The 115,343-nt window shown below is 50.2% G+C and carries 111 protein-coding genes, 2 pseudogenes and 1 riboswitch (2 of these 114 cut by a window edge); of the genes and pseudogenes, 100 read left to right on the top strand and 13 right to left on the bottom strand.

Annotated elements, in window-relative coordinates; translation table 11 throughout:
* The 32 genes from rpsA to A3849_RS31710 form a co-directional block, all read left to right on the top strand.
* Positions 1-663, top strand: partial view of a 30S ribosomal protein S1 gene (gene rpsA, locus A3849_RS31860; protein WP_256701153.1) — the 3' end only. 675 nt of this gene lie to the left of the window's left edge; the window shows 663 of its 1,338 coding nt (coding positions 676-1,338); its start codon lies off the left edge, out of view; its stop codon occupies positions 661-663.
* A 174-nt stretch (positions 664-837) separates the two neighbouring features.
* Complete coding sequence (gene der, locus A3849_RS31855) at positions 838-2,163, top strand: ribosome biogenesis GTPase Der (RefSeq protein ID WP_074115032.1); 1,326 nt, start codon at positions 838-840, stop codon at positions 2,161-2,163.
* Between the two features lie 11 nt (positions 2,164-2,174).
* Positions 2,175-2,792, top strand: a complete 618-nt coding sequence (gene plsY / locus A3849_RS31850; protein WP_074115031.1) for a glycerol-3-phosphate 1-O-acyltransferase PlsY — start codon at positions 2,175-2,177, stop codon at positions 2,790-2,792.
* Positions 2,785-3,825, top strand: a complete 1,041-nt coding sequence (locus A3849_RS31845; RefSeq protein WP_074115030.1) for an NAD(P)H-dependent glycerol-3-phosphate dehydrogenase — start codon at positions 2,785-2,787, stop codon at positions 3,823-3,825. Before plsY ends, A3849_RS31845 begins: the two co-directional genes overlap by 8 nt.
* Before the next feature lie 67 nt (positions 3,826-3,892).
* Complete coding sequence (locus tag A3849_RS31840) at positions 3,893-4,168, top strand: stage VI sporulation protein F (RefSeq protein ID WP_074087607.1); 276 nt, start codon at positions 3,893-3,895, stop codon at positions 4,166-4,168.
* Positions 4,169-4,364: 196 nt separating this feature from the next.
* Entirely contained in the window at positions 4,365-4,544 is a 180-nt protein-coding gene (locus A3849_RS31835) for a DUF2768 family protein (RefSeq protein ID WP_074115029.1), read from the top strand.
* 88 nt (positions 4,545-4,632) lie between these two features.
* Positions 4,633-5,001: a 2Fe-2S iron-sulfur cluster-binding protein gene (locus tag A3849_RS31830; protein ID WP_074115028.1), complete on the top strand. Its 369-nt coding sequence runs from the start codon at positions 4,633-4,635 to the stop codon at positions 4,999-5,001.
* A gap of 102 nt (positions 5,002-5,103) precedes the next feature.
* On the top strand, positions 5,104-5,796 hold the full coding sequence (locus A3849_RS31825; protein ID WP_256701152.1) for a DUF3939 domain-containing protein: 693 nt from the start codon (positions 5,104-5,106) through the stop codon (positions 5,794-5,796).
* Positions 5,797-6,174: 378 nt separating this feature from the next.
* On the top strand, positions 6,175-7,653 hold the full coding sequence (gene spoIVA / locus A3849_RS31820; protein ID WP_074115026.1) for a stage IV sporulation protein A: 1,479 nt from the start codon (positions 6,175-6,177) through the stop codon (positions 7,651-7,653).
* Positions 7,654-7,933: 280 nt separating this feature from the next.
* On the top strand, positions 7,934-8,206 hold the full coding sequence (locus tag A3849_RS31815) for an HU family DNA-binding protein (RefSeq protein ID WP_019909963.1): 273 nt from the start codon (positions 7,934-7,936) through the stop codon (positions 8,204-8,206).
* 114 nt (positions 8,207-8,320) lie between these two features.
* On the top strand, positions 8,321-8,569 hold the full coding sequence (gene mtrB, locus A3849_RS31810) for a trp RNA-binding attenuation protein MtrB (RefSeq protein WP_074115025.1): 249 nt from the start codon (positions 8,321-8,323) through the stop codon (positions 8,567-8,569).
* 110 nt (positions 8,570-8,679) lie between these two features.
* Complete coding sequence (locus A3849_RS31805; protein WP_074115024.1) at positions 8,680-9,219, top strand: hypothetical protein; 540 nt, start codon at positions 8,680-8,682, stop codon at positions 9,217-9,219.
* A gap of 112 nt (positions 9,220-9,331) precedes the next feature.
* Positions 9,332-10,201, top strand: a complete 870-nt coding sequence (locus A3849_RS31800) for a heptaprenyl diphosphate synthase component 1 (protein WP_074115023.1) — start codon at positions 9,332-9,334, stop codon at positions 10,199-10,201.
* A gap of 3 nt (positions 10,202-10,204) precedes the next feature.
* Entirely contained in the window at positions 10,205-10,957 is a 753-nt protein-coding gene (locus A3849_RS31795) for a demethylmenaquinone methyltransferase (RefSeq protein ID WP_074115022.1), read from the top strand.
* A complete protein-coding gene (locus tag A3849_RS31790; RefSeq protein ID WP_074115021.1) occupies positions 10,950-11,825 on the top strand; it encodes a UbiA-like polyprenyltransferase in 876 nt (291 codons plus the stop codon). Before A3849_RS31795 ends, A3849_RS31790 begins: the two co-directional genes overlap by 8 nt.
* Positions 11,822-12,430, top strand: coding sequence for a UbiX family flavin prenyltransferase (locus A3849_RS31785; protein ID WP_074115020.1), 609 nt, complete (start codon positions 11,822-11,824; stop codon positions 12,428-12,430). The genes A3849_RS31790 and A3849_RS31785 overlap by 4 nt, the downstream gene beginning before the upstream one ends.
* On the top strand, positions 12,427-13,287 hold the full coding sequence (locus tag A3849_RS31780) for a menaquinone biosynthesis protein (protein ID WP_074115019.1): 861 nt from the start codon (positions 12,427-12,429) through the stop codon (positions 13,285-13,287). Before A3849_RS31785 ends, A3849_RS31780 begins: the two co-directional genes overlap by 4 nt.
* Positions 13,284-14,252 (top strand): polyprenyl synthetase family protein, encoded by a 969-nt coding sequence (locus tag A3849_RS31775; protein WP_074115018.1) that lies wholly within the window; start codon positions 13,284-13,286, stop codon positions 14,250-14,252. Before A3849_RS31780 ends, A3849_RS31775 begins: the two co-directional genes overlap by 4 nt.
* Positions 14,253-14,357: 105 nt before the next feature.
* The gene (ndk, locus tag A3849_RS31770) at positions 14,358-14,801 is read left to right on the top strand and encodes a nucleoside-diphosphate kinase (RefSeq protein WP_074115017.1); all 444 of its coding nucleotides are present in this window, start codon (positions 14,358-14,360) and stop codon (positions 14,799-14,801) included.
* A 26-nt stretch (positions 14,802-14,827) separates the two neighbouring features.
* Entirely contained in the window at positions 14,828-15,631 is an 804-nt protein-coding gene (locus A3849_RS31765) for a CheR family methyltransferase (protein WP_074115016.1), read from the top strand.
* 85 nt (positions 15,632-15,716) lie between these two features.
* Positions 15,717-15,878 (top strand): hypothetical protein, encoded by a 162-nt coding sequence (locus A3849_RS33275; RefSeq protein ID WP_167374672.1) that lies wholly within the window; start codon positions 15,717-15,719, stop codon positions 15,876-15,878.
* A 199-nt stretch (positions 15,879-16,077) separates the two neighbouring features.
* Positions 16,078-17,247, top strand: coding sequence for a chorismate synthase (gene aroC / locus A3849_RS31760; protein WP_074115015.1), 1,170 nt, complete (start codon positions 16,078-16,080; stop codon positions 17,245-17,247).
* Positions 17,247-18,353, top strand: coding sequence for a 3-dehydroquinate synthase (gene aroB, locus A3849_RS31755; RefSeq protein WP_372237819.1), 1,107 nt, complete (start codon positions 17,247-17,249; stop codon positions 18,351-18,353). The genes aroC and aroB overlap by 1 nt, the downstream gene beginning before the upstream one ends.
* The gene (gene aroH / locus A3849_RS31750; protein ID WP_074115014.1) at positions 18,347-18,706 is read left to right on the top strand and encodes a chorismate mutase; all 360 of its coding nucleotides are present in this window, start codon (positions 18,347-18,349) and stop codon (positions 18,704-18,706) included. Before aroB ends, aroH begins: the two co-directional genes overlap by 7 nt.
* Positions 18,707-19,063: 357 nt before the next feature.
* A complete protein-coding gene (trpE, locus tag A3849_RS31745; RefSeq protein WP_074115013.1) occupies positions 19,064-20,617 on the top strand; it encodes an anthranilate synthase component I in 1,554 nt (517 codons plus the stop codon).
* A gap of 53 nt (positions 20,618-20,670) precedes the next feature.
* On the top strand, positions 20,671-21,711 hold the full coding sequence (trpD, locus tag A3849_RS31740; RefSeq protein WP_074115012.1) for an anthranilate phosphoribosyltransferase: 1,041 nt from the start codon (positions 20,671-20,673) through the stop codon (positions 21,709-21,711).
* Positions 21,701-22,531 carry an indole-3-glycerol phosphate synthase TrpC gene (gene trpC / locus A3849_RS31735; protein WP_074115011.1) on the top strand — a complete coding sequence of 277 codons (831 nt, stop codon included), beginning with the start codon at positions 21,701-21,703 and terminating at the stop codon, positions 22,529-22,531. The genes trpD and trpC overlap by 11 nt, the downstream gene beginning before the upstream one ends.
* Positions 22,524-23,204, top strand: a complete 681-nt coding sequence (locus tag A3849_RS31730) for a phosphoribosylanthranilate isomerase (RefSeq protein WP_074115010.1) — start codon at positions 22,524-22,526, stop codon at positions 23,202-23,204. The genes trpC and A3849_RS31730 overlap by 8 nt, the downstream gene beginning before the upstream one ends.
* A complete protein-coding gene (trpB, locus tag A3849_RS31725) occupies positions 23,201-24,397 on the top strand; it encodes a tryptophan synthase subunit beta (RefSeq protein WP_074115009.1) in 1,197 nt (398 codons plus the stop codon). Before A3849_RS31730 ends, trpB begins: the two co-directional genes overlap by 4 nt.
* Positions 24,397-25,218, top strand: coding sequence for a tryptophan synthase subunit alpha (gene trpA / locus A3849_RS31720; protein ID WP_074115008.1), 822 nt, complete (start codon positions 24,397-24,399; stop codon positions 25,216-25,218). The genes trpB and trpA overlap by 1 nt, the downstream gene beginning before the upstream one ends.
* A gap of 55 nt (positions 25,219-25,273) precedes the next feature.
* Entirely contained in the window at positions 25,274-26,371 is a 1,098-nt protein-coding gene (gene hisC / locus A3849_RS31715; RefSeq protein ID WP_074115007.1) for a histidinol-phosphate transaminase, read from the top strand.
* Between the two features lie 48 nt (positions 26,372-26,419).
* Entirely contained in the window at positions 26,420-27,514 is a 1,095-nt protein-coding gene (locus tag A3849_RS31710) for a prephenate dehydrogenase (RefSeq protein ID WP_074115006.1), read from the top strand.
* A 102-nt stretch (positions 27,515-27,616) separates the two neighbouring features.
* Here A3849_RS31710 and A3849_RS31705 read toward each other — a convergent pair whose 3' ends face one another.
* A complete protein-coding gene (locus A3849_RS31705; RefSeq protein ID WP_074115005.1) occupies positions 27,617-28,558 on the bottom strand; it encodes a ketopantoate reductase family protein in 942 nt (313 codons plus the stop codon).
* Between the two features lie 208 nt (positions 28,559-28,766).
* Here A3849_RS31705 and A3849_RS31700 point away from each other — a divergent pair, with 208 nt between their 5' ends.
* The 14 genes and pseudogenes from A3849_RS31700 (at position 28,767) to A3849_RS31640 (ending at position 38,526) form a co-directional block, all read left to right on the top strand.
* The gene (locus tag A3849_RS31700) at positions 28,767-29,339 is read left to right on the top strand and encodes a TetR/AcrR family transcriptional regulator (RefSeq protein ID WP_074115004.1); all 573 of its coding nucleotides are present in this window, start codon (positions 28,767-28,769) and stop codon (positions 29,337-29,339) included.
* Positions 29,340-29,973: 634 nt separating this feature from the next.
* A complete protein-coding gene (locus A3849_RS31695) occupies positions 29,974-30,561 on the top strand; it encodes an RNA polymerase sigma factor (RefSeq protein WP_074087633.1) in 588 nt (195 codons plus the stop codon).
* Positions 30,562-30,566: 5 nt separating this feature from the next.
* A pseudogene (locus tag A3849_RS34140) lies at positions 30,567-30,662 on the top strand (anti-sigma factor family protein); the annotation flags it as partial.
* 51 nt (positions 30,663-30,713) lie between these two features.
* Entirely contained in the window at positions 30,714-31,160 is a 447-nt protein-coding gene (locus A3849_RS31690) for a hypothetical protein (RefSeq protein ID WP_256701150.1), read from the top strand.
* Between the two features lie 172 nt (positions 31,161-31,332).
* Positions 31,333-31,923: a histidine phosphatase family protein gene (locus A3849_RS31685; RefSeq protein ID WP_074115002.1), complete on the top strand. Its 591-nt coding sequence runs from the start codon at positions 31,333-31,335 to the stop codon at positions 31,921-31,923.
* Positions 31,924-32,014: 91 nt separating this feature from the next.
* The gene (locus A3849_RS31680; RefSeq protein ID WP_074115049.1) at positions 32,015-33,100 is read left to right on the top strand and encodes a hypothetical protein; all 1,086 of its coding nucleotides are present in this window, start codon (positions 32,015-32,017) and stop codon (positions 33,098-33,100) included.
* A gap of 107 nt (positions 33,101-33,207) precedes the next feature.
* Entirely contained in the window at positions 33,208-33,714 is a 507-nt protein-coding gene (locus A3849_RS31675; protein WP_074115001.1) for a gamma carbonic anhydrase family protein, read from the top strand.
* An 18-nt stretch (positions 33,715-33,732) separates the two neighbouring features.
* Entirely contained in the window at positions 33,733-33,912 is a 180-nt protein-coding gene (locus tag A3849_RS31670; RefSeq protein ID WP_020427670.1) for an IDEAL domain-containing protein, read from the top strand.
* A 141-nt stretch (positions 33,913-34,053) separates the two neighbouring features.
* Entirely contained in the window at positions 34,054-34,473 is a 420-nt protein-coding gene (locus A3849_RS31665) for a DUF2487 family protein (protein ID WP_074115000.1), read from the top strand.
* 224 nt (positions 34,474-34,697) lie between these two features.
* Positions 34,698-35,252: a Rieske (2Fe-2S) protein gene (locus A3849_RS31660; RefSeq protein ID WP_074087638.1), complete on the top strand. Its 555-nt coding sequence runs from the start codon at positions 34,698-34,700 to the stop codon at positions 35,250-35,252.
* A 5-nt stretch (positions 35,253-35,257) separates the two neighbouring features.
* Positions 35,258-35,929: a menaquinol-cytochrome c reductase cytochrome b subunit gene (gene qcrB / locus A3849_RS31655; protein WP_020427667.1), complete on the top strand. Its 672-nt coding sequence runs from the start codon at positions 35,258-35,260 to the stop codon at positions 35,927-35,929.
* A gap of 30 nt (positions 35,930-35,959) precedes the next feature.
* Entirely contained in the window at positions 35,960-36,835 is an 876-nt protein-coding gene (locus tag A3849_RS31650) for a menaquinol-cytochrome c reductase cytochrome b/c subunit (RefSeq protein WP_074114999.1), read from the top strand.
* 93 nt (positions 36,836-36,928) lie between these two features.
* Positions 36,929-37,576, top strand: coding sequence for a DUF1405 domain-containing protein (locus tag A3849_RS31645; RefSeq protein WP_074114998.1), 648 nt, complete (start codon positions 36,929-36,931; stop codon positions 37,574-37,576).
* 56 nt (positions 37,577-37,632) lie between these two features.
* Entirely contained in the window at positions 37,633-38,526 is an 894-nt protein-coding gene (locus A3849_RS31640; RefSeq protein WP_083613763.1) for a sporulation protein YpjB, read from the top strand.
* A gap of 141 nt (positions 38,527-38,667) precedes the next feature.
* On the opposite strand, the gene A3849_RS31635 is transcribed toward A3849_RS31640, so the two are convergent.
* The gene (locus tag A3849_RS31635; protein WP_074114996.1) at positions 38,668-39,543 is read right to left on the bottom strand and encodes a YitT family protein; all 876 of its coding nucleotides are present in this window, start codon (positions 39,541-39,543) and stop codon (positions 38,668-38,670) included.
* 204 nt (positions 39,544-39,747) lie between these two features.
* On the opposite strand from A3849_RS31635, the gene A3849_RS31630 reads away from it, so the two are divergent.
* The 23 genes and pseudogenes from A3849_RS31630 (at position 39,748) to A3849_RS31525 (ending at position 62,006) form a co-directional block, all read left to right on the top strand.
* A complete protein-coding gene (locus A3849_RS31630; RefSeq protein ID WP_074114995.1) occupies positions 39,748-40,077 on the top strand; it encodes a nucleotide pyrophosphohydrolase in 330 nt (109 codons plus the stop codon).
* Positions 40,078-40,136: 59 nt separating this feature from the next.
* Complete coding sequence (locus A3849_RS31625) at positions 40,137-40,658, top strand: tetratricopeptide repeat protein (protein ID WP_074114994.1); 522 nt, start codon at positions 40,137-40,139, stop codon at positions 40,656-40,658.
* Positions 40,659-40,695: 37 nt separating this feature from the next.
* Positions 40,696-41,499 (top strand): 4-hydroxy-tetrahydrodipicolinate reductase, encoded by an 804-nt coding sequence (dapB, locus tag A3849_RS31620; RefSeq protein WP_074114993.1) that lies wholly within the window; start codon positions 40,696-40,698, stop codon positions 41,497-41,499.
* A 15-nt stretch (positions 41,500-41,514) separates the two neighbouring features.
* Positions 41,515-41,937: a methylglyoxal synthase gene (mgsA, locus tag A3849_RS31615; RefSeq protein WP_074114992.1), complete on the top strand. Its 423-nt coding sequence runs from the start codon at positions 41,515-41,517 to the stop codon at positions 41,935-41,937.
* Positions 41,934-42,644 (top strand): bacillithiol biosynthesis deacetylase BshB1, encoded by a 711-nt coding sequence (gene bshB1 / locus A3849_RS31610; protein ID WP_074114991.1) that lies wholly within the window; start codon positions 41,934-41,936, stop codon positions 42,642-42,644. Before mgsA ends, bshB1 begins: the two co-directional genes overlap by 4 nt.
* Before the next feature lie 96 nt (positions 42,645-42,740).
* The gene (gene bshA, locus A3849_RS31605; protein WP_074114990.1) at positions 42,741-43,898 is read left to right on the top strand and encodes an N-acetyl-alpha-D-glucosaminyl L-malate synthase BshA; all 1,158 of its coding nucleotides are present in this window, start codon (positions 42,741-42,743) and stop codon (positions 43,896-43,898) included.
* Between the two features lie 14 nt (positions 43,899-43,912).
* Positions 43,913-44,743, top strand: a pseudogene (locus A3849_RS34075) (CCA tRNA nucleotidyltransferase); the annotation flags it as partial.
* Between the two features lie 93 nt (positions 44,744-44,836).
* Positions 44,837-45,331: an HD domain-containing protein gene (locus tag A3849_RS33830; RefSeq protein WP_256701148.1), complete on the top strand. Its 495-nt coding sequence runs from the start codon at positions 44,837-44,839 to the stop codon at positions 45,329-45,331.
* A complete protein-coding gene (locus A3849_RS31595; protein WP_074114988.1) occupies positions 45,321-46,121 on the top strand; it encodes a biotin--[acetyl-CoA-carboxylase] ligase in 801 nt (266 codons plus the stop codon). Before A3849_RS33830 ends, A3849_RS31595 begins: the two co-directional genes overlap by 11 nt.
* A 522-nt stretch (positions 46,122-46,643) precedes the next feature.
* On the top strand, positions 46,644-47,510 hold the full coding sequence (panB, locus tag A3849_RS31590; RefSeq protein ID WP_074114987.1) for a 3-methyl-2-oxobutanoate hydroxymethyltransferase: 867 nt from the start codon (positions 46,644-46,646) through the stop codon (positions 47,508-47,510).
* Position 47,511: 1 nt separating this feature from the next.
* Positions 47,512-48,402 carry a pantoate--beta-alanine ligase gene (panC, locus tag A3849_RS31585; protein WP_074114986.1) on the top strand — a complete coding sequence of 297 codons (891 nt, stop codon included), beginning with the start codon at positions 47,512-47,514 and terminating at the stop codon, positions 48,400-48,402.
* The gene (gene panD / locus A3849_RS31580; RefSeq protein ID WP_074114985.1) at positions 48,395-48,778 is read left to right on the top strand and encodes an aspartate 1-decarboxylase; all 384 of its coding nucleotides are present in this window, start codon (positions 48,395-48,397) and stop codon (positions 48,776-48,778) included. The genes panC and panD overlap by 8 nt, the downstream gene beginning before the upstream one ends.
* A gap of 107 nt (positions 48,779-48,885) precedes the next feature.
* Entirely contained in the window at positions 48,886-49,527 is a 642-nt protein-coding gene (locus A3849_RS31575) for a tetratricopeptide repeat protein (protein WP_074115048.1), read from the top strand.
* A gap of 116 nt (positions 49,528-49,643) precedes the next feature.
* On the top strand, positions 49,644-52,505 hold the full coding sequence (dinG, locus tag A3849_RS31570; protein ID WP_074114984.1) for an ATP-dependent DNA helicase DinG: 2,862 nt from the start codon (positions 49,644-49,646) through the stop codon (positions 52,503-52,505).
* 186 nt (positions 52,506-52,691) lie between these two features.
* Entirely contained in the window at positions 52,692-53,345 is a 654-nt protein-coding gene (locus tag A3849_RS31565) for a redox-sensing transcriptional repressor Rex (RefSeq protein WP_074114983.1), read from the top strand.
* Positions 53,332-54,633 carry an amidohydrolase gene (locus A3849_RS31560; RefSeq protein WP_074114982.1) on the top strand — a complete coding sequence of 434 codons (1,302 nt, stop codon included), beginning with the start codon at positions 53,332-53,334 and terminating at the stop codon, positions 54,631-54,633. Before A3849_RS31565 ends, A3849_RS31560 begins: the two co-directional genes overlap by 14 nt.
* Before the next feature lie 44 nt (positions 54,634-54,677).
* Positions 54,678-55,196: a cell wall elongation regulator TseB-like domain-containing protein gene (locus tag A3849_RS31555; protein ID WP_074114981.1), complete on the top strand. Its 519-nt coding sequence runs from the start codon at positions 54,678-54,680 to the stop codon at positions 55,194-55,196.
* A gap of 456 nt (positions 55,197-55,652) precedes the next feature.
* Positions 55,653-56,195 (top strand): hypothetical protein, encoded by a 543-nt coding sequence (locus A3849_RS31550; protein ID WP_074114980.1) that lies wholly within the window; start codon positions 55,653-55,655, stop codon positions 56,193-56,195.
* Entirely contained in the window at positions 56,188-57,690 is a 1,503-nt protein-coding gene (locus A3849_RS31545; protein WP_074114979.1) for an AAA family ATPase, read from the top strand. The genes A3849_RS31550 and A3849_RS31545 overlap by 8 nt, the downstream gene beginning before the upstream one ends.
* A gap of 132 nt (positions 57,691-57,822) precedes the next feature.
* Positions 57,823-58,695 (top strand): 3-hydroxyacyl-CoA dehydrogenase family protein, encoded by an 873-nt coding sequence (locus A3849_RS31540; RefSeq protein ID WP_074087665.1) that lies wholly within the window; start codon positions 57,823-57,825, stop codon positions 58,693-58,695.
* Positions 58,692-59,900: an acetate/propionate family kinase gene (locus tag A3849_RS31535; RefSeq protein ID WP_074087666.1), complete on the top strand. Its 1,209-nt coding sequence runs from the start codon at positions 58,692-58,694 to the stop codon at positions 59,898-59,900. The genes A3849_RS31540 and A3849_RS31535 overlap by 4 nt, the downstream gene beginning before the upstream one ends.
* A 22-nt stretch (positions 59,901-59,922) precedes the next feature.
* Positions 59,923-61,218 (top strand): asparagine--tRNA ligase, encoded by a 1,296-nt coding sequence (gene asnS, locus A3849_RS31530; RefSeq protein WP_074114978.1) that lies wholly within the window; start codon positions 59,923-59,925, stop codon positions 61,216-61,218.
* A 20-nt stretch (positions 61,219-61,238) separates the two neighbouring features.
* On the top strand, positions 61,239-62,006 hold the full coding sequence (locus A3849_RS31525; protein ID WP_074114977.1) for a DnaD domain-containing protein: 768 nt from the start codon (positions 61,239-61,241) through the stop codon (positions 62,004-62,006).
* Between the two features lie 140 nt (positions 62,007-62,146).
* Here the strand turns inward: A3849_RS31525 and proC are convergent, their stop codons facing one another.
* From proC to A3849_RS31500, 4 genes are all read right to left on the bottom strand, one after another.
* The gene (gene proC, locus A3849_RS31520; RefSeq protein ID WP_074114976.1) at positions 62,147-63,013 is read right to left on the bottom strand and encodes a pyrroline-5-carboxylate reductase; all 867 of its coding nucleotides are present in this window, start codon (positions 63,011-63,013) and stop codon (positions 62,147-62,149) included.
* A 75-nt stretch (positions 63,014-63,088) separates the two neighbouring features.
* On the bottom strand, positions 63,089-64,336 hold the full coding sequence (locus A3849_RS31515; RefSeq protein WP_074114975.1) for a glutamate-5-semialdehyde dehydrogenase: 1,248 nt from the start codon (positions 64,334-64,336) through the stop codon (positions 63,089-63,091).
* A 68-nt stretch (positions 64,337-64,404) separates the two neighbouring features.
* Complete coding sequence (gene proB / locus A3849_RS31510; protein ID WP_074114974.1) at positions 64,405-65,508, bottom strand: glutamate 5-kinase; 1,104 nt, start codon at positions 65,506-65,508, stop codon at positions 64,405-64,407.
* Positions 65,509-66,040: 532 nt separating this feature from the next.
* Complete coding sequence (locus tag A3849_RS31500) at positions 66,041-66,952, bottom strand: LysR family transcriptional regulator (protein WP_074114972.1); 912 nt, start codon at positions 66,950-66,952, stop codon at positions 66,041-66,043.
* A 235-nt stretch (positions 66,953-67,187) separates the two neighbouring features.
* Here A3849_RS31500 and leuC point away from each other — a divergent pair, with 235 nt between their 5' ends.
* The 8 genes from leuC to A3849_RS31460 all read left to right on the top strand — a co-directional run bounded on the left by leuC (position 67,188) and on the right by A3849_RS31460 (position 77,401).
* Positions 67,188-68,612 (top strand): 3-isopropylmalate dehydratase large subunit, encoded by a 1,425-nt coding sequence (gene leuC / locus A3849_RS31495; protein WP_074114971.1) that lies wholly within the window; start codon positions 67,188-67,190, stop codon positions 68,610-68,612.
* Between the two features lie 27 nt (positions 68,613-68,639).
* Positions 68,640-69,242: a 3-isopropylmalate dehydratase small subunit gene (gene leuD, locus A3849_RS31490; RefSeq protein WP_074087676.1), complete on the top strand. Its 603-nt coding sequence runs from the start codon at positions 68,640-68,642 to the stop codon at positions 69,240-69,242.
* Positions 69,243-69,419: 177 nt separating this feature from the next.
* Entirely contained in the window at positions 69,420-70,997 is a 1,578-nt protein-coding gene (locus tag A3849_RS31485) for an N-acetylmuramoyl-L-alanine amidase family protein (RefSeq protein WP_074114970.1), read from the top strand.
* 162 nt (positions 70,998-71,159) lie between these two features.
* Entirely contained in the window at positions 71,160-72,599 is a 1,440-nt protein-coding gene (locus tag A3849_RS31480) for an N-acetylmuramoyl-L-alanine amidase family protein (RefSeq protein ID WP_074114969.1), read from the top strand.
* A gap of 112 nt (positions 72,600-72,711) precedes the next feature.
* On the top strand, positions 72,712-73,371 hold the full coding sequence (locus A3849_RS31475) for a GerMN domain-containing protein (RefSeq protein ID WP_074114968.1): 660 nt from the start codon (positions 72,712-72,714) through the stop codon (positions 73,369-73,371).
* A gap of 82 nt (positions 73,372-73,453) precedes the next feature.
* The gene (locus tag A3849_RS31470; RefSeq protein WP_178382870.1) at positions 73,454-76,207 is read left to right on the top strand and encodes an S-layer homology domain-containing protein; all 2,754 of its coding nucleotides are present in this window, start codon (positions 73,454-73,456) and stop codon (positions 76,205-76,207) included.
* Positions 76,208-76,418: 211 nt separating this feature from the next.
* The gene (gene nth, locus A3849_RS31465; RefSeq protein WP_074114966.1) at positions 76,419-77,102 is read left to right on the top strand and encodes an endonuclease III; all 684 of its coding nucleotides are present in this window, start codon (positions 76,419-76,421) and stop codon (positions 77,100-77,102) included.
* A gap of 32 nt (positions 77,103-77,134) precedes the next feature.
* Complete coding sequence (locus A3849_RS31460; RefSeq protein WP_020432793.1) at positions 77,135-77,401, top strand: hypothetical protein; 267 nt, start codon at positions 77,135-77,137, stop codon at positions 77,399-77,401.
* A gap of 110 nt (positions 77,402-77,511) precedes the next feature.
* On the opposite strand, the gene A3849_RS31455 is transcribed toward A3849_RS31460, so the two are convergent.
* Positions 77,512-77,844: an ArsR/SmtB family transcription factor gene (locus A3849_RS31455; protein WP_074114965.1), complete on the bottom strand. Its 333-nt coding sequence runs from the start codon at positions 77,842-77,844 to the stop codon at positions 77,512-77,514.
* Positions 77,845-77,847: 3 nt separating this feature from the next.
* Entirely contained in the window at positions 77,848-78,273 is a 426-nt protein-coding gene (locus tag A3849_RS31450; protein WP_074114964.1) for an SRPBCC family protein, read from the bottom strand.
* A 251-nt stretch (positions 78,274-78,524) separates the two neighbouring features.
* Here A3849_RS31450 and A3849_RS31445 point away from each other — a divergent pair, with 251 nt between their 5' ends.
* The 10 genes from A3849_RS31445 to A3849_RS31400 all read left to right on the top strand — a co-directional run bounded on the left by A3849_RS31445 (position 78,525) and on the right by A3849_RS31400 (position 93,638).
* Positions 78,525-82,205, top strand: coding sequence for a dynamin family protein (locus tag A3849_RS31445; protein ID WP_178382869.1), 3,681 nt, complete (start codon positions 78,525-78,527; stop codon positions 82,203-82,205).
* Positions 82,206-82,352: 147 nt separating this feature from the next.
* Positions 82,353-83,543 carry a formate-dependent phosphoribosylglycinamide formyltransferase gene (gene purT / locus A3849_RS31440; RefSeq protein WP_074114963.1) on the top strand — a complete coding sequence of 397 codons (1,191 nt, stop codon included), beginning with the start codon at positions 82,353-82,355 and terminating at the stop codon, positions 83,541-83,543.
* Positions 83,533-83,997: a GNAT family N-acetyltransferase gene (locus A3849_RS31435; protein WP_074114962.1), complete on the top strand. Its 465-nt coding sequence runs from the start codon at positions 83,533-83,535 to the stop codon at positions 83,995-83,997. Before purT ends, A3849_RS31435 begins: the two co-directional genes overlap by 11 nt.
* 201 nt (positions 83,998-84,198) lie before the next feature.
* Positions 84,199-85,848 carry a response regulator gene (locus A3849_RS31430; RefSeq protein WP_074114961.1) on the top strand — a complete coding sequence of 550 codons (1,650 nt, stop codon included), beginning with the start codon at positions 84,199-84,201 and terminating at the stop codon, positions 85,846-85,848.
* Positions 85,849-85,851: 3 nt separating this feature from the next.
* The gene (locus A3849_RS31425) at positions 85,852-87,675 is read left to right on the top strand and encodes a sensor histidine kinase (RefSeq protein WP_083613761.1); all 1,824 of its coding nucleotides are present in this window, start codon (positions 85,852-85,854) and stop codon (positions 87,673-87,675) included.
* Positions 87,672-88,688 carry a substrate-binding domain-containing protein gene (locus A3849_RS31420; RefSeq protein WP_074114960.1) on the top strand — a complete coding sequence of 339 codons (1,017 nt, stop codon included), beginning with the start codon at positions 87,672-87,674 and terminating at the stop codon, positions 88,686-88,688. The genes A3849_RS31425 and A3849_RS31420 overlap by 4 nt, the downstream gene beginning before the upstream one ends.
* Positions 88,689-88,829: 141 nt before the next feature.
* Positions 88,830-89,906 (top strand): galactose ABC transporter substrate-binding protein, encoded by a 1,077-nt coding sequence (locus A3849_RS31415; protein WP_143191957.1) that lies wholly within the window; start codon positions 88,830-88,832, stop codon positions 89,904-89,906.
* Between the two features lie 123 nt (positions 89,907-90,029).
* Positions 90,030-91,541: a sugar ABC transporter ATP-binding protein gene (locus tag A3849_RS31410; RefSeq protein ID WP_074114958.1), complete on the top strand. Its 1,512-nt coding sequence runs from the start codon at positions 90,030-90,032 to the stop codon at positions 91,539-91,541.
* Positions 91,542-91,555: 14 nt separating this feature from the next.
* Positions 91,556-92,563, top strand: a complete 1,008-nt coding sequence (mglC, locus tag A3849_RS31405) for a galactose/methyl galactoside ABC transporter permease MglC (RefSeq protein ID WP_074114957.1) — start codon at positions 91,556-91,558, stop codon at positions 92,561-92,563.
* A gap of 379 nt (positions 92,564-92,942) precedes the next feature.
* Entirely contained in the window at positions 92,943-93,638 is a 696-nt protein-coding gene (locus A3849_RS31400; RefSeq protein ID WP_074114956.1) for a hypothetical protein, read from the top strand.
* A gap of 105 nt (positions 93,639-93,743) precedes the next feature.
* On the opposite strand, the gene ade is transcribed toward A3849_RS31400, so the two are convergent.
* Positions 93,744-95,510, bottom strand: coding sequence for an adenine deaminase (gene ade / locus A3849_RS31395; protein WP_074114955.1), 1,767 nt, complete (start codon positions 95,508-95,510; stop codon positions 93,744-93,746).
* Positions 95,511-95,566: 56 nt separating this feature from the next.
* Positions 95,567-95,666: riboswitch (purine riboswitch) on the bottom strand.
* Between the two features lie 124 nt (positions 95,667-95,790).
* On the opposite strand from ade, the gene A3849_RS31390 reads away from it, so the two are divergent.
* From A3849_RS31390 to A3849_RS31355, 8 genes are all read left to right on the top strand, one after another.
* Positions 95,791-97,752: a WG repeat-containing protein gene (locus tag A3849_RS31390; protein WP_074114954.1), complete on the top strand. Its 1,962-nt coding sequence runs from the start codon at positions 95,791-95,793 to the stop codon at positions 97,750-97,752.
* Between the two features lie 291 nt (positions 97,753-98,043).
* Complete coding sequence (locus A3849_RS31385; protein WP_074114953.1) at positions 98,044-98,811, top strand: CAP domain-containing protein; 768 nt, start codon at positions 98,044-98,046, stop codon at positions 98,809-98,811.
* Between the two features lie 293 nt (positions 98,812-99,104).
* Entirely contained in the window at positions 99,105-100,010 is a 906-nt protein-coding gene (locus A3849_RS31380; RefSeq protein ID WP_074114952.1) for a GDSL-type esterase/lipase family protein, read from the top strand.
* 54 nt (positions 100,011-100,064) lie between these two features.
* Complete coding sequence (locus A3849_RS31375; protein ID WP_074114951.1) at positions 100,065-101,045, top strand: ABC transporter ATP-binding protein; 981 nt, start codon at positions 100,065-100,067, stop codon at positions 101,043-101,045.
* A gap of 4 nt (positions 101,046-101,049) precedes the next feature.
* The gene (locus A3849_RS31370) at positions 101,050-102,027 is read left to right on the top strand and encodes an ABC transporter permease subunit (RefSeq protein ID WP_372237821.1); all 978 of its coding nucleotides are present in this window, start codon (positions 101,050-101,052) and stop codon (positions 102,025-102,027) included.
* 65 nt (positions 102,028-102,092) lie between these two features.
* Positions 102,093-104,075: a DNA topoisomerase IV subunit B gene (gene parE, locus A3849_RS31365; protein ID WP_074114949.1), complete on the top strand. Its 1,983-nt coding sequence runs from the start codon at positions 102,093-102,095 to the stop codon at positions 104,073-104,075.
* A gap of 502 nt (positions 104,076-104,577) precedes the next feature.
* A complete protein-coding gene (gyrA, locus tag A3849_RS31360) occupies positions 104,578-107,019 on the top strand; it encodes a DNA gyrase subunit A (protein ID WP_074114948.1) in 2,442 nt (813 codons plus the stop codon).
* Positions 107,020-107,367: 348 nt separating this feature from the next.
* A complete protein-coding gene (locus A3849_RS31355; RefSeq protein ID WP_074114947.1) occupies positions 107,368-107,817 on the top strand; it encodes a MarR family winged helix-turn-helix transcriptional regulator in 450 nt (149 codons plus the stop codon).
* Positions 107,818-108,082: 265 nt separating this feature from the next.
* Here the strand turns inward: A3849_RS31355 and A3849_RS31350 are convergent, their stop codons facing one another.
* Both A3849_RS31350 and A3849_RS31345 read right to left on the bottom strand, forming a co-directional pair.
* Positions 108,083-108,820, bottom strand: coding sequence for an RluA family pseudouridine synthase (locus tag A3849_RS31350; protein ID WP_143191959.1), 738 nt, complete (start codon positions 108,818-108,820; stop codon positions 108,083-108,085).
* Positions 108,821-108,832: 12 nt separating this feature from the next.
* Complete coding sequence (locus A3849_RS31345) at positions 108,833-109,696, bottom strand: class I SAM-dependent methyltransferase (protein ID WP_074114945.1); 864 nt, start codon at positions 109,694-109,696, stop codon at positions 108,833-108,835.
* A 268-nt stretch (positions 109,697-109,964) separates the two neighbouring features.
* Here A3849_RS31345 and A3849_RS31340 point away from each other — a divergent pair, with 268 nt between their 5' ends.
* From A3849_RS31340 to A3849_RS31320, 5 genes are all read left to right on the top strand, one after another.
* Positions 109,965-110,831, top strand: a complete 867-nt coding sequence (locus A3849_RS31340) for a helix-turn-helix domain-containing protein (RefSeq protein ID WP_074114944.1) — start codon at positions 109,965-109,967, stop codon at positions 110,829-110,831.
* A gap of 98 nt (positions 110,832-110,929) precedes the next feature.
* The gene (locus A3849_RS31335; protein WP_074114943.1) at positions 110,930-111,295 is read left to right on the top strand and encodes a VOC family protein; all 366 of its coding nucleotides are present in this window, start codon (positions 110,930-110,932) and stop codon (positions 111,293-111,295) included.
* Positions 111,296-111,502: 207 nt separating this feature from the next.
* Positions 111,503-111,955: a flavodoxin gene (locus tag A3849_RS31330; protein WP_074114942.1), complete on the top strand. Its 453-nt coding sequence runs from the start codon at positions 111,503-111,505 to the stop codon at positions 111,953-111,955.
* Between the two features lie 2 nt (positions 111,956-111,957).
* Entirely contained in the window at positions 111,958-112,734 is a 777-nt protein-coding gene (locus A3849_RS31325) for a hypothetical protein (RefSeq protein WP_074114941.1), read from the top strand.
* Positions 112,735-112,817: 83 nt separating this feature from the next.
* Complete coding sequence (locus tag A3849_RS31320) at positions 112,818-113,186, top strand: winged helix-turn-helix transcriptional regulator (protein ID WP_074114940.1); 369 nt, start codon at positions 112,818-112,820, stop codon at positions 113,184-113,186.
* A gap of 66 nt (positions 113,187-113,252) precedes the next feature.
* Here the strand turns inward: A3849_RS31320 and A3849_RS31315 are convergent, their stop codons facing one another.
* Both A3849_RS31315 and A3849_RS31310 read right to left on the bottom strand, forming a co-directional pair.
* Positions 113,253-114,323, bottom strand: coding sequence for an SDR family oxidoreductase (locus A3849_RS31315; RefSeq protein ID WP_074114939.1), 1,071 nt, complete (start codon positions 114,321-114,323; stop codon positions 113,253-113,255).
* 208 nt (positions 114,324-114,531) lie between these two features.
* Positions 114,532-115,343, bottom strand: partial view of a GNAT family N-acetyltransferase gene (locus A3849_RS31310; protein ID WP_178382867.1) — the 3' portion only. The gene runs 40 nt beyond the window's last position; 812 of the gene's 852 nt are visible here — the last part of the coding sequence; its start codon lies off the right edge, out of view; it ends in the stop codon at positions 114,532-114,534.

Here is a 115,343-nt window from a genome sequence, read left to right as displayed (position 1 = left end):
AAAATTATGTCCGAGCTGTCCGAAGGACAAATCATCGAAGGTACAGTGCAACGCCTGACTCAATTCGGCGCATTTGTTGATGTAGGCGGCGTTGATGGTCTGGTTCACGTATCCGAGATTGCCTGGAACCATGTAGAGAAACCTTCCGATGTTGTATCCGAAGGCGAAAAAGTTAAGGTTAAAGTACTTAAGGTTGACCCTGAAAAAGGAAAAATCAGCCTCAGCATCAAAGCGGCTGCTCCTGGACCTTGGGATTCTGCAGCCGGAAAAATCAACATTGGTGACGTGGTAACAGGCGAAGTTAAACGCCTTGTGAACTTCGGTGCGTTTGTTGAACTTCTTCCAGGTGTAGAGGGTCTTGTACACATCTCGCAAATTTCCCACAAGCACATCGGTACCCCTCATGAAGTGCTTAAGGAAGGACAAGAAGTGCAGGTGAAAGTTCTGGACTTCAACCCATCCGAGAAGCGTGTAAGTCTCAGCATCAAGGAAACCGAAGAAGCTCCGGCTCCTACAGCTAGACCAGAACGCAGCAACAGCAGAGACAGAGCGCCTAAAGAAGTGCTGAACAACCCTAACGTGTCGCTCAGCAATGAAGGCCTCAGCTTTACTTTGGCTGAACGTTTCGGCGACAAGCTGGATAAATTCAAGGGCAATAACTAATCCCTTCGTATTTACACATATATATGGGTAAAGTAATCGGCGAACCCTCGATACGGGGGTTCGCCGATTATGTTTTATAGACCGCTGAAATGGAAAGATTAGCAGTAAGTATGTTAGCCAATTGATGTGTTTTTTGCTATGATGAGTAGCGTAAGGATGACAGGAGGAATGAATATGGCAAGACCCGTTGTGGCCATTGTCGGGAGGCCTAACGTCGGTAAATCGACGATTTTTAACAGGCTGATTGGCGATAGACTGGCCATTGTAGAAGATAAACCGGGGATCACACGTGACCGGATATATGGCGTTTCCGATTGGAACGGCAAATCCTTCAGTGTCATTGATACCGGAGGAATTGAAATTGACGGTGAGGATGCTATTCTCAAGTCCATCCGCGTTCAGGCGGAACTGGCTATTGAAGAAGCAGATGTCATCGTCTTTATGTGCGAGGCAAAAACCGGTCTAACCAATTCGGATGAAGAGGTAGCGCAAATTCTCTTCCGTTCCGGAAAGCCGATTGTCCTAGCTATTAATAAAGTTGACAACATGAAGCGTACAGAGGATATTTATGAATTTTACAGCCTTGGAATTGGCGATCCCATCGGAATATCAGGCAGCCATGGTACAGGTATCGGGGATCTGCTCGATGCGGTAACCGAGCGTCTGCCAGAGCTGACCGACGAAGAATATGATGAGGATGTTATTCGTGTAGCTCTTATCGGTCGCCCGAATGTAGGCAAATCCTCTCTCGTAAATGCTATCTTGGGCGAAGAACGTGTAATTGTCAGTGACGTTGCTGGTACGACTCGGGATGCCATCGATACACCTTTCGAACGTGATGGGCAGAAATATGTGCTGATTGACACTGCAGGGATGCGTAAACGCGGCAAGGTCTATGAGACAACTGAGAAATACAGTGTGATGCGGGCTATGCGTGCGATTGAGAGAGCTGATGTTGTGCTTGTAGTCATCAACGGTGAGGAAGGTATCATCGACCAGGACAAGCATATTGCAGGTTATGCCCATGATGCAGGTAAAGCTTCGATTTTTGTGGTCAACAAATGGGATGCCGTCGAGAAGGACGACAAAACGATGCAGAACTTTGAGACCAACATCCGCGATCACTTCCTGTTTATGAGTTATGCGCCTGTTGTCTTTTTATCTGCGCTCACAAAACAGCGTCTCCAGAAGCTGCTTCCGGTGGTTCAGCACGTAGCTCAACAGCATGCGCTGCGGATTACTACACATCTTGTCAATGATGTGGTGTCCGATGCGGTCGCCATCAATCCCCCGCCTACGGATAAAGGTCGTCGCCTGCGCATCAACTATGTAACCCAGGTAGCTGTGAAGCCGCCGACAATAGTGGTGTTTGTAAATGATCCTTCGCTGATGCACTTCTCCTATGAACGGTATCTGGAGAATAAGATCCGCGCGGCGTTCAATTTCGAGGGCACACCAATCCGTCTCTTTACACGGCGCAAATCCGAGAACGAAGGTTAGGGGAGAAAACAGTGGCGTTTGAACTTCTGGTTATCGTAGTAAGTTATTTGCTTGGCTCTGTCAGCTTCAGTGTGCTTTTGGTCCGCCTGCTCAAGGGTGTGGATATCCGGCAATATGGCAGTGGAAATGCCGGTGCTACCAATACATTGCGGGTGATGGGGAAAGGGCCGGCGATTCTTGTTCTGGTACTGGACGTATTGAAAGGAATTGCGGCAGTCTGGCTTGGAACCTGGGCCGGTGGCTGGGGAACTTGGGTCGCTGTTGCCTGCGGAATCGCAGCCATTATTGGACACAATTGGCCCCTATATTTTCATTTTCGTGGGGGAAAAGGGATTGCAACTACTATAGGCGTCATGTCTACGCTTTGTTTTTGGCCTGCACTGATCGCCGGTATAGTTGCCATTGTGGCGATTGTGATTACCAAATATGTATCTCTGGGATCCCTTCTGTTCGTGGCTCTGACGCCGGTGATACTTATATTTACTGATTTTACGGCACCTGAACTGTGGGGAAGTCTTATTATTGCCCTCTTCGCTTTTTGGCGGCACCGGAGTAATATCGTGAAGATCAGCCAGGGGCGGGAGAATAAAATTGGTTCGAAAGTCAAGGAGGGGAACCGGGTTGTCTGATAAAGTAACCGTGCTGGTCGCGGGCAGTTGGGGAACTGCGCTGGCATCTGTGCTGGCGGCTAACCACTCGGAAGTTTATCTGTGGACACGGAAACCTGAACAAGCTGACGAGATCAATCATTCACATACGAACCAGCATTATCTTCCCGAAATTACGCTGCCAGTGAATATTATTGCCACTACGGATATGGAAACTGCCGTTAAGGATTCCAGGGCGGTAGTTATTGTTGCGCCTTCCTCTGGGATGCGTCAGGTTGCACATGCGCTGAAACCCTTCTGGAAGAAAGAAATGCTCTGTATTCATGCCACCAAGGGCTTCGAGACAGAAACGATGAAACGGATGTCTACAGTTATTTCTGAGGAGCTTGGCTGTAATGAAGGTGAGATTGTTGTTCTCTCCGGTCCTAGTCACGCGGAAGAGGTTGTTCGTCTATGTCCGACTACAGTTGTTGTGGCTTCGCCAGATGAATGTCGCGCTGCCGCTGCACAGGAGCTTTTCATCAACAATGATTTCCGGGTATATACGAACCGGGACCAGGTTGGCGTTGAGTTGGCCGGAGCGTTGAAGAACATTATTGCACTCGGTGCAGGCTTGTCTGATGGTCTGGGCTTCGGAGACAATGCCAAGGCCGCGCTGCTTACCCGTGGACTGGCTGAAATCTCACGTGTTGGCGTTGAACTTGGCGCTAACCCCCTTACGTTCTCCGGCCTGGCAGGGCTTGGAGACCTGGTAGTAACAGCTACGAGCAAGCACAGCCGCAACTGGCGTGCAGGCTCCATGCTCGGCCAGGGTAAACCTCTAGCGGAGGTGCTAGAATCCATGGGTATGGTGGTCGAAGGTATTCGTACAACGGAAGCAGCCTTTGCGATTTCGCTTAAGCTTAAAGTGCAAATGCCAATTACGGATCAGATTTACCATGTGTTGTTCAAAGGGAGATCCCCACGTAAGGCGGTAGAAGCCTTGATGGGCAGAGACCGCAAGACGGAAATGGAAGCTATATCCCAGGAAACGTGGGAGCAATGGCATTCCTGAGGAACGTTCACCTTTTGCCGGAAATTCTCATATGTTGTAATGGGGATTGACGGAGGAGGGAAGAAGAATGAGCAGAGATTTTTCCAAGGATGCTTTGAACGCTATTAACAAGAAGGCGGGAAAGAACATTACGGAAGGCGCCGTGAAGAAGCTGGCCAGCACGGTCAAGCCGGGAACCACGCAGAATGAAGCCCAGCTCCGCCAGTTGATCAAGCAGGTGTCAGCAATGGCCAAGGTGCCAGTTAGTGAAGCTACTGTGCAGGATATTATCAACGCTGTCAAAAAAGGCGGCGCGAATTCAGGCACAATGGAGTCTTTAATGAAAATGATGATGAAAAAATAGGTTGGCGCTTCAAACCAAAGGGCAGAAGTTCCGGAATCCTCCAAATTCCGTGAATCTCTGCTCTTATTTTGGTTGAAATAATGAGGATATCTCTTGGCTAGCATGTCATTCCCAGCCATTTCTTCTTGCAGAAATGGATAGAGTTTCATGCTATAATATTCGCAATCCAAATTAGCCGAATGGGGGAGCGCTGGATATGGACCCGATGACGAAAATGTGGTTATCCCTTATCGCAATCCTGATCATGGGATTGTCCGTGTTTCTGATTACCTTTGCCCGTAGTAAGACCAAAGGGCTTTTGAGGGGCGTTTTGTCTGTAATCGCTTTTGTCATTATGATTATAGGCTTGCTGGGTGGAGCTGCTTCAATTATGTAAGCATTTACATTCAGTTGGAGCTCCGCGACTGTCAGTCTATTCAGGTGGATTCATTAGATATGATCATGTAAAGGAAGGAAGCTGCACCATGAAACGGCAAAAGGGATGGACCGTCACATTTCAGCCGGAAGGCCGAACAGCTGTTGTCACGCATGGAACTTCTTTGCTGGAGGCATCACGTAAAGCAGGGGTCTCCATTACTACCCGTTGCGGTGGAAAGGCCGGCTGTCTGATGTGTAAAGTTAAGGTTACTGAAGAATATACATCTGGGCTAAGACCTCCTGGTGATGCCGAGCAGCGAAAACTAGGCAGCCTGGTGGACGAAGGTATTCGTCTGGCCTGCCAAGCTGCGGTATGGAGCGATTTGACCGTATATACTCCCGAGGACCCGCTCAAAGCAGCTGTAAGGCGTAAGCTTGAAGCTGCCCGTCGAGGGGAAGAAGATGAACTCTGGTAGCACTTTTACGACAACTGTAAGAAACGGAGGGATAAGGGCGTGGAGAGCTGCATTAGGCGGGACAAGAAGTATAGATCCAACATGAGAGGAGTTCTGTGGGCGGTGTCCATTCTTTTGGTATGCTCGCTTGCAGGCTGTATGTATCCTGAGAAGGAGAAGGCGGGAAGCAGCTATCGCGGAAGCGTAATGCGGGTGCAGGCAGCAGTGGATGATTACCAGCAAAAAGAAGGATTACTCCCTATACTTAATGCAGATGAGGCCACACCGAAATATGAGAAATTCTTAATTGATCTGGAGAAGCTGCAGCAAGCGGGATATCTGGATGAAATTCCGGCGGCTGCCTTCGAAAAGGGTGGCAGTGCTTATTTTCTTATATTGGATGAAGAGAGCGATCCGGCGGTCAAAATGATGGACTTGGTTACTGTTCAAAAGGTGAATGATGTCCAGCGCCTGATCAACCGGTATAAGTCTGCGCATGGCGGAAGCCTCCCGGCAGAGGAGGAGATCTATCCGGGTCTTTTCGCGATTAATGCCCGGCAGGCGGGCACGGATTCGATCACACTTAACAGCATCTATTCCGGCCAGCCGCTGCCATTTTTCATGGATAAGAACGGCACTGTATATGTAGATTACGGTGTTGATATTCAGTCCGCGATACACCAAAATTCTGCTCCTCCAAAAGTTAATACGGACCTGCGTCTTTTACTGGAGCAGGCTTCTTATTACGTGCCTGTCAAATCCTTGCCTTATTTCTGGGTGGACGGTATGCCAGTCCCTCAGTCTCCGTTACTCTAAAGACACTAACAGGCTCTCTCCCAAAAAGAGTTCTATCCCTCTACTTCCCCTCATATGCTAGCTGAGAAGGCTTCCGGGCGTCATGACGCTCTGCAGGCGCAGTGGCTGATTTTTACGAAATTCCGATTTAAATTGCGCGGGTAGCGGGTCATAAATCCGTTCTGGATACATATGATGATACTAGTCCAAATGCATGTCCGAGCATTCGGAGTTAAGCGTGGGGCAATGCAGGTTCCGCCCTTAAGTCAGCAGCTAGGCTCCATGGCGGACAATGTCAGTCCGGTGGGTGTCCTGCAAAGGTCAGAAAAGCCGGCGGAACGCGAAGTCGATGCTCTTCAGGCATTTTTTCTTCGGAGTAATATGAGGAGGGGATCTCTTTTGGAAAAAGTGGATATTTTCAAGGACATTGCCGAGCGTACCGGCGGAGACATTTATCTTGGCGTCGTCGGTGCGGTTCGCACAGGGAAATCAACATTTATCAAACGCTTTATGGAAACGATCGTCTTGCCAAACATTACGAATGAGGCGGATCGGGTTAGAGCGGTGGATGAGCTTCCGCAAAGCGCGGCAGGGAAAACAATCATGACAACAGAGCCGAAATTTGTGCCGAACAATGCGGTGCAGATCAAGGTGGCGGAAGGGCTGGAGGTCAATGTCCGGCTGGTAGATTGTGTAGGGTATGCGGTTGAAGGTGCTAAAGGCTATGAGGATGAAAATGGGCCTCGGATGATTTCCACTCCTTGGTTTGAGGAGCCTATTCCTTTTCAGGAAGCCGCGGAAATTGGCACCCGCAAGGTCATTCAGGAGCATTCCACACTGGGTGTAGTGGTGACTACAGATGGTACCATAGCTGAAATTCCGCGTCACTCCTATGTGGATTCCGAAGAACGTGTAATCGCAGAGCTGAAAGAGGTTGGCAAGCCGTTTGTGCTGGTGATTAACTCGACCCGGCCGCGCAGTGATGAAGCGCAGCAGCTCCGCAGTGAGCTGGCCGCCAAATATGATATTCCGGTCATGACACTCAGTGCAGCGAGCATGACGGAAGATGATGTAACAGGCGTCCTGCGTGAAGTCCTTTATGAATTCCCGGTCCACGAGGTGAATGTGAATCTTCCAAGCTGGGTAATGGTACTTGGCGAGAACCACTGGTTGCGCACCAGTTACGAGAACTCTGTCCGTGACACGGTGAAGGATATCCGCCGTTTGCGTGATGTTGACCGGCTGGTAGCACAGTTCACGGAATATGACTTCATTGACAGGGCCGGACTCAGCGGCATGAATATGGGTCAGGGTGTTGCAGAGATCGACTTGTATGCGCCTGAGGAACTCTATGACCAGGTTCTGATGGAGATTGTGGGTGTTGAAATCCGCGGGAAGGACCACCTCCTGCAGCTGATGCAGGATTTCTCACATGCCAAACGTGAATATGATCGCTTCTCGGAAGCGCTGGAAATGGTAAAAACCACAGGCTACGGGATCGCTGCTCCATCACTCGCTGAAATGGCGCTGGATGAGCCGGAACTGATCCGCCAAGGCTCGCGTTTCGGAGTCCGGCTGAAAGCTACAGCCCCATCCATTCATATGATTCGGGTGGATGTAGAATCTGAATTCTCGCCGATTATCGGTACAGAGAAGCAGAGTGAAGAGCTGGTGCGCTATTTGATGCAGGATTTCGAGAATGATCCGATCAAGATATGGGAATCCGATATTTTTGGCCGGTCGCTGCACTCCATCGTGCGTGAAGGCATTCAAGGGAAAATCGCTATGATGCCGGATAACGCCCGCTATAAGCTGCAGGAAACACTGGGCCGGATCATCAATGAAGGCTCTGGTGGACTGATTGCAATCATTCTGTAAAAAATCATTGGGCTGCAAAGCGACAGAGCGGGAGAAATCCTGCTCTGTTTTTTATGCAAATGATTAAGAGAACCAAGCATTTAGAGAACAAATATGCTACTTTCTTCTCCTTTTTTGACTAACGCCTTGAAATTCTGGGTGGGCTGTATTACTATAAGTTTGTTGCGCTTCTAGGAAGAGTAGCGCCGATATCTAGTCATAACGGGATTATCACGTATATTTTGCGTTGAAACGGAAACAGTGTATGATACCGGAAATTTGCCCAGGGAGGTGAGAAGACATGAACAAATCAGATTTGATCAACGTAGTTACAGAAGCAACTGAACTTCCCAAGAAAGATGCTACTAAAGCGGTAGATGCCGTTTTTGAAGCGATCACAGGAGCTCTGCAAAGCGGAGATAAAGTACAGCTGGTTGGATTCGGAAACTTTGAAGTGCGCGAGCGTTCCGCACGTAAAGGCCGTAATCCGCAGACTGGTGAAGAAATCGAAATTCCTTCGAGCAAGGTGCCGGCATTCAAACCGGGTAAAGCTCTTAAAGACGGAATCAAATAGAGATTTCTACATATCTATCCCATAGTCTTTCTGAGTAATAACGATGCCGCCCTCCAAGGCGGCATTTGTTGTTGAAAGGGTATATACTCTCAAAAACTTTTAGGAGGGTTCTACATGACCGAGAAGAATACTGGCGTAAATCCCGCCCCGGCAGGCAGCGACTACATTGTAATCAAAGCCAAAGAAAACGGTGTACAGGTTATTGGGCTTACCCGAGGATTGGATACAAGATTTCATCATACAGAAAAGCTGGACAAGGGTGAAGTACTCATTGCCCAATTTACGGATCATACCTCAGCCATGAAAATCCGCGGCAAGGCCGAAATATGGAGTAAACACGGACAATTGGAAAGTGAAAGCTGAAAAGCAGGCATAGCCTGCTTTTTTTCAAAATATAACTAAAGATAGCCATGTCTCAATTCCCGAATATTCGTTCCAGGAGGCGGCAACTATGAATGATAAGGGGGCTTGTCATGAACAGGAGCTGGCTAATTGGAACAGCAGTGATCATATCTGCGGCTACCGTGCTTCTTCTTCCGCAGTTGGCCTCACTTGAGCCTTCCTTGCAGAGTAAGTATGGAGCATTGGAGGTCTTCGGCGAGGAGGGCACGGTTCTGGGGAACAATAACCTTGTAGATTTACTTGGGGAGCTTCCTCTTACCCTTTCCATTGACCGGGTGGGTTGGAAGGGGAGCGTTCTCTCTCTGGATCTGAAGGTGACGGGCAATGAAACTGAGCCGCAGGAAATTTACCAGAATATGGCCTTAGCCATTTCTTTTGCCTTTCAGGAGACAGTGAATGTGGATCAGTTGCTTCTTCGGATTGTTGCCGAGGACAAATGGCTGGAGAGCCGTCGTCTGCTGCTTGCAGGAGATATCCGGCGCAGCGAATGGTCGCCCGGACTGCTGGAAGCTCTCCAGAAGGCCGCAAGCCGTCCACTGCCGGAATCCCTTAAAGACGGGCTGCGGATCAGTGAGAGTGAGCTATGGAAGAAGCAGTTCATAAATCCCTGATCTGGGTAAAATAAACTAGACGGGCCCACAGTGCGTGACCAAAAAACATGTGATATAATAGACAAGATTGTGAACAAAGATTGTCATAACGTCAATGGCTCCGGAGGCTGAAATGAAACCGTACCGCATACCGCAACTGGCTAAACCTTACACAGACTACGACATGATTCAGCGGCATACGGATTTGCCGCCGTTTTCAGACGGTCGTGGTCATTTGTTATATATTTTTTTAAGTCACGGTTCACCTGCAGATCTGAAGGGCGTAGAACTGTTCACGCTCGTAACCGGATTGGTTCAGCTGGGGCTGGATACCCATGAATCGATCGACCGTACACAGGTGGAGCCTGACAGAGATCTCATGCGATCCCGGCAGCTTAAGGTACTGGCTGGTGATTACTTCAGCAGCTGGTTTTATCACCTGCTGGCCAAGCGTGAGCAGATAGAGATGGTGGGTATTTTAAGTACCGCCGTTGCGGATGTTAACGTGATGAAGGCCAATCTGTACAGCAAGATGAAATCCATGATCCTTTCCGCGGAACAATATTTGCGACACACGGTACAGCTCAATATGAGGCTGTTTCTTTCTTTTACACCGATGATTGAGGAACCGTTTAAAGAGTTGTGGGAAAGACTGCTTGCCGAATTCAGCCAATACGAAACTGTCCTTTTGGAGCTGCGCCGTGGAGATGATACGGTAAATGCTGTGGATGGCTATTGCTACTTGAAGGTATTGGAATCTGCTGCAGAAGATGAACGGCGGAGGCTGCTCGAGAAAGATATAGACCTTAAGGATTGGAAGAAGCTCAAGATGAAATACAAATGTGACTCGTTGCTAACGGACAAGCTGCATGGGTCGGTCCAGTCTATTCAGGGGTTACTGCAGGGTGTCAAGGACGAAATCCTGCTCAGCGAGCTCAGTGCTGCGCTCGACCGCCTTCTTCTGCATATGAAAATTTCCGGTCAAGCTGCCGTGGAGGGTTAGGGAATGACAATAGAGAAAACGACCACACTCAGTGATCAAGGCACCAAACCCAAAGAACAGTTTGTGCATTCCGTCTTTGAGAGTATTGCTGGTAAGTATGATTTGATGAATGACATATTGAGCTTCCGCAGGCACAAGGCTTGGCGTAAGTTCACCATGCGGAAGATGGGGATGAAGCCCGGGGACTCTGCGGTTGATCTGTGCTGCGGCACCTGTGATTGGAGCATCGCGCTCGCAGAAGCCAGCGGGAACGGCTCTGTTATGGGGCTGGATTTTAGTGCGGGGATGCTGGAAGTAGGCCGGCGTAAAGTGGAGGCCCGTCATCTTCAGGATCAGATTTCGCTGGTACAGGGCAACGCCATGGAGCTTCCTTTTGGCGATAACTCATTTGATTATGCAACGATAGGCTTTGGACTCCGCAATGTTCCAGATCCGGTTCAGGTATTAAACGAAATGAAACGTGTGGTGAAGCCGGGAGGCATGGTAGTTTGCCTGGAATTGTCCAAACCGATGAAGCAGCCGTTCAAAGGCATCTATTATTTTTATTTCCAGCGTGTTCTTCCACTCCTTGGCAAACTCTTCGCGAAGAGATATGAACAATACAAATGGCTTCCTGAATCACTCGCCTTGTTCCCGGACAGAAAGCAACTAGAAGTGATTTTCCGTGAAACCGGACTGCAAAAAGTGGAATCCTTCCCCTTGACCGGAGGCATCGCTGCACTACATATTGGGCTCAAGGAGAATTGTAATGCTTAAGAAAATCGGCATTTTTTTACAAATGATTAAATTTGAACATACCGTATTTGCTTTACCCTTCGCCTTCATGGGCGCATTACTTGGTTCAGTAGTGATGTTCGGAGCCCTGCCTTCCTGGGGGCAAATCGGTTGGATTGTTATCGCAATGTTCGGAGCCCGCAGCGCAGCCATGGGATTGAACCGGTTAATTGACCGGATTAGTGACGCCAAAAATCCCCGTACAGCCGGAAGAGCCATTCCTGCCGGACTGCTCAAGGTTGGCGAAGTAACCCTGTTTATTGCGTTTTCATTCTTTTTGCTGTTCTGGGCCGCGTTTAAGCTGAATCCTTTGTCGGCTAAGTTGCTGCCGGTCGCTGTATTCCTTCTTGTTTTTTATTCGTTCACCAAGCGTTTCACCTGGGCATGCCATCTGATTCTAGGTTTGACGATCGCTCTGGCTCCTCTTGGCGGCTGGGTTGCCGTTACAGGTACAGTGGATTGGACTGCCATGGTTTTCTATTTCACGATTGTATTCTGGACGGCTGGATTTGATATCATTTACTCCTGTCAAGATGTTGAATTCGATAAGAATGAAGGACTATACTCCATTCCTGTCCGTTTTGGCGTTCCCAGAGCACTGACCATTGCTAAGGTGTTTCATATTCTTACGGGTGCTGGTTTTGTGTCGCTGCTGTTCATTACCGACTTAAGCTGGTGGTATGTCGCAGGGATGCTTATTGCCTACATTATTCTTTTTTATGAGCATCATATTGTGTCTCCGAGCGACCTTAGCCGGTTGCAGACAGCATTCTTCACCATGAATGGTGTGCTGAGCATCGTAGTTTTTTCATTTACTCTGATTGACCTGGTGGTGCAGTTTTACAAATGAATGAGCTTAAAGCGAAAAACTTTGTCGTAGGCATTACGGGAGCGAGCGGCGGTATTTATGGTGTCCAGTTAACCAAAGTCCTCCTTTCGCTGGGGCACTCGGTCCATTTGGTGGTAAGCAATGCCGGGTGGCGTGTTTTTAAGGAAGAGCTCGGCTTTGCCGCCTCAGACCGGGAAGGGTTTCTGAACGAACAGTTCGGAGACTGTCCCGGTTCTCTGCATTATCACCCGATTGCCGATATCGGCGCTTCTATTGCCAGCGGCTCTTTCCGAACCGAAGCCATGATTATTATGCCTTGTTCTATGGGAACACTGTCTGCTGTAGCTCAGGGCAGTTCTGATAATTTGATGACCCGGGCTGCGGATGTCATGATGAAGGAAGGCCGCCCACTTGTACTCGTCCCCCGGGAAACACCTCTGCATGCAATACATCTGGAAAATATGCTGAAGCTGTCCCGCCTCGGGGTGAAAATGATTCCGGCGATGCCCGCATTTTATTTTGGCCCCACAACCGTAGAGGATCTGATTAACTTTATGGTGGGCAAGGTGCTCGACAGCTTGAACATTGAGCATTCATTATTTCGCAGATGGGGGGATGAAGGATGAGCCATCCGAAACCTACCGTTATCGGTAAAATCAGCTATACGAACTCATGGCCGGTATTTCACAATTTTCACCCATCGAGGTTAAGCTTCCCCGCAAAGATGGTGAGTGAGGTGCCAGCCATTCTTAATCAGGGGATGGCCAGCGGAAACATCCAAGTAGGAGCGCTCTCTTCCTTCGCATATGCAGCCGCAAGCGAACGTCTGCTGCTTCTGCCGGATCTGTCCGTAAGTTCTGATGGTCCTGTAAAATCCATCCTGCTGTTCTCAAGGGTGCCGATTGCACAGATTGCTTCAGGAACAATTGCCGTAACAAATACTTCCGCTACATCGGTCAATTTGCTTAAAATCCTGCTGCAGAAAGCGATGGGCGGCAATCCGGAATATATTAGTGCTGTCCCTGATCTGGATAAGATGATGGCACAGGCTGATGCCAGCCTGCTCATTGGCGATAATGCAATCAGGGCTTCTTGGCAGGATCAGGGCTATATCGTTACGGATCTTGGGGAGCTGTGGAAGGAATGGACCGGACTGGGGATGACCTTTGCCGTCTGGGCTGTAAACCGGGAGGCAGCCGAAATGAGGCCTAAGGCAATTGCTGAAATAGCCGAAGCCTTTGTGGAGAGCAAGATACTCGGCCAGCGGAACCTTGCACCCATTATCCGTGAGGCATGCACAGCTATCGGGGGAACAGCAGCCTTTTGGGACGGTTACTTCCGTAATTTGAGTTATGACTTTGGGGAAAGGCAACAGGAGGGTCTGAGTCTGTATTTCCACTACGCTTACGAGCTAGGCTTATTGCTACGGGAAGTGAAGATGGAGATTTGGAGCCATAATCTGCTGACACGGGTGAAAGAATGAAACGAATTCAAATGTTTGGACTGCTGAACAAAGATATGGATCAGATTGAAAAGGAACTCTACCGCAGCGTGCAGGGCGATGATGAACTGCTGGCAGAGACATCCCTTCATCTGCTGAAGGCAGGCGGCAAAAGGCTGCGCCCTGTCTTTGTGCTGATGGGCGGTAAATTCGGGAAATATGATCTGGAGAAGCTGAAGCGGATTGCTATTCCCTTGGAGCTGATCCACAGCGCTTCGCTCGTCCATGACGATGTGATTGATGATGCAGAGCTGCGGCGCGGGGAACAGACTGTCAAAGCAAAATGGGGCGACAAAATTGCCATGTACACCGGGGACTACATATATGCCAAAGCGCTAGTGATGACCTCAGAGTTGAGTAATCCGAGAATACACCAAATCCTCTCCAGAGCGATGGTGGAAATGTCTATCGGAGAGATGGAGCAGATCCGTGATTTCTTCAACAGTGAGCAGAGTGTGCGCCATTATCTGCGGCGCATCCGCCGGAAGACTGCCCTGCTGATTGCTATCAGCTGCCAACTGGGAGCGTTGGCCGCCGATGCAGAGCCGGGTACGGCTAAACTGCTCTACGATTACGGATATAATGTTGGTATGGCGTTTCAGATCCGTGACGATCTGCTCGATCTTTCCGGGACGGAAAAGCAAATTGGCAAACCGCCGGGCAGCGATATGCGGCAGGGCAATATCACTCTGCCGGTGATTTACAGCCTGGAGGACCATCAGATTCGCGGTCCATTGCTTACAGAACTGGCTTCTATCCGTGAAGGGCATAGCGGAGTGGGACGCGCCATAGATCTGATTCTATCGGGCGAAGGCATATCCAGAGCAGAAGAGCTGGCATCCCGCTACATATCCAAGGCCCTTGCGGCGCTGGATCAACTTCCAAGCAACAGAACCAAGCGCAACCTGAAGGATATCGCTTTTTTTGTGACTGGTAGAGCTTACTAATTGAAATACTACAAATATTAAGCGTTCACAGATGGCGTGCTTTCTGATACTATCAAAAAAACAGCTAATTTTTTTTCGGAATAACAGAAAATGGAGAGTGACTCTATGGAGCAAACGTATCTGATGATTAAGCCGGATGGGGTACAACGCGGCCTGATCGGGCGAATTGTGACCCGACTGGAGGATAAGGGATTTAAGCTGGTTGCCGGCAAGCTAATTTCCGTTACGGAAGAGCAGGCGAAGAAGCATTATGCAGAACATGAAGGGAAAGACTTTTTTCCTGAATTGGTACGTTTTATCACCTCTGGGCCGGTATTCGCCATGGTATGGGAAGGCGATGATGTAGTAGCATTATCCCGTATCATGATCGGTAAGACTAAGGTTGGAGAAGCTTTGCCGGGTACAATCCGTGGGGATTTTGCCAGTCATACGCCTCTGAATCTGATTCATGGTTCGGATTCACCGGAAAGCGCAAAGCGTGAAATTGCCAACTTCTTTGCTCCGGCTGAGCTGGCAGATTACACTAAAGACATCGCAGCCTGGATGTAGTATCAGGCGGGAGGCAGGGGAAATGAATGGCTGAACGAGAAGAAACATCAACTGCAGAAGACCGGGATTACTCTGGTTTTATTCATAATGTTAAGCAGAGCACTGGAATTGATCTGGCCCAGTACAAGGAAGCGCAGATGAAACGTCGTCTGACCACGCTGCGTACCAAGAATGGCTATCCGTCTTTTAGTGATTTTTTTGCAGCAATGATGAAGGATAAAGCACTGTTCTATGAATTTCTGGACCGTATGACCATCAATGTCTCGGAATTCTGGCGCAATCCTAACCGCTGGGAGGTTCTGCGGGATAACATTCTGCCTGAGCTTCAGCGTTCGGGCCGCAAACTGAAACTATGGAGTGCGGCCTGCTCAACTGGTGAAGAGCCTTACACACTGGCCATGATTCTCTCGGACAAAAATATTCTGGCCCAGACTGGAATTCTGGCGACGGACATTGATGACGGTGCGCTGGCCAAAGCAAAGCAGGGCATTTATCTGGAGCGTTCGCTGAAGGATGTGCCGAAGGATGTCGCCGGCCGCTATTTTACACCGGAAGGGCCTGTGTACAAGGTCAGTGAAGGACTTAAAAAAAATATAGACTTCCGCAAGCAGAACCTGCTGCTGGACAAGTTTGATGAAGGCTTCGATTTGATTATCTGCCGCAATGTTATGATTTATTTTACAGAAGAGGCCAAAAACAAGTTGTACCACAAGTTCTCGGCAAGCCTTCGTCCGGGCGGATATTTATTTGTGGGCAGTACAGAGCAGATTTTCACACCGGCACAGTACGGATTTGAGTCGACGGAGACGTTCTTTTACCGTAAGAAATAATTGAATACGTATACTTTCGCATGGTTTCAGTGATACTGGGGAGTAGAAATGATTACGTGCGCCATACGAAAGGTCGTTCATTCCAATGGATAAAAGTAAGGTCATTGACGCCTACAGACGCGGCTTCCTGACCGTCCGTGAATGCGGACAAATTCTTGGTGTCGAAGAGCGGCAGCTGCAAAGTCTGCTCATGCTCGAAGAGGGTAAGTCGGCATGTATGCCTTCCGTCCGGAAAATCGGCAGTTGATTGCAGGGGCCCGTTATGGGTACAATACAGCGTCGTCTTTACTCGCAAGAGTGGGGACGGCGCTGTTCTTTTTTGTGCTGACAGAGGGTATGCCGGACGTATCCCTTTCTTGTCAAAGCGGATTCCCTATACTATAATGAGCAAAGACATTTAACATTTTAGCGGTTTACAGTTTAAAAGTGTGAAGGGGGAACGCAGCATGAGTTTACGCTATTTAACAGCGGGGGAAACGCACGGCCCCCAGCTAACAGCCATTATTGAAGGACTGCCCAGCAATTTGACACTTAATTTTGAAGAGCTTAATTTTCAACTGCAACGACGGCAAAAAGGGTACGGGCGTGGACGCCGGATGCAGATTGAGAAGGATACTGCAGAAATCGTCGGCGGCGTGCGCCATGGTAATACAACAGGTGCTCCGGTGGCTCTGGTGGTTGAGAATAAAGATTGGACGCACTGGAAAAATATTATGAATATCGAACCTATTCCTGGCAGCGATGAAGAGAAGCGCCGCGTCAACCGTCCGCGTCCTGGACATGCGGATCTGAATGGCGGATTGAAGTATAACCTGACCGACTTGCGTAATGTTCTGGAGCGCTCCAGTGCCCGTGAAACGGCTGCTAGAGTAGCTGTTGGGGCAGTAGCCCGTCAGTTGCTCGCTGCGTTCGGAGTAAAGATCGCGGGACAGGTTATCCGGATCGGTGAAATTGAGGTGCCTGCCAATGATCTGCCTATCGATGAGTTGATTGAGCAGACTGAAGCTTCTTCGGTGAGAGTGGTGGATAAAGAGACTGAGCAAAAGATGGAAGCCTACATAGACATGATCAAGGAGGAAGGCGACTCCATTGGCGGTATTGTGGAATGTATCGTCGAGGGCCTGCCTGTCGGTCTGGGGAGCTATGTGCAGTATGACCGCAAGCTGGATAGTGCCATTGCTGGAGCAGTAATGTCCATCAATGCCTTCAAAGGTGTTGAAATCGGCATTGGCTTTGAAGTAGGCAAGCTGCGGGGCTCCCAGGTTCATGATGAGATCATGTATGAAGCTTCCCGGGGATACTACCGGGCAAGCAATCGTCTGGGCGGCTTTGAAGGCGGAATGACTAATGGAATGCCGGTTGTGGTCCGCGGAGTCATGAAGCCTATTCCGACGCTGTATAAGCCGCTGCAGAGTGTAGATATTGACACCAAAGAGCCATTCACTGCCCAGGTGGAACGTTCCGACGCTTGTGCTGTACCGGCTGCTTGTGTAGTTCTTGAGAATGTGGTGGCCTGGGAAATCGCCAAGGCATTTCTGGATAAGTTTGGCGGGGACTCCATCGAGGAGATCAGAGCCAATTATAATAGCTACCAGGCGCAACTGGAGAGCTACTGATGGTGCGCAGTATTACGGTAGACTTAGGTGAACGTTCCTATCCGATCCATATTGGCAGCGGACTCCTTCGGGACATCGGGCAGCAATGTGTTCAGGCTGGATTCCCGCTCCGAAGTCCACTCCTCGTTGTCAGCGACAGTGAAGTGGCTCCGCGTTACCTTCCGGTGGTAGAGGCCGCCCTGCAGGAACAGGGATATACTGTAGTTAGCCACGTTATTGAAGCCGGTGAAGCGTCGAAATCCCTTGCTGTGTATGAAGAAGTTATTACTACGGCAATTGAGGCCGGTCTGGACCGCAGTTCTGCGGTACTTGCACTGGGTGGCGGTGTAGTTGGAGATTTGGCGGGTTTTGTTGCCGCATCCTACATGCGGGGAATAGGGTTCGTTCAGATTCCTACTACCATTCTGGCCCACGACAGCAGTGTGGGAGGGAAGGTAGCAGTTAACCACCCCCTGGCGAAGAATATGATCGGAGCTTTTTATCAGCCAACGATGGTAGTCTATGATCTGGATACCCTGAGTACATTACCGCCGCGCCAAGTTTCTTCCGGATTAGCCGAAGTGGTGAAGCATGGTCTGATTCTGGACCGTGAATTTGCTTACTGGTGCCGTGAGCATGCTTCTGAGCTCCTCGCACTGAATGCTGAGGCGCTGGGTTATGCTCTGGAACGCGGGTGTGCAATCAAGGCTGAAGTCGTTGGCAATGATGAGCACGAGCATGGGCAAAGAGCGATTCTGAACCTCGGACATACGATCGGACACGCCATAGAAGCGGTAGGCGGATATGGAGTATTTCTCCATGGTGAAGCTATTGCTATCGGAATGGCCGGGTCTGCGCTTTTAGCTGCCAAGCTAGGCCGGGATCAAGTTATTTATGAGGATACCATTTCGATGCTGTCCGCACTTGGGCTGCCTGTAAAGCTGCCTGCGGAGTACAGCGAGGATGAATTAATGGAAGCGATGATGCATGACAAGAAATTCAAGGAAGGCAAGATGACTTTTATTGTACCGGATTCTATCGGGGCTGTCAGTATCATAAATGATGTGCAGCAAAGTGCCGTCCGTGAGGTCATCTCGCAGCTTAAGAAGGAGGGAAGCCCGTGGTGAACCGGGGTATTCGCGGTGCAACGACCGTATCCAATAATGAGGAAAACGAGATTTTGCGTGAAACGGTTGTACTTCTGCGGGAAATTGTAGAGCGTAATGATGTCATTGCGGAAGATATCTGCAGTGTGTGGATTACCGTCACTGGTGATCTGGATGCGACCTTTCCGGCACGGGCTATTCGTGAAATTGAAGGCTGGGATCTGGTGCCTTTGATGTGCTCTGTGGAAATACCCGTCAAAGGCGGCCTGCCTAAGTGCATCCGGCTGATGGTGCAGGTGAACACGGACAAGTCACAACGGGATATCCGTCATGTCTATCTGAATGAAGCCCAGAGGCTTCGTCCGGATCTCTAACAGAAGAAGTAACAATTTATCTGTACGGGGTTGCCATAGACCAAAGTCATCATGTATAGTGTAGTTAGCCGAGTGAAGCAGAGTTTAGTTTAGATGAGATGAGTATAGTTGAGCAGAGTGCAGGATTTTAGTTGAGTACAGGCATACCGTTTGTTTGCAGATCTCTTTTTGGGGTACCCTTTGGTGCTGATTTTGCACTATAGTTGTATTCATTAATGGGATTAGTGCAACCATTCAGATGGTTTTATGCCGGTCCTTTGCGCTTTTTCATATACTTACTTACACAAACCTCTACTTCGGTAGAGGTTTTTCTGTATTTCGGACAATATAAACCAACATCCCAAGGAGGTATCCCAAGTGACCCATCCAAGAGTAGAAGAAGTGCTGTCTCTGTCCCGGGAATATAATCTGATTCCTGTAGTGAAAAGGCTGCTCGCCGATATGGAGACACCCATCCGGTTATTCTCGCGTTTTGCCGAGCAGGATCGGGCATTTTTGCTGGAAAGTGTAGAGGGCGGGATCCAATGGGCACGATATTCTTTTATCGGTAGTGAGCCCTTCCTGATGATTTCCGGTAAAAAGGGTGTGATCCATGTTGAGGTCGGTGGAGAGAAGAGACAGGTGCTCGGCAAACCCATTGAGGAACTGAAAGCACTGCTTCGCTCCTACCGCAGTCCTAAGCTGGAAGGGATGCCTCCATTTACCGGCGGTGCTATTGGATTCTTCGGATATGACTTGCTGCAGTATTATGAAAAGCTGTCGTCCCATGCAGTGGACGATTTGAACATGGATGATATCCGGTTCATGTTCTGCGACCGTATTATTGTGTTCGATCATGTGAAGCAGCAAATTCTGCTGGTGGGAAACCTGCACATCAAGGACGGCGATACGGACTCTGATATCCGAGCCGGGTATGAAGAGCTGAGCCGCCGCTTAGAGGATATGGCTGAAGAACTGCAAAAGGAAGGTCCCAAAGAGAACGTCAACCGACGCAGCATTCCCCAGGACATCGAACTTGGTGAGATTCATTCTAATCTTACCAAAGAACAATATATCAGCAATGTGGAACAGGCGAAGGAATACATCCGGGCCGGGGATATTTTTCAGGTAGTGCTGTCCCAGCGGCTGCATATTGAAACTGAAGTATCACCCCTGCATGTCTACCGGATGCTGCGTACGCTCAACCCTTCGCCTTATATGTATTACCTGAAAATGGATGAAGAAATTATCGTGGGCACTTCACCCGAGGCCTTGGTCAAGGTCGATGGAAACCGTGTAGAGACCCGTCCAATTGCCGGAACGCGGCCCCGCGGAGAGAATGAAGCACAGGACCGGGCCCTGACCGCTGAACTGCTGGAGGATGAGAAGGAACGGGCGGAACACCTGATGCTGGTGGATCTGGGCCGTAATGACCTCGGGAGGGTTTCAAAATTTGGTACGGTGAAATGCGATTCCTTCATGGAAATAGAGAAATACTCGCATGTGATGCATATGGTCTCCAATGTGTCAGGCACACTTGACGAGGGTAAAAATTTCTTCGATGCCTTCCTATCATGTCTGCCGGCAGGTACGGTTTCCGGTGCTCCGAAGCTGCGGGCGATGGAAATTATCGCAGAGCTAGAACAGGAAGCAAGAGGTGCATACGCCGGAGCTATAGGGTATCTCGGATTTTCCGGAAATATGGATTCCTGTATTACAATCCGCACCATTATTTTCCGTAAAGGACGTGCTTATGTTCAGGCTGGGGCGGGAATTGTCTGGGATTCTGTACCGGAGAAGGAATATGAAGAGACGGTCAACAAAGCTAAAGGGATGCTGAAGGCCATTCGGATGGCAGAGGCTATGTTTCCGTCAGAGATCAAAGAAAAACAGGTTATCAACCAGGATTACATGTATGAATATACCCCTTGATCAGGGATGACCCATTATAGAAGCTAATGGATAATGATGAGGAGGAGACAATGATGGATGCAAGCCAATTGATTCAAGCAGGAATAGCCGCTCTGATCGAGGGCCGGGATCTGAACCGCGTGCAGGCGCGCGAGATTATGGGTACAATTATGGAAGGATCGGCCTCAGCGGCACAGATAGGTTCTCTGCTGACCGCGCTGCGGATCAAGGGGGAAACGGTTGAAGAGATCACCGGCTTCGCGGAAGCGATGCGGGGATTCAGCACACATGTACTTACAGAACGCTCACAGCTTCTGGATACGTGCGGAACCGGAGGCTCCGGCATTCATAAGTTCAATATATCCACAGCCTCGGCGATAATATCTTCCGCAGCTTCCGTCCGGGTAGCCAAGCACGGTAACCGTTCGGCATCGGGCAGAGCGGGCAGCGCCGATGTGCTTGAGGCGCTTGGAGTTAATATTCATCTAAATGCAGACCAGGCCGTTCAGTGTTTGGAAAGTATAGGTATATGCTTCCTGTTTGCCCAAATCTATCATCCATCGATGAAGCATGCCGCAGCCCCCCGAAAAGAACTCGGGTTCCGTACGGTGTTCAATATGTTGGGGCCGCTTACTAATCCGGCAGGGGCTGACCGTCAGTTGATGGGTATCTACGACCGGGACAAAACAGAAATTGTAGCTAATGTCCTGAAAGAGCTGGGATCCAAGCGGGCGATGATCGTGAGCAGTCTGGATGGTCTGGATGAGATCAGTATTTCAGCACCCACGCAGGTGTCCGAATTGAAGAATGGTGTAGTAACCACTTATGAGATTAATCCACAGGAACTGGGATTAAGCACGCATCCGCTGGAGGATGTGCTTGGCGGTGACGCGGCGGAGAATGCGGCTATAATCACCGGTGTGCTGCAAGGCGGATTGAATCCATACCGTGATATTGTTCTTGCCAATGCAGGTGCCTGCATTTATGTGGCTGGACTTGCAGAGACATTAAAAGAAGGTGTAGATAAGGCTAGGACTGTCGTGGATTCCGGTGCTGCGCTGCTGAAGCTGGAACAACTTAAAGCCATGACGAAGGAGCTTGATTATGTATCTTGAACGGATTGTCGCCACCAAATACAAGGAAGTAGAAGCCTTGAGTAAAACGTTCTCCATTGAGGAGGCCAAGGGGCAGATTGCAGTACTGCCACCAACAAGAGGGTTCCGCAATGCGCTCACGAAATCGCGGAACCGATCTATGGGTCTGATTGCAGAGGTGAAGAAAGCTTCGCCTTCCAAAGGATTGATCCGGGCGGATTTCGATCCGGTATCCATAGCTAAGGGCTATGCGGCGGGAGGAGCGGATTGTCTATCAGTCCTAACGGATAAGGACTATTTTCAAGGCAGTAGCTCATATCTTCAGCAGATAAGGGAAGCCGTTAATCTTCCATTGCTGCGCAAGGATTTTATCATTGATGAACGTCAAATCTACGAAGCGCGCCTCCTGGGGGCGGATGCCATATTGCTCATAGCAGCGATTTTGACACCAGAACAACTGACTTCTTTCACCGACACAGCGGCGGAGCTGGGACTTGATATTCTGATTGAGGTTCATGACCGGAGCGAGCTGGAAACAGTCCTGGCTACCGGCAAGATAGATCACCCGGGGGTTCTACTGGGCATTAACAACCGGAATTTGCGAACATTCGAAACCGCATTAGCCACAACAGCGGAACTTACTGCGCTTCTTCCCGTCTCAGTTCCTGTAATCAGCGAGAGTGGAATAGCCGGACCTGCTGATATCGATTATCTGAAGACTACAGGAGCGATCGGTGTTCTGGTGGGAGAGTATCTGATGCGCAAGCCGGATGTGGAACAGGCTGTGCACGAACTGCTGGGTTCGCTGCCGGAAGGAAAGGAACGTGCCGCACATGGCTGAGGCGGTGGTAAAAATCTGTGGACTTCAGGACGTTGAAGTGCTAAAATCTATGAAGCGATTACCTCTGGATTATGTAGGATTTGTGTTTGCTGAGAGCCGCCGCAAGGTCAGTCCTGAGCATGCATCAGAGCTCATAGCTGAACTTGCTGGATGGGAGAACGGGAAGCCCCCTCTTGCGGCTGGAGTGTTTGTGAATCCTTCACTTGATGAGCTAGCCTCAATACTTTCTACGGTGCCACTGGATGTTGTTCAGCTGCATGGCCAGGAGAGTGCAGACTATTGCCGGGCCGTTAAAGCAGCTTTTCCCCAGGTGCAGGTATGGAAGGCTCTTTCTGTAGCCGATAGTGAAGCTAACTCTGCCGGGAACGGGCCTCAGACTTTGCAGCATTATGCCGGTGCCATAGATGCCCTGCTGCTGGATACATATGACCCGGCCGGCAGCGGCGGTTTGGGGCGAACATTTGAGTGGGAGAGGATTCCGGCATATCAACAGACAGCATCTGAATATGGTCTGCCTTTATTTGTAGCCGGTGGACTGCATCCGGATAATGTGCGTGAACTGTTGGATGACTATGCTCCATATGGTGTGGATGTTTCAAGCGGAGTAGAGAGCGATGGAATGAAGGACATCGTTAAAATAACAGCTTTTGTGGAAAGGGTGAAGCAATCATGATACAAGTACCGGACAAGAATGGACGTTTTGGTTCTTTTGGAGGCCGCTTCGTTCCTGAAACGTTGATGACTGCACTGATCGAGCTGGAGGAGGCCTATAACAGGTTTTCCGCAGATCCGGCTTTTCAGAAGGAAGTAGATTATCTGCTCAAGCAATACTCCGGTCGTGAGACCCCTCTGTATTATGCTGAGCGCCTCAGCAAGCATCTGGGAGCGGCTAAAATATATTTAAAACGTGAAGACCTTAACCATACCGGAGCACACAAAATCAACAATGCAATCGGCCAGGGCATCCTTGCCAAAATGATGGGTAAAACCAAAGTGATCGCCGAAACCGGGGCAGGCCAGCATGGGGTTGCCACGGCTACAGTAGCTGCTCTGCTAGGGATGGAATGTAAGGTGTTCATGGGTGAAGAGGATACTCGCCGTCAGGCTTTGAACGTGTTCCGTATGAAGCTGCTAGGGGCAGAAGTCATTCCTGTGACCTCCGGTTCGCGGACGCTCAAGGACGCAGGGAATGAAGCGCTCCGCTACTGGGTGAGCAACGTTGAGGACACCTTCTACGTGCTAGGTTCCGCTGTAGGTCCTCATCCATACCCGATGATGGTCCGCAATTTCCAGCGGATTATCGGCGATGAGACGCGTCGGCAGATTCTGGAAGCCGAAGGAAGGCTGCCGGATCTTCTGGTAGCGGCAGTAGGAGGAGGCAGCAACGCGATCGGAATGTTCTACCCGTTCATGGAGGATGAGCAGGTGGGGATGATTGGGGTGGAAGCTGCCGGCAAAGGCGTTGATACTCCGTTCCATGCGGCTACCATGAGTAAAGGGACCCAAGGGGTTTTCCAGGGTTCACTTAGTTATCTGCTTCAGGATGAACATGGACAGGTACAGGAGGCACATTCGATCTCGGCTGGACTGGACTATCCGGGAGTAGGCCCAGAGCATTCCTATCTTAAGGATGTTCATCGTGCCCAATATGTGCCGGTTACGGATGATGAAGCTCTGGAAGCCCTGAAACTGCTATGCGTAACAGAAGGTATTATTCCGGCTCTTGAATCTGCCCATGCTATCGCGCATGTAACGAAGCTCGGACCGACTCTGACCAAGGATGATATCGTGGTCATCTGTTTGTCGGGACGCGGGGACAAAGACGTTGAATCCATCATGGCCTACACGGAAGGAGCGGGTAAGTGATGACAACCGAAACAACGAACCGGATGGATTTGACCTTCCGCAAGCTGAAAGAGGAGGGCCGGACGGCGCTAATTCCTTTCTTGACTGTAGGCGACCCGGATCTGGAGACAACGCTTGCGATCATCGCTGAGCTGGAGGCGGCAGGCGCAGATATCCTGGAGCTGGGTGTGCCTTACTCTGATCCGCTGGCAGACGGTCCGGTGATTCAGCGGGCTTCATCCAGAGCGCTGCGCGGCAATATACATCTTCGCACCTGTATGGAAACTGCGCTGAAAGCACGCCAGGCAGGCAGTAAGCTGCCATTTATCCTGTTTACTTATTACAATCCAGTCATGCAAATGGGGCTGGACAACTTTTTCTCTCTGCTCGATGCCCATGAGATCAGTGGTTTGATTATTCCTGATCTTCCGGTGGAAGAGTCAGAGGATATGCGTGAGCGGAGCCGGACTGCCGGGGTAAATCTGATTCCGCTTGTAGCACCAACCTCCAGCGAACGTATTGCCCGGATTGTCTCAGGGGCCAGTGGTTTCGTCTACTGCGTCTCCTCGCTTGGAGTCACAGGAGAACGGTCTACCTTTCATACCGGGGTGGATGAATTCATAGCATCTGTCCGGCTAGCTACTGATCTTCCTGTGGCGGTAGGTTTTGGCATATCGACCGGAGAACAGGTAGCACGTTTTGCCCGCATCTGCGATGGAGTAGTAGTAGGCAGTGCTATTGTCCGCAAGGTCGAGGATGTCATACCCCTTCTGGATAATCCGGCTACCCGAAGTGAAGGCCTGTTGCAAATTCGTGAATTTGTGGCACAATTGAAACCATAACGTCTGCTGGCAGACCTGTACCCGTTGTAATATTTATGGAGAGCGAGGACCTTTCATGAATCCGAAACCGAATATCGTTAACCTCCCTGTGTACAAACCGGGAAAGCCTATTGAGGAAGTAAAGAAGGAGCTTGGTTTAAGCGATGTCATTAAGCTGGCTTCGAACGAAAACCCGTATGGTTCTTCACCAAGTGCTAGAGCTGCGATCATGGCAGAGCTCGATAATCTGTATCTCTATCCTGACGGCTCGGCGGCCGAATTGACTGCTGCACTGGCTGATCATCTTGGTGTGCAGAGCGACAATATCATCTTTGGCTGCGGCTCCGATGAGATTATCGCCTTGATAGCCCGTGCGTTTTTCCTGCCGGGAGACGAGACGATTATGGCAGACCAGACCTTTTCCGTATATAAAAGCAATGCTGATATTGAAGGCGCCGTCTCCATTGAAGTACCTCTGGTAAATGGTACACATGATTTGGATGCCATGCTGGCCCGCATTACAGAGCGCACCAAAATCATCTGGATCTGCAACCCCAATAACCCGACCGGAACGATTGTACCGGAGGAAGCGCTTGTCACTTTCCTGAATGCTGTACCGTCAGGGGTGATGGTTGTTCTGGATGAGGCTTATTTTGAATATGTGACTGATCTTTCGTATTCCAATGGAATTAAGCTGCTTGAATCCTATCCGAACCTGGTTGTACTGCGGACATTCTCCAAAATTTATGGCCTGGCTGCACTGCGTATCGGCTATGGGGTGGCGAGTCCGACGATTATTTCGTTGATTAACAAGGTTCGGGAGCCGTTTAATACTACACGTCTGGCACAGGCCGGAGCATTGGCTGCACTGGCTGATCAGGAGTATGTACAGGAATGCCGCCGTCTTAACAGTGCAGGTATCGTGCAGCTCCAGGCTGAATTCAAACGGCTGGACCTTGCATCCTTCCCGGCACATGGGAACTTCATTATGGTGGATGTACGAAAACCGGCTGTTGATGTTTTTGATGCATTGCTACGGCAGGGGATCATTGTCAGAGCAGGGCACAAGCTGTACCCTACCTATATTCGTGTAACCGTCGGTTCGGCGGAACAGAATAAGGCGTTTATTACTGCATTGGAACAGGCGCTCCAGGAACAGGGAGTACAGGTCTAAGGACCAACTGACAAGACGAATCTACAGAAGGCGGGTAGTTCAAAGAACATGACGACAAAAATAGCAATTTTCGGTGTCGGTCTGATCGGAGGCTCACTGGCCCTTTGCTTCAAAGGCAAGGAGGGCCTGACCGTTACAGGCCATGCCCACCGTCCTGAATCGGCAAAAAAGTACGTCAGCAGAGGCGTGGTCGATCAAGCCACACTTTCTCTTGAGGAAGCGGCGCTGGACGCTGATTTCATTTTTTTGTGCGTGCCTGTAGGCATGCTGGAAGATTACTTGCAACGGCTTAGTAAACTTCCTTTGAAGCCCGGTTGTATCATTACGGATGTTGGCAGCACCAAGGCCACAATTGCCGCCTGTGCGGTTTCACTGGACCTGCCCGGGGTTCATTTTATTGGCGGGCATCCGATGGCCGGTTCAGAACGCTCCGGTGTGGAGGCTGCATCTTCAATGTTGTTCGAGAATGCCTATTATGTCCTGACACCGCCGCCGGAAGTGCCGGAGGAAGCGTATCAGGCCCTTGAAGCTTTGCTTCTACATACCAAAGCGCAGATTGTCCGGCTTAATCCGGAGCGCCATGACGAGATTGTCGGGGCCATCAGCCATTTGCCGCATATTATTGCAGTTGCACTGGTGAATCAGATCCGCGCATATGACGATACCGATTCCCTGTACAGCACTTTGGCGGCAGGCGGCTTCCGTGATATCACAAGAATTGCCTCCAGTGATCCAATCATCTGGCGTGATATTCTGCTGAACAACCGCTCAGTCATGCTTCGTCTGCTGAGGGATTGGAGTGATGAGGTTTCTTCGTTCGTTCAATTGCTGGAGAAAGCGGATGGGGAAGGCATTGAAGAAGCCTTTCTTGAAGCAGGTGCTTTCCGCAGCCAATTGCCGGAACGGCGCAAAGGAATGATTACTCCGCTGTTTGATCTGCATATCGATGTTCCCGATCATCCGGGAATTATCGGACGGATCGCTACGGAGCTGGGTGATCAGGGCATCAACCTTAGCAATGTTCAGATTATCGAGAGCCGGGAGGATGTTCCAGGTATTATGCGTCTGTCCTTCCGCCAGGAGAATGATATGGAGCGGGCGAAGATTCTGCTACAGCACCACGATTATACCGTGTACGTATAAGGCCAGTAGGGCTGGATAATATCCCCTTCAAGCAGTCACTCCTTCAACCCATACATCAGTATGTGGAAGAGTGGGCTTGAAGGGGTTTTGTTGCGGAAGGGTTTACCTCTGCGGGAGCGGAGAATAATTTTCGAGCGTATCCCAATGAGGTGTGGGAATGTTCGCTCTGCTCTTTAAATCATTGAAGGCTTGATATAATGCAGACATCTCGTCAGCGGACACTGCTTTATCACCCAGGAGAATTTTGCCGACAGGGGTGTACAGCATAAGCTTCAGCAGGATATAGAACATTTTCCGTTGTTCCCGGGCCAATTTGATTTGACTCGCAGGTGCAACAGTATATCCGAGCTTCTCCAAGACTTGATGGCCCTCATCTACAGCAGCTATGACATGATGAAGCAGCATGTTGTCTTTTATAGCTTTGCGTAAGTCCCCATTATATGAAGGGGCAATGAAATTCAGAGGCAGGATCATCACAAAGTGGCTTTTCAGCCATTCATCCATATGGTTATGGTAGACTAATTTATATTTCGTGTTCACAAAAGCTTGGTCAATCACCGCCCGCCAAGAAAGCTCCTCACCTAAACCGCCAATGGTCATTTGCACCTTTGGAGCGCGTACGCAGTTCACCCGGCCGTTCTCCCTCCAGCCAGCACTCAACTGAAACCCGAAGGCAACCTGTTTCTTCACCGGACTGTGGGTTTCCAGATAATCGCGCATCTCTGAGGGGCTGGCATTATTCCCTACGAGGACTATATGACTGCTATGGTTCGCTGCAAGAGCAGGCAGTACCGCTTGGAAATCCGGATATTTCATCACTACAAAAACAAGGTCGTAGATATCCTCTGGCTGCAATTCACTGATTACATTTACCTTATCTGCCGTGGTACGGAATTGGAAATAATGCCGGATAACATTCCCGTTCTTTTGCAATTCATCCAGTCGCCCTCCTCTGGCCAGCATGGTCACATTGTTGTCTCCGCGCACCAGTACATGGGCTAAATAACTTCCCAAAACTCCGGCCCCATACACCAATATTCTCATAAAATAGTCCCTCCGTATCATGTAACCTATTCTGCATATAAGTTTTTAAATAATCGTATTCATATTTAAAAATTAACACAGCTCGATTCTAGCCCTAACCCAAACCGTTTGTCAATAAGTTTTTAAATATATATCTCGATATTTCAAAACTAAGCGAATCATGATATTATTAAATGTATTAAAAAACGTGGGATGTGAGTGAAGCGGTATGAACAAATTTGAAATCAGAACACAAATCAAGAAAGATGCAATCATTGCAGCCGCCCTGAAGCTTTTCCAGGAAAAAGGCTTCATAGACGTCAGTATAAAAGACATTGCCGCTGAATCCGGCGTATCCTCTGTGTCACTATATAACTATTTCGGCAACAAAGAAGGGGTAGTCAGGGAATGTGCGAATGTCCTAATGCAGAATACCGTCCGCAAGGCCAAGGAACTTCTGGGCCAAAATATAAATTTTAAAGATAAAATGCTCCAGGCTTTGGAGATTTGTGCTGATCAGGATTATCAATTACTCACTTCCCCGGGCGCAGTAGAGGATCAGGTGTTGTCTAGTCTGTACAATGAAAACACAAACCGGATTAGAGTCGAAATCATAGAGGAGTTCATCGGGGTGGGGAAAAAGGAAGGGGTTATTGATGATTCTGTTTCTATGGAAACCATATTGGAATTATTAACAGTGTTTGGGTCGATCCAATCCTCCTGGGCGAAAAGTGAAAATTACAAGGATAAAATGGTAGAGCTTAACCGGCTGCTCTTGTTTGGATTAATCGGACGGTCTTAAATACAGGATTTAAACCGGTACGGGGCGGAAATTAGAAAATATGCTTTTCACCAGGGCTACTAAAAATAGACAAAAAAAGACCGCTTACATAATAAGCGGTTACAGTTCACAATTTCTTGGAACCGTGTAGTATTTGGATAGGAGTGGAGAGAAACCATACTGTACTTTTATTATATGTATCCGTTTACATTTTGTCAACCCATTATTCAAAGATAATAAAATAATCTTCAGAGGCAGTTTTCAACACCAGTTAATTACAATGACTGTGTACGCTAATAGGTGATGTTCCTCTATTTTATGGCAAACTCATCTACTGCGTAATTCGACGCTAAAAGTCTATTAATGTCATCCTTCCAGATTGTATGTTATACTAGGTTAAGTATGTTTATAGATTTCCAGTGATCAGCAAGCGACCCGGTATTTGGCTGCCCGGAAATTAATGGACGTACATTTTTGTTTCTGTATCCACTTACAAGATGCCTTATTTATTGGGTACATGAATATACATAGGAAGTATTGCGTTTATACAGAGCAAATTTAGAGCAATTACCGCAACTTTTTGAACCTCGACCGGTATAAGAATTATGGACCGGACGGGATTACACGTGCTAGGGCGAGGAGGGCCGAACTCACCATGACGGATTCCCAGTTGATCCAGCTAATCAAGCAAGGAAATACAGAGATATACTCCGAATTAATGCGGCGCTATCAACGTAAAATATTGGCTTTTGTCTACCATATGCTTAAGAATTCCCATATGGAGCTTCTTGCTGAGGATCTGTGCTCGGAAACCTTTTACAAGGCGTTCCGGAGCTTGCATTCCTTCCGTGAAGTAGATGCATCATTCTCGACGTGGCTATATACCATTGCCCGTAATACCGTACTCAGTGAGCTTCGTAAGAACCGTGCCGGAAACATATCTCTCGAGGAAAGCGGATATACTCCTGTCGCCCCGATTGAAGTGGCTCCGGAACAGGCTGCACTTCGTAAAGAACGAATGAATCTGGTACGGGAAGCGATTAATAATCTTCCGGAGAAACAGCGCTCGGCGCTGATACTACGGGAATATGACCAAATGGACTACCAGGAAATTGCTGTGATTCTGGATCAGAGTGTCAGCTCCGTGAAATCATTATTGTTCCGTGCCCGGAGCAGTGTGAAGCTTCAACTCGAATCCTATTTTTATGAGCCTGAACCAGAAGAGCAGGCTGAGAGGGTGTAAGGCCTATGAATTGCAGGGAAGCGCAAGATTCCATTCCGCTGTTGTGGGACGCTCCCCCCACGGATCCCAGGCGGATCAAGCTTGAAAGGCATATTGCGAATTGTTCCTACTGTTCCTCTGAATGGGCGTTATGGCAGGAGAGCAGTCAGCTTATGCTAGATACACAGATTGAAGTCAGCGAAGAACAAGCGGAGGCTGTGAATCTTCGGGTAATGGAGCGGATTTATCTGGAAAGTCCCTGGCTGTTGCCGGGAGATGGTAAATCTGCCGGGAATTCTGCTGTTTTCCGCCGCAGGCTGAGTCTTTGGATCGCCTGTTTCCTGGCTGTTTTTATATCCAGTTTTCTGTATTTTACAATGTTCAGAACACCCGCCAATACTTCAGAGGCGCAGAGCGGGATTGTGGAGACCGGTGTGGCGGGTTTGTCCTTGGATTGGTCCTCCTCTTATCCTGCCTCTGAATCAGGCGGAGGGATCATTGAACCGCTAGTGGTAAGCATGGGGCCAACGCACCCGCAATATTGGATGATGCTATCCATGCTGGGTATAGGCCTGTCTATATTTTTACTGTTTAGACTGAACCGTTACCGCAGACAATAAAAAGCTCACTTTACTCCAGGGTTAATTTACTCCAGGGTAAAGCGGGCTTTTTTTATATTCAAGAATTTATTGGATTATAGCTATACATCCTCCATCTTCAAAAAGAAGACTTTTGTTTTCATTCGTGTTACATTATTAAGCAAACATAAATGGAAGGGCAGGGTGATAGGCGATGCTGATCGGCTTAATACGCCACGGGCTGACCGATTGGAATGCGGAAGGCAGAATACAAGGGCAAAGTGACATTCCGCTTAACAATGAAGGCCGGAGGCAGGCTGAGATGCTGGGAGACCGGCTTCTGCAGGAAACAACATACCGCTGGGATTTCTGTATCACCAGCAGTCTTTCACGGGCAGCAGAGACAGGCAGAATTGTAGCAGCCAAACTGGGTATTCCAATGCTGGAACCGGACGATCGCATCCGTGAACGTGCCTATGGCCAGGTTGAGGGGATGACTGCTGTACAGCGTGAAGAGAAATGGGGCAAGGATTGGAATCAGTTGTCTCTTGGACAAGAGACGGATGACCAGCTCCAGGCTCGAGCCCTTGCTTTTATGGAAGAGATTGCTGAGCGTTATCCCGAGAAAAATATCCTTGTCATCTCGCATGGAGGTTTTTTAGCGCAGCTCTACATTGCCTTGTACAAAGACAAATATTCTGAGCGTCTGGGGAATCTCTCGCTAACCATTCTGGAGAAGAAAGAGAAGGAATGGAATCCGCTGCTGTACAATTGTACACGTCATATTCTTCAAAACCAGCATTAACCCGACCTTTCGGGTTATTTTTTTTTGGGCAATTAGGAATAAAAAGGGCTGTATTTCCCATAATGGTAGTAAAACGGTGAGGCGATAAATGATGAATCTGGCGGATATGCTCAACTTTGCGGACATTGGTCAGCTTACCGCCATTGCGGGACGCTACCAATGTGATTGCAAGCGAAATTCCAAACATGATTTGATTCAGAGTATATTGATCACACTGGGAAGCCGCGAATTCATGGAGTCCCACATTCGGGAGTGTGCTCCAGAGGAACTGCGGTTTCTGAATTCTCTGTTGTTCGATGAACGCAGCCAGTTCAGTCTTGAGGATTTGCTCGCAGCAGCAAGGCAGGCTTCCTTCGATACGGACTCTGGCAAAAACGGAGGATACCGTGAGATGGTAGCCAGGTTCAAAAATGCCGGGTGGCTCTTCAGAGGCGCTTCCCAGCAAAGCAGGTATTTGTTCCGGGTTCCACAGGATCTGAAGATGCGTTTCCGCGAACGTATGGGTGAATGTATCAAGGAACAAATCTCACCAATAAGCGAGCCTGCAATCTACCGGAGCGAAGGAGAGATGCTGCCAGAAGATCTGCTGCTCTTTATGCGTTATATCCGGGAGAACGAGCCGGAGCTAAACCAAGAGGGTGCGATGCACAAGAGATACCAGCAGGGTGTGATGAACGCTATCCAGATTCCTGAGCCTCTCTTGGGTAAAGGCGGCTGGAAATTCGGCTATGGAAGAGCCTGTGAGCATTATCCTCCTAGACTTGCGCTTATGGTTGATTACGCCCGCCACCGACGATTTACTTCCGAGGAAGGCTTTCGGCTGAGGCTTACATTGGCGGGGGAAACACTGCTGGAGCAGCAGAAATCCGAAAAGCTGATGCAGATATACTCCTTTTGGTTAAAACTGTATAAATGCGCTATACCAAATCTGCCATCCCTCATATACTGGATAAGTGTAAGTGCTGGGAAATGGGTCACTGTGGATTCACTTGTTGAAGGTCTCGGCTGGTTAGTCAAACCCTTTTATTATGATAATGCCGCTTCAATTCTGGAGCAGCGCATCCTTCGGATGCTACTGCATTTGGGAATGATCCGGCTGGGTGAGACACCTCAGGGTCCAGCTGTAATGATGACTCCGTGGGGATTGGAGGCAGCTATGCCTAAGCAACTGAATTAGATAATATGAGTGCGGTTGTAGACTTGGAGAAGTGACATAGGCTTTTTTAGCAGAAGCGGGCGGTTCAAATTCAGAGTGAGTGTTGAACGCCTACTAGGGGGAGAAGAATGCGGATTGCTTATGGGAATTACATACCGCAGCTTGACGAATCTGTATATGTGGCGGAAGGTGCGAAGCTTGTCGGTGACGTTAGGATAGGACATCAGACGAGTGTCTGGTTCAACGCAGTATTACGCGGAGATTTGGCCCCGGTAATCATTGGGGATCGCTGCAATATCCAGGACGGGACAGTAGGACATGTGGCTGACGGGCTGCCGCTGGTGCTGGGTGATGACATCTCGGTGGGTCACTCTGCGATTATCCATGGATGCAGGATAGGCAAAGGCACATTAATTGGAATGGGTGCAATTGTATTGAACGGTGCAGAGATTGGTGAATATGCTTTAATAGGAGCCGGATCGATTGTAACCGAAAACAAAATCATACCACCCTATACCCTGTCATTAGGTTCACCCGCCAAAGTAGTCCGTGAATTAACGGAACAGGATCTGCAGCGGATGGTCCGAACAAGCGAGAGTTATGTACTAAAAGCAAAAGAATATGGAAGGATCTAAACAGCGGAGGTGTATCGAATGGACAAAATGAAGGCTACCTATGAAGTGATGCTAGGACTTGCGGCAGAAATGGTGTGGGATGAAGCACTGCGAAAGCGTCGTACCGACATCTTGTACCGGGAGATCGACACGGCGCTGGCTGCCGGAGATAAGACGGCGTTTCGCAATCTGACTGAGGAATTGAAAAGTTTGGCATAAAAAAATTACGGGAAATGCGCCTGGCGCATTTCTTTTTTTGAAATAAAAAGATTTATATGGTTTACGCTATAACGCTTCCTTCCATTTGTTACAATGACATTTATAGCAATAGTGTAAACCTTAGAAAAGGAGTGTGCTGAAATGAAATTTAGTGATTTCACTGTGGATAGCTGGTCGGAAAACCGCAGGTTTTTTGATACCTGCTTAATCCCGTTTACAGGACTAAGGGGCACGGAGAGTCCGCCTGAAGTGGCTGAAGCTCTCGAGAGACTTCGGAACTTTCTGGACCTTGCCGAAAAACCGTTTCAGGGGCGTGTCGTGACTTACCCGGCTCTTCAATATACAGGAGCTGAAAGTTTGGCCTACATAAACGAGATTTGCCGAAAAGTCAAATCCAGTGGTTTCCAGCATGCGATTGTGCTCAGCGCAGATATTCCACTGACTGCCGCTGAAATTTATGAAAGCGATTTAGTTCTCTCCCTGCCTGACATCCGGGCATCTCAGAGTGAAGCTTCTGGAAGCTATGTCAGAGACGAAATTGCAGCAATGTGGCTTAAATGAAACCGGGTTAAATGTGACAAAAAATCAACAATTCATGTGAAAACAATAAAATGTCGCCGTCACAATTTAGACAATATTCTTGACGGGTTTTAGACGCTGGGCTATGATTAGATTGAACTTATGTCATGTGATAATTATCATTGAAAACGTATTATTAACAGAAATTTGCTTTTAATCTACACTGCAGGTGCCTTCTCAAATGTGAAAAGGGGGTTACACACCGTATGAGCAGCCATAATGAGGAGCATGAATCATTCCCGCAAGGACCTCCCACCCGGAAAGAGATGTCCCGGAGACAGTTTTTAACGTACACGCTTGGAGGGGCAACCGCATTTATGGGTGCAGGTGCGATTCTGCCAATGATCCGTTTCGCGGTAGATCCGGTATTACATAAAAAAGGTGCGGGTGAATTCATTAAAGTTGCGGAAGCAGCCAAGATCACCGATGTTCCTCAGGAGTTTACCTTCGAACTCGCACAGCAGGATGGATGGTACGCCAGCACAGCTACGCTGACAGCGTGGATCCGAAAAGACGAAAATGGAGATATTTATGCGCTTTCACCCGTCTGCAAGCATCTCGGCTGCACAGTGGGCTGGAATAATGACAAGGCGTATCCGGATGAATATCATTGCCCCTGCCATGGAGCGAGATATACGAAGCTGGGCAAAAACCTTGCCGTTGCCCCCAAGCCCCTCGACCAGTACAAGACCAAAATAGATGGGGATTGGGTCTATCTGGGCGAGATCGTTCCCAATACCGAGGTTAAAAAGGAGGCGTAGATCTGATGTTTAAGAATGTCTACAACTGGATTGATGAACGTCTGGATATTACGCCGATCTGGAGAGATGTTGCCGACCATGAAGTTCCTGAACACGTGAATCCGGCGCACCATTTTTCGGCCTTCGTGTATTGCTTTGGAGGACTCACTTTTTTCATTACAGTTATCCAAATTTTATCAGGTATGTTTCTCACCATGTATTATGTGCCAGATATTATCAATGCTTATGCCAGTGTGGAATATTTGCAGACCAAAGTAGCTTTTGGTCAAATTGTGCGCGGGATGCACCACTGGGGAGCGAGCCTGGTAATTGTCATGATGTTCCTGCACACGATGCGGGTATTCTTTACCGGTTCCTACAAAGCGCCGCGTGAGATGAACTGGGTGGTGGGGATGCTGATTTTTTTCGTGATGCTGGGCCTCGGTCTTACCGGCTATCTGCTGCCTTGGGACAATAAAGCTTATTTCGCTACTAAGGTTACACTTGAGATTGCCAATTCCGTACCGGTCATGGGGCCGGTGCTGAAGGAGCTGATGCAGGGCGGCACCATCGTCGGTGCGGAAACGCTGACCCGTTTTTTTGCCCTCCATGTATTCTTCCTCCCGGCGGTCCTGCTTATTCTGCTCGTCGGACACTTTATTATGATCCGCAGACAGGGTATTTCTGGTCCGCTCTGAGCCCTGACCACAGCTAAAGGAGGAAATGCAATGGCTCACGGAGACAACTCCAAAGAAAAGATTGTTTATGTGGGAGATTCCCGGGTACGGAGAGGCAACGGCTTCATCACACCACCGGATTACACGGCTTACCCCGGCAAATCGGAAGCCTTTATCCCAAACTTCCTGCTTAAGGAATGGATGGTAGGCGTTGTGGTGCTGGTAGGCATACTAGTCCTGACGATTTCTGAACCTGCCCCGCTGGGCTTTCCGGCAAATGCCAGTGCTACGGTTATCCCGATTCCCGACTGGTATTTCCTGTTCTTGTATCAGTATTTGAAACTGCCATATGCCTCGGGCGATTATATCGTTCTTGGCACGCTTGGTGTTACAGGGGTAGCCTTTGGTTCGCTGCTGCTGGCTCCTTTTCTGGATACGGGCCGTGAACGCCGCTTCTACCGCCGTCCTATAGCTTCCTCGCTGATGTTTCTCTCCCTGGCTGCAATTGTCTATCTAACTAATACGGCCTGGACGGAATACAAGCATGAAATGGCTGAAACCGGCCAGATTCCCGAGGATGTGCAGCGTGAGGAAAAAGCGGCTGAGAACAAGGCAAAAGGCTTGCCGACTACCAGCGCTGTCCAGACGAAGGAAATTGCAATCGTCGATAAAGACGATCCAGCGATGGCATTATACAAGCAGGCTACCTGTGTCTCCTGTCATGCAGTTGATATGAAGGGAGGCGGTGGGCCGCCATCACTGAGAGGTGTGGGAGATACCCACGATAAGGAAGCCATCCTCGCCATTATTAAGAATGGCCAAGGGCAGATGCCTCCAATGTATGATACTGCGATGTCAGCAGGCCTCAGTGAGCAGGATATTGACAGTCTGGCGGGCTGGCTTGCCAAACAAAAAAGCGAACAGTAAAATAATCATAACGCATAAACCTGATCGAACCTGCGGTCGGGTTTTTGTATGCATTCATACCAAGCTGCCACATTCGGGAGGTTAAGATTGTATATGCCGGTTCACTGGTTTGAGAGATTATTTAAACACCGGGGCGTCATGTGGCTGCTCTTCATTGTGAATTTCCTCGGAACCATTTATGGATACATATGGTATGGTAATCAATTGGAATTCACGGCGGAAAATTATCCTTCGTGGCTGCTTCCGTTTGTGCCGGACAGTCCGACGGCAAGCTTGTTCTTTACCCTCGCCCTGCTGTTGCTGCTGTTTCCACCCAAAGGAATCAAAGGAACGCTTGTCCGTGAGCTTATAGAGGCTCTGGCTGTGGTTACTTCGGTCAAATATGGCATATGGGCTGTCAGTATCATTTTTGCAGGGGGGTATCAGGGAGATACAGTGAGCTTGAAGGACTGGATGCTGGTCGTTTCGCATACCGGTATGGCGGTTGAGGCACTGATCTACGCCCGGTTCTTCTCCTTCCGCAGAATGCTGCCGCTGGCACTGCTATGGGCTTTTGCCAACGATATGGTGGATTATTCGGAAGGTGTGTTCCCTTGGCTGCCGAATGTGCTCGAGGATGACGTGATTGGAGTACAGTATTTCACCATCGCGTTAACCTTTCTGAGTACTGCCGCAGCCTGGTTATTCGGAGGCAGATCCAGGAAGTCTGAACGGCTGGACAGGCCTCCGGTCAGAGGCTGAAAGATGTTCTAACCCTTGTCCTCCTGCCATACATTTAAGGGTAGGAGGGATGTCTCATGCCGTGCAGGACATATAGGATGCTAACAGGTTTGATGTTGTGCTGGCTGCTGGCCGGCATGAATGCAGGGACTGTTAACGCGGAAGTTTCCAGGCAGGAGGGGGACGGCAGTCTTTCTGTTCAGGCAGTCAATGCTGCAGGAAGTTATGCGCCGGCGCTCACCGCTAAGAATGCTGCCCAGCGGCTGGATGAAGCGGCCGAGGCTTTATATGGTTATGTGCTGGAAGGCGACGTGGTGAAGGCTAGACAGGAGAGCGAGAAGGTTTCACAGATTTTTGTATCGTCTTCGTTTGAGGGCCTGACTTCTGTGGAAGGGATCAATGCGTTGTCAGACGTCATTATTGACTTAAAGGCGGCACTTGCCGCAGCGCAGATTGATCCGGAGAAATGGGAAGCTGCCGCAGCAAGGCTCCGGCTTGCTGCCAACAGTCTAAACCATCCGCGTCAGCCGATGTGGCTGCAATACTATAAGCTGATCCGCGAGGATCTTAATGATATGGAGCGGAGTGCCGCAGCAAATGATCTCAAAAGCTGGCAAGCTGCACTGGAACGTCTGCAGAGCAGATACGCTAACATCCGTCCAGCGATCATCATTTCCCGGCCCCCTGAAACGGTCAACGCGTTTGATTCCTGGTTGTCCTACGCCGCCGGAATTCCTTCTGCCTCACAGCCTGTAGGCCGCGCACGGCTTCTGGAGATTATCTCTTACGGGCAGGATGCCGCCAGAGTACTGTTCGGCAAAGAAAGGGATGAACCCGCATTGTCACTACCACTCCCAACGCAGGGATACGGAGCCTGGGGCCTGCTGGCCGGGGGATTCATCATTGCTGCTCTTGCTTATGTAGCATTCCGCAAGTACCATGGGGAGAATGAAGAATGGAAGCCGGTATAGAGCGGTGGCGTGAATGGCAACATGGTTGGGATTTTTCGGATGAAGATCAATACATTTGCCATCCTAAAGACTGCCTGGCTTGCAGGTTACCCTTGCAAGCCAGGCAGTCTTTGCCTCGTATATTTGGGTGCTCTGCTCCGGTCAAGTCTGCCGGAAACCCTCACCGTGTACATCATGGACATCACTGATAATCACAAACGCCTTGGGATCAACGGATTTAACCAATTGGCTTAGCCGGCGGATCTCCTGTCGGGAGACTACGCAGTAGACCATGTATTTGGCCTGTTTGGAATAGGCGCCGATGGCTGGGATCAGTGTTACGCCACGATCCATTTCTGCTGTAATCAGATCAGCGATTTGCGGAGCATCATCACTGATGATCGTGAAGGCTTTGGCGGCATAGGCTCCCTCCTGGATGAAATCAATCACTCGCGAAGAGATGAAGACTGCAACCAGAGTGTATAGAATTTTCTCACGGGGAATATAGAGCAGGGAAGCGCCGATAATAATTACATCAACTGCCAGGATAATCTGCCCCATGCTCCATCCGAATTTACGTCCCAGAATTCTTGCGACGATATCGACTCCGCCTGTTGTGCCACCAAAACGGAAGACGATACCAAGTCCCAGTCCGAGTGTAACCCCGGCATATAATGAAGCAAGAATAAAGTCATGCTCGGTGCTGAAGGTGACAATCCAACCTGCATCAATCATTCGCTCGAACAGCCAGAGGAAAAACGACAATGCGCCGATTCCAACGCCTGTATAGGCGATTTGCCGTCCGCCAAGCACTTTCCAGCCCAGTAAAAAGAGCGGGAGGTTAAGCAGCAGGGTAGTTAAAAAGATGGGGATGTTGAAAGCATAGTTAAGCAGGATGGTAATCCCGGTTACACCGCCCTCCATCAATTGGTTGGGGACGATAAAGTAGAGCAGGCCAAATGCATATACAGCCGCTCCCAGCATGATTGGTGCTGCTGTTTTAACAATGGTGGAAGCTACTTTGGAAGATGAATTCATGTAATCCCTCGCCTGGCCCGGTTATGGGCATAATGTATTGGTGAACTTTTTTTGGTTGCTTTTCATGTGATTATAGCATTCGCCGGGTGTCCGGGGCCTTAAGAAATGAGCAGTCACCAAAAAAGATTTGTCTTCAAAACGTCTTTACGATAACATAGGGGCAAACAGAAGGCAAGAACATACGGGGGGGCGAAGAAACAGTTTATGGATAAAAGTCTTGGTGACATACAGCGTGAGGTTGACGCTTATATCTCACAATTTAAAGAAGGTTACTTCAGCCCGCTGTCCATGCTGGCCCGAATGTCAGAGGAGGTGGGCGAGCTTGCCCGGGAAGTCAACCATCAGTTTGGCGAGAAACCCAAAAAGGCAGATGAAGCGGATAACTCGATTGAGCTTGAGCTGGGAGATATTCTGTTTATTACCGTTTGCTTTGCCAATTCACTGGGGATTGATCTGACTGAGGCCCACAATAAAGTGATGCACAAATTCAATACCCGTGATGCCGGACGGTGGACACTAAAAAACACCGATTAGGCTTCTATAACATATGCTGTACCAAACGAACGGGATTTAGCCGTGAGGATGGTGGGCAAATGGATCATAACGATTATGTTAAAGCGGCATACCGATCAATTCTCCGCAGTGATTTTGCAGAGGCAATCACTTTGTTCGAAGCGGCTATTGCGGCCAGCCCGGATGATGCCGAGGTCAGATACCGCTGTTCTATTACGTATGCCCGCAGCGGCATGCTGGAAAGAGCGCTGGAGCATGCACAGGCGGCGGTGAATCTGGATAGAGGAAAACCGGAGTATGGTCTTCACCTTCAGCATTTGCAGGCACTGCAGCTTGTCCGGGAGGCTAAAAGGCTGCTTGAGGATGATATTACGGGGGCTAATAACCCGTATCACCCGATTACCTTATTGAAGGAAGCAATCGTTCTTGACCCCTTGTACGGGGATGCATATGTATGGCTAGCCATTGCACACAGCCGCATGAACGAGCATGTGCAGGCGATTGCCGCACTCAAAGAAGTCATGTCCCTGCACCCGGATGATTCCGGGCTGCGGCAGCTGATGAAGGACCTTCAGAAATCATTGCAAAAGTATATGGGATAAGATAATTGTTAACCAGTCATAGCGAGGAGGAATAAGGGTGAGTGACAAGATCAGAGTTATCGTCTCCGGGGCAGGAGGCAGAATGGGCAAAGAGGTTGTTAAGCTGGTGCTACAGGATGAAGAGCTGGAGCTTGCGGCAGCCGTAGACCGTTCAGCTAGCGGCAGCGACGCCGGCCGTTTGGCAGGGCTGGAAGAGTGCGGAGTTAAGGTTGTAGCTGATTTGGAAGCTGCCCTTGCAGAGAGCGGCGGAGAGGTTCTCGTTGATTTCACCACGCCGCAATCGGCTTATACCCATACTGCACTTGCGATTAAATATGGGGTGCGTCCGGTTATCGGTACTACCGGATTCACTCCGGAGCAGATTTCCGAGCTGGACAAGCAATGCCAGGACCGGGGAATTGGAGGGCTTATCGCGCCAAATTTCTCAATCGGAGCGATTCTGCTAATGAAATTTGCCGCTCAGGCATCCAAATATTTTCCCCATCTGGAAATTATCGAAACCCATGGAGACCAGAAACTGGATGCTCCTTCAGGTACAGCGATCAAAACCGCAGAGATGATATCTGAAGCAAGAGAGGAGCTCCGTCAGGGGAATCCTAAAGAAGAGGAAGTAATCGAAGGCGCACGGGGAGGCTATTATAACGGTTTTCGTATACACAGCTTACGGCTTCCAGGTGTCTTTGCACAAGAAGAGGTGGTCTTTGGCGGGTATGGGCAATCGCTCAAAATCCGTCATGATTCCTATGAGCGGGCAGGCTATATGCCTGGTGTTAAGTTGGGGGTCCAGAAGGTAATGGGCTACACCGGGTTGATTTATGGTTTTGAGCACTTTATTGAATAGACGGGGGATATCATCATGTTGAAAATCGCATTTATCGCGCATGACCGGAAGAAAGATGAAATGGTTAATTTTGTGACTGCTTATGAGCATGTATTTGTAGGACATGAATTGTTTTCTACCGGAACTACCGGTCAACGCATTATGGAAGCAACAAAGCTGTCCATTCACCGATATATGTCTGGGCCGCTTGGCGGCGATCAGCAGATCGGTTCACTGGTAGCTACCGATGAGCTGGATCTGATCATTTTTCTGCGGGATCCGCTGATGGCGCAGCCGCATGAACCCGATATTACCGCCCTGCTTCGCCTGTGTGATGTATACGGTATTCCGGTGGCTACCAATATCGCGACAGCTGAGATTCTAGTCAAAGCGATTGACCGCGGCGATTTTGCCTGGCGTGAACTTGTACATAAATACAAGCCGGGTGTCGACGAATGAAGCTGGATATTCTTGTGTTCGGTGCGCATGCAGATGATGCAGAAATCGGTATGGCGGGCACTATTGCCAAACATACTGCTGCCGGACTCCAGGTTGGGTTATGTGATCTGACGGCTGCGGAAATGTCATCGAACGGAACTGTGGAACGCCGCAAAACCGAAGCACAGCAGGCAGCGGATGTGCTCGGGGTTTCTGTGCGCACAAATTTGGGTCTTCCCGACCGTGGGCTGTACCTGACAGAGGAGCATCTGGAGGCAGTGACACTGGAAATCCGCAGATTTGCACCGGACATTGTGTTTGCACCTTACTGGGAAGACCGGCATCCGGATCATATTGCCTGCAGCAAGCTGGTGGAGGAAGCGGTGTTCAATGCCAAGCTTCGGAAGTATATGCCGGACAAGCCTGCAGTCCCTGCTCCACAGCTGTATTTTTATTTCATTAATGATTTGGGGCGTACTGATCTTATTGTTGATGTGACTGAGCAGTACGGTCTGAAAGAGCAGGCTCTGTCCTGCTACCGGTCACAGTTTGAGAAAACCCCGGGAGAGGATGTTGTGTCCACTCCCTTAACGGAAGGTTATATTGAACGTGTCCGCTCCAGGGATATGCTGCTTGGACAGCGGAGATTGATTCCTTATGCGGAGGGGTTCGCCAGCAAAGTACCGTATGCTGTAGATCTGTTCAGTTCACCGCTCAGGCAGCGGTAGAATCAGTAACCTTTCTAAAATGGTCATAAACCACTATAATAAATTCATATCATTACACGAAGTAATGAACTCAAGTCTTATAAAGGGGACGGAGCGATGGACCGGCTAAAAATAGGCATCACCTGTTATCCGTCTCTTGGCGGCTCGGGTGTTGTGGCAACAGAACTGGGCAAGCTATTGGCCGAAAAGGGTCATGAGGTCCATTTTATAACACATAGTATCCCGTTCCGGCTAGGAACGTTTCAGAAGAATATCTTTTATCATGAGGTAGAGGTTAACGATTATTACGTCTTCCGTTACCCTCCTTATGATCTGGCACTTGCAACCAAAATGGCACAGGTGGCCAAGATGGTAGGGCTGGACCTGTTCCATGTCCATTACGCGGTGCCGCATGCGGTTTGCGCCTATCTCGCCAAGCAAATGCTGGGCAATGATATCAAGGTAGTGACCACCCTGCACGGGACCGATATTACGGTGCTTGGTCAGGATGAATCGCTGAAGGACCTGATCCGTCTGGGTATTAACGAGAGTGACGCGGTGACGGCTGTTTCGCAAGACCTTATCAAGGAGACCCGCAAGGTACTCGATATTACCCGTGACATCGATCTCACTTATAACTTTGTCGACAAGCGTGTGTATTATCCCCGGGATGTGACCGATTTGCGGGAGGATTTCGCTGCACCTGACGAGAAAATTCTGATGCATATCAGCAACTTCCGGCCGGTCAAACGGGTATCGGATGTGGTGGATATTTTTGCCAAGGTGAATCAGGAGCTGCCTTCACGCCTGCTGCTGGTTGGGGAAGGACCGGAGCTGCCCAAAATCCAGGCTAAAATCTGTGAAATGGGACTGGAGGATAAGGTTCGTTTTCTCGGCAAGCAGGATGAGATTGCGCAGGTAATCTCTTTGGCTGATCTGCTGCTGCTGCCTTCGGAGAAGGAAAGCTTTGGTCTGGTTGCGCTTGAAGCGATGGCTTGCGGTGTACCGACTATCGGTTCGGAGGCCGGAGGTATTCCTGAACTGATCCAGCACGGGAAGACCGGATTTCTGGCACCCATCGGAGATACCGCAGCAATGGCAAAATATGCGGTTAAGCTATTGTCTGATTCCCAAATGGAGGAACAATTCAGAACGGCTTGTCTGGAACGGTCCTGTAATGACTTCAGCAGAGATGTGATCACTAATCAATATGAAAATATCTATTACCGGGTACTAGGGCGCAAAGTGCGCGGATTGGATACAATCCAGAGTTAGGGAGTGCTTGCATTATGGAATGGACAATGGCGCCTTCCGAAATGGCCCAAGCGGCGAATGTGGTGTTATCGGCCCTGCTTGAGCATGGCCACGAGGCATACTTCGTTGGCGGCTGCATCCGTGATGAGCTACTGGGACGGCCAGTGCATGATATGGATCTGACGACTTCGGCACTGCCCGGAGAGGTCATGAACCTTTTCCCGCGCTGTGTACCAACCGGACTTGCACACGGCACCATTACCGTTCTTCAGGGTGGCTGGAGCTTTGAAGTGACAACGTACCGGACGGAGAGCGGTTATGCCGACCACCGACGTCCGGAGCACGTATTATTTGTAAGAGATGTGAAGGAAGATCTCCGCCGGCGTGATTTTACGATCAATGCCATGTGCTGTGGTCTTGATGGAATTATGGTTGATCCTTATGGCGGAGAAGCAGATTCGGTACGACGACTGATCCGCTGTGTAGGTGATGCAGAGGAACGCTTCGATGAAGACGCGCTGCGCATGCTCCGCTGTGTCCGCTTCGCATCAGTGCTTGATTTCCGGGTCGCCAAGAATACTTGGCGGGGTCTCCTGCGCCAGCGTGACAAGCTGGCGCACATTGCCGTGGAGCGCGTTCGCGCGGAGCTTGAACGCATCGTCCTCGGCCCGCATCCCGTGCGCGGCCTCGGACTGCTGGCGCGCAGCGGGCTGCTGCCGCGCGGCAAGGCGCCGTTCCCCTGGACCGGCAGCGACATGGCGGCAGCCGCCGCCCTGACGGCCGGGATCGGGGACCTGCAGGACGCCCACCTGAGGTGGGCGCTCCTGCTGCATGCCCTGAAGCGGTCGGCCTCCGAGGCCGACGAGCTGCTGCGGGCATGGACGTTCCCGGGGGCGACGCGCAGCGCCGTCGCCGGGGTACTGCGCGTCCGCGAAGCGTGGGACGCAGCGCTTGCGGAGGTGCCGCCAGGGGAACCCGGCGGCACGGAGGCCCTGCGGCGGCGCTGGATCGCCGCCGTGCTGGCCCACGGCCAGTCAGCCGCCGAAGGGTGGCTGACGCTGCTTGCGGCGCTGCCGGAGGCCGCGGCGCCTGGCCTTGCTCTTCCTGCGCCTGCCCCAGGCGCCCCTGCCGCACAGCGGCCTGACGCGCCTGTAACAGGCGTCCCTGCCGCACAGCGGCCTGACGCGCCTGTAACAGGCGTCCCTGCCGCACAGCGGCCAAACGCGTCAGACATCCCCGCTCTGCGGTCCTGGAGCGCGGGGATGCCGCTTCATGCCTTGGCGGAGCTGGCAGTGACGGGCAGAGAGCTGGCTACGGTACTTCAGAAGCGGCCGGGTCCGTGGCTGGGTGCGCTGCTGCAGCAGCTGCTCATGGCTGCAGCGGCAGGTGACATTCCCAATGACAATCGATTATTGCTTTTGGAAGCAAAAAGGATGGATAGTAATGAACAGTAATGAGAGGCTCCGGCTGCCTTGGGCCGGGAGGGACACCTTTACATGCAGTTGGCTGGATCGTGTTCAGCTGCTGGAAGAGGTGGTCTCTACTCAGGAAGAAGCCAAGAAGCTCGCCGAGAACGGTGCTCCCGAAGGTACATCCGTCCGGGCTGAAGAACAGACCGGCGGCAGGGGGCGGATGGGCCGGAAATGGCATTCCCCCCGCGGTAAAGGGATTTGGATCAGCATTGTGCTTCGTCCAGAGCTACCATTGTCACTAACTCCTCAGCTTACACTGCTGGCAGGAGTTGCCGTCTGCACAGCTATCCGCGAGGTTACTGGTGTACAGGCGGGGATTAAATGGCCCAATGACCTGCTCGCGGGCGGGCGCAAAATCTGTGGCATCCTGCTGGAATCCTCTCTGCGGGAAGGCGGTCTCCATTACTGCATTGCCGGAATAGGCATTGCCGTTAATTTGACGGAAGAGGATTATCCCCAGGAATTGAAGGGCATCGGCACCTCTCTGTTGATCGAAGGCGGCGGCATTCCTATTGACCGTACAGTGCTAACTGAGGCAGTTCTGACTGAGCTGGAGTACTTATATATTCTTTACAATGAACAGGGATTTAAGCCAATCAGAGAATTGTGGGAGTCCATGTCCGTCACACTGGGACGCCAGGTCTGTTATAATACCCCGGAAGGACGCTGCGAGGCTCTGGCGGTGGGGCTTGATGAGAATGGCGGGCTGCTCCTTAAGGATAGAACGGGTGCTGTTATGAGTGTGCTCTCGGGAGAGATTGAAATGATCTGAGATGACGAGGTTCCATTCCTTGTCATCTTTTTTTGAGGATATAAAATGTATTGGTTCTGCACCCTAAATGTTCTTTAACTTTCTGGTGAAACAGAATGCGTTTTTTTCAAAAGACCAGCACACTATTTCTTCATAGTTTACTTGCTTGCAGATTTTGTTATAATAAGGACAGAGACGGTATCGATTTTCGGGCTGTACTCGGGAAGAAACCTTTTATTTCAGGAATTTGCTGTTAGATTCACCTTCATAACTGTATTTCACGGTTACGTTGGATTCTGCTCTGAGCCGTAAGGACCGAGACAGAAGGGACGATCGCGAGTGACTCTTTTTTGCCCATCGGACCTTTTTAGCGGACTTATGCTAAAAGGTTTTTTTGTTTGCGCGTATACGCGTAATTAAAATGTAAGAAAGTATAAGTTTCACTCTATACTTTATCCTTACATTTCTCGCTGAAACGGATACCGTCCTTTTAAGGACGGCGAAGTCGTGTCCACTTGACTGCGAAAAGGGGAATGGGAGCCTATGGCTGACAAACATGCGTTAAATATTGTGAAAATGAAAAAAATGAAAACGGACGGCGTGCCGCTGAGCATGCTGACCGCATATGATTATCCCTCAGCCCTACTGGCTGAAGAAGCGGGCATAGACCTGATACTGGTCGGTGATTCTTTGGGGAATGTAGTTCTTGGATATGACACCACTTTACCGGTGACTATAGAAGATATGGTGTACCACACCCGTTCGGTTACCCGGGGAGCCCAGCATACTTTTATCGTAGCGGATATGCCGTTTATGACCTATCACGGCAGCATCGATGAAACTTTGCGCAGCGTGCGGCGACTGATGCAGGAAGGACGGGCACATGCCGTCAAAATGGAGGGCGGACTGGAAATCTGCGATACGGTATCCGCAGTAGTAGCTGCCGGTGTTCCGGTGCTTGGCCATATCGGCCTCACCCCGCAGTCTGTAAATATGATCGGGGGCTACCGTATTCAAGGTAAGGACGCCAAGGATGCACAACGGCTGATGGAAGAAGCGAAGGCGCTTGAAGCAGCCGGTGTGTTCGGGATCGTATTGGAGCTGGTGACCGAAGAGGTGGCTGAAGCTATCTCCAAGGCGGTCAGCGTCCCGACCATTGGAATTGGAGCAGGCCGTTATTGCGATGGACAGGTGCTGGTTTTCCATGACCTGTTACGTTACGCCTCTCCATACCGGGAAAAACGATTTGTCAAAACCTATGCGGATGTTGGCACTCTGATCCGTGAAGGGATTAGCAGCTATGTCCAGGAAGTGAAGGACCGTTCCTTCCCGGCAGAGAGTCATGTTTTTAACGCAGAAGAGCATGTGCTGGAATCTTTATACGGCGCAGCCGGAAAAGGAGAGAAATAAGATGAGAGTAGTCAGAACGGTTCAACAGTTGCGCGAAGCGCTGGATTATATGCGGATGGGAGGCCATGCGCCGATAGGCTTTGTCCCGACAATGGGCTATCTCCATGAAGGACATGCCAGCCTGATCCGTAAAGCGGGTGAAATGAGCAACACGGTTGTGATGAGCATTTTTGTTAATCCGCTACAATTTGGGCCGAATGAGGATTTCTCTTCCTATCCGCGTGACGAACGCCGTGATCTGGAGCTTGCAGAACGTGAAGGCGCCGATATCGTGTTCATACCTTCTGTGGAAGAGATGTACCCTCAGCCTATCCGTACCAAGGTATCGGTGGACTCGCTGACGACTCAGCTGTGCGGGGCTTCCCGTCCTGGACATTTTGACGGTGTAACCACAGTAGTAAGCAAACTGTTCAACATGGTGCAGCCGGATTATGCCTTTTTCGGACTCAAGGATGCCCAGCAGGTTGCTGTTTTGCGCCGGATGGTATCTGATCTCAATATGAATGTTGAAATTGTCGCCTGTCCGATCGTCCGGGAAGGGGATGGACTGGCGCTCAGCTCACGGAATGTTTACCTCAGCAGCGAAGAGCGCAACCAGGCTCTGGTTCTGTCCCGCTCGCTCCGTGATACCCGCAAGGCGCTGGAAGATGGAACCGTCAGAACAGTGGATGAAGCACGCAAGCTGCTGGTATCAATTATTTCTTCATCGCCTCTAGCCGTCATTGATTATGTAGAAATCCTGTCTTTTCCTGGCCTCGAAGCTCTGGAGAACGGGTTACCTCTCAGCAATGCAGAGGGAGAGGTTATCATGGCGCTGGCTGTGAAGTTCGGCAGAACCAGGCTGATCGACAATAATGTTTTTATTCCCAAGGAGGTACACGCACTTGTTTAGACATATGATGAAATCCAAAATCCACCGTGCCACCGTAACGGAAGCCAATCTGAATTATGTGGGCAGCATTACCATAGATGAGAACCTGATGGAAGCGGCTGACCTGCTCGAAAATGAAAAAGTACAGATTGTCGACAATAATAATGGTTCCCGTCTGGAAACGTATGTCATTCCCGGCCCCCGCGGCAGCGGCGTTATTTGTCTGAACGGAGCAGCTGCCCGGCTGGTGCAGCCTGGAGATACAGTAATCATCATCTCCTACGCTATACTGTCCGCTGAAGAGCTTGCCGCACATAAACCGACGGTTGTATTCGTGGACGCTGATAATAAGCCGGTTAAACTGGCAGATCACGAGCTGCATGCAACTATTGCCTGAAGCTTAAGTCATGCAATCAATGCCAGGGATGAAGAGGCCCGTACTTGTGAAAAATGAAGGCAGGCAAGCTTAAGCTGATTTCATTTTCAGTAAGGGTGGGATGTCCCGTGTTTCAACATTTATTTGCTGAGATGAACAAGATGCTTCAGGAAATCACCGCCGACTTCCCTACTGCGGAGGGTGCCCGCCGGAATGACCTTTTATGTAAGTACAACATGCTGCACCGACTTAGCGACGAGGTAATGGATGAATGGCTGTCCTTTGCCGAGAAGCTGAGTGATTTTCGTCAAAATGCTGATTTTTCTCTGCCTTTCGAAGAGGAAATGCCACAGGTTGAGGCGCCTGAGCTTGTTATGGACTCCTTTGTCCGTGGACAGGGCTACTACAAGCTGCTTATGTACCGGAAATGCATCGAACAGTTCAAGGATGTCATCACCCGGTATCCGGATAGTCTGGCGGCACGCCTGTATTTGGCAATGGCCTACCTCCAGGAGGGGGAATTAGACGTTTCCTGGGGTCATCTGAATCACATGCTGGTCCTGATTCGTGAGAAGAAGCTAAAAGCCATGATCTACAATGCGCTGGGCTGCATCAGAGCCTCTCAGGAGCGCTATAGTGAGGCTCAGGAGCTATTTAGCCTCTCCTTGCAGCATGACCCCCTGCTCGCTGAACCAAGCGTAAATATGGAGGTGTGCCGCAGGCGTGGAGGCAAGCTGCAATTTGGGCACCAGCTGGTTTCGCTTTTATAACCCTTATTCCTCCATTTAAGCGATGCATCCCGCTAACCAAGGGGTGTGCATCGCCTTTTTTCGTAACATCTGTTATGCTGATAAGGAGTCTCAAGTGAAAGGGAATAGAACTTATAATGAAATTTGCCGTGCTTGATTTTGAAACTACGGGAACCCAATCCGTGGGTGAGATCATCCAGGTTGGCCTTGCCATTATAGAAGAAGACCGGTCTATTTCCCGGGTGTATGGTTCCTACGTTAAGCCCGGAACACCGATCCCCCCGTTTATTACAGGATTGACCGGTATTACAGACAGTGATGTGCAAGATGCACCTGAACTGGATGAAATGATGATGGAGCTTGTCCCCATGCTCGACGACGTCGTTCTGGTTGGACACAATGTGGCTTTTGATTTTCATTTTCTGCAGAATGCGCTCGACCGGTGCGGCTATTTGCCGTTCCAGGGCCGAATTCTGGATACGATTGATTTTCTCAAAATATGCTTTCCGTCATTAACGACTTACCAGCTTGGGGCTGTAAGCACTTATTTTGGCCTGACCCATGACCGTCCGCACCAGGCAGACAGCGATGCGCTTGCCACTGCTCTCGTACTGTTGAAATGCCTGGAAGAACTGTATAGCCTGCCTCTGCTGACTATTCAGCGTCTGAATGAGCTGTTTGCGGACGAGGACAGTGATCTGGCCTGGTATTTCGACGGGCTGCTCCGTGAACGTGAAATGGAGACCTTCCAGCCTGAAGGGGAACTAACCTTTTACCGTCAGCTTGCGCTGGCTGTCGGGGATTGGTCAGAGCTATCTCCCCCCCGTGAGGAGGGAACTGGCAATCCTCTGCAGAATATTACCTTTGAGGAATATATGGATGAGGTGACCCAGCGGCTGAAGGAGACTTTGCCCCAATACGAGAGCCGTGAAGCCCAGGAGATTATGATTCACGAGGTCATGGCTGCACTAGAGGGTGACAAGCATCTCTTAATCGAGGCGGGGACGGGTACCGGCAAGTCGCTAGGCTATCTGCTTCCTGCCATTTACCACAGTGTGCGCTCAGACCAGAAGGTAATGGTGAGCACACATACCATCAACCTTCAAGACCAGCTGCGTGAGCGCGACATCCCTCTATTGACGAGTGTCGTGCCGTTCCCGTTTAAGGCTGCAATCTTCAAGGGGAGAGGACACTATTTGTGTCTGCGGAAGTTCGAACATAAAATAAACAAAAAGGACTTTACAAGTCCGCGGGAAGAAGCGCTTACTGCGGCACAAATGATTGTATGGCTGACTCAGACCCAGTCGGGTGATGACGAGGAGCTGAATCTGAACGGCCGCGGCGGTGATTTCTGGGAGACCGTGGCCAGTGATACGGATTCGTGTCTTGGACGTTCCTGCCCCTGGTTCCGCAAGTGCTACTATCATCGGGCCAAGCACGAAGCCGGGATAGCGGATGTCGTAGTGACCAATCATTCCAAGCTATTTGCGGACGTGAAGGCCGGGCATCAGCTGCTCCCGGCTTATGAACACCTCGTCATTGATGAGGCCCATCATTTGGAGGATATTGCAGGCAAGCACCTCGGCATGCAGATGAAATACTTCACCGTCGCCCATACGCTTACGCGTCTCTACAAAGACAGCCGGAGCGGCCAGTTGCCTGCTCTGCGTCAAACGCTGCAGTCATCAGGCAGTGAGCAGGCTGCGGAATGGAGCGGTGTGATCGATAGGATCTACCCGGACCTGCTTACGGTTAAGGAATCGTGGGACACGCTTAGTGATAAACTGTTTGCCCTGCTGCCTGAACGCAGTGACGCCGCTGCCGGAGAAGCCGGACAACTGGTTACCCGACTTCTGCCGGGCAAGAAGCCCAAGGATTGGGAAGATCTAGCTGCACTTGAGAACACACTTCATCTTAGTCTAAGTGATATTATTCGCAAGGGCGACAAGATGCTCAGTGAAATGCGTGAATCGGAGAGTCAATCATCTTCGGATAGTCTGGTGACGGATATCGGCGGGTTATTTAAGGACTTGGCCTCCATCCGTGAACAAGTGCGCTTTTTCATGAATCTGAATGACGAGAATATCGTCTACTGGATGGAAGGCAGCGGCAACTATAAAGGGAAATCGCTGCAGCTGTATGCCGTTCCGGTCGATGTCAGTGCCCAGCTCAAGGAACTCTTTTTTGATAAAAAGAAAAGCATTATCCTTACCTCAGCTACTTTGTCCGTAGATAAGTCCTTTCAATTTATGATTGACAATCTGGGACTGGGCGAGTCCGCTGAACAGGGAAGGCTGATGACAGCGCTGCTCCCATCTCCGTTTAAGTACCGTGAACAGGCACTTCTGGTGATACCGCGTGATTTCCCCAGTGTCAAAGGCAGTGTGGGTGATGCCCGTTTTGTCGATAAGCTGGTACATTCATTGGCGGAGGCCGCTGTAGCAACACGGGGCCGGATGCTGGTGCTCTTCACATCCTATAAAATGCTGCGCCAGGTCTTTGATCCTCTGAAGGAGGCGCTCGTCTCTGAGGATATAACTGTACTGGGACAGGGAGTGGAAGGCGGCAGCCGGAGCAAGCTGATCCGGCGTTTTCAGGACAGCTCCGCCTCTGTATTGCTCGGAACAAGCAGCTTCTGGGAAGGTGTGGATATTCCGGGTGAGGCTTTGACCTGTCTGGCCATTGTCAGACTGCCTTTTCAGCCGCCGAACCATCCGCTTGCGGAAGCTAAGGCCGAGCTGCTTCAGGCTCAGAAAAAGAACCCGTTTATGAAGCTGTCGGTTCCCCAGGCGGTTATCCGCTTCAAACAGGGTTTCGGCCGGCTGGTGCGTACTGCCCAGGACCGGGGTATTGTTATAGTATATGATACCAGGGTGATCGAATCTTATTATGGAAAGTATTTCCTCTACTCGCTGCCTGGACCCAAAATGGAGCATATGCTGACGGATCAGATGGTTCCGCGCATTGCAGAATGGCTCGAAGACGGCAGCATATCTTAACCTGCAATCATATCAAATCTAGCCAATGAATAACGAAACTCCGTTCTTCTGGTGTCCGGTTTAAGCTGAGACGCCAGGGAACGGATTGTACTTATGCTTACAAAACTTGGCATATGCTTACGAAGTGAGTTTTGTACGAAGTAATACTATGATGCATTGCTCACAAAACTTTTAGGAGGAGAAAATATGAAATCGGATAAAATATCGGAGGCCGTGGTACGCAGACTTCCAGTGTACCTGCGCTTCCTGAATGATCTTCTGAAGCGTGAAATCTCCACCGTATCTTCCCAGGAACTGGGACAAAAACTGGATCTGAATCCGGCGCAAATCCGCAAAGATTTGGCCTATTTCGGGGATTTCGGCAGAAAAGGTATTGGCTATGATGTGTCATACCTGATTGAGAAAATCCGTCATATCCTGAAGCTTGACCAGCAGATCAACGTGGCATTAGTGGGTGCTGGTAATCTCGGCCATGCGCTCTCTAATTACAATGCATACTTGAAGGACACGATGAAAATCACTGCTGTTTTTGATTCCTATGCTCCTAAGGTCGGGCAGAAAATCAACTCACTCGTTGTCCAGCCCATGGAAGAGCTGGGAAGCACGATCCGCGAGCAGGGTATCCGCATCGGTATTATCACTGTACCGGATAGTGAAGCACAGAATGTTGCAGATATTCTGGTGGATTCAGGCATTGAGGCGATCCTTAATTTTGCACCTGTAATCTTGAAGACACCGTCTAACATCCGGATTCACGCTGCTGATTTTACTACCGATTTGCAGAGTCTGGCCTATTATTTGCATGATGGAAAGGACGAAGTAGAAGATGAACATCAATAAGACTGTCATTGTAAATGGACGATTTCTGGTGCCGGGTACGGTGAATCCGGTTCTAAGCGGCTATATGACTATAGAGAATGATCTCATCACATACATAGGAGAAGACAAGCCTGTCATTGAAGAAGGGACACAGACCGTTGACGGCAGCCGTCTGCTGTTCATGCCGGGTCTGGTCAACACGCATGGCCACACGGCCATGTCTCTGCTCCGCGGATATGGGGATGACATGGTCCTTCAGAACTGGCTGCAGGAGAAGATGTGGCCCATGGAAGAGAAATTCACCAGTGACGATGTCTACTGGGGAACCTCTTTGTCTGTGCTGGAAATGCTGAAGGGTGGTACAACCACCTTCCTCGATATGTATGACCATATGGACAGGGTTGCTGAGGTTTCTGAGCAATCGGGAATGCGTGCCGTGCTTATGCGCGGGGTTATCGGCCTCTGTCCGGAGGTTGTACAGAACCATAAGCTGGTGGAGGCGATAGCCTTTGCGCGGAACTGGCATGGAAAGGCGGATGGAAGAATCACAACGATGATTTCCCCGCACGCCCCTTACACTTGTCCTCCTGAATTTTTCGTGAAATTTGTACAGGCTGCCCATGACCTGAACCTGCCAATGCATACACACATGTCCGAAACCCGGCGGGAGGTCGAGCAGAATGCCGCAGATTACGGTCTGCGTCCGGTAGCGCATCTGGAGAAGCTGGGGATGTTCACACGCCCGGCTCTCGTGGCTCACGGGGTTCATTTGAATGATGAAGAAATAGAGATTCTAGCGCGTTACAACGTAGGAGTATCCCATAATCCGGGCAGTAACTTGAAGCTCGCAAGCGGTGTAGCACGGGTGCCGGAGCTGTTGCGTGCGGGAGTCAAGGTATCGCTGGGCACTGACGGTGCGGCAAGCAATAATAATCTGGATATGTTCGAGGAGATGCGACTGGCTGCTCTGATCCACAAAGGTGTGAGCGGTGATCCAACGGCAGTACCGGCACCGGAAGCATTGCTGATGGCGACCGAATACGGTGCACAGTCGATTTTCCTCGAGAATACCGGACGTTTAGCTCCGGGAATGAAGGCTGATTTCATTGCCCTGGATATCGACCAGCCGCACTTCCTGCCGCATACGGACCTGCTCTCCCATGCCGTGTATTCAGCGAGTGCGAAGGATGTCGAGCATGTATGGGTGGACGGTAAGCAGGTTGTGAAGAATGGACAGTGCCTGACTTTAGATGAGGAACGAATCCGCCGCAAGGCGCAGGAAACCTTTGAAGGTCTGCTGAAACGGTAAAAGAACAGGATCTATGAAGCATCCAGAGGAAAGGGAGCTGCACTTTGAAGAAAAGAAGAAAATGGCTTCTGCTGGGGATACTCCTGGTTCTGCTCCTTCTGATCGGACTAAGCCAGTTCTATGCTTACGTGATGAAAGACCAGTGGAACGAGCGCAGTGCAGCCAGAGAGGTTGCTGAAGCGAAGGCAGGATTGACGGAGGTAACCAAAGCACAGAAGTCCGTATGGGACGAAAATTCGATATACTGGGTACTTACAGGACGTAATGCAGCTGGAACGGACCTTATGGTATGGGTACGCTTTACGCTGGACGGCAAACCTGCCGGAGGAGACAACGGTGTATACGTGGAAGAGGTGTCCAAAGGCACATCTGAACAGAAAATCCGGTCTATCATTGCGTCAGACCTCCCCGGAAGCAGTATTAAACGGCTTTTGCCCGGGGTATATAACGGGGAATATGCCTGGCAATTATTTTACAAGCTGGATGACCGGTATTATTACAAGTTTTACCGTTTCGCGGATGGCAGCGCGATTGGAGACGGCTACAGCTTGCCTAGCCGCTAAGTGCCATTAGTTAAGGAAAAGATATAGCGGGTGGACAGTATTCTGTCTGCCCGCTTGTTTGTATGTGGAGAATATTGTGATTGTGTCACCTCAAATGAATCAGTTGACCTTCGAATATAGTAATAAAATATATCAGTTAGTATATACATAAGATAAAGGTTTGAGTGTGGCCCGATGTATAGTCTGACAGGATACAATAACATGAAAAGGACCGCAGCGCTAAACGTTGCGGTCTTTGCTGACGATATAAGGGAAAAAGAGCTGTCAGTTCGCCCAAAAATTAGTACTGAAAATTTTAAATATATTCACACTTTTCTTCGAAATCGTATATACACCTGTGATATACTACTATTTGTATTAAGGCATGCTTAATAGCACGCCAGTCTCGGAAGAGCGCTAGACACGCTAGTTTATAAGATTAATATATTTTTCTTATCTTTGAGAGGAGGACGTTTCTTGAAACTACGCCTAATGCCTGTACTGCTAACGTCTCTGCTGTCTGCTGCGCTTTTATTTGGCGGCTGGTATTCCTATCGTGAGTTCGCCGTGCAGGAACCGCTGCAGAAGATTGTATCTGCATATGAGGGAGTGAATGATTCCCATATCTCTATTAAACGCAATGAGGTTACTTTGAAACTTGATTTGAAGCCAGGCACAAAATTACGTGAGCTGGTACAGTATGTGAATACTGAGGGCAGATCGGCTATTGATGGCCGGACTCTTAAACTGGATGTAGAGCAGCATTCCAGCCAGCTTTTAGATGAATATTGGGATCAAGCGATGTTCTCGGTTGCCGAAGCGATGGAGAGCCGTAAATATACATTAATACCTGCGAAGCTGGATGAATTGAAATCTCAAAATTCCAAATACAGCAGTGTGACCGCAACGACCGAAATCGATGACAGTAACGTATATGTGAGCCTTAGCGACGGTAAGGAAAGCAAATTCATTATTTTACCTCGCGTAGCGGCAACGATGGGAGTGTGGAATAATGCCTAAGTTCTGGAAAGAGGTATTAATCGGATTTGTTCCTGTGTTGGTGATTTTTATGGCTTTTATCGGCATTAATATTTTTCCGGTTATCATTGCAGCTGGCATGGTTGGCGCTCTGCTCCTTATTGCGCATCTGCGCGGCGGACTAACCGTGAATGCCGGCGGTGACAAAAAACGCAAGAAAAACGGTCCGTCGAAGCTGACTTTTGAAGAAATCGGGGGACAGGACAATGCTAAGCAGGAGCTGCGTGAAGCGCTGGATTTCCTGATCCGCCATGAGGAAATTAGTAAATTCGGTATCCGTCCGCTCAAGGGGATTCTGCTGACAGGCCCTCCGGGAACCGGGAAGACGCTTATGGCCAAAGCAGCAGCCCATTACACAAATTCTGTGTTTGTAGCCGCTTCGGGCAGTGAGTTCGTTGAGATGTATGTCGGTGTTGGTGCCGGACGCGTACGCGATTTGTTCAAGGATGCACGGACACGTGCCTTGAAGGAAAATAAACAGAGTGCGATTATTTTCATCGATGAAATTGACGTCATCGGCGGCAAGCGCGAAGGCGGACAGCAGCGTGAGTACGATCAGACACTCAATCAGCTCCTGACTGAGATGGACGGGATTTACAATAATGATACGCCGCGTATTCTGCTGGTAGCCGCAACGAATCGCAAGGAAATGCTGGATTCTGCGCTATTGCGCCCCGGCCGTTTCGACCGGCATATTCAGGTGGACATGCCGGACAAGAAAGGCCGCAAATCCATTCTCGATCTGCATGCCCAGAACAAACCGCTGCATGAGGAGGTTAATCTGGACAAGATTGCGGAAGAGGCTTATGGCTTCTCCGGTGCCCAGCTTGAGAGCGTGATGAACGAAGCAGCGATCTACATGATGCGTGAGAACCTGACAGAGGTAGAGCAGCGGCATCTGTCAATGGCAATCGACAAGGTAATGATGGGTGAGAAGACAGACCGGGAGACGAACCACGAAGAGAAGAAACGGGTGGCGATCCACGAGCTGGGACATGCAATTATGGCTGAGATGCTGCGTCCGGGAAGTGTCAGCCAGGTAACCCTTACGCCTCGCGGACAAGCCCTAGGTTATGTACGGCATAATCCGCAGACTGAACAGTACCTGTACACTAAGGACTACCTGGAGAATCAGATTATGATTGCCCTGGGCGGAGCGGTCGCAGAAGAAATGTACTACGGAGGAAGAAGCACCGGCTCACGTGGAGACTTCGACCAGGCGCTCAATATTGTTGAGACGATGATGAAATCAGGGCTGACATCCCTCGGGATCGCCAATCTGCAAATGGTTACCACAGAAGAGTTAATGAAGGAAAATAGTAAAATACTGGATGAATTAATGATTCGAACCCATGAGCTTCTTGGGAAGCAGCGAAATGTGTTTGATTACTCTCTTGACATATTAATGAAAGAAGAAGTTCTCTCCGGAGAGCAATTTCGTTGTCAATTTCGTGACAGCGTCCTTTTACCGGCATAAATCTTTATGCCGGTTATTTTTTTTTACTTTTAAGACATGCTAAGATATTATTATATGTCGGGCTACATATTTTTTACGACAGACAAGGTACAATACAAAAGTATAGATACCTGAAAGGATGGAGACTTTTACATGAATTTTAAAAAAATCGGTGTCATCGGTGGTGGCACAATGGGTCAGGGGATTGCTGAAATGCTGGCAGCCAAAGGCCTGGATGTTATGCTGGTGGAGAAAACCGCAGAAAGACTGGACTATTCTTATGCAATGATCGAGACAAGTCTCGACAAACAGCTGGAGAAATGGGCAATTACCCAAGCTGAAAAGAAGCTAATTCTCAGCCGTATCGAAAAAGTAACGCATTTCGCTGAACTCAGCTCCTGTGATATGGTCATTGAGACCATTACCGAGGACCTGGACGCTAAGCAGAAGGTATTCAATCAGCTCGATCAGGTATGTCCGAGCCACATTATTCTGGCCAGCAACACGTCTACACTCAGCTTGACTGAGCTTGCCAGCTCTACAATGTACCCGGAACGTGTCATCGGCATGCATTTCATACATCCTGTAGCGAAGGTGGATCTTGTTGAGATTGTGCGCGGACTGAAAACCTCAGACAGCACTTTTGAAGATACCAAAGCCTTTGTTGATGAAATTGTTGAGAAAAAAGGCGTTATGATTTACGAATCCCCAGGGTTTGTATCTTCACGCCTCATTTGCCTGTTCATTAACGAAGCTATGCATGTCCTGCAGGAAGGTGTTGCTTCCCCAGAGGATATCGATGATGCCATGCGTATCGGCTACCAGTTCCAGCACGGGCCGCTTGAAATGGCTGACCGTTTCGGTCTGGATTCCGTTCTGGCCGCTCTGGAGAATATGTTCCGTGAGTACGGTGAACTGAAATACCGTCCATCCACTATTCTTAAGAAAATGGTGCGTGCAGGACAACTGGGCATGAAATCGGGCGAAGGCTTTTTCAAGTACGACAAGGATGGTGACCGTGTATGAACATTCTAGTTATTAATTCAGGCAGTTCTTCTTTGAAATACCAGCTGTACAATATGACGGATGAATCTGTGCTTGCCAAAGGTCTGGTAGAACGCATCGGGATGGACTCCTCCATTCTGAACCACAAGCCAACAGGCAAACAGGAAGTAACAGAAGTCAGTGAAATTCTTGAGCACAATACAGCGATCCGTAAAGTGCTTGCATGTCTGACGGACAAAGAGCACGGGGTTATTTCTTCGATTGATGAGATTAACGCAGTTGGACACCGTGTAGTTCACGGGGGTGAATTCTTCAAGGCTTCTGCGCTGGTTGATGCCGATGCCAAAACCAAGATCCGTCAATTGTTCGACCTTGCACCGCTGCATAATCCGGCAGCCATGATGGGGATTACGGCTACCGAAGTGAATATGCCCGGTGTGCCGCAGGCGGTTGTTTTTGATACTGCATTCCATCAGACTATGCCTGAGAAAGCTTATATGTATGCCATTCCTAGAGTGCTGTACAACAAATACAAGGTTCGCCGCTACGGCGCGCACGGTACCTCCCATGATTTCGTGAGCAAGGCTGCAGCTGAATATCTGGAGCGTCCGCTTGAAGACCTTAAGATCATTACTTGCCACATCGGTAACGGTGCGAGTGTGACTGCCGTTGACGGCGGACTGTCGATTGACACTTCAATGGGGATGACACCACTTGAAGGCCTGATGATGGGTACCCGCAGCGGCGACCTTGATCCGGCAATCGTTCCTTATGTAATGAACAAGGAAGAACTGTCCGTGGGCGAAGTGAATTCGATGCTGAACAAGCACAGCGGACTTTTGGCTATTTCTGGCATCAGCAGTGACATGCGTGATATTATTGATGGTGCGGAAAAAGGCGAGCCGAACTCTACGCTTGCTTTTGATATGTATGAGTACCGTCTGCGGAAGTATATCGGTTCTTACGCGGCAGCGATGAACGGAGTAGATGTGATCGTATTTACTGCCGGTGTTGGCGAGAATGCAGCCGTGTTGCGTGCGAAAGTGCTGAATAACCTTACGTTCCTTGGAATTGAACTGGATGCTGAAGCTAATAAGGTACGCTCCGGTGATCCGCGCCGTATCTCTACGGTAGAGTCCAAGGTACAGGTGCTCGTGGTTCCGACAAACGAAGAGCTTGTCATTGCACGCGATACTTATCGTATTGTGCAAGGAATTAACGGCTAAATCAGAGGAGAGATCAGTAGGGATGGCTAACAAGAGTGTAATCAAGAACGTGAATGAGCATGTTGGAGAAAGTGTTGTGATCGGCTGTTGGGTGAACAACAAGCGCTCCAGCGGTAAAATTCAGTTCCTGCAGCTTCGGGATGGTACAGGCTATATCCAGGGCGTTGTGGTGAAATCGGAAGTGCCGGAGCAGGTCTGGGACGATGCCAAGAGCCTCACCCAGGAAAGCTCATTGTATGTGACCGGAATCATCCGTGAGGAGCCCCGCAGTCAATCTGGATTTGAGATGACTGTAACGGGTATAGAAGTATTGCATCTTACAGAGAATTATCCAATTACCCCGAAGGAGCATGGCGTCGATTTCCTGATGGATCACCGTCATCTCTGGCTTCGTTCCGCGAAGCAGCGGGCTGTGCTCGTGATTCGTGCGGAGATTATCCGGGCGATTCAGCAATTTTTCAACCAGAACGGGTTCACGAAGGTGGATCCGCCGATCCTGACGCCAACGTCGGCAGAAGGTACAACGAACTTGTTCCACACCAAATATTTTGATGAAGACGCCTATCTTACGCAAAGCGGACAGTTGTACATGGAAGCTGCGGCGATGGCTCTTGGCCGGGTGTATTCCTTTGGCCCGACTTTCCGTGCAGAGAAATCCAAAACCCGCCGTCATTTGATCGAGTTCTGGATGATTGAGCCGGAAATGGCATTCACGGATCACGAAGAAAGCTTGAAGGTTCAAGAAGATTTTATCAGCTTTATCGTTCAGTCTGTGCTAACCAACTGCCGTGCGGAGCTGGAAGCGGTTGGCCGCGATGTGTCCAAGCTGGAAAACATCAAAGCTCCGTTCCCGCGTATCACCTATGATGATGCAATTAAATTCCTGAATGATAATGGACATGAGATTGCCTGGGGCGATGACTTCGGGGCGCCGCACGAAACGGCGATCGCGGAAGCCAATGACAAACCGGTCTTCATTACGCATTATCCGGCTTCTTTCAAGGCATTCTACATGAAGCCGGATCCTGAACGTCCAGAGGTTGTCCTCTGTGCAGATATGATAGCACCTGAAGGCTATGGGGAGATCATCGGCGGATCACAGCGTATCGACGATCCGGCTTTGATGGAGGAGCGCTTCAAGGAACATAATCTTTCAATGGATACGTACAAATGGTACATGGATCTGCGCACATATGGTTCTGTGCCACACTCCGGGTTTGGCCTTGGGCTTGAACGGACGGTAGCTTGGATTTGCGGTCTGGACCATGTACGGGAAACGATTCCGTTCCCTCGTACATTGTACCGTCTATACCCATAGGCAATCAAAGGGGGCTGCGCATGGAAGGCAAAGGATGGAGTACCTGGGGCGAAGGCGTGTCTTTTGGCCTCCAAAACGGGATGGCCGTCATTCCTTACGCACTCTTGAAGTATTACCGGAAGTTGAACCTGACCGGCAGTGAAGCGATGCTGCTAATTCATTTGTTGTCTTTCCGCCAGGTGGAGGGGATTGAATTCCCTTCCCTGGAGGAGCTTCAGACAGTAACCGGACGCAGTATATCAGCAATAGCGGGAGAACTGCAGAAGCTTATGAAAGAAGGCTTCATCAGTATTGATGAGGACAACGATGAGCTAAGAGATATTCACTATGAACGCTATAATTTCTCCGGCTTGTATGATAAGCTAGGTGCGTTTTTGTCGGTACTTGCTCAAGAATCCGTAAAGGAGAGAAGCAAACCTGTAAGTAGCGTGCCAAGTCTTCGGACGTCTGCACATCATACAGGGGTTCCTGCTCCGGATGGAGGCTACGGGAGTCCGGCTGCTCCAGCGGGCAGGGATGCGGAGGAGAGCCGCAGTCTGTTCACAATTTTTGAAAAGGAATTTGGCCGTCCGCTTTCCCCGATGGAATGTGAAACCATTTCCGGCTGGGTAGATCAGGATAAGTACCCGGAGGAATTGATTCTTCTCGCTCTGAAAGAGTCTGTATTCGCCGGAAAAGTCCATTTCCGCTATATTGACCGTATACTGCTGGAATGGGCCCGCAACCGGGTAAAGAATGCCCAGGATGTTAAGGCCTACTCTCAGAAGTTCCGTAGCGGCGGCAGATGAAAAGAGAATCAGCTGAAGTTTCTTGCCCTTAATCGGACGGGAGACGTTCAACGTCCTTCCTAACATAGAAACAACCGTACTTCCATTGGCTGGTTAGCCATGAGAAGTACGGTTGTTTTTGTTTTTAAAGATATGAATGTTTATGAAAGCTCTTTTTCCAGTGCTACTCCCATTTCGCGGGAGCGCTCGGCGCAGCGGTTCACAGCGGAAATCACGGTCTCGAAGAAATCCCCTTTTTCAAGTACCTCTAGAGCAGCCTGTGTGGATCCATTGGGTGAGGTGACTTTTTTACGCAAGGCGGCTGGTTCTTCACCGGTCTGCTGCACCATCCGGGCAGCACCAAGGACAGTCTGAACGGTCAGCTCTCTGCTCTGTTCAGCCGGGAGACCTCCGCGTATTCCTGCTGCAATCATAGCCTCCATCATGTAGTAAATGTACGCCGGACCACTACCCGAAATTCCGGTCAGGGTTTCCATGCGTTCTTCATCGATCACAGAAGTTAATCCAACGGCTTCAAAGATGTTGAGCGCGGTCCGGCGGCTTGACTCATTCACTTCCTTGGAAAAGGCAATGCCGGTTGCTCCCAGTCCGATGGAGCTGGAGGTATTAGGCATGGTACGCACAATCGGCTGTGGCTTTCCAAGCAGGCCTTGCATCGTACGGATAGTCATCCCTGCGATGACGGAAATCACCAGCTGGTCAGTAGAGAGAAGAGGCCCTAAGCCTCGCAAAGCATCGGCAGCATCCTTTGGCTTCATAGCGAGTACAATAACAGGAGCCGTGCGCAGATATTCATTTTTTTGTTCAGGTTCGTTACTGCCGAGCACCCCATAACGGCTGCGGAGCTCGCTCAGGCGTTCACTGCTGCTGCGGTTCAGCATCACGATATTACCGGAATCCACCACATTACGGGCAATCATGCCGCGCACAATCGCTTCCGCCATCGAGCCAGCGCCGTAGAAAACAATATTGTGATTAATTAATGGTATTGCAGGTTGCTGACACATGGCTTAAATCCTCCTAATAATTTTGAAGTTATAGTTCGTTGGTATTTCTTCGAAAATGGATTCGGCAGCACAGGTTTATCCCCGGACTTGTCCGGAGCCGTGAATTTTATATTTGGTTGAAGTCAGTGCAGGCAGTCCCATCGGACCGCGGGCATGCAGCTTCTGGGTGCTGATGCCAATCTCTGCCCCAAATCCGAACTCAAAGCCATCAGTGAAACGCGTTGAGGCGTTATGATAGACAGCAGCAGCATCCACTTCTTGAAGGAAACGTTCGGCATTACTCGCATCCGCGGTTACGATGCATTCGGAATGCCGGGTACTGAACTCAGCAATATGCTGCAGTGCTTCATCCAGTCCGCTGACGATTTTGATATTAAGAATATAGTCATTGTACTCCGTAGCGAAATCCTCGTTGGATACCGGTAATGCCCAAGGAATCCTAGCAACCGTTTCTGGACAGCCGCGCAGCTCTACAGGGATCTCGCGGAATGCTTCCGCCACAGCAAGGAGATGCTCTGCAGCAAAATCCCGGTGAACCAGCAGCGTCTCCATGGAGTTGCACACGGAGGGACGCTGGGCCTTGGCGTTCAGGCTGATCGCCAAGGCCATTTCCGGATCAGCACTGGCATCCAGATAAGTATGGCATATGCCTGCTCCCGTTTCAATGACGGGCACGGTGGCATTGAGCACGACATTCTGAATCAGCGCACTTCCACCGCGTGGGATGATTACATCAAGCATTCCGTTCAGCTTCAGCATCTCATCTACCGAGGAACGGTTTGGATCTTCGATTAATTGTAGAGATTGGCTTGGAATGGCTGTTCCGGCAAGTGCACGGTGCAGCACCTCGATAATTTTGCGGTTGGAAGACAGAGCAGATGAGCCGCCGCGCAGGACTACAGCATTCCCTGTTTTCAGACATAAACCCGCTGCATCTACAGTTACATTAGGACGTGCCTCGTAGATAATGCCAATGACACCCAGCGGTACACGGATTTTCTCAATATATAGTCCATTTGGACGTTCGATGGTTTCCAGGTTGTCACCGATTGGATCAGGCAGTTCGGCTATTTGCCGGAGTCCTTCTGCGATGCTGGTGATCCGTCCGACATCCAGTGCCAGCCGGTCAAGCATTGATTCCGGAGTACCGCCCAGCCGCCCTCGCTCCAAATCTTCGCTATTAGCAGCAATGATCGCGGGAGCTTCACGGATCAAGGCTTCGGCCATAACTAGCAAGGCCTCATTTTTTTGGCCGGTGCTCAGACTGGCTAGCACACCGGCAGTTTCTTTGGCTAATGCTGCCTTGTTTACAACCTCACTCATGTTACAACCTCCTAAAAGTTTTTTGAGCTTTACACCCTGGAATCAGGTTCGGATAACGCTTCGAGCTGTTAACGCAAGGTAATCCATTCATCTCGGTGGATGACCTCCAGCCGGTGAACTTCACCCAGCTTCGGCACGATCTGACCGCTTGGCAGTCCCTGAATACTGCGGAGCTGGGTGTCGTCATAGTTCACAATACCCCGCCCGAGCAGCTTGGCATCAGGTCCAAGGACTTCCACAACATCCCCTGAATGAAAATTCCCTTCAATCCGTTTTACACCCACTGGCAGCAGACTATGCCCGCCATGGAGAAGTGCTTCCACCGCACCTTCATCCACATACAGTGAACCAAGAGGAGTGGACATGAATCCGAGCCACTGTTTCTTGACGGGTAAGGAAGAAAGGTTCGTGGCAAAATAGGTGCCTTTTCCGTTGCCTTCGGCAGCCAACTCCAAGTCACCGGGCTCGGTTGCTCTGCCTATGAAGACGGGGACTCCGCCTCGTGTGGCGATTTTGGCGGCATCGATCTTGGAACGCATGCCGCCAGTGCCAACACTGGAACCAGCACCTCCTGCAAAAGCATAAATCTCCGGGGTAATCTCCTCCACACGCTCATAGCGTATGGCCGCCGGATTCTTGCGGGGATCACCACTGTATAAGCCGTCCATATCGGTTAGCACGAGGAGATGGGAGGCTTTTAGCAGATTTGCTACCAGGGCCGATAAGGTATCGTTATCGCCGAATTTCAACTCATCTACCGAAACGGTGTCATTTTCGTTAAATACAGGTACCGCTCCTTGCCGCAGAAGCTCCTCTACCGTCATCACTGCGTTATTCATTGCCCTCCGGCTACAAAAGTCGGTTCGGGTCAGCAGAATCTGCGCCGTGGGAATGCCGTGCTCCGCAAAAGCTTCCTGGTAGGCCTGCATCAGCATCACCTGGCCGACTGCAGCAGCAGCTTGCTTCTCATGCAGCAGCTTGGGGCGCGACGGATAGCCGATGCCCCGGAATCCGGCGGCTACAGCACCGGAGGTAACGAGCAGGACTTCACATCCGGCCTTGCGCAGTCCGGCAATTTCGGTAGCAAAGAAAGCAATTGCTTCGCGGTTCAATCCGCCTTCAGGTCCGGTGAGCGAGCTGCTGCCGATTTTGACTACGATTCGTGTTGTCAATGTGGTTCACTTCCTTCTCAAATTAAACATCTATATCACGCTGAAAACGACAAAAAGCCCCCATCCTTAGACTTAGCAAAGGACGAAAGCTTGGTTAACTTCCGCGGTACCACCTTCATTGATGAGGGTTCATCCGACTTCATTCTCATAACGGGAGTTTCCGTCCTGCAAGAGCAGGCCGCTCGGGGGTAGGATTCGGAATGGACAACCGCGGTAAATTCTCCCAGCCTGCCGGAATTTACTCTCTGATCACGGATAATCGCCTATTCGTACTGGTCCCGTCTGCACGTTTCACTATTTGTCATTTAGAATACCACGCAAATGTCGGGTTTGCAAAGTGCGGGAGAGTAATATTTTTTACCAGAGAAAGCATAAGCAAGGTTGACGAAATCACAGCCATTGGGCCGGATGATCAGAAACGCCTCATTAATTAGCATAATTTGAGTAAATAGACAGCGGACGAGCCTACCTGGCACATTTATGAGGCCGGAAGGCTCTTTTCATAAGAATACATACGCTGATTGCTGGTTGGCTATTCATCGGAAAGATCTTTGACGGTTGTTTTGAAGGTTTCTATAAAGGCTTCTGCTGCTTTGGATAAATAGCGTCCGCGCCGGTAGGCAACCACCAAGGTACGGCTGGGTACCGGCTCGGCCAGGGGTAAATAGACGGGAACGAACTCACTGCGCGGTGCCCTGGCGATAAAATGGGGGACGAGTGTTACTCCCATACCGGTAGCGACGAGCGATTGAACGGTCTCCATATTATTACTCTCAAATACGATACGCGGCTCAAATCCGGCTCCCCGGCATAATTCGACAGTCATTTTACGAAAGCCCTGACCTTCTTTTAGTACAATGAACGGCTCATCCTTAAGCTCCTCCAGAAAGGTGCGAATCCCAGCTGCACTCCTTGAAGCGAGTGGGTGCTCTGGCGGGACGGCCAGGTCAATCCGCTCTTCACCCAGCACTTCGTAGGCGAGTGTCGGGATCTCCAGAGGCAAGGAAAGCAGGCTTAAGTCCGTTTGACCGCTAGCCGTGAGTTTTTCCAGATTCATAGAGGAGTCTTCGAGCAGCGTGATTTCAACCTCGGCGAATTTGCTTTTGAACACAGGCAGCACATGTGGCAGCAAATGCGCACCGGTGATGGGCATGCTCCCTACAACTACATGTCCGGTCCGCAACTGGGAGATATCCGACATCTCCTGCCGTAATAGCTCCACAGCATCTATAATCGTCTGAGCCTGCTCTACAAATTTCTCCCCGGCATGAGTAAGTTCCACTGAGCTGGTATTCCGTTGAAAAAGAAGCACGCCAAGCTCCTTCTCCAGCTTCGAAAGCTGCTGGCTGAGTGAAGGCTGTGCGATATGCAGCTTATCTGCAGCACGGGAAAAATTGCGCTCTGCAGCGATCTGTAATGCATATTGAAGCTGTCTAAGTTCCATGAAAAGACTCCTTAATAGTTAATGATATAGTTATAAGTATAACCTATAAGTGATGCTATATATTAATCAACTTCTGTCAGGCCTCTTCATTCCATATCAGGACTTATAGGTCAAACCTATGACTTTTATAGAAATCATATCTTGGAATTATAAACGTGGTGATGTTATATTTAGAGCATTCAAGAGAGACTCCACTTTCTCTTCCAATGAACGATTCTACTAATGAGGTGAAAATATGGGCAACAAGACAATGTTTGAAAAGATTTGGGACAATCACGTAATCCATCAGGAGGAAGGCAAGCCAAGTATCATTTACATCGATCTGCATCTGGTGCATGAGGTTACTTCCCCACAGGCTTTTGAAGGGCTGCGTCTCAGCGGCCGCAAGGTTCGCCGTCCGGGTCTAACTTTTGCAACTATGGATCATAACGTGCCTACCAAGGACCGCTACAATATCACAGATCCTATTTCCAAGCAGCAAATTGATACCTTGTCGCAGAACTGTCGAGACTTTGGAGTAAGACTGTTCGATCTGAATGATATTGACCAAGGTGTAGTGCATGTTATGGGGCCGGAAATCGGATTGACTCATCCTGGTAAAACGATCGTCTGCGGCGACAGCCATACCTCCACACACGGGGCATTCGGCGCGTTGGCTTTCGGAATTGGTACCAGTGAAGTAGAGCATGTGCTGGCCACCCAGTGCCTGCAGCAATCGAAGGCCAAAACGATGGAAGTCCGCTTCACCGGCAAACGTAATCCCGGAGTTACTGCTAAAGATATGATCCTCGGTGTGATTGCCAAATACGGTACGGATTTTGCGACTGGCTATGTTATCGAATATACAGGCGAGGCGATTCGTGAGCTGTCAATGGAAGAACGCATGACTGTCTGCAACATGTCAATCGAAGGTGGGGCAAGGGCGGGTCTGATTGCTCCGGATGAGACTACCTTCAACTACCTGCGCGGACGCCAATACGTGCCGCAGGGTGAAGCTTATGAAGCTGCCGTTGAAACCTGGAGAGGGTTTGTCAGCGACGAAGGTGCAGAGTACGATACGGTTGTTGAATTCGATGTAGAGACTTTGATTCCGCAGGTAACCTGGGGAACCAGCCCGGGTATGGGTACGGATATAAGCTCCACTGTGCCGAATCCGGCGGATTTCACAACAGAAAATGAACGCAAAGCCGCTGAAAAAGCGCTTGAGTATATGGATTTGGTGCCAGGAACACCGATTTCCGAAATCGGCATCGATTATGTCTTCATCGGATCTTGCACGAATGGACGCATTGAAGATTTGCGGGCTGCCGCGGAGGTAGCCAAGGGACATAAAGTGTCTAATCAGGTTACCGCAATAGTGGTTCCGGGATCTGGACGCGTTAAGCTTCAGGCCGAGAAGGAAGGGCTTGATAAAGTATTCACAGAAGCAGGATTCGAATGGCGAGAAGCCGGCTGCAGTATGTGCCTGGCTATGAACCCGGATGTTCTGCAGCCTGGACAGCGCTGCGCATCTACCTCGAACCGTAACTTTGAAGGACGTCAGGGACGCGGCGGACGCACACATCTGGTTTCTCCTGCTATGGCGGCTGCGGCTGCGATCAAGGGTCACTTTACTGATGTCCGTGACTGGAACTACAAGACGGAAGCCGTCAACGCATAGAACTTGAGAGAGCAGGAGGATATAATCATGGATGAATTCAAAAAATTAACCGGAATTGTTGCCCCGGTGGACCGGGTAAATGTAGATACGGATGCTATTATCCCTAAGCAATTTTTGAAACGGATCGAACGCACGGGTTTTGGACAATTTCTATTCTACGAATGGCGTTTTGATGAAGCTGGAAATGATAATGCAGCATTTGAAATGAACAAACCCCGCTATAAAGGGGCTTCAGTTCTGATCTCCCGGGCCAATTTCGGCTGCGGCTCCTCACGTGAGCATGCACCTTGGGCGATTATGGATTACGGCTTCAGAGTCGTGATTGCACCTTCGTATGCGGATATTTTCTACAACAACTGCTTCAAAAACGGCATTCTGCCGATTAAGCTCTCAGAAGCCCAGGTAGATGAGCTGTTTAAACGTACGGCAGAGCATGAAGGTTATCATTTGACGGTGGATCTGGAAAATAACCAACTCAGTGATGATTACGGCCTTAGCATTACGTTTGAGCTGGATGAGCACCGCCGCCAGTTCCTGCTGCAGGGACTGGATGATATCGGGCTTACGCTTCAACATGCGGATGAAATCGCCGCCTATGAGGAGCGCCACGCTGCTAAGCTGTTTTCTTAAGAGAAGTCAATACAAAAACTTTACAATATTTACACAAAACTTCTATTTCCGGGTGTCGGAAATAGAAGTTTTTTTGCTATAATCGATATATTCATTGCCGTAGAAGGCAACTTTTGGAGTTTTCTGTCGTCTTAATCTTATCTATGTATCTATCAATTGCCAGAAGGAGAGGAAAGGATGAGAAAAGCCGGACAACGGGTGCTATTTCTATTGCTGCTGCCACTGCTACTGCTATCATTCGCCGGCCATGAAGCCGCTGCTGCCGGGAACAGCACGGGCAGAATTGTAATGGACAATAAGGAGTTAGAGCTTCCCAAGGGAATCAACCTGGAAAACGTAAATGGAAGCGTTATGATTCCTATCCGTGTGGTGGTTGAGAATTTGGGATTTGAGGTACTGTGGGAGCAGAAGTCACGTAAAGTCACTGTTCAGCAGGATGGGAAAAGTGTTCAACTGGCTGTAGGCAGCAAAACAGCCGAAGCGGATGGAGTATCTCTGCCACTGAATGCGGCACCGAAACAGACCGGTGGCACAGTGCTGGTGCCTATCCGTTTTGTCAGCGAGCAGTTTGGCCTTAAGGTTGGATGGGACAACAGTGACAAAACGGTCTATTTGAGTGGTGGAATAACTGGCGAACCTGGCAGTTCAAACATTCCACAGCCGACAGCAACACCAATTCCAACACCAACCGTAACACCACAAGCAAGCCCCGTTCCTACAGACAGTCAAGGGACAGGGGGAGATATTGTAACCGGAGTGATTGCTCCCACACCTACCCCTATCCCGGGAAGTGCGGGTACCGTGGCTACTTCACCTCAGGTAATGGGCGCTGTATTCAGCGAGAACAGGCTGATCATCGCTGCGGCTGGGGGAGCCAAGCCTATTGTGTCTAAGATTGGCGGTCCGGACCGTATCATCATAGATTTTCCCGGCGCTGCATTTGCATCCGATTTTGTCGGGAGCTTTCCTGGTGTTTCCGCCAGCGGGAGTCCACAGGGCAAACTCGATGTTAGCGGCTATCCGCTGATTACCGAAGTGAGGTATGCGTTATTCAGTGCTAGTCCGCCCTCCGTCAGATTTGTCATCCAAACCATTGGCAGTCAGTCGTATCAAGTCAGTACAGATGACAGCACTGGGCTCGTAACCATTGATTTGAATACGGGGAGTAATGGAGCCCCGGCCACAGGAGGAACCGGAATCACCGGGAAGCCGATAGTCGCCCTTGATGCAGGGCATGGCGGGTCGCAATCCGGTGCCGTCAGCTTGACGGGAAAACTGGAGAAAAACTTCAACCTCGCTGTAATTCAAAAGGTAGGAGCACTGCTGAATCAGGAGGGACTGGTGACCGTTGTCTACACAAGAACCACGGACACCACACTTGGACTGCAGGACCGTGTAGTGATTGCGGAAGCTGCAAAGGCTAATTTGTTTATTTCTGTGCACGCCAATTCTTTGCCTGCCGATTATCCGAACAAAGATAAGGTCAATGGCAGTGAGACTTATTATTCACGGACCGAAAGCTTGCCTCTCGCACAGATTATGCATAAGCATCTGGTCGCTGGAACGGGCTTCAAAGATAATGGGGTAAGAAATAAAAGTCTTCATGTTACTAGAGAAACGAGTATGCCGGCTGTACTACTGGAGGCAGGTTATCTTACCAATCCGGGTAACGAATCGGCGCTGTACAGCGATCTGTTACAGGATAATCTTGCTCGGGAAATCGTTGCTGGAATCAAGGAATACCTCGGATTGTAGAGTGGCCTCCCCTCTAAATTGAGGCAAGGAAGTATGTTTTAGTGTGGCAGATATCCGCAACTTTTATGGGCAGCCGGAGTCTAATGATTGTCGAAGGTTGTCAGTCGGATTGTCAGCATGAACGCTATTTTAGGCGGAATACTAGATTCTTAGAGGTGAAGAATGAAGAAATTTTCTTTTATGCTGTTGCTGCTGCTCTTTGTACTGGTTCTGCCGGAGCAAGGACATGCCGCCTCCGGGACCAGCAAGATTTTTCTGGATGACAAGGAGATCACCGCAGGGCAGGATGTTTCTGTTGAAAATGTAAACAACTCTGTCATGGTACCGCTTAGGATGATTGCCGAAAACCTTGGATATAAGGTGGACTGGGATCAGAAGAGCAAGACGGTTACGATTGAACAACAGGGCAAGACTATTAAGCTGATTGTGGATCAGACAACGGCATCTGTAGATGACAAGACTATGATTCTAACAACAGCACCGCTGCTCCGTAGTGACACGACACTGGTGCCGATCCGGTTTATCGGGGAACAGTTCGGCCTTACGGTCAAATGGGATAACACAGCCAAGGTAGTAAATCTTATTACCCCGGAAATACCCGAGAGTAACAACGGTTCAGGGGAAAGTGCTGCTGACGGCGGGAGCGGTGTAGTCGTACCTCCAGCAGATCCGACGGCTGATTTAACTATGGTTAATGGCGTCAGCTTTAGCGAGAACAGGCTGAGCATTGCCATGGATGGAAATTCTCAGCCGAAGGTATTCAAGGCATCCGGACCTGATCGGATCGTGATTGATTTGCCGAATGCCACATTCTCGGATGTATTCGGGACAGGCCAGGTTCTTGATCCGAATTTGAACGGCAAACTTACTGTAACCAATTATCCGGATGTATCGGGCGTTCGCTACTCGTTATACAGCACTAAACCGTATACGGTTCGTTTTGTAATTGATCTGAATCAAGCCAAAAATTATAGTGTTGATGTGTCAGGAGATACCTCCAAGCTTGTCGTTATTGATCTAAATGCGGAAAGCACAGATGACACTGCGACATTGCCCGGCAATAGCGGACGCAAACTTGTAGTACTGGATGCGGGCCATGGAGCCAAGGATTCAGGTGCAATCGGGATAACTGGCAAATATGAAAAGAACTTCAATCTGGCAGTGGTACTGAAGGCTGCTGCGTTGCTGAAGCAAGAAAACAATATCGATGTCGTGCTTACCCGGAGTGATGATACTTTCCTTGAACTCAAGGATCGGGCAGGCATGGCCAATAATCTCAAAGCAGACCTCTTTATTTCTGTTCACGCCAACAGCAGTGGTTCATCAGTATCAAGCGGATCAGAAACCTATTTTCAACGGGATGCCAGCAAGGCGCTGGCGAACGTAATGCATAAGTATCTTGTACAGGCAACCGGATTAAGTGACCGTGGTGTCCGGTATGGTAATTTTCACGTCATACGTGAAACGACTATGCCTGCCGTACTTCTAGAAGTCGGCTACCTGAGTAATAAAGGCGATGAATCCCTGTTGTTCTCCGAGGCTCTGCAGAACAAAGTAGCTGCAGGGATTGTTGCCGGTATTAAGGAATATCTCAAATTATAGCAGCAGTCAAGCGGCAGAGCAGGGCCGCAAAGTCAGCTTTCGGCCGTAGCATCAGGTCAAAAAGGCTTTGCGGCCCTGTCTGCCCATATTCATCCAGAGGGGGTAATTGTTGATGAACAAGAAATGGACCTATGCAGGTATTTCAGCTTTGCTTTTGCTTGTGATCGCTGGATGCGGCGAAAAACCTGCAGCAGCACCGGCCGGTAACGCTGGACAAGATTCCACAACGGTCGTGAACGGCGCTGGCAGTACTGCTGAAAGCACCAACGGGGGCGGTGAGGATGTTGTAGCTACTGCAACCGCTCAGCCGACCGCAGAACCTGCTACTCCTTCGCCCACAGCGACAGAGCAGCCCACTGCTCCCGACAAACAGAGTCAGAACATATCCGTGTATTTCACTGATCCTCAGCAAATGGAGCTCGTTCCCGCTAAAGCTGACATAAGCTATGCAAATGATGTGGAGAAGTACAGCGAGGCTTACAAAGCCCTGCAGAGCAGCACCAACCCTGACCAGATTCCTTTATGGGGTAAAATTGAACTTAAATCGCTTAAATTTGCGGACGGCCAGATTACAATGGACATTCATAAACCAGATGAAGCCCAACTTGGTGCTGGTGGTGAGGCTTTTGCCATCAGCGCACTGGCTGAGACCCTGTTTCAATTTAAAGAAGTGAAGAGTATTGAGGTTCTTGTAGATGGTGAACAAGTTGAAAGTCTCATGGGACATGTGGATCTCGAACATCCAATGACCAGAGAAAACAGCGGTTTGTAAGGAAGATGCAGGTATATTCCGGTTAACCGGCGAAATGATTTACTAATATTTTAATATGATCCAAAGAGAGGGGAATAACCTATTGTCCGGGCAAAAAAGGTCAAAACGTTCTATTCATACTTATTCCAGCAAAGCGGCAACCGTAATTCTGGCCGGCACGATGGTGCTTGGCGGAGCAGCATCCGCGTTTGCCGACACGGCTGCACCAGTGACAACCTCAGCAGTGACTAACGTAACTGCTCCGGCAGCGGCAGCCGGGATTTTTACTGACGTGAAAAGCGGCTTTTGGGCCGAAAAACATATTTATAAGTTGGCTTCCCAAGGGATTGTTGTAGGGAATAACGGTCTGTTCCGTCCGGGGGATTCCGTTACCCAGCAGGAGGCGGTGCTCATGGCACTCCGTTTCATGAAGTTGCAGGGCAATGTGAATACCGGTACCGATGTTGTGCTTCCGACAGATTTCAAAGTAACCAATTACTATAAGCCTTATGTAGTCCTTGCTTTCCAGCAGGGGTTGCTGGACAAGACGGTGGAAATGGCTGCCGATAATCTGAAGACCTCCTGGGGGGAACGCAAGGCCAGCCGAGAATGGGTAGCCGAACTTCTGATCCGGGCGCTGGGCAAAAATGCGGATGCTGCTGCTGTATCCAGTCAACCGACCGGGTTTGCCGATGACGCCAAAGTTACTGCGAATAAACGGGGATACATTAAGACCGCAGTGGATCTGGGTATAGCCAATGGCCTGGACGGTAACCGGTTTGACCCGCAAGGTGCTGTGACCCGTGCGCAGCTGGCTACTTTCTTCAGCCGTGCAGAAGCTCACAATACATTGGATTATGATAATACCGTCAAAGGCAGCATCAGTGCCCTTCAGAACGGCAAGCTGACACTATACAATAGCGGGAGAACAACTGTATTCGATTTGACTTACAGTACTGCCTATTTTACCAGCACATCAGAAACTAGAATCAATTTCAGTGACCTCAAGCCTTATACCAAAGTGACTGTTATCGGTGCTACCTATAATGCCGCTTATGTAGAAGTAACCGATCCAGCGCAGCAGGTGCAGACCATTGAAGGCGTTTTTGCCAAAATCACACCGGGTACAATCTGGCTGGATTCTCCAACCGGATATGATCAGTACAGCTATGATGGAAGCACCTCCTTTGTGGACGTGAACGGGGCAGTAATTACGCCTTCCTCTATTACCGCTGCGAGCAAAGTTTCCCTGCTCCGGGAGACCTATAGTGGTGCAGGCAAGCTGGTTAAGGTACAGGTAACCTCGGGTATTGTGAACAAAACAGCGACCGGAACCATTCAGAATGTCGATACCACAGCCAAGAGCATTACATTCAAAACAGCTGATGGGCAGACGGAATCCTTCAAATGGGAGGATGGCACAACCCTGTTCAGCTCTCAAAGCTCGGTGCTGCTGCCTGCCGATCTGAAGGTGGGGGCTTCGGTGAAATATTCCATTAAGGATAATATGATCCGGACCGTAGATGTGACTTCAGGGGTAGAGCGCACCGTACAAGGGTCGATTACTGAACTGACCAGCTCCACAGTAGTCTACAAAAAATCGGATGGCACGCGAGAAGTGAAGCTGCTTGGATCTGCGCCTGCCATCGTAATTCCGGGTGTTACCACTCCTGTCATTGGTGATCTGATCGCCGACGCCTCTGCAGGAGATAATGTACAGATCACATTGAACAGCAGTGACCAGGTTACGAAAATTGAAGTTCTGAGCCGCCAGATTGATCAATTCACTGGTGCGACAGTGGTAGATTATAGTGTGAAAACCCAGCTGCTGACGGTTATGGACAGCAGTGGAAAAGCTCACCTGGTGAAGCTCGATACCACTACTAAGCTCGCTTCAGAAGGGGTGGCGAATACTTCGTTGACCAATATGGGGTATGTACTGACCGAAGGCCGCAAAGTAGATGTTGTGGCTGCTGGACAGCGAGCTATTTCTGTGGAGACGAGCAGCAAATATGAAGGTACACTGACCGCTGTGAATACAACCAATAAAACAATGACGATGAAGCTTTCCAATGGACAACTGCTGACCTTGCCTTACCCGCAGTCCGTGGACATCTTTGGCCGCTCGAATCTAGCAATCACCGATGTGGCACTTAACAGTGCGGTAACTGCCGTACTTGCCGGTAACCAGAATGTGGTTTCCGTTCTGCGGGTGAATTCTTCTGTCCAGCTCGAAATTATTACCCTGGATGCAGCCGCAAACAAGCTGGGAGTGAAATGGTCGGGAGGAACATCCGAATTGTACACCCTGACACTGCCGATGACGGGCGATACTGGACAAAACATAAAGATCAGTGATTTGAAGGTTGGAGACTTTGTGAATGCCTCATTTAATGGCAGCACACCGCTCTCTCTCCAAGCGGTTAAGCTTAGTACGGGTCAGTTGACAGCTGTGAATGCTAGCACAGGAACATTAACTGTGAAGGATTACAAAGCGGGTACTCAGACCATCACGGCGACTGGTGGGGTCAAGATTATCCGTGACGGGTCTACTGCAACTACGCTCGGCTCACTTACTACTGCAGATCGTGTGGAAGTGCGCAAGGACTCCGATGGTTCCACGATTATACGTGTATTGAGCCAGCAGTCACATGCTTTCTCGCGCTACGAGAGTGGAACGAATGAGATTTTGGTGAAACGTGCAAGTCTTGACGATAATAATTTCCGCTTTGCGCTGGGTGCAAATGTATATATTCATCAAGGTGACACGACTTTATCCGTGCAATCTCTCAAAGAAAATGATAATATTATAATGTATTTTAATAATAATGTTCTTGTTGAGATAGTGAAACAATAAGTGCTTGGTGATTTTCCGTGTGAAACACCGTCTTGATTCAGGCGTTTTGCCTGCATCAAGACGTTTTTTTTGAAATATACAGCTGGTGATGTGTTAGCTAATAATGTATGAACGTGTACGTTACAATACATACTTTGCTTATATTTCTTTACAATTGAGAAGTTACACTCACTGCAGGTGGTGAGAGGTAACACTCCGTGGAGGGGACACTATGAAAGTTGCAGAGGTCCGCCACATCCTGGATACCATCGGAGAGCTGTTCCCTGATGCGCATTGTGAGCTGAACCACAGCAACGCATTTGAGTTGACAATAGCCGTGCTGCTCTCAGCCCAATGTACGGACGCAACAGTGAATAAAGTAACCGAGGACCTGTTCCAAAAGTATAAAGCCCCGCTCGACTATGTTTCGGTACCCATTGAGGAACTGGAGAGCGACATCCGGCGAATAGGTTTGTATCACAACAAAGCGAAGCATATTCAAAGTCTCTGCTCAATCCTGATTGAGCGGTATGGCGGAGAGGTGCCTCAGGCGCACGATTTGTTAATAACCCTGCCGGGTGTGGGGCGCAAGACTGCTAATGTAGTAGTATCCAACGCTTTTGGAGTCCCGGCCATTGCGGTGGATACCCATGTAGAGCGGGTGGCCAAGAGGCTTGCCCTTGCAGGCTGGAAAGATTCTGTGCTGGAAGTGGAGAAGAAGCTGATGAAGGCGGTGCCGCGTGACGAGTGGACACTCACGCATCACCGGCTGATCTTTTTTGGACGTTATCACTGCAAAGCACAGAATCCCAAATGTCAGGTGTGCCCGCTCTTGGATGTGTGCCGGGAGGGTAAGAAACGTATGAAAACTACTGTAATCAGGAAAGCTAAGGATCATACGGAAACAAGTGATTAAGAGTTAGAGATGAAGAAGAGGATGGGATAGAGATGAAGTGCATTTCTGTATATACCGATAATTTTGAAGCGTTCTCCGATATCTTTGAACGTGTAGTGGAAAGCCCGCTTGAGGAAAACGAAGAACAGGAAGTGGAAGGCATCACGATCAGCCACTCCGGCGATGTGCCTGAGCATTACCTGGAACGTATGTCCCAAAAACCTGAAGTTGTTGTGATGAGAGATAAATCCCGTGGCTTGACCATTCTGCAGCACGGTAAGGTATTTGAAATTCTGCTGCCAGTTCTGGAAACTGCTTAAGACACTCAGCTTGGTTTCATAAGCAGGAGTGAACCAAATCGGATGTGAGAAAGCCGGCCCAAGGGCCGGCTTTTTGGTATGCAATGAAAAAATCACTGTTGATTTTGCTCTTATTGCTCGTTAGTTTCGCTCTCAACGAATTCTTTTAGCAGCGACAGTCTGTCATCCCAATAGGTCTCGAAGAAGGCGAGCCAGTCTTTTAGTTCTGCAAGAGGCTCAGGGTGAAGTGAATACCTTGTCTCCCTGCCAATCCGTCTGGAGCTGACAAGACCAGCATCAGATAAAATATGCAGATGTTTGTTAATGGCTGTACGCGAAAGAGGGAAGTTCTCCGAAATGGCCACAATCGGCATATCCTTATGGGCAAGCAGCTGTAACACGCTTCTGCGGGTGGGATCAGCGATCGCTTGAAATACATCGTGCTTGAGTGCCGGGGCAGCCACTGCTTAAGCCTCTGTATAACGAACGAGACTTTTGTTGACAATACCTTCCCATCCACCGTCCATAATTCCGCGGATCATTGAATGAGGTTGTCCGAACTCGGTAGCCTTTGTTTCATCCCAGCCTGAATGAATCAGGGTAAACTCTGTTTGCTGTTGGTCCAGCTCTTTTAATTCAAACACCAGATGCCAGTCTTTGCCCCAATCAAAACCCAGCCGGTGAGGAGGGGTAAGTTCAGTTACAGTGCAAGGAGAATCACCAAATTGGCTTGAACGCAGGATAAACTCCTTACCCAGGACCGGTTCAAATGTATTATCCATCCACCAGGCTGCAATCCCCTCAGAAGTGGACACAGCGGTCCATACCTTTTCAATAGGAGCTTTAAGAACTACAGTTTTGCGAATTTCGGGCAATGCCTTTTCAGTGTGCATAAGTTACCTCCTATTTTTGTAACACCTTTTGGTTTCATGATTGATTGTAACACCATAAGGTGTTGCATTTCAATAGCTATAAGAACTTCAACAAGTTTGTAAAGCCATACCTGGATTTGTGAGATTCGTGAAGGATTATAGGGGAATTTGTAAATAGTTCTGATTTGAATTGTGGCAAACTGGTGATAAAATGTAATTATTCTATTCTTGGTAGTTATATGATACACGAAGCAGCGAAGGTGGGAGTAAACGTGGGAGCGGAACGGGCCAAAATGGAGAATGAAATCTTGAAGAAACCGTCCTATTCTGGGCTCAGCAAGCTTATGAAACAATGGGGCGATCCGGCTGCAGAACAAATCATCTCGGATTTGGAGTTAAAAGCTGCTGCGGGTGAGCTGACCTTTGCCTTTTGCGGGCATTTCTCAGCAGGGAAATCGAGTATGATCAATCAACTGTGCGGTAAGCCTGTCCTGCCTTCCGGGCCGGTTCCAACCAGTGCGAATATCGTATCCATCCGCAGTGGAACCCCTCGTGTTCTGCTGTATCCGCAAACTAGTGAAACTGGAACCAAACCGGCTCCATGGGAGACAACACCGGAACAACTGCAGGATTTTTGCCGCAGAGGGGGCGAATACGCCGCCATATCTGTATGGGAGAACGTGCCGTTGCTGGGGAGCCATGGAGTTCTGATGGATACACCGGGGGTGGATTCCACCGATAACGGACATCAGGCGGCAACGCATTCGGCACTCCATTTGGCGGATGTTGTGTTTTATGTGATGGATTATAATCATGTGCAGTCCGAGAATAATCTGGCCTTTGCCAAAGCACTGAGTGAATGGGGCAAGCCCCTGTATCTTATCATTAATCAGATTGACAAGCACCGTGAACAGGAAATTACGATTGAAGTGTACCGGAAGCAATTGGTAAGCGCTTTCGATCAATGGGGGATTCAGCCGGCGGGAATTCTCTTTACTTCACTTAAGGTTCAGGAGCATCCATTGAACCAGTGGAAGGATCTGCTGAATCTGATTGAGAAACTCCTGGAGCAACGGGATGAGCTGCTTCAGTACAGTCTGTCCCGTTCCCTTTATCATACCGCAGATGCAGCCCTGGCAGCTTGCAGAGAAGGACAGCGGGAGGAACGGGAGCATCTTCTTGGGGAAGTTGGAACAGCGGAGGAACGGGATAATGTGGAGCGGGAGCTCCTCGAATGTGCGGATGAGCGGGCAAAGGTTCTGACGCTGGCTGAAGAGGCGCGTCATCAGCTGCGAACCCGTCTGGATGCACTGCTGGGCAACAGCAACCTTATGCCGGCAGAGGTCCGGGAAGCTGCCGGGGCCTATGCCGAAAGCGTCAGTCCCGGCTTCCGCAAGGGACTGCTCTTCACGGCAGCGAAACGGGAGAAGGAACAGCAGAAACGGCTGGCCGCCTGGCATGCGCTGCAGGGACGGGAGATTGCCGCCCAGCTGGAATGGCATCTGCTCCAGCTGGTCCGGCAGTGGGGCGAAGACCTCGGAGTCTGGGATGAGGCGGCAGAGACGGCACTTAAGCAGGCGTTCCCGGCGTTCAGCCCCGGGGTGCTGGCGGCTGCCGTCAATCCGGGAACCGGCTTCAGCGGCGAGGCGCTGCTGAATTTCTGCCGCACCCTTGCGGCTGAAATGAAGAGCCAGTTCCGCCGCGCTGCCCTGGGCATCGGCGATGAGCTGCTGGCGAAACTGCCGCCGCTCCTGAACGAGCGGCTCGCGGATGTATCGCGCCGCGAGGCAGCCCTGCAGCGGCAGGCGCGCGCGCTCAGCGCGCTGGCTGCCCTTGACCGCGCGGCGGACGCCCGCGCGGCAGAGCTCGCGGCGCTGCTGCCGCAGCGCCGCACCCTCACCCCCGGCACGCTGCCGGAGGTGAGGGTCACCCCGCAGGCGGGCGCGCCCGGCGCCGCGCCGCGGGAGACCCAGCCGCCGCAGGGCGCAGCGGCTGGAAGCCCCGCCGCAGGACTTGCGGCGGGGACGGCTTCGCCGGCGGGCGGACGCCGCCGGCTCGGGAAAGCCGCAGCGGTGCTGGACGCTGCGGCGGAGCTGCTGCGCAGCGAGCCGGCCATGGCCTCGGCTGCGCGCAGCCTGACGGCGCGGGCGGCGGATCTCGCCGGCGGCCGGTTCACCCTGGCGCTGTTCGGAGCGTTCAGCGCCGGCAAGTCCTCCTTCGCCAATGCCTTACTGGGCGAAGATGTGCTGCCTGTGTCTCCGCATCCCGCCACAGCGGCAGTGAACCGTATTTTGGCGCCGGAAGGGGACTTCCGTCACGCCAGCGCGGTGGTCACCATGAAGAGCGTGGAGGATTTCTGGGAGGATATCCTCCATTCCTTCAGTGTGCTCCAGCTTGATCCGCCGCAGCTGGAGAGCTGGACTTCGAGCGCTGGCAATCTCCAGGTCAGCGGGCTCCATCCCTCTGCACTGCCGCATGCCGGATTTCTCCGGGCGGCAGCAGCAGGCTGGAAGGAAGCAGAACCCTTGCTCGGAACCGTACGCACTGTCGATCTGCAGGAATACCGCCAGCTGGTCGCCGAAGAGACACGGGCCTGCTTCATCCAGGGAATTGATCTCTATTACGACTGCCCCCTGACAGCCGGCGGTATCGTACTGGTTGATACCCCTGGAGCGGATTCACTGCATGCGCGTCATACCGGAGTAACCTTTGGTTATATGAAGAATGCCGATGCGATATGTTTTGTGACCTATTACAATCATGCGTTCTCCAAGGCGGACAGGGGTCTGCTGGCCCAGTTGGGCCGGATCAAAGACAGCTTTGCGCTGGACAAAATGTTCTTCATCATCAATGCCTCCGATCTGGCCTCAGATGAGGAAGAGCTGCAGGAGGTGCAGAAGCATGTTGCGCAAAATCTGCGCGCCGGCGGTCTGAATGCACCACAGATGTATTCCCTCTCCAGCCTGCTTGCACTGGAAGGGAAAACGGCAAATAACCGGGAAATCTATGAGGCTTCCCGGTTCAGCAGCTTCGAGCAGGCACTTGCACATTTCGCAGGCGGGGAACTGCCGAGGCTGTCACTGGCAGGGGCCAAAGACAGCCTCGGCGCCATCCGGCGCCGGACGGAAGAGTGGCAGGAGAAGGCGCGTCAGGCGGCGGGCCAGCGTGAAGTGCAAATGAGGGAGCTGCAGGAGCAGCGGAGTCAGGCAGAGCGGCGGCTGGCTCTGCTGGCCGCTGAGGAGCGTCCGCGCCGGGATTTACGCAAGGAAGGTGAGGAATTGCTGTATCATGTCCGCCAGCGGATCTCCTTCTCCTTTGGGCGTTTCTTTCAGGAATCGTTCCATCCCTCTCTGCTCCGTGAAGACGGCGGCCATCTGAAAGATATCTTTACAGCCTGTGGGAGAGAACTGGAACGGACGACTCAGCGGGAGCTGGAGCAGGAGCTGTGGGCCACCACACTCCGGCTGGAGGCTGCCGGGCGCCGTCTGGTGAACTCAGCCGCAGCAGCTGCAGCTGAAGAGCTGTCCATACCACCGGAAGAGCTACACTTTCTTCAGAATGATAAGGAGCCTTGGCCTGCTCCGGCCAAGCTGGAAGTCAGACTGGAGCCGCTGGATTGGACGGCGCTGTGGAGCTGTTTCAAATCCCCACGCCATTTCTTTGAGGGAACCGGCCGCAATGAGGTTAGAGCAGGGGCCGAGCCTGGGATGAAGGAAGCCGTGGCAGGGGCTGTTGAAGAACAGGAGAGCTTTTTGCTGGACTTCTATGTAGAACGTATGGATGCTGCTTTCACCCAAGTAGTGAATGAGCTGAGTGAGAATCTGTCCGAGCGGGAAGCGGCGATCACAGAGCTCCTGAGAGGGGGTGATTCTGCAGAGCATTGGAGTCATCTCAGCAGCGAATTGCTCCAACTCGAACAAGCTTTGGGCGATATCGTGGACAACGATCTGTGAAGTTTGTAGGAAAATGTCGAAGAACACTTGCATTCTGACGGATGATGGAAGAAAATAAAGGAGCCTGAAAATTTACAGTTTGCATTGCGTCGTTTACAGAAACATAGAACGCAGCAATCAAATTGGCGAAAGAGGTTGGAATCGACAATGTGGGGAGCTCCTTTTTCAGCCCAGAGCCGTAAGCTGCTGCTCCTGGGCAGCGGGGAATTGGGCAAGGAAGTCATTATCGAAGCTCAGCGCCTTGGCGTAGAGACCGTAGCTGTGGATCGTTATGAAGATGCACCGGCGATGGGAGTGGCCCATCGTTCCTATTGTTTTGATATGCTTGACGCGGAAGCACTGAAAAAGCTGATTCGTGAAGAAAAGCCGGATCTGATTGTTCCGGAGATCGAAGCCATTGCCACACATGCACTCCAGGAGCTGGAGCAAGAAGGATTCTTTGTAGTCCCTACCGCACGTGCAGCGCGGCTGACGATGGACCGGGAAGGCATCCGCCGGCTGGCCGCCGAGGAGCTGGGCTTGCCTACAGCAGCCTACCGTTTCGCGGATAGTCTGGACGAGCTGCGTCAGGCCATAAGGATCCTGGGCACCCCGTGTGTGATTAAGCCGATCATGAGTTCGTCCGGCAAAGGGCAAAGCGTATGCAAGAAGCCTGAGGATGCCGAACATTGCTGGAATACGGCGCTGGAAGGTGCACGTGCCAAAGGAACCCGGGTTATTGTAGAAGCCTTTGTGACCTTCGAGAGTGAGATCACACTCTTAACCGTACGTTCAGTCAGCGGTACGGTATTCTGCCCTCCGATCGGCCACATCCAGAAGGATGGCGACTATGTGGAGTCCTGGCAGCCTCATCAAATGAGTGCAGCCCAGTGGGCTGAGGCTCAAGAAATCGCCCGCGCGGTGACAGACCAGCTTGGCGGGTTTGGGATTTTTGGCGTGGAGCTGTTTCTTACGGATCATGGTGTATTGTTCAGCGAAGTTTCGCCGAGACCGCATGATACCGGCATGGTTACTATGATTACACAGGATTTATCGGAATTTGCTCTGCATGTCAGAGCCATTCTTGGATTTCCGCTCGACTCGGTGCAATTGCTGTCACCGGGCGCATCAGCAACATTGAAGGCAGAAACAGCCGGACAAGCTTATAGGGTGACCGGTATTGGCGAAGCGTTGGCGCTTCCCCGTACACAGGTCCGTGTGTTCGGCAAACCGGAGATCCGCCCTGGACGGCGGATGGCCGTAGCGTTAAGTGCAGCGGAAGATGTGGAAATCGCGCGGACGACAGCCAAGCAGGCGGCGTCTATGCTAAAAGTGGAGGTAATTGAGGATGAACAGTAGTACTCAGGAGCAGGTACTGCAAATTCGCAAATGCGGCTTGAATGATCTGGAGAGAGTGACAGCCCTTCTGCGGGAATTCGGCTATCCGACAACGCTTAGCGTGATGAAAGAAAGAATGGAAGACATGGAGACTGATCCGTTCCACTGCACTCTCGTTGCAGAACTGGATAATGAAGTTGTGGGAATGGTTGGACTACGGAAGGTAAGATCCTATTACAAGCATGCAGACTGTATTATGGAGATTACCGCACTGATCGTAGCTGAGGAGCTTAGAGGCAACGGACTTGGAAAAAGACTGGTGGCCTCAGCAGAAGACTGGGCACGCCAGCAGGGATGCTGCCAGCTTTTCCTGAGAAGCGGCAACCGGGTGGAACGTGCGCCGGCACATGCTTTTTACCGTCATATCGGATTCGAGAAAACCACCGGCTACCGCTTCAACAAATCATTGCTATAGACCATATGCACCAATCATCCCCATCCCGGTTCAAGCGGGATGGTTTTTTTTTGCCCGTATGATCTATTTCTCCATACACATACGCATTCTATGTATTCCCGCCGTAAATCCACCTTCCTTAACTTAACCATAGATTGAGTCGTTCGAATCAGATAGAATGGGTGTAGAATGACCTAAACCTGATTCAAAGAGGGATGGAAAATGTATAAATTGATTCTTGCCGAAGACGAAGAAGAAGTAAGAGAAGGGATTATTGCGCAAATCGACTGGGAGCACTACGGGTTTGAGGTTGTGGATCAGGCAGAGAACGGGCGGGAAGCCGCAGACTCCATTGACCGGCTGTTGCCGGATGTAGTCGTAACCGATATCCAGATGCCATTTATGAACGGGCTGCAGCTGGCGGAATGGATCCGCAGCCGTCACCCTAATACGAAGATAATTATCTTGACCGGATATGATGAATTCGAATACGCCCAGAAGGCGATCAAGCTGCAAATAGATGAATATATTTTGAAACCGTTTTCTGCACAGGAGCTGATTGACGTTCTGCTTAAGGTAAGGGCAACGATAGAAGCGGAGATTGCCGAGAAGGAGAATGTGTTTGTACTGAGTGAGCATTACCGCAAAAGTCTGCCGGTGCTCCGTGAGCAATTTCTCTCGTCTCTGGTCTCCCGCAGACTCCCCGCTGCAGAGATTGCCGGAAAGAGTGCTGAATACGGTATAGAATTAAGCGGTGCGCGGTTTCAGGCATCTGTGATCCGTGTGGATTATATCCGCGAGGGCGGAGATGATGCTGTAACAACTAATCGTCCTGTATCACTCAGAGATACGGGTGAACGTAATCTTCAACTCTTTGCCGTACTGAATATTGCTGAAGAAATCTGTCAAAAGCATGGATTCGGCAAAGTATTTATCTACCGTGATGATGTGGTGGTGCTCTCGGTCAGCGAAGACAGGGATGAGGCCGCCATTACCAGCCGCACCTATGCTATTCTTGAGGAAATCCGCCAGAATGTTCAGCGTTATCTTAAGCTTACTGTGACAGCGGGCTCCGGTACGGCCTGTAATTCTCCAGCCCTCTTGTCCCATTCCTTCAACGATGCTCTGCAAGCGCTGGATTATCGTCTGATCCTTGGAAATAATAGAGTGATCTGGATCGAAGACGTAGAATCCCGGGTTGGGCGTATGCTGGCGTATGACGAGCTGACCCAGCAGTCGCTGATCCGTACGATCAAGCTGGGTACCCTCCAGGAATTGAGAGAGGTAGTGGACGAGCTGTTTGGCGGATTGGATGCGGCACTGGTGAGCACGCAGGAATATCAGATTTTTCTGCTCGAGATCATCACCACGATACTTCGGGTAGCCAAGGAATCGGGCAGTGAGATGAGCGATTTTAACGGCCTGGGATTCTCCTCCCTGACAGAGATTCAGAAATTCAACAATATGGGTGAGGCCAGGGAATGGATTATCGGTGTGTGCAGCCGGCTCATGGATTCCATTGCCTCGGAAAGGCAGTCCAGCTACAAGCAGCTGATCGACCAAGCCAAGGATTATATCCGCAGCCATTATGAGGAATCCGATATATCGATCGGCAGAGTCTGCCAGCATTTGCACATCAGTACCGGCTACTTCAGCAGCATTTTCAAGAAAGAAATGAAGATGACCTTTGTCAGCTACCTGCTGCAGATTCGTCTGGAAGCGGCCAAAGAGCTGCTGCGTTCGACAGAGCTTAAGGCATTTGAAATTGCCGAAAGAATCGGTTTTGCCGACCCGAACTATTTCAGCTTTTGCTTCCGTAAGAAATATGGTCAATCGCCAAAAGAGTACAAAAACAGCTCACGGGGAGGATAAGTTATGATCAAGCCAAAGGCTTATTTTTTTCCGCTTCGTCCCCAGCCGCGCAAGCGGGGCAAGCTTCGCTTGTCCTCCAAGCTGCGGAGTATCCAGCTCATTATTACATTAACCTTTACGGCGGTCACTGTACTTGTTGCAGTGATCGTTAGTTTTATGCTGTATAACAAATTTGCCGCAACCGCCGAAAAGAACGCCAATATGAACATGCAGCAGATTATTGAGCAGGTGAATTATAACCTGGAGCTGTATGTTAAAGGGATGGGAAGTATTTTTGAAACGGCTGAGAAGCAGATTACAGCCAGTCCTTCTATTGATTCTTCCTTGCTTGGCGAACGGATGGGTACGCTGATGAGCAGCCGCGAAGATCTCGTCTCGGTAGCAGTGTTCACCCCTAAAGGTAAATATGTGGTCGGCACACCAGGCCAGAATATGCGGCTCAATACCCAGCTGCAAAGTCAAAGCTGGTTCACTTCGGCTATCAAAAGCTCTGAGATTTCCTATTCAGCTCCACATATACAGAATTTGTTCAAGGGGCGTTATACCTGGGTGGTCTCCACCAGCAAGTTGATTGAATACAAAGAAAACGGGCTTACCAAAACGGGCGTGTTGCTGATCGACTTCAATTTCCGTACGATTGATCAGCTCAGCCGACAGGTAAAGTTGGGTAACAGAGGGTATGCTTACATTCTTGATCCGCAGGGCAACATTGTTTACCATCCACAGCAGCAGCTGATTTATGCCGGGCTGAAGTACGAGAATGTGGAGCCTGTGCTGGCGTATGAATACCGCAGCTATCTGGATGAATCTACAGGAGAGAAACGCTTTATCACAGTACGCACACTGGCCCAGACAGGCTGGAAGATCGTCGGTGTGGCCTATTACGATGAGATTGTGACGACTAAGCACGACCTGAACCATTTTTTAATCTGGTTTTTGGGTTTCGTTATCCTAGGTGTAATCGTGTTATCTATCTTTCTGTCCTGGCTGATTGCCAGTCCCATCCGCAAGCTGGAACGGACGGTCAAGCTGGTTGGAGAAGGGGATCTGAACACGCCGATTGATGTTAGCGGTGCATATGAAATAGAACAGCTGTCCCGGCGCTTTAACATGATGCTGCAGCGGATTAGGCAGCTCATGGACCAGATTATCTATGAGCAGGAAACCAAGCGCAAGGGTGAGCTTGAAGTGCTGCAATCGCAGATTAACCCCCATTTTTTATATAACACACTGAATTCGGTCATCCGGCTGGCGGAAAGAGGTAAAACGGATGAAGTGGTGACGATGATCCAATCACTGTCGAAATTTTTCCGTATCAGTCTCAGTAAAGGGAAGAATATGATCACCATGCAGGAGGAGCTGGATCATATCCGGCATTACCTGGTCATTCAGAGCCTCCGCTTCAAAAATAAATTCCGCTATGAGATTAAGGCGCAGGATGAGGTTCTGACGTATCAGACGATCAAGCTGATTCTGCAGCCGATTGTGGAGAATGCCCTCTACCATGGCATTGAAATGATGCCCGATGAAGGACTGATTACTATTACTGCAGAGCTGCAGGAGAGGATGATTGTTATCCGGATCAGTGACAACGGGCTTGGCATGAACCAGGAGACACTGAAAACGATTCTGAGCGGCGGTAAAACCAGCGGCGGATCAGGTGTGGGAGTTCGGAACGTGAACGAACGGATCGGACTTGTCTACGGACGGGAATACGGACTCACCTTTGAGAGTGAGATTGAAGAAGGCACAACGGTTACAGTCATCTTTCCTGCGGTCCGGGCCCAGGAGGGGCCAGAAGAAGGGAAGGAGGAATCCGTACAATGAGAAACTTACGCTTAGGGGTTGTTTTGCTGGTGTGCGTAGTACTGGGGTTTACGGTCACTTCCTGCCTGGGTACTTCTCCGGCATACATCAGTACAACTAACATACACAACGTCCATATGATTGTAAAAATGAACAAAGGCGACTACTGGAACACTGTGAAGCTGGGTGCGGAGGCCGCAGCCAAGGAGTTCAATGTGAAGCTGACATTCAAAGCGCCGGATTCTGAGAGCGACATCGACGAGCAAATCAAGATGGTAGAGGAGTCTATTAAGCAAAAGGCTGATGTAATCATTCTTGCAGCCAGTAGTTACATGGGGCTCGCGCAGGTGGTGGACCAGGCCGAATATTACAAGATTCCTGTAATTTCGGTAGATGCGGAGGTAGGTTCAGCCAAGGTCAAGACCTATGTGGGCTCAAACGGCTATGAAGCCGGGCAGAAATCAGCAGAAAGGCTGATTAAGCTTTTAAATGGCTACGGGGAGATCGGTATCATCAATTTCACGAATTCCACCGGACACCAAGGCTCATCCGGAGCAATTGATTACGGAGCACGGGACGCGAATGAACGGGAAATGGGTTTTCTGAACTATGCCGCCCGGTTTCCCAATGTAGAGGTTGTACAGATTTCCTATACTTCATCCGATACTAGCGATGCTGAACAACTAACCCGGGATATGCTGTTGAACCATCCTGATCTCCGGGGCATTGCCACACTGAATGAAACAGCTTCACAGGGCGCGGGCAATGTGATTCAGGAGCTGGGCTTCAGCCAGTTGAAGATGGTCGCCTTTGACAGCTCTCCGTCGATGATGGAAATGCTGCAGAATGGTACGGTTCAAGCTACAGTCATCCAGAATCCCTTCAGCAACGGATATTTGGCCGTCAAATATGCCGTAGAAGCCTCTGAGGGCATTAAAGTGCCTGAGCGTGTGGATACCGGTACGAAGCTGATTGATCTGGAGAACATGTTATGGCCGGAGAACCAGAAGTTATTATTTCCCTTTGTCCGGTAGAAGGTCCAGATCATTAGAATTTTTATAAAAATGAGTAGGATTTTATATTCGCAACCGCTTTCACGTCGGGCATAATAAGGATGTACCCAGGACATACTGGGCACAACTAAAAAGAAACATATATCAGGAGGTCAAATAATTATGAAAAAAATCACTTCCGTTTTACTAGCCAGTGCTCTGCTGGGTGCAGCTCTCGCAGGCTGCGGCGGCAATAATAATGCAAAGACCGACAATACAGGCAATGCTGCAAAAGCTACCAACAGTGCAAACTCCGGTGCTGCTGGTAAGACTCCAAAGGTCGGCGTGGCTATCTACAAATTTGACGATACATTCATGACCGGTGTCCGCAATGCCATTGACACAGCTGCCAAAGGCATCGCTACTGTAGACATCGTAGACAGCCAGAACTCACAGCCTACACAGAACGATAAGGTGGACCTTTTCATCACAAAGAAATACGACGGCATGCTGATCAACCCGGTTGACCGCACAGCAGCAGGCGTAATTATCGACAAAGCCAAAACAGCAAATATTCCGGTAGTATTCCTGAACCGCGAACCGCTTCCAGAAGATATGAAGAAATGGGACAAAGTATACTACGTAGGCGCTAAAGCTGAAGAGTCCGGTACGATGTCCGGCCAGCTGATTGTAGACTACTGGAAGGCTCATCCAGAAGCTGATAAGAACAAAGACGGCGTGCTCCAATATGTAATGCTGAAAGGCGAACCTGGACACCAGGATGCCGAGCTGCGTACCACCTACTCCATCCAGGCCATCGAAGATGCCGGCATCAAGGTAGAGAAACTGGCTGAAGACACAGCAATGTGGGATCGTGTTAAAGGACAAGAAAAAATGGCAGCCTTCCTAGGCTCCCACGGTGACAAGATTGAAGCTGTTCTTGCCAACAACGATGATATGGCCCTCGGTGCGATCGAAGCTCTGAAAGCTGCAGGATACTTCACTGGCAACAAGTATATGCCGGTTGTAGGGGTAGATGCTACAGCTCCAGCTGTTCAAGCGCTGCAAGACGGAACTATGCTTGGTACGGTGCTGAATGATGCCAACAACCAAGGTAAAGCTGCAATTACATTGGCTGCATTACTGGCTAAAGGTGAAACGCCTACCAAAGAAAATGTGGGCTTTGACATCACAGACAACCAATATGTATGGATTTCCTACAAAAAAATTACTAAAGATAATGTAGCTGACGCTAAATAAAGCTTAATACAAATAAAGCCGGGGAGTAGAAACTGCTCCCCGGAATTCCTTACGGGTAGGAAGCAGAAGGGAACCGCTGTGCCTCTCATGGAAAAAGACAAATAGCGTAGGGGGCGTAACAACATGGCAAAAACTGAATTTTTGCTGGAAATGAACAATATTACCAAAGAATTTCCCGGAGTAAAAGCGCTGGACGGCGTGAGCCTGAAGGTAAGGCCGGGTTCGGTCCATGCACTGATGGGTGAGAACGGCGCAGGCAAGTCTACACTCATGAAATGTCTGTTTGGGATCTATTCACCGGATGCCGGTGAGATTTTTCTGGATGGTGAAAAGGCTAATATCACCAACTCCAATGATGCTTTGGGTCACGGAATCTCCATGATACACCAGGAGCTGCATCCTGTGCCGTTCCGCAATGTGATGGAGAATATCTGGCTGGGGCGTTTTCCGACTAGAGGGTTCGGACCGATTCAGTTCATTGACCACAAGAAAATGTTTACTGACACTGAAAACCTTTTCAAGGATCTGGATATCGATCTGAATCCCGAAACCCTGGTAGGTAAACTGTCTGTATCCAAAATCCAATCTATCGAAATCGCGAAAGCCGTCTCTTTTCATTCACGCGTTATTGTAATGGATGAACCTACCTCCTCGCTGACCAGTGTGGAAGTGGAGCATTTGTTCCGGATTATCCGGGATCTGCAAAAAAGAGGCGTGTCTATTATTTATATATCCCACAAAATGGAGGAAATCCTCGAGATTTCTGACGAAGTGACGATCATGCGTGACGGCAAAAAAATCGGTACATGGCCTTCGGCAGAGTTGACAACGGATCTGATTATTTCCAGAATGGTTGGCCGCGACCTCACGAACCGGTTCCCTGAACGCTCCAACGTTCCCGGTGAGGTTTTCCTGAAAGTGGAAGGGCTTACATCGCCGGAACCGAGATCGTTCAAGGATGTATCCTTTGAGCTCAGACGGGGTGAGATTCTGGGTGTCGGCGGTCTGGTTGGTGCACAGCGTACGGAAGTTATTGAGGCCCTGTTCGGACTTCGTGCAATAAAATCCGGTAGCATTTCCATTGCTGGCAAGAAGGTTAATATTCAGTCGCCGCAGGACGCCAAAAAACACGGGTTGGCACTGCTTACCGAAGAACGGCGTGTAACGGGGATTTTCCCGGTGCTATCTGTTCATGAGAATGGGGCTATTGCCAATCTGGATCGTTATCAGACGCCTTATCTACTGCTCGACGGCAAGAAGAAAAAGGTTGAAGTGGATAAGATGATTGAAAAGCTTCGCACCAAGACACCAACCACCAAAACACAGATCATGAATTTATCGGGTGGTAACCAGCAAAAGGTGCTGCTGGCCAGATGGCTGTTAACCGAGCCTGAGGTACTGCTGCTGGATGAACCGACGCGCGGGATTGATGTCGGGGCCAAATTCGAGATCTATTCGATCATCGCCGATTTGGCGAAGCAGGGCAAAAGCATCATCATGATCTCTTCGGAAATGCCGGAACTGCTCGGGATGTCCGACCGCGTAATGGTTATGTCTGAAGGCAAGCTGACAGGAATACTAGAAGGCGAGCAGGCTACGGAAACCGAAGTTATGCGTCTCGCTGCACAGCATTAAGGGGGAAACTACTAATGAACGTTAAAAAAGCTCAATCCTTTGTCACTCAAAACGCGATCTATATCGTATTGGTACTGCTGATCATGGGTATTATCATCTATGAGCCAAGCTTTATGTCCATCAATACCCTGCGTGACGTCCTGATTCAATCATCTACACGTGTAATTATCGCTCTGGGTGTGGCCTTTATTCTGATCACAGCCGGTACGGACTTATCCGCAGGCCGGGTTGTCGGATTCACGGCGGTGATCTCTGCTTCGATGCTGCAGATACCTGATTATTCACGCCGGTTCTTCCCTGATCTGCCTCAGGTGCAGGTATGGCTTCCAATCCTGATCGCTATCGTTGCCGGTCTTCTCTGTGGTCTCGTGAACGGGATTATTGTCTCCAAGCTAAATGTTCCGCCATTCATTGCTACACTCGGTACGATGCTGATTGTATACGGTTTGAACTCCCTGTACTTTGATATGGACCCGAACCAATCACAGCCGATCGGCGGTCTGCGTCCTGACTTCACCAAGATAGGCTCCGGTTTTATAGGTGAGGGAAAATATTCTATACCGTACATTGTCATCATAGCCCTTGTAGTCGCCGCCATCGTGTGGGTGCTCTTCAACAAAACCAAGCTTGGTAAAAACATGTACGCTATCGGCGGCAACATGCAGGCTGCCAAGGTATCCGGGATTAACGTATCCAAGAACCTGATCTACATCTACGCTATCGCTGGTGCCCTGTACGGTCTGGCTGGTGTGCTTGAGGCTGCCAGAACAGGCGGCGCAACAAACAACTATGGTAACATGTATGAGCTTGATGCCATCGCGGCTTGCGTAGTCGGCGGCGTGTCCACTACAGGCGGTATCGGTACGGTGCCGGGCGTTCTGGTCGGTGTTATTATCTTCACCCTGATCAACTACGGTCTGACCTTTATCGGTATCAGTCCTTACTATCAATTGATTATCAAAGGTCTGATTATCATTGCGGCGGTATCGTTTGATATGCGGAAATATTCGTCGAAGAAGTAAGCGAAGCAACAACAATAACTACTTGTGGTGATTGGGGCGTGGCTACGGTGAGTGTTTGGGCTTTCGGCCGCTGTTAGGTTTGGATTTCCTGATTTAAACCGCTGGTCGCGGTAGAAATCCAAACCTAAAGGCGGACGCATTCGCTCCTACAGCTCCAAACCTCCCCTCCGCCACTTGCATCACCTTGGGATAGTCCCTCCCCGCTTCGCGAGGGGGAGGGGAAGTATAAAAAGCGTTTGCTGGATATCCGGCAAACGCTTTTTTGGATTTTGAGAAGTCTCGACCGACAGCCTAAGGATAACTACTTGCAGGTTGTTCTTATTTTTTTCTGGAAAATACCGATATACAAATCAGGAATTGAATAGGAGATTTGGACGAGATGACAACTTCAATAATCAGCAAATACAAGAACATTGAAAGTTACTTCAAAGATGAGTTAGGAATACGGTTAGTAAAACCAAAAGGCATTCCGCTGGCAAAATTAGAACTCGCCAAGGAGAAGTTGCTTCTCAAAAGTGAGAGTGAACTCAGAGTACTAAAAGCAGATGCCAATTCTTTAGGTGATTGGGTAAAAGCTATAACAATTTTATTTACTGTACTTGGACTTGTGTTTACGATGACTACAAGTGTAATAACAAGTACTAATGAGAGTTATGATGCTATCGATAACTCAATAACTGATGCTGCTAGAGATTTAATTGTAGAACAAATTCGAGTAGCTGATGACCCTGTTTTAAGAAACAAACAAATTGGGGATGCATATAACGCAGCTGCAAAGATTAAGCGTGAAAGAATTGCTAATAGTTATACGATGAAAGCAGTGGTCTATCTTATGTTTATTTTCTTCCTACTGATATGTCTAATTTATTTCAATTTTATTGCAAAAAAAAGCTTCGCTTTGAGTAATATAATTAATGAAACACTTGAAGAGAAGAAAGTAATATCGTTACTCGAGAAGGAACTAAAGAAAGAAAATGAAGCACAGGATAAGCAAATCAACCAGGATATATTTAAAGAGAAAGTTAGAATTGAAAAATTAAGACAAGAACGTCTTAATAAGAAATATAGTAAGTAATCGCAAAAAGAAACCCAAGCTCTTTATATGTCTTGGGTTTTTCGACAAGCAAAGCGTTTGCTGGGGTATCCGCAAACGCTTTTTGGCTTTAAAAAACTGTCTCCGCTACTTCGTATCTGGAGGCGGTACCTCAATCCCAATATGCGAATAAGAGGCGAAGTCGAACAAACCCCGGTCTGTTAGCTTGAGCGCAGGAATGACCGGCAGGGCCAGGAAGGATAAGGTCAGGAAAGGATTGAAGTGATCCGGTGCACCTATCTCACGAAGGGCGGCGTACAGCTGCTTCATCTCGGTATAGACCTGTTCATAGCCCTGCTCGGACAGGAGTCCTGCTACCGGAAGCGGGAGGGAGGCAAGAACTTTACCGCCGCATACTACAGTCAGTCCGCCGTTCATGGCTTCGATGTGGCGGATGGCGGTGAGCAGATCCAGATCCGAGACTCCGGCGGCGATGATATTATGCGAATCATGAGCTACGCTTGCCGCGATGGCACCTTTGGAGAACTGAAAGCCTTTTACGATACCCAGACCGATATTCCCGGTCCGGTTATGTCTTTCCACGACAGCTAACTTGAGCTGATCCTGCTGAACGGAAGGGGTGAAGCAGCCATTCTGCACCTGAACCTGTTCCTTGAGGTGGCGGGTTACGATTGAGTTTGGAATAATTCCGATAACATTGCAGTAGCCGGACTCTAGATGGATTGAGAGATCACCGGTTTCCACATTGGCCAGGCGGCAGCTCTCGGCAATTGAACTTTGAACATCAGCTGCTGTATTTTCTGTGAAAGCTCCTGTAACCAGCCTTCCATGGTCAACAACACATTCGCCTTGTTTGAAGACCTGAGAGATGGAGAGTGAATTGAGATCGTCCAGCAGCACCAGATCCGCCCGGTATCCAGGTCCAATGGCGCCTCTGTCTTGGAGTCCGAAGCATTCCGCTGTGTTCAGCGTTGCCATCTGGATGGCTGTGATGGGATCAAGGCCTTTGCTGATGGCAAGCCGGATGTTGTGGTCCACGCTGCCTTCTTCCAGCAGATCATCAATTAATTTATCGTCGGTCACGAAAAGGCAGCGTCTGGCATTCTTTGCAGTAACAGCGGGCAGAAGGGCTTCCAGATCCTTGGCGGCGGTTCCTTCACGGATCATTAGATACAGGCCCAGGTCAAGGCGCTGTTTGGCCTCTTCGGCATGGACACATTCATGATCTGTCCGGATGCCAGCCGAACGGAAGATGTTAAGGTCCTCCCGGGCAATCCCGGCAGCATGCCCGTCGATCCGCTTCCCTTGGTCAAGTGCACCGGCCAGCTTATCCAGCATCCCGGTATCAGGCCCGGCCAGCGCAGGGAAATCCATCACTTCAGCCAGTCCCAGCACCATGGGGTCCGCATACAGCGGATTGAGGTCAGCGGCCTCCAGCCTGGCTGCACAGCTCTCGAACTTCGTTGCCGGCACACAAGAGGGCAGCATGACGTAAATATCCACCGGCAGGTCTCTGGAGCGCTCCAGCATGTATTTAATACCCTCTACCCCGGCCACGCTGCCGATTTCGTGCGGATCGGTGACTACTGCTGTCACTCCGTGCTGCAACACCACTTTGGCAAATTCCCGGGGAGTCAGCATGGAGCTCTCAATGTGTACATGCCCGTCGATCAGGCCGGGAATAATCCATTTTCCGGAGGCGTCTGCCGTCCGTTTGCCTTCATAGGAGCCGATTCCTGCAATATACCCATCCACAATGGCAATATCACCCTCCATAAGCTCACCAGTAAATACATTGACTATGGTTCCGCCTTTGATTACAAGATCGGCCGGAATTTGCTTGCCTGCCACCTGAATGCGTTTTGTGAGCAGGGACTGCGTGCCGTTGTTCATAGGTTTCACTTCCTTTTCTGTTTTAAGGTATGCCAAAAATCCTGATCGCAAAAAAATGCACACCGGCATTCTTTTGTAATCAGGATTTTACGGTTCCTGGTAGAGACCCTCGGCCCTTATCGCCGAAGTTATACAAAAATGTTATGTCTATAGTATGCGAGGAAGCCATGAATTTCAAGATCACACCACATGTCATATACAACCTTGCCTGCTTAGGCACATAAATCCGCCCCTGCCCATATCCTGTAGGCATAAGGCTTTGGTAAAGGGGAGCGAATGGATGCTGAGGATCAAATTGAATGAGCTGGGTAAAGGCTGGGATACCGGCCTTGTCCAGACTGAAGTATGGCGGTGGGACGGAATCGGCTGGAACGAGTGCATTCCCCAGCAGGAAGAGGATTTTATCCGGGCAGATGACGAGCTGTTCGTAACGATCCCCGCGGTAGAGGGATTGTACCGGGTGGACTATTTCCGTAAACCTCCCGAACCGCAGATTGTTCTCCCAGAAGTAGAAGAGAGCGCGCTGAGGGCTGATCTGTTGCACCCTGCGCCTTTCAAGCTGAAAGAGGGCACGTTGTGGGGGTACATCAACAATGAAGGCCGGACAGCCATTGAGCCCAGATACGATTATGCCGAGGATTTTCAGCCGAACGGTTTGGCTATAATACAGCGTAAAGATAGAACCGGGTTGATTGACAGCACCGGCAAGGAGAAAGTAAAGCCCGTCTATTCCTTTATTGCCCCCTTTTCCGAGGGCCGGGCTGTAGTCTCCGATGCGAAGGGGTATACCCTGATTGACGAAAAAGGCAAAGAGGTCACCTCCGCCCGCGCAGACTATTTGAATTCGATTCATGAAGGCCGGGCGCTTTTTTCCAGACAGAGCACCACAGGCACTTCCCGCTATGGCTACTGGGATGCGCAGGGTAAAGAAGTCCTGCCTGCCGTATATGAGGATGCTGGTGATTTTATGGGGGGGACGGCACTCGTCAAAATCAAAGATGGAGAGTACGGATTGATCGATCCGCAGGGAGCGGTATTGCATTCTTATCACTATCCGTTTGTGGGGTATCCGGGGGACGGTCTGCTGGCGTTTCAGGCAGAAGAGAACGGCAAATACGGCTATCTCCGCACGGATGGAACTATTGCAATCCAGCCGCAATTTACCGCTGCACTGCCTTTTTCCGGGGGCCGAGCGGTCATCAATACAGCAGCTAATTATGGCAATGCCTATGGGCTGATTGATATGAAGGGACTACAGATCATCCCGGCCACCTATTACGAGGTGCTGCAGCTTGGCGAGGATCGCGTTGCACTCGGGACCCCTCTGGATGCTGCCCGGCCTTACATCGGGTCTCGTTATGTCATCGCAGATGCGGTAACTGGAAGGATTCTCAGCAATCATCCCCTGCTCGGTGTGAACAGTTATCAGAATGGCCTGGCGTCCGTATATGATGCCAAGGAGACCTATTTTATCAATAAAAGCGGCCAAAAGTCCGCCCAGCCCCCTGTTATCCCTGGTGCTGGCACTCTGTCCTTCAGCGGCAGTCTGATCCGGGCGGATGTAGATCAGCGCACATCTTATTATGACCGCAGCGGCAAACAGGTATGGAGACAAAACAGTGTGATTCCGCTCCGGCCGCCGTATTCCGTATTGGAGAAAAAATATAAGCCGAACAAAGACTATCTGGTCTATTATCCCGTGGTGGAAGGCATTGCTATTACGGATGTGTCCAGAGGAGTGAACGACAAGCTGCGCAGTCTTTCTCTGGCTGAAGGTGCAGGGACAGGCGGTGCGGCCCAGGATTTCAGCTATACCGGTGATTTTAACGTATCCTTCTTCCGTAAAAATCTCCTGGTCCTGGAGCTGAACGGGTATCGCTTCCCATTCGGAGCAGCACACGGCATGCCGACAAAAATCTATACGCATATCAATCTGCGGAACGGTAAATTTTACAGGTTGGTTGATTTGTTCAAGCCGGGCAGCAAATATGTGCAGAAGCTCAGTGATATTGTCGGCAAGCAGATTGCGAATGATCCCCAGTATTCCTATGTATTTCCCAATACCTATAAGGGCATTACCGCAGACCAGCCGTTTTATGTGGATGAAGAGGCACTATATCTGTATTTTGCCCCTTATGAGATTGCGCCGTATGCTGCCGGATTTCCTACATTCCGTATTCCTTATGCGGAGATTATGGGACTCATCTCAACCGAGGGGGAGTTCTGGCAGTCTTATCACTAAGAGGAGTTCTGCCCTGTTCCAGTATATAATGTAAGAAAATTTAAATTAATATATACGGCTGCCGTTCCAGAAGGAGCGGTGTTGCCGTTTTTTTGGGGAATACAAGCCTTAGACAGTCTGCCGCTAGACGGGACAAGCGGTCTGAACTCTACTAATCCCCAGAATTTAGAAGCGCACAGCTCATAGATTTGTGTTACAATGACTGAGGAACAAATTACAACTTTGTAATATTTGATTCAGCGACTCTTGGCAGAAGACCAAACTACAACAAGAAAACAAGGAGATGGCAGAATGAAGAGCAAGTCTTTAAGAGCAGTGATTGGAGGAAGTGTAGCGGCTGTTATGGCGCTTAGCCTCTCTCTTCCATTACAAGCAAATGCAGCATCGGAAACTCAGACAGTGACCATAAAGACCACTAGCTTTGCACAATTTATGGAATATCTGAAACAATACAGCACAAACGGCTTTTCGTTGGATGGTTCCACGGTAACCTTTACGAATCCTCAGCCTGTTATTGTTACAAAACCGGCAGCAGCTGCTCCAACAGCTACAGCGAAGCCTGCCGCTACACCAGCGCCTGCGGTTCAGCCCGTAACGCCTGTGGCAACACCAGCACCAACAGTTAAACCCGTCGTCCCAGCCAAACCTGTAGCAACACCAGCACCAATAGTGGCAGATACGTCCGGAACTGCTGCATTTACCCAGCAGATCGTAACGTTGGTCAACAAGGAACGCGCAGCAGCTGGATTATCTCCTGTAGCAGCACTAGCTAGCCTTAACAAAGTAGCAGCAGCCAAGGCAACAGATATGCGTTCGAACAATTACTTTTCCCATACGTCTCCGACGTACGGTTCACCTTTTGACATGATGTCATCTTTCGGCGTGACTTATCAGTACGCAGGTGAAAACATCGCCATGGGACAAAGAACACCACAGGAAGTCATGACCGCTTGGATGAACAGCACCGGGCACCGGGCCAACATACTAAGTGCGAATTTCAATTATATCGGTGTCGGCTTTGACAATAACTACTGGGTACAAGAATTCATCGGCAAGTAAACTTCAAAAGCTTCAATCTCTGCAAGGCATAACGGCTCCTCTTTCAATCCTAAGAGAAACCGCAGCTGTCTCAGCAGTTAACCGTTCTCCGGCGCAGCCGGGGAGCGGTTTTTTTAAGCAATCATGTTTATATTTCTTCTGAAACGGATACAGTCCTTTGAAGAGTAGTATCCGCTTCCATTTGCATTCAGTATTTGCAAATTGAACATAGAAGAATTATGTTTATCTACATAGTTAAGAAGTTTGTAAAATGTGGAACAATACAGAATAGATTAGCACACGGAGGGATAGCTTTGAACGATTCCAAATGGACCTGGCGCGCAGTCAGCTTGATTTCCATAGCGGCTACAATCATTTTAATCGTCGGGTTTGTGTATGCGGTAAAAGATGTGCTGTACCCAAAAGGAGCAGCCACACTAACTATTCTACCGGAGCAGACTGCTGCTCCAGTCTCTGCTGCCGGAGAAACGATTAGAATAGCGGCAATAGGCGATTCCCTGGCGAAAGGTACAGGCGATAATGAAGGCAGCGGGTATGTGAAGCGCACGTTAGACGGCTTAACCGCAAAAGGAAGTAAGACGAGTCTGATCGGCAATATGGGGATCAACGGTCTGACAACAGCAGGGCTACAGAGCAAGCTGCAGCAGGAAGGTGTGAAATATGCGCTTCGCCAGTCTAACGTGATACTGGTGTCCATAGGCGGGAATGACCTTTTCAGAGGGGCTGACCTTTTGGGAAGCGGCAGTGAAGGCCAGCAGATTTCGGTACCGGATACGGAAGGTCAGAAAGCTGGAAGCATGGAGAAAGGCTCAGGTGTAAGTACAGGTGCGGGTATTGCAGAAGGGAATGATAAGATATCTCCTGATTCCCTGCTGGCAGCATTGCCTGAAGCGGCGAAACGGCTTAATACCATTCTCGAACGTATTTCAGAGATTAATCCTGAGGCGCAGATCTATTATCTGGGACTCTATAATCCATTTGGAGATGTTCCTGAGCTGCTCGTACCTGGTAACCAAGCGGTAACGGCCTGGAATAACGCGGCGATGGATATTATTAATAAGCATAGCAACATGACGCTTGTTCCCACCTTTGATTTGTTCAACCGGCATCTGGACAAGTATCTGTCGAGCGATCATTTCCACCCGAATGGCGACGGGTACCAGCGGATCAGTGAGCGGGTCATTCAGGCATTGCAATAAGCCGGGCATTTGTCAACAGGGCAAAATAATCAACAGAAGGGAGCTGCAAGGAATATGACAACCAACCCAAGAGACGGCTCCGGTACAGTAGTGCTGTCAGTCGACAGTGTCCGCAAAAAGATCGGGCGCAAATGGATTATTGATGATGTAACCTTTGATGTGCGTGAAGGTGAAATATTTGGTTTTCTCGGTCCGAATGGGGCTGGCAAAACGACGACTATCCGCATGCTGGTAGATTTGATCCGACCCAGCGAAGGGAAAATCACCGTATGCGGCTACAACGTGAACCGTGAGCCTGAAAAAGCGCTGCAATATGTCGGTTCCATTGTAGAGAATCCAGAGGTCTACACCTATCTGACCGGATGGGAAAATCTGCAGCATTTTGCCCGGATGCAGCCGGGAGTAGGTAAGGACCGTATCGCCGAGGTAGTCGACATTGTCCGGCTGGATCAGAGGATACATGATAAGGTAAGTACGTATTCCCTTGGCATGCGCCAGCGGCTGGGTATTGCTCAGGCACTCCTTGGACGCCCCCGGCTTCTGATTCTGGACGAACCCACGAACGGGCTGGATCCCAAAGGAATCAAGGAACTGCGTGAATTCATCCGGCGGCTGGCCGATGAAGGTCTTGCCGTATTTGTGTCCAGCCATCTGCTGAGCGAAATTCAGCTGCTCTGCGACCGGGTAGCCATTATCAGCAAAGGACGGGTGCTCGCCGTGGGCGGAGTCGATGATCTGGTTGCCCAGAGCTCACCATATGTGCTGTGGGAGCTGGATCCGTTGAGCAGAGCAAAGAACCTCCTTGGCGGCCGCCCGGATATTTCAATACTGGAGCTGGACGAAGTGACTCTGGATGATTCCGTTATTGCCGGCATGGGGGCCAATTCCCTGATCACTGTAATGGAAGAGGATTTGATTCCGGAGATTGTAGCCGTACTTGTTACAGATGAGGTGGAAGTACGGGCTGTGCATAAAATCAACCCAACACTGGAACAGCTATTCTTGAAGTTAACGGAAGGTGAAACTATTGACTAGCCTAATGCCGCTCATCCGCAATGAGTGTCTGAAGATTATTAAAAAGAAGCGTTTCTACATTATTCTGCTTATTCTGTTTGTTCTTGTACCTATGTTCACCTACGCGCAGATGCGGATTGCGGAGCGCAGCCGGGATAAGTTCAACTCCGACTGGAGACTGGAGGTTCAGCAGCAAATCACAGATAATCAGAATTCACTCGGCAGTGACCGGATCCCTGAGGAGTGGAAGTCTTACCGGAAAATATTTGTCCAGCAGCTGCAATATTATCTGGATCACGATGTGAATCCGAATGAGCCTAGCGGTGTAACCTTCACCCGTGAGTTTCTGGACAATTCGGTATCCTTGTTTATTCCGCTGCTGATTATGGCTGTAGCCTCCGATTTGGTCTCTGGAGAACGGACCACCGGAACCATCAAGATGTTGCTGACCCGTCCGGTGAAGCGCTGGAAAGTGCTGTTCAGCAAAATGGCGGCGCTGCTGATGTTTGTCTCAATGATTGTGCTCTCGACCTTTCTGATCAGCTATCTGGTTTCGGGTCTTGCCTTTGGGTATAAAGGATTTAATGTCCCTGTCTTTACGGGGTTTCAGCTGAATGGGGATACAGTGGATATGTCTACCGTGCATGCTGTGCCGCAATGGAAATATTTGCTGATGCAGGGCGGACTGATCTGGTTCGTGAGTGTAGTTGTTGCTCTTCTGGCTTTCATGGTATCGGTGCTCGTGCGAAGCACAGCCGCGAGTATTGTAGTGATGATGGCGGCACTGATTGCCGGCACCATATTGACAAATATGGCTTCAGCGTGGACTACGGCCAAATATTTATTTATGGTCAACCTGGGCTTGACCGGCTATTTGTCCGGATCGCCCGCCCCTATTGAGGGGATGACACTGTCCTTTTCTATGGGGGTGCTAGCCGTTTGGGGAATTCTTTCGGTGATCATTTCATTCGCCGTCTTTACGAAACGGGATATTTTGAATTAGAATGTACAAAGTGAACCAAAACGTTTGTTTGCATTTCGCAGATAGAGAAAGAAGGAGGAGCATGAATGCTCGAACAGATCGATATGTTTGCAAAAGTCTCCAAGAACGGCGATACCGCCCGGACTGGATACGATGCTGACGACATTCAGGTGCTCGAAGGTCTGGTTGCAGTACGCAAACGGCCCGGCATGTATATCGGCAGTACGAGTGCCTCGGGACTGCACCATCTGGTATGGGAAATCGTTGATAACGCCGTAGATGAGCATTTGGCCAAATTTTGCTCGAAAATTGATATTACACTCCGCAAGGACGGCTCGGTGACCGTAATCGACAATGGACGCGGAATTCCGACCGGCATGCACAAGACAGGAGTGCCCACACCGCAGGTGGTATTTACGATTCTGCACGCGGGTGGCAAATTCGGAGGCTCAGGCTACAAGAAATCCGGCGGTCTGCACGGCGTAGGAGCTTCAGTAACCAATGCCTTGTCCGAGTGGCTGGAAGTAGAAATATACCGTGATGGCAAGATCCACCGGCAGCGCTTTGAATATTGGGTGGACAAAAGCGGCAAAGAACATGTCGGTGAGCCAGTGACCGGACTAGAGGTTTTGGGGAATACCAATAAGACCGGATCGAAGATCACCTTCAAGCCGGATATTCGTGTCTTTCCAAACGGCATTGCCCTGAACTATGATACGCTGGCTGAACGGGTGCAGGAGATCGCCTTTCTGAACTCCGGGCTGCGCATTAATCTGAATGATGAACGCAGCGGCCGGCAGGATGAATATTTTTATGAAGGCGGGGCCAGCCAGTTCGTACAATTCCTCAACGAGGGCAAGGACGTACTGCATGATGTAATCCACTTTAGCTCGGAAAAAGACGAAATTGAGGTTGAAGTGGCCCTGCAGTACAATGCCGGGTATACCGAAACTATTGCTTCCTTCGTTAATTCGATTCCTACCCGCAGCGGCGGCACGCATGAGACAGGCTTCAAGACAGCCTATACCCGGGTTCTGAATGATTATGCCCGCCGGACACAGCTGCTTAAGGAAAAGGACAAGAACCTCGAAGGTAATGATCTGCGCGAAGGTATGATGGCGGTTATCAGTGTCAAGATGTCCGAGGTGGAGTTCGTCGGCCAGACGAAGGATCAGCTCGGAAGCGCGTCTGCCCGCAGTGCGGTAGATTATATTGTATCTGAGAATATGGCGCGTTTTCTGGAAGAAAATCCGCAGGTGGCACAGAGTCTCCTGAAGAAGTCGATCCAGGCCTCCAAGGCGCGGGAAGCTGCGCGTAAAGCCCGCGATGAAATCCGCAGCGGCAAAAAACGCAGTGAAAGCTCGAACCTTGGCGGCAAGCTGTCGCCTGCACAGTCCAAAGATGTGACACGTACAGAATTGTTCATCGTCGAAGGCGATTCTGCAGGTGGTTCTGCCAAGCAGGGACGGGACTCCAAGATTCAGGCGATCCTGCCACTGAAGGGCAAACCGATGAACTCGGAGAAGGCGAAGCTGCTGGATGTGCTCAAGAACGACGAATTCAAGGCGATTATTTCCACTATCGGTGCGGGAATCGGACCAGAATTTGCCGTGGAAGACAGCAATTATTCCAAGATTATTATCATGACCGATGCCGATACCGACGGTGCGCATATACAGGTGCTGCTGTTGACCTTCTTCTACCGGTATATGAAGCCGCTCATTGATGCCGGCAAAGTCTTTATCGCCCAGCCGCCGCTGTATAAGCTGACGCGCAAATCGGGCAAGCTTGAGACCGTGCGCTATGCTTGGAGCGACGAGGAACTGGCGAATTACCTGAAGGAATTCGGCAAGAATTTCGAGCTGCAGCGCTACAAAGGACTTGGCGAAATGAACCCGGACCAGCTGTGGGAGACCACGATGAATCCGGAGTCACGCAATTTGCTCCAGGTGCAGATCGAGGATGCTGCTAAGGCGGAGCGCCGTGTATCCACGCTGATGGGTGACAAGGTCGACCCGCGCAAGCGCTGGATTGTGGAGAACGTCGATTTCACTGAGATTGAGGAATAGCAGAATCTGTTGGAATTGAACGTTTCCGTGATTTGTCCGTCCCGCTGCTCAGCGGCAGGATATCTAAGAGGTGCTGCGGTTTGAGCGCGGCATATATTGTATTTAGTGGTAAGTGACGAATACTTCCGCTGTTTTTATTTTTTGGTGATCCTTTTATGCGCAGCAAAAGGAATATTCTCTGGTTTTATCTTTGCCAGGTTCTATAGAATAAAGCGAAGCTTATTGGGTGGAAAGTAACGAAGGGGAAGTTTGGAACTGTAGGAGCGTAGCGTCCGCCTTTAGGTTTGGATTTCTACCGCTTACAGCGGTTATAATCAGGAAATCCAAACATAACAGCGGCCGTAAGTCCAAACATTCCCCGTAGTTACGCCGGACACCAATCGGCCCAGTTTTACCTTTGAACATTTCAGGCAACAAATCCTGAAGAATTTCTCTCCAGCGCAGCCGCCAGGTATCACCAATCATTAAAACGCGGACAGATTGAGGAACAGAAGGTGAGCGAATGAGCAGTTTATCAGAACAGTTTTTGCCGGCTTTTCTGGAAGAGGTCGTCGGTGACCGCTTTGGCCGGTATTCCAAATATATTATTCAGGACCGGGCGATTCCGGATGTCCGTGACGGGCTGAAGCCTGTGCAGCGCCGGATTCTGTACGCCATGTACGACTCCGGTAATACCCCGGACAAACCGTACCGCAAGTCTGCCAAAACGGTAGGGGACGTTATGGGGAATTATCATCCGCATGGTGACTCTTCTATCTACGAAGGTATGGTGCGCATGGCTCAGCCCTGGAAGATGGGCCACGTGCTTATAGACGGACACGGGAACTGGGGCTCGATGGATGATGACCCGGCAGCAGCGATGCGTTATACAGAAGCGCGGCTGTCACCGATCGCGATGGAGATGATGCGCGATATCGAGAAGCGTACGGTGCTGTTCAAGGATAACTTTGACAACACAGCCAAAGAGCCAGTCGTGGTGCCCTCCCGTTATCCGAATCTGCTGGTCAATGGGACCAGTGGCATTTCGGCCGGCTTTGCAACGGAAATTCCACCGCATAATCTGCGCGAGGTGATTGACGCGTGCATCGCAGTTATGCAGAAGCCCGATATTGAACTGGAGGATATCATGACCTTTATCAAAGGCCCTGATTTTCCGACAGGCGGCACGATTATGGGCGGCGACGGTATCATGGATGCTTACCGCACGGGTAAAGGGCGCATCTACTTACGCTCCAAGACCGAGATTGAAACGCTCCGGGGCGGGAAGCAGCAGATTGTGATTACCGAGGTGCCGTTCCAGATCGTCAAATCCCGGCTGGTTACTTCAATGGAGAATATCCGGCTGGAGAAAAAAATCGAAGGCATCGCCGAAGTCCGCGATGAGAGCGGACGTGATGGCCTGCGGATCGTAGTCGAGCTGAAAAAGGAGGCGGATGCCCAGGGTATCCTAGCCTATCTGCTCAAAAAAACAGACCTTCAGGTCACATATAATTTTAACATGGTGGCTATTGTCAATAAGTCTCCGCAGCAGCTTGGTCTAAAAGCCATCCTGGAGGCTTATATTGCCCACCAGCGCGAGGTGGTTACCCATCGCACGCGGTTCGATCTGGAAAAAGCTGAGGACCGTGCCCATGTGCTGGAAGGGCTGGTTAAAGCACTGAACATTCTGGATGAGGTCATTGCCGCCATCAAAGCCTCGAAGAACCGCCAGGATGCCCAGAATAATCTGGTCTGGATGTTCGGCTTCAGCGAAAGACAGGCAGACTCCATTCTCACCTTGCAATTGTACAGACTCACCAATCTGGAGATCCATTCACTCCAGAAGGAGCTGGACGAGATGCACGCGCGGATCGCAGTCCTTCAGGGGATTCTGGACAGTGATAAGAAATTGATCGCTGTCATCCGGAAAGAGCTTATTGAAATCCGCGACAAATACGGTATAGACCGCCGCTCCCTCATTCAGGGTGAAGTCGAGGAGCTTAAGGTCAGCCTTGAAGTGCTCGTGAACGCCGAGGATGTCCTTGTAGCGCTTTCGGCTGACGGGTATATCAAGCGTACCGGCATGCCATCCTTCACACGTTCAGGCGGTGAACGTCATGCTTCGGGCGTGAAGGAAGGCGACCATATCATCAAGCTGATGGACCTCAATACCCGGGACAGCCTGCTTGTGTTCACCCGTAAAGGGCAGTATTTCCTGCTGCCGGTGCATCAGATACCGGAGTTCAAGTGGAAGGACCCCGGAACAGCGATTGTGAACGTGATAGCTCTTGCCAAAGGTGATGGAATTATCACCATACTCCCAGTCGTCAATATGGAGGATACTCAGGCCAGCCTGGTCTTCATCACCCGTAAGGGGCAGGTCAAGCGTACCGAGCTCAAGGAATACTCCACAAGCCGTTCAGGGGCTGTTGCGGCATGCAAGGTGGCTGATGGAGATGAGATCATCACAGTGGCCCTGAGCAGCGGTGACAAGGAGATCGTGCTGGTGACCCGTGAGGGCATGAGCATCCGCTTCCGTGAGAGCGAAGTGAACCCTATGGGCCGTGTGGCCAGTGGGGTAAGGGGAATCCAATTGCGTGAAGGAGACGAAGTGGTCTCTTGCTTCTGGGTCAGTGAAGATGAAGGCGAAATTCTGTCGGTAACCGAAATTGGCTATGCCAAACGTACCCTGCTGCTGGATTACCCGTCCCAGAGCCGTGGCGGAAAAGGGTTGCCAACCTTTGAATTCAAAGAAGGCAAGCGAGTCCGTCCGAACGGCAGCAGAATTTCAGGTGCCTTCTATTGCCGCGAACCGCTTGAACTGGTGGCATTAACCCGTGATGGCTCAATGTATACCTTCTCCTCTGAATCGGCTCCGCTCAGCGAACGGCGTTCGATAGGCAAGCAGTTGGTGTCTGTTGAGAAAAAGGACGAGATTATAAGCCTCTACCCGGCAATTAAATAGTTATATACTTCATAATGACTGCAAGTTATGAAGAAATTAAACGGTGTCCCGAATCTCCTATGGAGAATAAGGACACCGTTTTATAATACATATGCCATACACTTATCCTAGTTCAAAGGATGCATTTATGCATGGCTTGGGGTTATTTATTTTTTCCTTTTGCAGGAAATGGAATTTTTCTCGCGAAAATGTAGATATGGGGACCCGAAAAGATACCATCCTTATTGATCAAGTAGAACCGGCTTCGCCGTCCTTATAGGGACGGTATTCGTTTCAGCGAGAAACGTAAGGGAAATTTATTGTGTGAAACCTATACATTCTTATATTTCGAGAAAGGAAGGAATACATGTGCACTCCACTGAATTCAGTAAGATCTGGCATAAAATATTAAAAGATTATAAGTTACATATGGACAGCAAGCTTGCCCCTACACTTACAGACGCCCAACTCACTGTACTGGAATTACTGCAGGAACGTGACGCGATGAAGCCTTCTGATCTGACCCCGCATCTGGCGACTAGCCCTGCAGCAGTAACGATGCTGCTGGACCGGATGGAGAAGCATGGGCTGATTGTCCGGGAACGTGATGCTGCTGACCGGCGAATTGTATGGGTAAGCATTACAGAGACAGGCAAGAAAGAGACCGAACGCGGACTTCAGATCCGCAGTGATTTTTTTGCTGAGGCACTGGACCCCATCTCCTCCCATAATCAGCAGCTTCTCCTGTATCTGATGGGGAAGATGGTGGTGACACCAACTCCAGCACCAACACCGGCACCCGAGGGCTCAACACCCTGACCAGTCAGGGTTCTAGAAAACCGAAAGCACTTATCCATCATTGTTGTTGCCCCATGTAACTTCTTCTGACCGCTACGGACCGTACAGCCTTTATTTTCGCTGTGGAGTACATCTAGCTAGACTTACGGACCGTAGCGCGCTTAATGCCCCTCTATCAAGCCTGTTCCAGGTGATGAACCGTACATAACCGCAATGCCTTTTACATGATATAAGCGGGCAATCAGCCATGGGATGCCTATATGCTCATACAAAAAGCAGGCTTCCGTTACCGGATGGCCTGCTTTTGTGTATGCTGCGACCACAAACTCCAGGGATGAGTCTGCGGCGGCAGTGAGATCAGTTCAACTTCTTCTTTGGTGACGGGATGCGGGAAGCCTACAAGTGCAGACCACAGAGCAATCTGCTGGCCGGGCTTGTTCACAGCGGCCCCGTATTTCTGATCACCATATAAGGGACAGCGAATGCCGCTGAGCTGTACACGGATCTGGTGGGAACGTCCGGTGAGCAGGTCGATCTTCAACAGACTGTAGCCCTCAGCACTGCCGAGCACCGTATAGTCCAGAATGGCTTCCTTACCGCCGGGTGTCCCCTTGCGGACAATCGTCACTGTATTGGTCTTGGCATCCTTAAGCAGAGTATGGACCAGACGGCCCTCCGCAGCCGGAGGTTTGCCATGGACCACAGTCAGATAGACTTTATGGAAGCTGTGGGAACGGACGCTCTCGGACAACCGCGAAGCGGCTTTGGAGGTCTTGGCGAAGATCATGGCTCCTCCAACCGGACGGTCCAGCCGGTGAACCAGGCCCATATATACATTGCCAGGTTTATTGAAACGCTCTTTGACATCTTCTTTGAGCAGGCTGAGCAGATCAGGATCACCTGTTGCGTCCTCCTGCACCGGAATATTGACGGGCTTTACGATGCCAAGCAAATGATTGTCTTCGAAGAGGATCTCAAACCGTATGTTTCCGTTGCTGGAATCCCCGATTGAACCGGGTGTCATTCCTGACATGGCTTACGCCTCCCAGCGGCCCAGAATACCGCAAGGCAGGTTCATTCCGGAAGCAGTAATCGGCAGGCCGATTTCACCGGAGGTTAGCTTGCCTCCATAGCGTTTGCCCATCGTCATCGAGAGCATGTTGCGCAGAACGGTTGGAGAAATACCGGTCGTGTAGGAGTTGATCAGCATGAACAGCGGTCTGTCGCTCATAATCTCCATGCAGCTCTCCAGGAACGGATACAGGCTTGCCTCCAATTTCCACATCTCACCGCCCGGGCCTCTGCCATAAGAAGGCGGGTCCATGATGATCGCATCATATTTACTGCCGCGGCGCTGTTCGCGCTGAACGAATTTGAAGACATCGTCGGTAATGAACCGGACCGGACGTTCTGCCAGACCGGACAGCTGTACATTCTCCTTTGCCCATTGGACCATGCCTTTGGCGGCATCCACGTGAACGACAGAAGCTCCTGCGCTGGCCGCAGCAACAGTAGCCCCACCGGTGTAGGCAAAAAGATTGAGCACGGAAATCGGACGGCCCGCTTCAACGATCTTGTCCATCATCCAGCGCCAGTTGGCTGCCTGTTCGGGGAATAGTCCGGTATGCTTGAAGTTGGTGGGACGCAGGTGGAAATTCAGCTTCCCGTAGCTGATTTTCCAATCGTCAGGAATAGTCTTCTTCATTTCCCACTGTCCGCCTCCGGCGGAGCTGCGGTGATAATGTCCATGCACATCGCGCCATTTTGCCGTCTCATTCGCAAGCGGCCAGATGATTTGCGGGTCCGGACGGCGCAAGATGATATCTCCCCAACGCTCCAGCTTTTCTCCGCCGCCAGTATCGATTACTTCGTAGTCCTTCCAATCACTTGCTATATACATGATTAATCCATCCTTCAAAAAGTCATTTAGCCTTTATTGTACAACATTTTGCCTTCCAGCTACAATTAAAATGGTTGCAAAGCTTCGACTATTCTCATTTTGCCCCAATACTTCTTTGTGTATAATATTACCAAATAATTGAAGGGAACCAGGGACAGCAATATCCGCAAATAAAAAATCCGCAGAGGAATATGAATGGCTGTAATTCTGGCGCTTCTGGCAGCGATTGTGTATGATCAAAGAATTAAATGAATGGAGGGGGAATCGGATGTTTGACCTTTCCCAGCTGTATTATCCGATTACGGCAAAACCCGCCGGAGCCGGTGAGGTACTGCCCTGCAAGGCATTGCGGCCATATATCCGCTGCTTCTGGGGAACTGCAGCCCTGCCAGAGACGAGAGGACTCGTACCGAAGACCGCCCTCAATGGCGAGCCAATTTCTTTATCTCTGGAGCCGGAAGTGATTATCCCGGATACGTGCATGGATATTATTTGGGAATGGGATGAGCGTACGGGGGAATCCGAAGGGGTTTTTTGCGGGATCAATGATGCGCCGTTTGAAGTGGGACAAGCCACGGAGTCAACCGGCAGAGTGTATTTCGCCATCCGTTTTCATTTCTGGGCCGTGCATTTGTTCGCGGATGAGCACCTTAGGGATGTTCTTAATGTTCATGTTCCGGTGGAGCAATATTTCGCTTCTTTTCGCAAAAAACTGGGATACAGGCTGGCCGCTTCCCTTACATACGCAGAACGTATCGCTGTGGTGGAGAATTATCTGCTGCAGCGTCTGGAACGGACCGTGCATAGCCGGGATAGCTTGCTGAACGCAGTCTACAGTATTCTTAAGCAGAGAGGTGTCGTTGATGCCAGAGAGCTTGAGAGCACTGCGGGGGTGAGCAGCCGTCAACTGGAGAGGCTTTTCCGCGAGTACATCGGCCTTTCTCCGAAAAAGACAGCAGATCTGGTCCGCTTTCAAAATGTATGGCTTGATTTATATCGTTCACCTCCGCCAGCAAGGGCGATGCAGGATATGGTATATGATTACCGCTACAGCCACCAGTCGCATATGATCAACAGCTTCAAGAAATTTGCCGGCAGAACGCCGCTGGAGGCTTTGGCTTATGCGCGGAGGTAGATGTCGTTTTTTTGCAATACAAAAATGGCAGCAGCGGGTAAACTGTTGTCAGCGGGCCATTGTGCTGCTGGAAAATAATCTTTAAGGAGTGCGATCCGATGATTTCTTCTTTTGAAGGCATTAACCTGTATACCAAGGATACGGCCGCTTTGGCCAAATTTTATGCTGAACTGCTGGGGGTTCCGGTTCCTTTTGAGGGATTTGGCAATTATGACGGCGCGAAGATCGGTTTTGGCCAGGGACAGCCGGGGCTGATTATCTGGGATGAGAACAAATGGGGCAAGCTCACCACCGGCGTTGTTAACCTGGTGTTCTCCTGCAGTAGTCTGGACGAGACCTATGAGCAGCTTAAAGCGCGGGGTCTGGACTGTCAGCCTCCGGCCACCATGGAGTATGGGGGAAAAGAAATGAACTTCCGTGACCCGGACGGCAATGGGATTACGCTGCTTGAAGGCGCTTATTGAGCAGGACATACCATTTGTGAAAAGCATACGATCGAAGTGTTGAACGCGGGCTCTATCCGGAAAAGGAACCGGAGGCCCGTTTTTTTGCGTGTTTAATATTGACAATGAGAATCATTATCAAATAAAATGAAGGAAGTAATACTTGGTTTAAATTTTAACTTGTAATAATCGTATATACATTGTGTTTACTTTGGGAGGAAACCATACATGGCTAAGGTGCTTGTAGCATATGCCAGTTTGACTGGCAACACAGAAGAAATTGCTGAACTGATTGTGGAAGGGATACGCCAGGCCGGAGGTGAGGCTGTTCTGAAATCGGTCACTGACTGCAATGCGGATGAGATCAAAGCCTATGAGGCTGTACTGTTGGGGGCATATACCTGGGGGGATGGCGAGCTGCCGGATGAGTTCCTGGATTTCTATGAGGAGATGGATGACCTGGATTTGACAGCCTGTAAGGCTGCAGCCTTCGGAAGCGGAGATACGGGCTATGAAATTTACTGCGGTGCCGTGAATCAGATCGAGGAGAAACTGAGAGAGCGCGGAGCAGAAATTGTACAGGAAAGCCTGAAGATTGAATACGGGCCTAACGCAGCGGAAAAAGAAGCCTGCCGCAGCTTTGGCCGCCAATTTATCGAAACCTGCGCGGCGGTATCTTAAGAATGGGCGGCGCGGCGGGGAGCAGGCTAGCTGGGAAACGCGATGCATATGCCGTACAATACAGCCGGTTGAATGATTTTCGTATGGAGCATATTATGCTGGGAGGAGCGGAAATATCCGGCAGCGGACCTTCCACCGGGCTGCCGCGCTGGAGGCAGCAGGTTCAGTATGCGGTGGGACACACGCTTAATGATTTCTACAGTCTTGCACCCGAAGTGCGAAGTGAAACGCCGATTCAGTTCCTGCTGGAGCGGCGCTGGCCGCCCAAAGGGGATGCTTTTCCATCGTTGCTGCACTATTGGGAGGTTAAGACTGCCGTCGCCGATGAACTGATGCGGATCGTCAGTGTGAATCATCTGCAGGAGGTTCCGGTGCTGCTCTATGAGCAGTGGCATGTACCGGTACCGGTGCTTGGTATCGAGCTGGCGATGATTTTTCAGCTGGCCTGGCACTCTATGGTCCCGGGACGCTGCCTCAGCATCCAGAAATTCATGGTGAACGGAAATGAAGACGTAATCACCGGATTTTTGCATATGGCTAATGTGTTCTGCCATCAGGCTTATGGAGTGCCGGCCGAGAAGGTAGAGGTCTATTCTCTCTTGGACAGCCGCCGGTATATATTTGATGGTGCGGGAATCCCGCTCCAGGAATCCATGGATTATGTGCGGCTGTTGTCCGTATTCCTGGGGCGGGAGGAGTCTGCAGCGAAGCTGCTGAAATACGGAGTGCGCAAAAGCGAACAGGAAGAGCTGGTTCACCGGGGGTATGGGCTGATGTGAGCGGGAGTCTGCCTGCAGTATAGCCTGGGCTTGCAAGCAGACGGCCAAGGCGATATGGTTAAGAACAGGGGGTGTTCGAAACCATGCCGGAACCAATCAAAACATTTAACACCGCTGTGGAGGCCACGCTTGAGGTAATCGGCGGCAAGTGGAAGCCGGTGATCCTGTTTTTTCTTACCTTCGGCAAGAAACGCAACGGTGAGTTCAGGAGCCTGATGCCTGTTATTACCCAGAAGGTGCTGACCCAGCAGCTGAGAGAGCTGGAAGAGGACGGCGTTATCCAGCGGACTGTATTCAATGTAGTTCCGCCCAGAGTTGAGTACGAGCTGACCGATTACGGCTGGAGCCTCAAGGAAATTCTGCACCTGATGTGCAGATGGGGCGATGCCCATATTGAGCGGGTCTACGGTGATCAAGCCGCTGTACTGGCCCAGCCGCAAACGAAAGAATAAAGAAGCCTGACCCGGAAGAATGGGGTCAGGCTTTTCACGCTGTTTAGGGCTCAATGAATTATAAGGTTACGGGATGATTTTACGGCTGCGGAAGTCTGCAAAGATTCGCATGAACATCGCTTCTGTATCGATGAATTCATGGAATCCGAACCGCCGTGCCTTGCTTCCGTCGGCAAAAAAATCATAGTCCCAGGAGAAAACAAAATCTCCGAATCCCCATGAAGAAACGTCCTGGTAGCTGTTCGGCTCCAGCCCGTATTTCTCCACCATGCCATTCCACAGCTGTTCCTTATCCTTCATCACCACCGAGAGAGACATGGGCAGCAGCGGTGCGGTATCGAGCCCGAAAAAAGCTGCAACCTTCAGCCAGAGTTCATCCCAGCGGAACAGGTCGCCATTTGTAATGTTGAAGGCCTGATTGGCGCAGCGGGTGTCTGTCGCCGCCCACACTGTTGCCTGGGCAAGCAGGCCTGCATCCGTCATTTCCAGCAGACTATGGTAGGCACCCGGCTTTCCGGGGAACCGTAGCGGAAGTCCCAGTTCCTTCGAGATGGAGGCATAGACAGCGATGACCATAGCCAGATTCATCGGATTGCCAAGAGCGAAGCCGCAGACCACAGACGGCCGGATCGCTGACCAGGTCCAGGATTTGCCCAACTGCCGCTTCTCCAGGAAGTTCTGTTGATCGACATTGAATTCTGGCGGCATATGATTGGCATCTGTCTCCCGGGCAGGGGTCTTGAAGGGTCCCAGATGGGCTCCATACACCTTATAGCCCTGCATCAGGCTGATGTGCTGCAGATTATGGGCGCTGGACTCAATGGCTTCAACAACGTTCACCAGCATGGCCAGATTCGGAGGGACCAGTTCCGCCCAGGTTGGACGCTCCTGATAGGCGGCGTAAAAGATATGTGTCACCTCCGGCAGGGCCTCAAGCTTTCGCTGTGAGTCCTCAGGGCTCAGCAAATCGGCCGCGATATAGCGCACACGGCTTGTATTTTCTCCGCCCCGGCGTGAAATTCCGATAATGTCCCATTCAGGCAGGGTTACCAGGTATTCGATCAGATTGCGTCCGATCACTCCGTTCGCACCAACAACCAGTGCGGTTTTGCGTCCTGTTGCGTCATTTAGTCTCATAAAGGGGTTCTCTCCTTCAACTTGTGTATGCCCTCATTATGTCTGCTGGACAGGGGAGCGGATAGTACGCACTTTGAGGTTATATAGGCACCTGAAAGTAACAATGACTCCTTCGATGATTGTGCGGATTCCAAAAGTCATACGTAAAAGCACCCTTCCTTAAGGCACTGTGCCAAAAGAAAAGGTGCTGTTCAGATTGTGATATGCTTTAGCCGATATAGCGGAAATAATCCTGTTTGTTCAAAATGACGAAGCCGCAGCTTTCATACAGCTTCAGTGCATTAGGATTGTCGAGAGCCACTTCCAGATTCACACCGTTGTAATTGTGCCGTTCCCGTTCAATCGTCTGCAAAAGCGCGCTCCGGCCTATACCCAGTCCCCGCAGCTTCTTGTCCACCGTAAACCCGTAGATCCAGGTTTCGTTGTCCTCCGTCCATAGCCGCATCTTGCCGGCGGGCTGTCCATTCATTTCAATCACGATGTGTTCCTGCTGATTGTCATTCATCTGCAGTGTGTACATCTCTGCGGCGTCCTCCCGCGACATGTCGAATCCTCCGCAGTCCAGCTCGACCAGAATATCAGCATCTTCCTGGCGTGCAGGCCGCAGGACTATGGTTCCTGCAGCTGAACTGGCTTCGACGGAACCTTGCGGTACAGAAGTCCCATCCCATTTCATCTGATATTCCGCATGGTTGAATACCAGGGGCAGGGTCTTCAGATAACCGGCTGCCGAGGCCGAACTTGCCGGGGCATTAAGCAGCAGTGTTCTGATATTACTACGTTTGATGATGCTCTGTGCCCGTTCCCATAGCGAGGTGAAAATACCTCTGCGCCGGAACCCCGGCCGCACCATTCCGCAGATTTCCATTTCGCCGGCGAATCCGTACAGACCTATAAAACCAATCAGTTCTTCTTCCTCATAAGTTACCAGCCATTCGGCCCCGCCGGATTCTGGAGACATACGCAGCATGTCCCAATTCAGCTTCAGGCTGATTCCTTCATATTGCTCGCAGCGCTGCT

It is taken from the genome of Paenibacillus sp. P46E (genome assembly GCF_001909095.1).
In the GTDB taxonomy this organism is placed as follows: Bacteria; Bacillota; Bacilli; order Paenibacillales; family Paenibacillaceae; genus Paenibacillus_AQ; species Paenibacillus_AQ helianthi.
This window is presented reverse-complemented; position numbering and strand designations above follow the sequence as displayed.

Coding starts and splice junctions, on each gene's coding strand:
- der (WP_074115032.1), top strand. CDS start 838: ATGGCAAGACCCGTTGTGGCCATTGTCGGGAGGCCTAACGTCGGTAAA.
- A3849_RS31840 (WP_074087607.1), top strand. CDS start 3,893: ATGAGCAGAGATTTTTCCAAGGATGCTTTGAACGCTATTAACAAGAAG.
- A3849_RS31835 (WP_074115029.1), top strand. CDS start 4,365: ATGGACCCGATGACGAAAATGTGGTTATCCCTTATCGCAATCCTGATC.
- A3849_RS31830 (WP_074115028.1), top strand. CDS start 4,633: ATGAAACGGCAAAAGGGATGGACCGTCACATTTCAGCCGGAAGGCCGA.
- A3849_RS31815 (WP_019909963.1), top strand. CDS start 7,934: ATGAACAAATCAGATTTGATCAACGTAGTTACAGAAGCAACTGAACTT.
- mtrB (WP_074115025.1), top strand. CDS start 8,321: ATGACCGAGAAGAATACTGGCGTAAATCCCGCCCCGGCAGGCAGCGAC.
- A3849_RS31805 (WP_074115024.1), top strand. CDS start 8,680: ATGAACAGGAGCTGGCTAATTGGAACAGCAGTGATCATATCTGCGGCT.
- A3849_RS31800 (WP_074115023.1), top strand. CDS start 9,332: ATGAAACCGTACCGCATACCGCAACTGGCTAAACCTTACACAGACTAC.
- A3849_RS31795 (WP_074115022.1), top strand. CDS start 10,205: ATGACAATAGAGAAAACGACCACACTCAGTGATCAAGGCACCAAACCC.
- A3849_RS31790 (WP_074115021.1), top strand. CDS start 10,950: ATGCTTAAGAAAATCGGCATTTTTTTACAAATGATTAAATTTGAACAT.
- A3849_RS31785 (WP_074115020.1), top strand. CDS start 11,822: ATGAATGAGCTTAAAGCGAAAAACTTTGTCGTAGGCATTACGGGAGCG.
- A3849_RS31780 (WP_074115019.1), top strand. CDS start 12,427: ATGAGCCATCCGAAACCTACCGTTATCGGTAAAATCAGCTATACGAAC.
- A3849_RS31775 (WP_074115018.1), top strand. CDS start 13,284: ATGAAACGAATTCAAATGTTTGGACTGCTGAACAAAGATATGGATCAG.
- ndk (WP_074115017.1), top strand. CDS start 14,358: ATGGAGCAAACGTATCTGATGATTAAGCCGGATGGGGTACAACGCGGC.
- A3849_RS31765 (WP_074115016.1), top strand. CDS start 14,828: ATGGCTGAACGAGAAGAAACATCAACTGCAGAAGACCGGGATTACTCT.
- A3849_RS33275 (WP_167374672.1), top strand. CDS start 15,717: ATGGATAAAAGTAAGGTCATTGACGCCTACAGACGCGGCTTCCTGACC.
- aroC (WP_074115015.1), top strand. CDS start 16,078: ATGAGTTTACGCTATTTAACAGCGGGGGAAACGCACGGCCCCCAGCTA.
- aroB (WP_372237819.1), top strand. CDS start 17,247: ATGGTGCGCAGTATTACGGTAGACTTAGGTGAACGTTCCTATCCGATC.
- trpD (WP_074115012.1), top strand. CDS start 20,671: ATGGATGCAAGCCAATTGATTCAAGCAGGAATAGCCGCTCTGATCGAG.
- trpC (WP_074115011.1), top strand. CDS start 21,701: ATGTATCTTGAACGGATTGTCGCCACCAAATACAAGGAAGTAGAAGCC.
- A3849_RS31730 (WP_074115010.1), top strand. CDS start 22,524: ATGGCTGAGGCGGTGGTAAAAATCTGTGGACTTCAGGACGTTGAAGTG.
- trpB (WP_074115009.1), top strand. CDS start 23,201: ATGATACAAGTACCGGACAAGAATGGACGTTTTGGTTCTTTTGGAGGC.
- trpA (WP_074115008.1), top strand. CDS start 24,397: ATGACAACCGAAACAACGAACCGGATGGATTTGACCTTCCGCAAGCTG.
- hisC (WP_074115007.1), top strand. CDS start 25,274: ATGAATCCGAAACCGAATATCGTTAACCTCCCTGTGTACAAACCGGGA.
- A3849_RS31710 (WP_074115006.1), top strand. CDS start 26,420: ATGACGACAAAAATAGCAATTTTCGGTGTCGGTCTGATCGGAGGCTCA.
- A3849_RS31705 (WP_074115005.1), bottom strand. CDS start 28,558: ATGAGAATATTGGTGTATGGGGCCGGAGTTTTGGGAAGTTATTTAGCC.
- A3849_RS31700 (WP_074115004.1), top strand. CDS start 28,767: ATGAACAAATTTGAAATCAGAACACAAATCAAGAAAGATGCAATCATT.
- A3849_RS31695 (WP_074087633.1), top strand. CDS start 29,974: ATGACGGATTCCCAGTTGATCCAGCTAATCAAGCAAGGAAATACAGAG.
- A3849_RS31690 (WP_256701150.1), top strand. CDS start 30,714: ATGCTAGATACACAGATTGAAGTCAGCGAAGAACAAGCGGAGGCTGTG.
- A3849_RS31685 (WP_074115002.1), top strand. CDS start 31,333: ATGCTGATCGGCTTAATACGCCACGGGCTGACCGATTGGAATGCGGAA.
- A3849_RS31680 (WP_074115049.1), top strand. CDS start 32,015: ATGAATCTGGCGGATATGCTCAACTTTGCGGACATTGGTCAGCTTACC.
- A3849_RS31675 (WP_074115001.1), top strand. CDS start 33,208: ATGCGGATTGCTTATGGGAATTACATACCGCAGCTTGACGAATCTGTA.
- A3849_RS31670 (WP_020427670.1), top strand. CDS start 33,733: ATGGACAAAATGAAGGCTACCTATGAAGTGATGCTAGGACTTGCGGCA.
- A3849_RS31665 (WP_074115000.1), top strand. CDS start 34,054: ATGAAATTTAGTGATTTCACTGTGGATAGCTGGTCGGAAAACCGCAGG.
- A3849_RS31660 (WP_074087638.1), top strand. CDS start 34,698: ATGAGCAGCCATAATGAGGAGCATGAATCATTCCCGCAAGGACCTCCC.
- qcrB (WP_020427667.1), top strand. CDS start 35,258: ATGTTTAAGAATGTCTACAACTGGATTGATGAACGTCTGGATATTACG.
- A3849_RS31650 (WP_074114999.1), top strand. CDS start 35,960: ATGGCTCACGGAGACAACTCCAAAGAAAAGATTGTTTATGTGGGAGAT.
- A3849_RS31645 (WP_074114998.1), top strand. CDS start 36,929: ATGCCGGTTCACTGGTTTGAGAGATTATTTAAACACCGGGGCGTCATG.
- A3849_RS31640 (WP_083613763.1), top strand. CDS start 37,633: ATGCCGTGCAGGACATATAGGATGCTAACAGGTTTGATGTTGTGCTGG.
- A3849_RS31635 (WP_074114996.1), bottom strand. CDS start 39,543: ATGAATTCATCTTCCAAAGTAGCTTCCACCATTGTTAAAACAGCAGCA.
- A3849_RS31630 (WP_074114995.1), top strand. CDS start 39,748: ATGGATAAAAGTCTTGGTGACATACAGCGTGAGGTTGACGCTTATATC.
- A3849_RS31625 (WP_074114994.1), top strand. CDS start 40,137: ATGGATCATAACGATTATGTTAAAGCGGCATACCGATCAATTCTCCGC.
- mgsA (WP_074114992.1), top strand. CDS start 41,515: ATGTTGAAAATCGCATTTATCGCGCATGACCGGAAGAAAGATGAAATG.
- bshB1 (WP_074114991.1), top strand. CDS start 41,934: ATGAAGCTGGATATTCTTGTGTTCGGTGCGCATGCAGATGATGCAGAA.
- bshA (WP_074114990.1), top strand. CDS start 42,741: ATGGACCGGCTAAAAATAGGCATCACCTGTTATCCGTCTCTTGGCGGC.
- A3849_RS31595 (WP_074114988.1), top strand. CDS start 45,321: ATGAACAGTAATGAGAGGCTCCGGCTGCCTTGGGCCGGGAGGGACACC.
- panB (WP_074114987.1), top strand. CDS start 46,644: ATGGCTGACAAACATGCGTTAAATATTGTGAAAATGAAAAAAATGAAA.
- panC (WP_074114986.1), top strand. CDS start 47,512: ATGAGAGTAGTCAGAACGGTTCAACAGTTGCGCGAAGCGCTGGATTAT.
- dinG (WP_074114984.1), top strand. CDS start 49,644: ATGAAATTTGCCGTGCTTGATTTTGAAACTACGGGAACCCAATCCGTG.
- A3849_RS31565 (WP_074114983.1), top strand. CDS start 52,692: ATGAAATCGGATAAAATATCGGAGGCCGTGGTACGCAGACTTCCAGTG.
- A3849_RS31560 (WP_074114982.1), top strand. CDS start 53,332: ATGAACATCAATAAGACTGTCATTGTAAATGGACGATTTCTGGTGCCG.
- A3849_RS31545 (WP_074114979.1), top strand. CDS start 56,188: ATGCCTAAGTTCTGGAAAGAGGTATTAATCGGATTTGTTCCTGTGTTG.
- A3849_RS31540 (WP_074087665.1), top strand. CDS start 57,823: ATGAATTTTAAAAAAATCGGTGTCATCGGTGGTGGCACAATGGGTCAG.
- A3849_RS31535 (WP_074087666.1), top strand. CDS start 58,692: ATGAACATTCTAGTTATTAATTCAGGCAGTTCTTCTTTGAAATACCAG.
- asnS (WP_074114978.1), top strand. CDS start 59,923: ATGGCTAACAAGAGTGTAATCAAGAACGTGAATGAGCATGTTGGAGAA.
- A3849_RS31525 (WP_074114977.1), top strand. CDS start 61,239: ATGGAAGGCAAAGGATGGAGTACCTGGGGCGAAGGCGTGTCTTTTGGC.
- proC (WP_074114976.1), bottom strand. CDS start 63,013: ATGTGTCAGCAACCTGCAATACCATTAATTAATCACAATATTGTTTTC.
- A3849_RS31515 (WP_074114975.1), bottom strand. CDS start 64,336: ATGAGTGAGGTTGTAAACAAGGCAGCATTAGCCAAAGAAACTGCCGGT.
- A3849_RS31500 (WP_074114972.1), bottom strand. CDS start 66,952: ATGGAACTTAGACAGCTTCAATATGCATTACAGATCGCTGCAGAGCGC.
- leuC (WP_074114971.1), top strand. CDS start 67,188: ATGGGCAACAAGACAATGTTTGAAAAGATTTGGGACAATCACGTAATC.
- leuD (WP_074087676.1), top strand. CDS start 68,640: ATGGATGAATTCAAAAAATTAACCGGAATTGTTGCCCCGGTGGACCGG.
- A3849_RS31485 (WP_074114970.1), top strand. CDS start 69,420: ATGAGAAAAGCCGGACAACGGGTGCTATTTCTATTGCTGCTGCCACTG.
- A3849_RS31480 (WP_074114969.1), top strand. CDS start 71,160: ATGAAGAAATTTTCTTTTATGCTGTTGCTGCTGCTCTTTGTACTGGTT.
- A3849_RS31475 (WP_074114968.1), top strand. CDS start 72,712: ATGAACAAGAAATGGACCTATGCAGGTATTTCAGCTTTGCTTTTGCTT.
- nth (WP_074114966.1), top strand. CDS start 76,419: ATGAAAGTTGCAGAGGTCCGCCACATCCTGGATACCATCGGAGAGCTG.
- A3849_RS31460 (WP_020432793.1), top strand. CDS start 77,135: ATGAAGTGCATTTCTGTATATACCGATAATTTTGAAGCGTTCTCCGAT.
- A3849_RS31450 (WP_074114964.1), bottom strand. CDS start 78,273: ATGCACACTGAAAAGGCATTGCCCGAAATTCGCAAAACTGTAGTTCTT.
- purT (WP_074114963.1), top strand. CDS start 82,353: ATGTGGGGAGCTCCTTTTTCAGCCCAGAGCCGTAAGCTGCTGCTCCTG.
- A3849_RS31435 (WP_074114962.1), top strand. CDS start 83,533: ATGAACAGTAGTACTCAGGAGCAGGTACTGCAAATTCGCAAATGCGGC.
- A3849_RS31430 (WP_074114961.1), top strand. CDS start 84,199: ATGTATAAATTGATTCTTGCCGAAGACGAAGAAGAAGTAAGAGAAGGG.
- A3849_RS31425 (WP_083613761.1), top strand. CDS start 85,852: ATGATCAAGCCAAAGGCTTATTTTTTTCCGCTTCGTCCCCAGCCGCGC.
- A3849_RS31420 (WP_074114960.1), top strand. CDS start 87,672: ATGAGAAACTTACGCTTAGGGGTTGTTTTGCTGGTGTGCGTAGTACTG.
- A3849_RS31415 (WP_143191957.1), top strand. CDS start 88,830: ATGAAAAAAATCACTTCCGTTTTACTAGCCAGTGCTCTGCTGGGTGCA.
- A3849_RS31410 (WP_074114958.1), top strand. CDS start 90,030: ATGGCAAAAACTGAATTTTTGCTGGAAATGAACAATATTACCAAAGAA.
- mglC (WP_074114957.1), top strand. CDS start 91,556: ATGAACGTTAAAAAAGCTCAATCCTTTGTCACTCAAAACGCGATCTAT.
- A3849_RS31400 (WP_074114956.1), top strand. CDS start 92,943: ATGACAACTTCAATAATCAGCAAATACAAGAACATTGAAAGTTACTTC.
- ade (WP_074114955.1), bottom strand. CDS start 95,510: ATGAACAACGGCACGCAGTCCCTGCTCACAAAACGCATTCAGGTGGCA.
- A3849_RS31390 (WP_074114954.1), top strand. CDS start 95,791: ATGCTGAGGATCAAATTGAATGAGCTGGGTAAAGGCTGGGATACCGGC.
- A3849_RS31385 (WP_074114953.1), top strand. CDS start 98,044: ATGAAGAGCAAGTCTTTAAGAGCAGTGATTGGAGGAAGTGTAGCGGCT.
- A3849_RS31375 (WP_074114951.1), top strand. CDS start 100,065: ATGACAACCAACCCAAGAGACGGCTCCGGTACAGTAGTGCTGTCAGTC.
- A3849_RS31370 (WP_372237821.1), top strand. CDS start 101,050: ATGCCGCTCATCCGCAATGAGTGTCTGAAGATTATTAAAAAGAAGCGT.
- parE (WP_074114949.1), top strand. CDS start 102,093: ATGCTCGAACAGATCGATATGTTTGCAAAAGTCTCCAAGAACGGCGAT.
- gyrA (WP_074114948.1), top strand. CDS start 104,578: ATGAGCAGTTTATCAGAACAGTTTTTGCCGGCTTTTCTGGAAGAGGTC.
- A3849_RS31350 (WP_143191959.1), bottom strand. CDS start 108,820: ATGACACCCGGTTCAATCGGGGATTCCAGCAACGGAAACATACGGTTT.
- A3849_RS31345 (WP_074114945.1), bottom strand. CDS start 109,696: ATGTATATAGCAAGTGATTGGAAGGACTACGAAGTAATCGATACTGGC.
- A3849_RS31340 (WP_074114944.1), top strand. CDS start 109,965: ATGTTTGACCTTTCCCAGCTGTATTATCCGATTACGGCAAAACCCGCC.
- A3849_RS31335 (WP_074114943.1), top strand. CDS start 110,930: ATGATTTCTTCTTTTGAAGGCATTAACCTGTATACCAAGGATACGGCC.
- A3849_RS31330 (WP_074114942.1), top strand. CDS start 111,503: ATGGCTAAGGTGCTTGTAGCATATGCCAGTTTGACTGGCAACACAGAA.
- A3849_RS31325 (WP_074114941.1), top strand. CDS start 111,958: ATGGGCGGCGCGGCGGGGAGCAGGCTAGCTGGGAAACGCGATGCATAT.
- A3849_RS31320 (WP_074114940.1), top strand. CDS start 112,818: ATGCCGGAACCAATCAAAACATTTAACACCGCTGTGGAGGCCACGCTT.
- A3849_RS31315 (WP_074114939.1), bottom strand. CDS start 114,323: ATGAGACTAAATGACGCAACAGGACGCAAAACCGCACTGGTTGTTGGT.